This is a genomic window from Spirulina subsalsa PCC 9445 (assembly GCF_000314005.1).
In the GTDB taxonomy this organism is placed as follows: domain Bacteria; phylum Cyanobacteriota; class Cyanobacteriia; order Cyanobacteriales; family Spirulinaceae; genus Spirulina_A; species Spirulina_A subsalsa.
Window position 1 is genome coordinate 1,436,094 of record NZ_JH980292.1, and the last position, 115,343, is coordinate 1,551,436.

Sequence of the window (115,343 nt, forward strand, 5' to 3'; positions counted from 1 at the left end):
GGCAGGGGAGCAGGGGGGCAGGGGGGCAGGGGAGACGAGGAATTAAGACTTATTCCCTATCACCTATTCCCTATTCCCTATTACCCATTCCCTATTCCCTATTCCCCGTTCCCCGTTCCCTGTTCCTTATTCCCTATTCATGCTAAACGTTCCTCACTCCCTTGGTGAACGGTTTTAACCCACTTTAGGCGCTTGGGCCGAATGGACATCCGCCCTGTTGTGGCTACCATGACCACAATCCAATGACACATATAGAGGGTCCCGCGTAAACTTTGCCCCCAATACCCCAACAACTGGGCAAAGGATAAGGGAGAAGGGCGATTAATGCGAGATAACCCCACAGACATTCCTACAAAGGCAAAAGGCACCGTCAGGGCAGAGAGAGGGGCTAAAACGGAACCGTGATGGCGTAGGATCATCATCATCACATCGGGGACTAAGGCCGTGGGGAAAATGTACTGGGTCATGACAAACATGAGCAAATCGACGGTTTTCACAAAACCCATTGGTTTGCGCAGAATTAACCGCCAGTAGTCTAAATAACGTTGATAGCCCCCTTCTGCCCAACGACTGCGTTGGTGCCAGAGGGCTTGGGGGCGGGTGACTCCTTCTTCATAAACGGCAGGGAAGAGACAAAAATCAATGTCCCAGTCGTCTAAATGGAGACGAATGGTTAAATCTAAATCATCGGTGATGGTTTCCTCATTCCACCCCCCACAACTGGCTAGGGCTTTCCGACGGACAAATTGACCATTGCCCCGTAGTTCCCCGATGCCCCCAATGGCGACCCGTTGCTGTTGGAAATAACTATCGAGTGCCATTTCGGTGGTTTGGCCTTTCGTCCAGAAGTTTAGCCCTGTATTGCTGATGGCTTTGCGCACTTGTACCGCGCCCACATTTTCCGGTCGAAACATCGGCACAACACGACGCAAGATGTCTGATGTCACAACGGCATCGGCATCAAATACGCCGATAATGTCTCCTTGAGTTTGGGGTAAGACTTGATTAAGGGCTCCGGATTTGCCTCCTCCGGCATTGGGGGGACGATGGACAACCCGCAGTTGAGGATAATCTAGGGCTAAAGCGTCTAAAATTTCTGGCGTGCGATCGCTGCTGGCATCATCAATCACCCAAACCTCATACTTATCTTGGGGATAGTCCACCGCGCACAGGGTTTTTACTAAGCGCTCAATCACAGCCTCTTCATTTTTGGCGGCCACCAGTAAGGACACGGTAGGGGCAGAGGCTAATTGTCCCTCGGTGAGGGGCAGAGGATCGGCGGCAGGTTTGGCTACAATGAGGCGTAAACAATAGACGGCTAAAATCCCTGTAACACTGATGACCAGCCAAGTTCCCCAGGCGACGAGGTGCAGGGTAATCACAATCCCCCAGATCATAATCAGGGTAAAGGCTGCTTTGCGCCGACGACCTTCTAAACCGAGAAAGAAATCACTGTTAAAGTCTTCTTCATCTTCTACGGGATCAGACCATTCCGCTAATAGGGAGGTTAGGGGATCGAGTTCTAAATCAGTTTCTTCAGGTTTAGACCAAAAATTATCGGACATAGCAGGTTCTCAATGGGGGTAAGGTGCCAGAATAAGAGACGGGAGCGCGAATCGCCGAGGATAGGCAGATATCTACTGTTTGCAATTCTAACCAATACTGGTTCAATCCTCGTGGGAATTGTCAAAATCTCTGTCTTGGGGAATTGGGAACAGGGAACGGGGAATGGGGAACGGGGGGAGGGGGAGAGGCAATCTCCCAACTCCCCAAAAAACCCCAACTCCCGACTCCCGACACCCGACTCCCGACACCCGACACCCGACTCCCAACTCCCGAAAAAACCCCGACACCCGACTCCCGACACCCGATTCCCGACACCCGATTCCCGACACCCGACACCCGACTCCCAACTCCCAACTCCCGAAAAAACCCCAACTCCCGAAAAAACCCCAACTCCCGAAAAAACCCCGACTCCCGAAAAAACCCCGACTCCCGACTCCCGACTCCCGACTCCCGAAAAAACCCCGACTCCCGACTCCCCTTCCCCCTTCCCTAGACCATCCCGAAACCGATATACTTCTGGGGCAACCCTTAGTGAAATGGCGTGACGGTTTAGAATGAATGAGTGGTTAATAGCGATCGCAGCCTCAATTCTTTCCATTTTGTGGGTGGAGTTGATTCGGGACATCTATCACCTCTTGGCGCACCTTTGGCCGCCGTTGTATCGCTTGCACGTCTGGCATCATCGGGTCTTTCGTCGCGACCTAACCCCGGTGAGTGAGGAAATCTACCGTCAAGCCCACTGGTACAATGATGTCCCAGAGGCCTTAGTCATGTTGAGCTTTAGTCTTCTGCCCGGACTGTTGGCTTGGATTTGGGCTTTCCCTCATGGGGAACTGGTTTGGCTGGGAACGGTTTATACGGTAGGCTTTTTGTTAAGTGCGATCGCCCGAGGGAGTGGTTTAGCCTATGCGGACGAACTCACAGACTTAACCCATCGTCCGGGTCCCTTCGCGGAAATCCCCGCCCATTGGTTAGTCAATCGAACCTATCACTGGCGGCACCACTTCGACGACCAACAGGCCTACTATTGCGGAACTTTTACTTTTGTCGATCAAATTATGGGGACGGCATTATCACTCAAAGGCAAACGGATTGCAGTAACAGGCGCTTCCGGCACAATGGGGCGGGCGTTATTAACCCACCTCAAAGCTAAGGGAGCCAAGGTTATCGCCCTAACCTCTCGTCCCGAGGCCGTGATGTTAGACGGGGAGACTACCCCCCTGAAAACCCTCACCTGGCAAGTCGGGGAAGAATCAGCCTTAGCGGAAGAATTGGAGAAAATCGATATCCTGATCTTGAATCATGGCGTGAATGTTCATGGGGATTGTCAGGAAAATGCGATCGCCCAATCCTACGAAATTAACACCTTCTCCAGTTGGCGACTGTTAGAACTCTTCCTCAAAACCGTCCGCACCAACGACCACATCGCCACCAAAGAAGTCTGGGTCAACACCTCCGAAGCCGAAGTAAACCCCGCCTTTAGCCCCCTCTATGAACTCAGCAAGCGCACCCTGGGCGATTTAATCACCCTACGTCGTTTAGATGCCCCCTGCATCATTCGCAAAGTCATCCTCGGCCCCTTTAAAAGCAACCTCAACCCCATTGGCATCATGTCCGCCGATTGGGTCGCCCGACAAGTCATCAAACAAGCCCAACGAGACACCCGCAACATCATTGTCACCATTAACCCCATCACCTATCTCGCCTTCCCCCTGAAAGAGTTTTTCGTCTCCAGTTACTTTAAACTCTTCACCCAGCGTAGGGGGAATTCATGAAGTCCCCCTACCTCAACCCATGAATTCCCTCCACCACAACCTATTTAGGATCGCTATAGCGATACAATGAACTTGATCTAAGCAGGTGGCTACACCGTCGGTCAGAGTGCCTTTCAAAAGTCAATCCCCCAACACTCCCACCCGTTTTACTGCCCCTTGCGCCGTTTTTTTATTGACCAAACAAAAGAGTTATGACACCAGAAACCTCCAACACCCCCGACAGTTCTAAACCCTATACTCCCGACTTTCAAAACCTTGATAGTAGTTTTGAACATAACCCTGCGACCGTTCCCGAAACTCCCGTTGTGGAAATTCCTCCAGAAGATATTGAGGCATTAATGGCCTATTTAAACACCATTAAAGCCTTTACCCAATTGGCGCAAAGTTCCTTTATCTTGCCCCCCCGCGCTAAAGAAAACTTACCCAAACTAACGGAAAAACTCAACAATTTACCCGAAGAAACGCCTAAAGCTGTGGCTCGGGCGATTAACATTTGGTGTAATAGTCAAGGTTCACCAGATTTATTAACCGATTTAAACGACCGAGAAAGTAACTTATCGCGTCAGGAGTCTAGTGATTCTCCTCCCGGTGCAGAAGACTTAAAACAACAAATTGCAGAAAGTATTGCAGCGTTAAAACAAGTCTTACCTTCGGCTTAATGTCATTGACAGATTGAGTGAATGATTCACCGAAAGACGGGAACATTCAAAAACCCAGTTTCTTAAAACTTTTCTCCCATTTAAGGCGAGTTTCTAACGAGAAACTGGGTCATGCTAAACCTAGGAGGAAATAGTTAAGTTGTTGGGTTTCGCTTTCCCTGCACCCAACCTACGGATATTCTTATTCTAATTCAAGTCGTAGGGTGCGTCACAAGGAATAACTTGGGTAATAACCCAATCACTAAAGTCCTGACGCACCATCTTTCACAACAAATTAGACAACAAAAACGCCTGCTTGTGTATAGAGCAGAGCTAGGGTAAATCCAGATCAACTCTAGTGAATTCAGGAAAAAATAACATGATTGATGAACCAATTTATGCCCCCAATATTTATCTATTTGCCTTTCAAAATGCAAAATTTATCGTTTCAGATAATCGGGGGGAATTGGTTGATCCGAAGTGGATTTATAAAACCAGTGAAACCATTCTAAATCAATTCCATCTGGATATTAATGAGATTCATTTTGAATTAAAATCAGGAAATTTTCCACCAACTCGCATTCATTTATTAGATAATAATGAGCAAAAAAGCAGCTTACCGATTGATTTATCCGTTCCCCTAGAACATGAGGGACAAAACAGCTTAAAAGGGCGGATTTATCCCCTGTGGATTGAGGATAGTTACGCCCTCGGCTTAAATATTCGCTACCCCCAAGGAGAAGGGGTGGATGCTGTTGCTATTGATGACCTCAAAAACTTTAACCCCGCTAGTTGTTTTGCTCGACAAACCATTAGCAGTAACCTAGGGCAAACGGTTTTAATTACGGGTTTTTTGAACCAAGAACAACAACGGAAAAAAACCAAGGAATTAAGGAAACTTGCTGATGAGTGTTATCGAATTTTTACCGGGTTAAATCAATCGGTTAGCCCTCCCCAAGAATTACCCTTTTATAAAACAGGTAAGTTATTCGGTAGCCCCATTTTTGAGTATGGGGTTCCCTGCCATGAAGATCCCAACGGTCATATTTTAATCTGGTTTTTCTTTTCTGAGTCTACCAGCGAAAACTTTATTGACTGTTATCAGCAATTCACCGACATTTTTTGTTACCGAAACAAGGTAATTAAAGCCTATGAAAATAGTCAACTGGACTATCAACAGGGGATTCAGATCTGCAAAGATTTAGAACAAGATATTGCGGAAATTAAGAACTTTTCCAATGATGCGACCTTGAGAGAGCAGGAACTGCAAAACCTGAAGCTGAAACTGAAACATTTGCTCAAAACAGCGTTAGATTATTCTCAAATTTTGCGCAATCTCGAATATAACTACAACTCCATTAAGATTAATATGGAGAATTATCAGGAAAAACTGAGCGAGGTTGTGCAACGGTTGCAGAAATTGGGACATTGGCGGAATGCGGACTTAGTATTTTTAGAGGAGTTTTATCAACAGGATTGCCCGAAATATCAAGCCCAGATTCAGGCGAATTTGTTCTATTTGCGTCATGGATTGCAGTTGTTGGATCAGGCGATCGCAACCATTCGCGGGATTACAGAGATTGATCAGGCCGAGCGCGATCGCACCCTCCACACCCTAATCCTAGTCATTGGCGTAGGAGTTGGCACCGGGGTAATATTTGCCCAGAATTTCTCTCACCCAGAAACCCCCACAGACGACAATCCCCCAACCCCTCCAGCCCTCCAAACCTTCAGTTACAGTTTAGGAGTCGGCCTCTCATTTGCCCTGCTAACCTATCTTTGCCGGAGATTCTGGAAAAACCGATAAAAAAACCATCCCCCCGTAACCCCCCCGTCAAACCCCCCGTAAACTCCCCGTAGGTTGGGTGAAGGCAGCGCAACCCAACACCCCCCCGTGTGATCTTCATTCGTGGCTTTTCTGTAAGCTATAAGAGGAACAATTGGCTAGGTTAACCATCCATGCCCATCGACCCCGCTTTTCTCCAAATCCTGCTCATGCTGGTTATTACCATCCCCCTACTCTGTTGGTTAATCAACCAGTTACCCTCCCTGCAAGCTGTACCCGGCAAAACCCCCCTAATCATTGTCAATATTCTCGCCTTATTGCTCATCGTAGCCCAACTCCAATGGGTACCACCAGACAACCCCCAACCCCATCACCTCTACACCCAACAAGTTCTAGAATGGGCTAAATTGCCCTGCTATGTCATCTTGTTCAGCAGTCTATTGTATCTAGGGGGGATGACTTGGGGGCAACGCCAAAACGGGTTAGTGGCTACTTATTCCACCCCCGAACTTTTAGAATACAGGAAAACACTCCTCGCCATCCAACAAGAATTAATTCATTTAGTCGCCGAACCCCAACCGGAACAGGTGGGAAAACCTTCCCAATTAGCCCTATCATCCCCAGCAAAGCCTTCTTTGTCGGACAAATGGCAAAAACTGCCTAAATTAATCTTTCGGCGGGAAAACAGGGCAGAAAAAGGCAAACCGATTCGGGAGGTTTTTCAGGAGTCTCGGCAGCGATTGTTAATTTTAGGAGAACCGGGTTTTGGGAAAACAACTTTATTGCTAGATTTAGCGGGAGAATTACTGGAAGAAGCCGCACAAAATGCTGAGGCACCTTTACCCATTATTTTTGAACTTTCAGCCTGGAAAAACGATAAACAATCGATTGCCGACTGGTTAGCCACAGACCTTAAAGACCGCTACAATATCCCCTTAGATTTGACGAAAGGTTGGTTAGAGAAGGGTCATTTATTGCCCTTGTTCGATGGTTTGGATGAATTGGGTTTAGTCCGGCAACAGGCTTGTATTGAACGACTGAATGAGTTTTTGGGGTTAAATGGGGGAGTATTTCCTGTGGTCGTTTGTTATCGTTATGAGGAGTATTTAGCGGGGGATAAAATTTTTTCAGGTTTACATAGATCTGTTTCTTTACAGCCCCTCACTGATAGACAAATTGAACGTCATTTGCGCCGTTTAAACTATGATCATCTTTGGGCAGATATTCAAAGGGATAAAGAGGGATTATTGGCGTTAGCGCGGACTCCTTTATTTCTGTACTTAATTTCTCTGGCTTATCCTGAAGGAATCCCCCAAGGTAAGCCCCAGGGTGAGGATTTGGAATTCTATCAAAAGCAGGTGCGGGGGCGGTTATTTGATGCTTATATTGACCGGAAGTTAACGGACTATTGGGTGAAGAAGCAGGGGGGGAGCAAGGCGTTAAGGACGGCGGAAGTTAGTCGGGCGAGGGGCTATCTGACTTGGTTGGCACGGCAGTTAAAGGAGCGGAATCAGACGGAGTTTTTATTGGAGAAAATGCAGCCTGATTGGTTGGAAAATGGGGGAGTAAGAGTTATTTACAAGATGATTTACGGGCTGATTGGAGGGCTGATTTTCGGGCTAATTGTTGGGCTGATTTTCGGGCTGATTGGAGGGCTGATTTACGGGGTAATTTATGGGATCATTATAGGTCAAAGTAATGATATAGATCCAATTGAAATGTTTACTTATTCTTGGAATAATATAAAGGATGGGCTGATTGTTGGGCTAATTCTTGGGCTGATTGTTGGGTTGATTGTTGGGCTAATTGTTAGGCTAATTGTTGGGCTGATTGTTGGGTTGATTGTTGGGCTGATTGTTGGGCTTACAAAAGGAGATGTTAAAACAAAAATTTACCCCAATCAAGGAATTATTGAATCGGCAAAAAATACTGTTGTTATTAGCATTATGTACTATCCGCTCGGTGTATTTTTAATGTTTTTATTCCGTTACGCGACGGGTCAAGAAGCTAGCCTAAAAGCTGCTCTGTTAGAGGGAATCCCTATAGCATTGTTGTTCGCATTATTGACCACAGGTTTACCTGTTATTCAACACTATATCCTCCGTTTTCTTCTGTGGAGGAGTGGTGCAATTCCCCTCAATTATGTTGCCTTTCTCAATCGAGCTTGTGAGCAAAAAATCCTCAAGCGGGTGGGGGGACACTATCGCTTTGTTCACGACCTTTTACGGGAACATCTCGCCACCACATCCTAACCCAGAAACCGGGTTTCTTGCATTGCTCTGTTTTCCCACGACACCTGAACAGAAACCCGGTTTCTTGATTTGAGGAGGGGGGTGTTGGGTTGCGCTTTCCTATGCCTAACCTACGGGAGGGTTGACGCGGGGGGTTTCTTCATTTTACCCTCAATGGGTGACTTTTAGCCGTTGACGCAAGTCAGGAAAAGTGTAATTTTGTTATATTGAAAATGATCAAGTTTGCATTTTTAACAAGAGAAAAATGATGACCCCTAAAAACTTTGCAGAAATTTTAGAATCCGCCGAGCAGTTGTCTATTGAAGAGCAAGAAGACTTAGTTCGCATTTTACAAAGTCGTCTGCGCGATAGCCACAGAGCCGACCGCATTCGAGATGTTCAAGAAGCACAAAATGAGTTCGCAGAAGGTAAATGTCACCCCGTTACTCCTCAAGAACTGATGGAGGAAATTCTTTCATGACTTTTACTTTATTACGTTCGAGTGCTTTCATTCGGGAGGCTCGAAAAAATGTAAAAAAGTATCCCCAAGTGGCAGAGAAAATCGGAAGAACTTTAGAATTATTGTGTACAGATCCCTTTCACCCCCAATTACGAACCCAAATGAAATGCTATACAACGTTATCGTGAGAGTTAGCTAAACTTTCCGCAAAACGACAGGAACGGATTAAAGCTAGAGCGGATAAAATTTATCTTGAAGAACTGAATTTAAAGTATTTGCAAGAGGTTTTAGGATTGTCTGAAGATGACTTAGAGCAATATTTAACGGAATCGCATCCCAGAGTTTCTTGATTTTACGCTGGGGGGTGTTGGGTTGCGCTTCGCTTCACCCAACCTACGGGGGTTTGAGGTGGGGGGCATCTACTCAGAAACCGGGTTTCTTGCATTCCTCTGTTTTCCCACGACACCTGAACAGAAACCCGGTTTCTTGATTTGAGGAGGGAGGTGTTGGGTTACGCTAACGCTTCACCCAACCTACGGGGGGGTTTTACGCGGGGAGGTGTTGGGTTGCGCTTCGCTTCACCCAACCTACGGGGGTTTGAGGTGCGGGGGGCATCTACTCAGAAACCGGATTTCTACACCTCTCCGTTTTCCCTTAGCACTTATAGCAAGGCCTCAATATCTTTGGCTAAATCTTCTGGCTTGGCTGTGCTGGCATAGCGTTTAACAACTTTACCATTACGATCGACCAGAAATTTAGTGAAGTTCCACTTAATCCCCTCTGTGCCAAAAATGCCGGGTGCAGCGTTAGTCAAGTATTGATAGAGTGGATGGGCATTATTGCCATTCACGTCGATTTTCTGAAACAGTGGGAAGGAAACCCCAAAGTTGGTTTCACAGAAGGATTGAATCTGGTTTGAGTTTCCGGGTTCTTGCCCGCCAAATTGATTACAGGGAAATCCTAAAACAACTAATCCCCGGCTGGCATATTTTTCATACAAGGCTTGTAGTCCTTTGTACTGGGGGGTAAAACCGCACTGACTCGCGGTGTTGACAATCAGTAAAACTTTGTCTTTATAGGTGTTTAATGGCACTGACTCGCCTTTAATGCTTGTTGCAGAAAATTCGTAAATTGATGCAGGTGCTTGTGCTGTCATTGGGTTAACCCGTTCTTTAATGGGAAATATTATTCCGAGATTCTACTACGACCCTTTAGGAATTGACCAGTGTAGATCACGCCCTAGCGGTAGTTGCCCTCAATTAACCAGAATCTCTTGACGTGGGGGGGTGTTGGGTTGCGCTATCGCTTCGCCCAACCTACGGGGGGTTTTCGGGGGGGTGTTGGGTTGCGCTATCGCTTCACCCAACCTACGGGGTTTTCGGGGGGTGTTGGGTTGCGCTATCGCTTCACCCAACCTACGGGGGGTTTTCGGGGGGGTGTTGGGTTGCGCTATCGCTTCACCCAACCTACGGGGGTTTTCGGGGGTTTTTCGGGGGGTGGGGGATGGTTGCCGAAATTAGAGACTTTGCTTTTGTGGATTTCTTTAGAAAATTATCGGATGGAAATACATGGTGAATAAAAGACGCTGGTTGAGTGCCGGAATGATGGCGGTTATGGTTTTAATGGCGGGCTGTGGGACTCCTGAGAGTAACGCCCCTTCTGGTGAGGAACAGGAAACCCCCACAACAACGGCACCCTCTCCCTCAGAAGTGACTCAATCCCCCCCTAATACAACCCCAGCGTCGGGCGGAAGGTCTAGCGCCCCGGAGGAGGAGGTTGTCACCAGTTACCCTCAACGGGCGACTTTTACCCGTTTACAGGCGGGGGATTTAATGTGTTATACCCAAGTGATGGATCCTCAAGGTCAGGTGTTTGATTTGGGGGCGACCTTTGAATTGTGCGATCGCCAATCGGAATTACTCAACCAAACGGTACGCCTCCTCTATAGCCTAGAGAATGTCGCGGACTGTGAAAGTAACGAACCCTGCGGCAAAACTCGCCAAGAAACGTTAATTTCTGAGGTGGTGCTATTAGGAGACAGTTGGCAAGTCTGGAGTAATGGTCAGTGGACTGTCACCGTGGGACGAATGGAACTCGGAGATATTGGCAGCCAAGGCATGACCTACTATGGTTGTGATGCCCAAAACAATTGTCTCGCCCTTGAAGATGGGATGACCATTTGCCGCAATGGAATCTGTAATATGACTTGGAGTAATGGGGATTACACCTATACCCTGTCCAGTGAAATGCGGGAAGAGGGAGACGGCCCCACTCGTCTCTTGGTGTTTCAAGGGGAACGGGAACTGGTCAATGCACCGGGGATGAGAATTGTGGAAGCCAGCGACTCCTAAACCCTTGATAGTTCTAGCCTATGGCCATTAATCTCGCTCAAGAAGCGATCGCCGTCTTACTCGACCTCGCCCAACGGGGAGAAATTGACCCCTGGGATGTGCAGGTGATTGAAGTCATCGACCGTTATCTGAGTAAACTTGCCCTAACCGGAGATTTAGAACCCGGCAAAGAAACCGCCGACCTGCCCCAGTCTGGCCAGGCCTTCCTCTGGGCTTCTATGCTGGTATTGCTCAAAGCAAACACCCTAGATGAAGTCGAGGAGGAGCAGGAAGCCGAGGAAATCGGGGAATTTGACTCCGATGACCTAGCGCGCCCTGAACGGGCTTTACCGACCCGTCTAGAGCAGCATATTCGCCGCCGTCCTTCTGCCCCCCCTTTGCGGAGAAGACGAGTCACCCTACAGGAGTTAATCGAACAGATTGAGGCTATGGCCGTGGTGTTGGAGTCCAAACCCGCTAAACCGAGAGTGCGATCGCGTTCTCCCTCTCGACGAGAAGCCCTGCGCACCATTGCCGAACTCGCCCATAACGAAAACCTAACGGAAATGGCCGGCCTATTAGACCAATTTTTGAGCCAAAATTTCCAGCAAATCGCCGGAGAACAAGAGACAATCGCCCTCGACCAACTGGTGGCCTTCTGGAGCCAACAGCAAGGGCAACCCACAGCGCCTCAACCCTCCATCCATGACCGAGTAGGGGTATTTTGGGCGCTCCTCCTGCTCTCCTCACAATCCAAAGTGGAACTAGAACAGGAGGAATTTTATCAAGACCTGACCATTAAGCCCATTTCCCCCTGATAGAGGATCAGGGATTGGGATACAATCAAACAAGACAAACGCAGATTTACAGTCAAGGTTCGAGGGGAAAGTATAACGATGAAAGCCATGATTCTGGCGGCTGGGAAAGGAACAAGGGTTCGTCCAATTACCTACACCATCCCAAAACCATTGATCCCGATTTTGCAAAAACCCGTGATGGAGTTCCTCCTAGAACTCCTGCGTCAGCATGGCTTTGATCAAGTTATGGTCAATGTCAGTCACCTCGCCAATGAGATAGAAAGCTATTTTCGCGATGGTCAACGCTTTGGGGTGGAAATTGCCTATTCCTTTGAAGGGCGGATCATGGATGGTCAGCTAGTCGGGGAAGCCCTGGGCTCCGCTGGGGGCCTGAGACGGATTCAAGATTTTTCCCCTTTTTTCGATGATACCTTTATTGTTCTCTGCGGGGATGCCTTGATTGACTTGGATTTGACTGAAGCGATTCAATGGCATAAATCCAAAGGTGCGATCGCTACCATTGTCACCAAAACCGTCCCCAAAGACCAAGTATCCAGTTATGGCGTAGTTGTCACCGACGAAGAAGGCCGCATCAAAGCCTTCCAAGAAAAACCCCCCGTCGAAGAAGCCTTAAGCACCATGATCAACACCGGGATTTATATTTTTGAACCCGAAGTGATTGATTATATTCCCTCTAACCAAGTCTTTGATATTGGGGGCGATTTATTCCCCAAATTAGTCGAAAGTAACGCCCCCTTTTATGCCATTGCTCGGGAGTTTCAATGGGTTGATATTGGTAAAGTTCCCGACTATTGGCACGCCATTCGCAGCGTCTTACAAGGGGATGTCCGCAACGTAGCCATTCCGGGAAAAGAAGTTTTTCCGGGAGTTTATACCGGATTAAATGTAGTGGTGAACTGGGATAAAGTCCACGTCAAAGGCCCCGTTTATATTGGCGGCATGACCTGCATTGAAGACGGAGCAACCATTATCGGCCCCACCATGATCGGCCCGAGTTGTCATATTTGTAGTGGTGCAACAGTGGATAATAGTGTAATTTTTGAATATTCCCGTCTGGGTGCAGGCATTCGGTTAGTTGATAAGTTAGTTTTTGGTCGCTATTGTGTCGATAAAAATGGCGCAACCATTGACGTTCAAGCCGCCGCCTTAGACTGGTTAATTACCGATGCTCGACAATCTCCCCCCCATAAAGAACCGGCCGAACGGATAGCCATAGAGGAGTTATTGAGGGAGTGAACTACCCCACCCTGCCGAGGCGCGAGGATGGAGCTTCCTGATTCAATGGGAAGTGCTTTCTATACCGAAATATAGCGAGTCTTATCTTCCCTCCCCAGGCAGAAGTCCTAGTTCCTAAGACCCAAATTTTCTCTTGCAACACAGCCCTTTTTAGCTTGGTTTTCGCTTTGGGAGTTAGTGGTCAAGTCCATCCGGTCCCTGCAAGCGAGGAAGGGGAATTCCGCAACATTTTTGTTAAAGCAGGGGAGCAGGGGAGAGGGGAGCAGGGGAGAGGTTGATTATTTTTCCCGACACCCGACACCCGATTCCCGACACCCGACTAGCAGACTTTCTCACCCAGCGTTGTTGACCAGTCCAGTCAGTCAACACCCTCCCCCCTCGTTTGGGGAGAACTGCGGTTTAATGGAGAAAGGTTAATCACAAAACCTTGAGCCCAGCAGTCTGCTTTAACACCACACGGAGTTGTTTTGTTATGACACAATCCCAACGCCCCCCCGCCCCTCCCCGTCGTCCTCCTGCGGCACCGCCCCCACCGGGACGGGGTACCGCAGCGTCGGATGTCACCCAACAGATGGCTGTACCCGCCCGGGGGGGAGGTCGTCCCATTGCTCCAGCTATTGCCAAATCTGACAAACCCCAACGCACCCCCGGACATCCTTCCATGGAGGAGATTATTAACCGGGCGAACAAAGACGGGTTCTCCGATATTCACTTAGGAGTAGGGGAAGAACCGAGAGTGCGCGATCGCGGTGAGATGATGAAACTTGATTATCCCATCACCGACGAGAACACCTTCTGGAGTTGGATGCACGAAATTGTTACGGAACAGGAAATCCAACAGTTCAAAGATACTAAAGAACTAGACACCGCGAAACAATACGACTTTGCCCGAGTCAGGATTAACGTCTTTGACACCCTCACCGGGCCGGCCATCGTCATGCGGTTGATTCCCCTAAAAATCCTGACCATGGAGCAGTTACGCTTACCCCCCGTGTTTAAGGATATCTCCGACGCACACAAGGGCTTAATCCTAGTCACCGGCCCCACCGGATCCGGGAAGTCCACCACGATGGCGGCAATGGTGGACTATATCAACAAAGAACACTCCAAACATATCATCACTATTGAAGACCCCATTGAATTCATCCATAAAAGCCAAAAATCCCTAGTCAAACACCGAGAAGTCGGTACCCATACCCTCCTGTTTGATAACGCCCTTAAAGCCGCCTTACGGGAAGATCCTGACCTGATTCTAGTGGGGGAAATGCGGGATAAAGGCACGGTGAACACAGCCCTCAAAGCCGCACAAACGGGTCACTTAGTGATGGGAACCTTGCACACCAACAGTGCAGTTAAAACCATTGAGCGGATTTTGAACTTATATACAGCAGAAGAACAAAATTCCATGCGGATTGCTTTGGCTGAATCAGTTGTGGCGATTATTGCCCAAGGGTTATGTCGCACCACTGATGGCAAACGGGCAGCCTTTCATGACATTTTAATCAATACCGAAACCATGAAAGAATATATTGCTAAAGGGAATTATGAGGAAATGCACGAGTTGATGAAACAAGGGGAATTTGATGGGATGCTGACCATGAATCAAGCCCTGTATAACTTATATCAAGAGGGTCGGATTACGGAAGAAACGGCGTTAGAAAAATCTCCCACCCCCAACGAAATGGCTCAAATGCTACGCGGTCGGGTTTAACTACGGCTTGCTGAATAAGTTCAAGAATCGGGAATCGGGAGTCAGGAGAGGGGGAGCAGAGGAGCAGCAGAGAGGGGGAAAGGGAATAGGGAATAATTCTTGATTCCTCAACTCCCGACACCCGATTCCCGACACCCGGACTTATCGGAAAATTGGGTTTAAAACCCCGTCCTTCTAGGAAGGCTTTATGTTTTTCGTGTTAAGATAAGGACGAGGTGAATGGGTCGATGCCATAATCGTGTACGAGTTCAAGCTCAAAGGGAAACACAAGCAATATCAAGCCATAGACGAAGCCATTCGCACTAGCCAATTCATTTCAAATAATTGCTTGCGCCACTGGATGGATAACCAAGATATGAAGCTAGACAAGTACGCCTTAAATAAATGTTGTGCCGTATTGGCGGCTGAGTTTCCTTTTGCCAATGAACTCAACTCAATAGCTAGGCAATCGGCGGCGGAACGTTTTGGGTCGGCAATAGCTCGGTTTTACCACAACTGCAAGAACAAGATTAAAGGGAAAAAGGGGACCCTAAATTTAACAAAAATTGCCGTTCAGTTGAATATAAATCATCTGGATGGCTGTCTAACGGCGAGTCAATGAATGTAGAATCCCCACACCTTTAGGTCTGGGAGTGTCAATTTCGTGAAATGACTATGCAGAGCCATTCCTTCTCCTCCATTGACGTAACCGAGGCGATTTGTCCCCGTCCTCACGTCATTTCCCCCACGGCAACCGTCCTTGAAGCCATTGCTCTGATGAGTGGCTTATCCGCTCCAGAAGTTGCCCCACCTGACCCCCAAGACCCCCATTCAACGGACTTATCCCCCCTAGCCCCCCTTTGGAAGGGGGGGAAAGAGGGGGGGGAAGAGGGGGGGGGAATCTCTAGTTGTGTTTTGGTCGTAGTCGAAAGGGATTCCGACGAAACCCAAGGGCAACGGGTTGTAGGAATTTTGACGGAACGGGATATTGTCCGCTTGAGCGCCCAACAGCAGGATATTAGAGAACTGTCTGTGGGTGAGGCGATGACCCAACCTGTTCTGACACTCCGCCCCTCAGAACTTACGGATATTTTCAGTCTTTTACAGTTTCTGGAACAGCATCACCTGCGCCATGTCCCCATTGTCGATGAACAAGAGCGACTGATGGGGCTAATCAGCCACGAAACCTTACGAAACCTTGCCCGTCCGGTGGATTTGTTGCGCTTGCGGTCTGTGCAGGAGGTGATGACTCAGACGGTTCTGACAGCTTCGCCGGATGCTTCTCTGTTGGAGATTGCTCAGTTATTGGCCGAAAATCGGCTCTCTTCTGTCATTCTTACCCGCCCTCTGGCAGGAGGGGACTTAGGGGAGTATCCGGTGGGAATTGTGACTGAGCGAGATGTGGTGCAATTCCAAGCACTGGGGGGAAACTTTGGGGAGATTCTGGCGGAAGAGGTGATGAGTTCCCCCCTGTTTACCCTGCGCCCCGATGCCGACCTCTGGACAGCACAACAAGCGATGGAAAAACGCCGGATTCGGCGAGTGGTTGTGACAGGAGAGGGCGGAGAACTGTTGGGAATTGTCACACAAACTAGCTTGCTCCGGTCATTTAACCCCCTTGAACTGTATCGTCTCGCGGAAGTCTTAGAACAAAAAGTCGCTCGCTTAGAGGCGGAACGGGTGACTCTGCTGGAACGTCGGACTCAGGAACTTGAACAACAAGTGCAAGAACGAACCCAGACCATTGAAGCCCAGGCGGAGCGTGTCCGTCTCTTGTTGGATATCGCCACTAGCCTGCGGAATTCCCTCGATTTGGGGACGATTCTCCAGACGGCTGTGGATGAAGTGCGGCGGGTCTTGGAGTGCGATCGCGTGATGATCTACCAACTAGAGGAAGGCTTGAGGGGAGAGATTATCGCGGAATCGATGATTTCCGGTGGGCGTTCTGTGCTGCATCGGGAAGCGAATGATCCCTGTGTGACTCCAGAGTGGCTAGAATCCTATCGTCAAGGTCGGGTGCGGGTGGTGCGGGATATTTATGAGGAATCCCTGAGTCTGTGCCATCAGGAGATGTTGTTAAGCTTTGAGATTCGAGCCAAGTTGATGGTGCCGATTGTGTTGGAGGAGCATCTCTGGGGGTTAATGATTGCCAGTTACCGCGACCAGCCGCGAGACTGGCAAACTTGGGAAGTCGAACTGTTGCAAGCCCTGTCTTTACAATTGGCGATCGCACTGCAACAAGCCGGCCAACACCAACAACTCCAGAACGAAATCCGGGAACGGCAACAAGCCGAACAAGACCTAGCCGCCCTCAATGCCCAACTAGAAGCCCGGGTCGCCCAACGCACCGCCGAACTAGAAAGCCGGGAAGCCCGCTATCACGCCCTCATGGAAGGGGCCAGCGATGCTATTCTCTTGGCTACCCCCCAAGGCTACATCATTGAGGCCAACGCCGCCGCCGAGGAATTATTTGGCTACTCCCGCTCAGAATTAACCCAACTTCACTACTCCCAACTCTGTCCCCCCGAAGAGTTACAGCCCGTGACTCAGGTCTGGCAATCCTTGGTGAATCCCCAACAGCGCGTTCTCTGGGATGGATTTATCCTCCATGCCGAGGGCCATTCAATTCCCATAGCCCTTTCGGGAACCATGATTGAAGTGGGGGATAGTATCATTTTTCAAGGCATTTTCCGGGATATTAGCGCTCGTCAACAAGCCGAAGCCGCCTTAGCGAAACTCTCCCAACGGTTAAGCATTGCCCTCTCCTCGGCCGCTCTAGGCTGTTGGGAGTGGGATATTGCCCAAAATTGTCTGACTTGGGATAAGCGGATGTATGCCCTCTATGGGGTTGAATCTCGTGTTCCCCCAGATGACCCGTCCACGGTCACGGTGGCCTATGAAGTCTGGTCTAAGGGAGTCCACCCCGAAGATCGTCAACGGACGGAAACCCTGCTCCAACAAGCGCTATTAGGAGAGGCGGAATACAATACCGAATTTCGGGTAGTCCATCCCGATGGCAGCCTGCACTATATTCGGGCTTATGGGGTAGTCCTGCGGGATGCGGCCGGCCATCCCCAAAGTATGATTGGGGTGAACTTAGATGTCACGGATACCCATGAAGCTCAACGGGAGTTGCAGGCCAGTGAAACCCGTTTTCGGCAAGTGTTTGATTCTAATGTGGTGGGCATGATGTTCACTAACTTTGTTGGAGAGATTACCGAGGCCAATGATCGTTTTTTAGCCATGCTGGGCTATAGTCGGGATGACCTCCACGCCGGACGACTGAACTGGGCGGACTTGACTCCCCCAGAATATCAACAGCAGGATGTAGAAGCCATCTATCATCTGCTGACCTATAATTCCATTGACCCCTTTGAAAAGGTCTATCTCCACCGAGACGGGCATCCCGTGGCTGTGTTGCTGGGCGTGGCGATGGTTTGCCCGGCCGAGGGAACTTGTGTCTGTGTGGTGGTGGATATTAGCGATCGCAAACAGGCCGAAATTGCCCTACAAGAAAGCCAACTGCGCTTAGAACTGGCTCTAGAATCTTCCAATACTGGCCTATGGGACTGGAATATGCAAACCGGGGAGCTTTGGTTTAATAAACAGTGGAAAACCATGTTGGGGTACGGGGAAGATGAGCTTGAAAACCAGTTGAGGGAGTGGGAAAGTCGCGTTCACCCCGATGACTTACCCCAGACCTACCAAGAGGTGGAACAGCATATAAAAGGACAAACCGACGTTTATCGCAATGAACATCGTCTACGGGGTAAAGATGGCTCCTATCACTGGGTTTTAGCCCAGGGGCGTATTGTGGAACGGGATGGGGTGGGCAACCCCCTGCGCTTTATTGGCACCCATACGGATATTAGCGATCGCAAAAACAACGAACTGGAACGCCAAAAACTGCTCCAAGAACTGAGTTCCTTTAAATTTGCCCTAGATCAATCGGCTATTGTTGTCACCACAAACCTCAAGGGTCAAATTCTCTACATCAATGACCGTTTTGAGTCCATTTCCGGCTATAGCCAACCAGAAATTCTAGGCAAAACCCCTCAGATCCTCAATTCTAAATACCATCCCCCGGGATTTTTCGCCCATCTCTGGACAACCATTTTAAACGGTCAAGTCTGGCGCAACGAAATTTGTAACCGCGCCAAGAATGGCCAAATCTATTGGGTTGATGCAACCATCATCCCCTTTCTCAACCCCCAAGGCCAACCCACTCAATTTTTATCTATTCAATTTGATATTACCTCCCGTAAACAGGTAGAACTCGACCTAGCCAGTAGCAACTCTCTCCTCTCCACCATTACCCATGCTCAAGCACAATTCATCACGGCTGCCAATCGTCTGACGATTTTTGAAGGCCTGTTAGAAAGTCTCCTAGAGTTAACCCATAGTGAATATGGATTTATTGGTGAAGTCCTCTTCCAAGGGGATGGAACCGCCCACATGGAGGAAAATTTTCTCAAAATCCGTGGAGTTCCCTATTTACAAACCCATAGCATTACTAATATTGCGTGGGATGCCGCCACAGAGCAATTCTATCAAAACAATTATGAAAAAGGGATGGAATTTACCAACCTCAAAACCCTCTTTGGTGCAGTCATTTTGACCGGAAAACCCGTCATTGCTAATCAGGCCCCCACGGATCCCCGTCGAGGAGGTATCCCCAAAGGCCATCCCCCCCTAGAGGCCTTTTTAGGGATTCCCTTCTTTAAAGGCCCTGAACTTATTGGCATGGTGGGAATTGCCAATCGTCCGGGAGGCTATAACGAGGGCATCATTGCAAGACTTGGGCCATTCTTAACCACCTGTAGTAATTTGATTGAAGGCTATCGCATGGATCGCCATCGGCAAAAAGCCGAGGCCATGATTGCCCAGCAACTTCGACAGCGCACCGTTCTGGGTCAGATTGTCCAACAGATTCGTGAATCCCTCAACCTACAAGAAATTTTAGCCATTACCACCCAACGGGTGCGGGAAATTTTGCAAGGGGATCGGGTCATTGTCTTCCGTTTCTGTGACCTGGGTAGGACGTGCATTTTTGAAGAAGCTGTCGCTGAAGATTTGCCAAGTCTCAAATACATGAACTGGGAGGATGAACAATGGTCGTCAGAAATCCTCCAGTTTTATTGGCAAGGCCAGCCCCGAATTGTTCCAGATGTCATGAATGATCCTTTAACTCCTTGTCTCTTGGACTATTCTCGCCAGGGACAGATTCAATCTAAGATTGTTGCGCCCATTTTGCAGGAAATCCACAATGGAGAAAGGGGTAATGGGGAAATAGATCCTTGGACAGATCCGGAGTCCGGGAATAAACTTTGGGGCCTCTTGGTGATTCATGCCTGCCATGAAAAACGGATTTGGCAAGAGTCCGAGGCTGAACTTTTACAGCAAATTGCCAACCAACTAGCGATCGCCATCCGACAATCCCGCCTCTTTGAACAGTTACAAGAGGAACTCACCGAACGTCAACAAACCCAAATCCAACTCACCCAACGCAATGAAGAACTGATCCGCGCTACCCGACTTAAAGATGAGTTTCTGGCCAATATGAGCCACGAACTCCGCACCCCCCTGAATGCTATCTTAGGCATGACGGAAGGACTACAGGACGGTGTATTTGGCTCAGTCAACGAGGGTCAACGGAAAGCCTTAAGCACCATCGAACGCAGTGGCTCCCATTTATTGGCCTTGATTAACGATATTTTGGATCTGGCCAAGATTGAATCCGGGCAGGTAGAGTTAGAATGTGCGCCAACGGCCATCGCCTCTTTGTGTCAATCCAGTATCACCTTTGTCAAACAACAAGCCCTCAAAAAGCATCTTCACCTCTCGGTTAATTTGCCCGTAAACCTGCCCGATATTGTGCTAGATGAGCGGCGCATTCGTCAGGTGTTAATTAATCTGCTCAACAATGCCGTTAAATTTACTCCCGAAGGGGGGCGCGTGACCTTAGAGGTTACGTTACCTACCCCAGAACAAAACAGCCTCCCCCATCTCCGATTTTCCGTCATTGATACGGGCATTGGTATCACGCCAGAAAATTTAAAAAAACTGTTTCAACCTTTTATTCAAATTGACAGCGCTCTCAATCGTCAATATCAAGGGACTGGTTTAGGTTTAGCCGTCACTAAACGGATTGTTGAACTTCATGGCGGACAAGTTGGGGTCAGCAGTGAAGAGGGAAAGGGGAGTTGTTTTATGATTGATTTACCCTATCAGGCCTCGGTGGTTTTTGCCCCACAGACTAACTCTGAGTCGCATTTTGACCCCCATGATCTGGCAACCCAATCACCGGGTAAATCGTCTCCCTTACTGCTATTAGCGGAAGATAATGAAGCCAATATCAGCACCATTTCCAGCTATTTAATGGCGAAAGGCTACCGGATTGAAGTGGCAAAAAATGGTCAGGAGGCTATTCATCAGGCGGTGGCTTTATCTCCCGATTTAATTCTGATGGATGTTCAAATGCCCGGAATGGATGGACTAGAGGCGATGAAACGGATGCGGGAGATTCCTGAGTTGGCGACAACGCCCATCATTGCTTTAACGGCGTTGGCGATGGACAGTGATCGCGATCGCTGTTTACAAGCGGGGGCTGATGAATACTTGAGTAAGCCCGTCAAATTAAAACAATTAACGCTGACTATTCAAGGCCTCCTAAAGTCTTAAGTAAGCCCGTATTAGTGAACTACCCCACCCTGCCTAGGCGCGAGGATGGAGCTTCCTGATTCAATGGGAAGTGCTTTCTATACCGAAATATAGCGAGTCTTATCTTCCCTCCCCAGGCAGAAGTCCTAGTTCCTAAGACCCAAATTTTCTCTTGCAACACAGCCCTTTTTAGCTTGGTTTTCGCTTTGGGAGTTAGTGGTCAAGTCCATCCGGTCCCTGCAAGCGAGGAAGGGGAATTCCGCAACATTTTTGTTAAAATAATTAACTCTGACCATTCAAGGCATCGTAAATTCTGAACTGAGCAAAAATATCTAGGGTCTGCTGAATATCCGTCTAAGCACTGTTAAGAGGGCTTTGGGCCATTTTAAGAGCGAGAAAGTGCAAGGTTTTAGGGATAAATAATCAAAAAGGCTTGCCTTTTTCCGACTCCCCCTGTTCCCTGTTCCCCGTTCCCCGTTCCCTAGCCCCACGAGTAGAGTTATATTGCTACGCAACGCTTTGCTACGCAACGCTTCGCGAACGCGTTCGCGAAGCGTCACGAAGTGAACAGCAAGCCCTATCTAGTCTAACGACTCGCAATCAATAGTCAGGAATAAGTTATGCCGTTTTGTTTACCCACCCTAGCAGACCTGCAAACTCTTATTATCCCGTCTCCCCCCCAACTTAGCTTAGAGGATAGCCTCCAAGAGGCGATCGCCGCCATCAGTGGGGGAGATTGTGGCTGTGTCGTGATCTCCCAACCGGAGGGCTTTGGGCTGTTAAATGCCGAAGATGTGGTGAGACTCTTAGCCCAAGGACAGGACACCCGCCAGCCCCTCGCCACTTTGGACATTAGCCCCGCCCCAACCCTGAAACTATCGGACTGGCAAGATATTGACCAGATTGGTCAATATTTTCTGACTGAGGGGGTGCGCCATCTCTTGATTGTGGATGACCGGGGGAACCTAGAAGGGGTCATCAGTCAGGACAAATGGCTTTCACTGCTCACCCCCCACGGGGATATTAAAAAGAATCTCGAACCCTTCTTTACCTTAACCCTGAATCTGCTTTGCATTGCCGATGTCCAAGGGCGATTTATCCGCCTCAATCCCGCCTGGGAAACCACCTTGGGTTATCAGACCAAAGACCTGGAAGGGCAAATCCTCTTAGATTTCGTCCATCCCGAAGACCGCGCCGCCACCCTAGCCGCCATTGAGCAATTAAAGGGACAAGAAAAGGTGGAAGGTTTCCTGAATCGTTATCGCCGTGCCGATGGTGGTTATGTTTACCTAGAGTGGTACGCCCAACCCTACGGATCTTTCCTCTATGCTGTCGCTCAGGATATTACCCAGCAAAAAGAGATTGAAGAGACGTTAAAAAAACGGGAAGCCCACCTGCAAACCGCCCAACGGATTGCCCATCTCGGCAGTTGGGAGTTTGAGGTCGCCACGGGTAAAATCACTTGGTCTGATCAGGTTTTTCGACTGTTGGGGCGCGATATCGCCCTAGGGATGCCAAGTTATGAAGAAGTCCTGCAAATCTATCATCCAGAAGATCAGATTGTGCATGATCGGGTGGTGACAGAGGCGATCGCCACCGGAAAACCCTACGATTTGGAATGTCGCGTCTGCCATGAAGACGGCCCCTATACCTACATCCAAGCGCGGGGGGAACCCATTATGGATGCCAAAGGCCAGGTTACGGCTTTAGTCGGTACTATCTTAGATATTACCGATCGCAAAACCCACGAAGCCGACCTGCTGAGAGTCAGCCAACAACTGGCCGCCTCCAACCAAGAACTGGAAGCCTTTGCCTATTCCGTCTCCCACGATCTGCGCGCCCCCCTGCGAGCCATTGACGGCTTTAGTCAAGCCCTCCTAGAGGACTATGGGCAGCTATTTGACGACATCGCCCAGGACTATTTCGATCGCATCCGCTTTAACATTAGTCGGATGAGTAACCTGATCGATGATCTGCTGTCTCTGTCGCGGGTATCGCGTTCTGAACTCAAACCCCAATGGGTGAACCTCAGCGCCCTAGCAGCAAACCTGAGCCAAGATTTGCAAATTCAAGAACCCCAAAGACGAGTAGAATTTATCATTGCGCCGGATCTGAAAGTAACCGCCGATCCCACCTTGATGGCGATTGTCTTAACCAATTTACTAGAAAATGCCTGGAAATTCACCAGCCATCACCCCAGCGCCCGCATTGAATTGGGGGTTATGCCAGGAGAAACCACCCCCGTTTATTTTGTCCGCGATGATGGGGCGGGGTTTGATATGCAATACGCTAAGATGTTATTTGGAGTGTTCCAACGGCTCCACAATACCGCAGAATTCCCCGGTACAGGCATCGGTTTAGCCACAGTGCAACGGATAATCCGTCGTCATGGGGGAAAAATTTGGGCCGAGGGAGCGATCGAACAAGGGGCTACCTTTTATTTTACGATTCCCTAATCGCCACAGCTAATCCCAGCTTTCCTACCAACCCTTCTGTGATCCTGCCCATGGTTTCCCCCCGTCCCATTATTTTGGTGGAAGATAATCCCGACGATGAACGCTTGACCTTGCGATCGCTCCGTCGGAGTAAAATCACCAACCCGATTTTAATTGCGCGCAACGGCGAAGAAGCGTTAAATTTAATTTTTAGCACCTATCCCTTGCCAACGGTGGTGTTATTAGACCTAAAACTACCGAAGATAAGCGGCTTAGATGTTCTGCGTAGACTGCGAGCCGAGCCAAGGTTTAAAGCCTTACCCGTCGTGGTTTTAACCTCCTCTAGCGAAGAACCCGATATTCTCGAAAGCTACAATTTGGGAGCCAATAGTTATGTCCGAAAGCCCGTAGATTTTGAGCAATTTGCCCAAGCTGTTTCGCAATTAGGTTTGTATTGGGCCTTAATCAATGAGCCAATCCCCACAGAGGAACCGAGGGAGTAATTATGCCGGAAGCACTGCATCTGTTATTAGTGGAAGACTCCGATGATGATGCCGAGTTATTGCTGCGGGTCTTGCGACGGGATGGATTTGATCTGATGTGGGAACGGGTGCAAACCGCCCCGGCACTGAGGGAAGCCCTACCCCATCAGCCTTGGGATGTGATTGTCTCCGATTATAACCTCCCCGGTTTTGATGCCCCCACCGCCCTCGAAATCCTCAAAGAAAGCCAACAGGATATTCCCTTTTTGGTCGTGTCAGGAACCATTGGGGAAAAATTGGCCGTGGAGATGATGAAAGCCGGAGCCAGCGACTACATTATGAAGGGGAATTTAGCCCGGTTGCCGGAGACAGTGCGCAGGGAAGTGCGAGAAGCTCAAACTCGCCGTCAGCGTCGCCAAGCCGAGCAAGCCTTGCGGGAGAGTGAGCGTCGCAACCATGCCGTATTGATGGCGATTCCTGATTTAATGTTTCGGGTGGGGGCCGATGGAGTCTATCGAGGTTTTGTTACCTCCTCTCGTTGTGGAGATGTGATTCACGCCGATATTGACCCCACGGGAAAATCCATCACTGCTATGTTGCCCCCAGACTTGGCAGAACGCCATCTTTACTACATTCGCCAAGCCCTAGCAACGGGAGAATTGCAAATTTATGAGCAAACCCTCTGGGTGAATAACCGCCGTCAGGATGAAGAGGTGCGGGTGGTGAAAAGTGGGGAGGATGAGGTGTTATTCATGGTGCGGGATATTACCCAGCAGCAAGCTGCACTCCGTCAACGCCAGCAAGCAGAGGAGGAACTCCATCGCCTCAACCAAGAGTTAGAAACTAAGGTCGCCCAACGCACGGCTGAACTCCAAAAACGGGAAGCCCAATTACAAAAACTCTCGGAACGTCTCTCCCTGGCTTTAAAATCGGCATCGATGGGGTGTTGGACGTGGCAATTGCAGGACAACACGGTGATCTGGGATGAACGGATGCGAGAACTTTACGACCTCCCCCCAGATGCCGATCTCACCTATGAGCAGTGGCAGGAATATGTCCACCCGGAGGATCTGCGGCGCTTGATGGAGGATGTGACCAGGGTTCTCAACACCGGGAGGGAATACAATAGTGAATTTCGCATTTTCCTACCTGATGGCAGGATTCGCCACATTAAAACCTATGGGGTGGTGGTGCGGGATGAGGCGGGGCATCCTCTGACTATGACGGGGGTCAATGTGGATATTAGCGAACAGCACGCCGCACGGGTTCAACGGGAACGGGCGGAACAAGACCTGCGGGCATCTCAACAGTTTTTACAAACGGTTTTAGATACGGTTCCCCTCGCTGTATTTTGGAAAGATTGCGCCCTCCATTATCAGGGCTGTAATGGTCAATTTGCCACAACTTTAGGGGTTGATTCTCCTGCTGGGGTGGTGGGGAAAACGGATTTTGATCTCTACAATGAGGTGGAAGCGTTGGGGTATCGCCGCCTTGATCAGCAGGTGATTGAATCGGGATCTCCCCTGATCGGTATTGTGCAACAGGCGATTTTTCCCGATGGGGAATTACATTGGCTGGATATCAATAAGCTGCCTCTGCGGGATTTGAGGGGGAATATTATTGGGGTGGTGGGAACTTTTCAGGATATTACCGATCGCCAACAAGCAGAAAAGGCTCTCCAGGAAAGTGAGGAAAAATTCCGACAATTGGTACAGGGGATTGATGCGGTTTTTTGGATTATTGACCTCCAACACACCGGGAGAGTTTATGTTAGTCCGGTTTATAGCCGTATCTGGGGCCGCAGGTCAGATGAACTGTATATTTCGCCTAATGCTTGGGTGGAGGCGATTCACCCGGAGGATCGTGATGGTGTTGTGGCGGCGATTCCTAAACAAGTCAAAGGGGAATATGATGAGGAATACCGGATTGTGCGCCCCGATGGGGAAATTCGCTGGATTCGCGATCGCGCTTTCCCCATCCCCAACGCCCAGGGCGAGGTCTATCGAATCGCCGGGATTGCTGAAGATATCACCGATCGCAAAATAGCCCAAGCCCAACTACAAGCGACTAATGAGGAACTGATCCGCGCTACCCGTCTCAAGGATGAGTTTCTGGCTAATATGAGCCATGAACTCCGCACCCCCCTTAATGCCATTTTAGGTATGACGGAAGGGCTACAAGAGGAAATTTTCGGCCCTCTCAATGACAGACAACTGAAAGCCCTGCAAACGGTGGAACGGAGCGCTTCTCACCTGCTGGAGTTGATTAATGATATTTTGGATGTGGCAAAGATAGAATCGGGTCAGGTGGAGTTAGATTGTTCCCCGACGGCGATCGCGCCTCTGTGTCAATCCAGTATCTCCTTTATCAAACAGCAAGCCCTGAAAAAACGGATTCAACTCTCGGTTGATCTGCCCTTAAATTTGCCCGATATTGTTCTAGATGAACGGCGCATCCGTCAAGTATTAATTAATCTGTTGAATAATGCGGTGAAGTTTACCCCTGAATGGGGGCGCATCGTGCTAAAAGTCTCCACAATCCCCCCTTCTGAGTCTGGGAGGGAAACCTACTCTCTCCGATTTTCAGTGATTGATACGGGAATTGGGATTAGCCCCAAAAATCTCAAAAAGTTGTTTCAGCCCTTTATGCAAATTGACAGCGCCCTCAATCGCCAATATCAAGGAACGGGTTTAGGTTTAGCCCTCACTAAACGGATTGTTGAACTTCATGGCGGACAGGTGGGGTTAACCAGTGAAGAGGGTGTCGGGAGTTGTTTTATGATTGATTTACCCTATGAAGCGGGTCAGACGATTCCCGAACAGCCCCCTGCTAATCTGGGGGGACAAGCTAATGATCTGGAGATCAAATCACCGGGCGAATCGTCTCCTCTGCTGCTGTTAGCGGAAGATAATGAAGCCAATATCAGCACCATTTCCAGCTATTTAACGGCGAAAGGCTACCGGATTGAGTTGGCGAAAAATGGTCAGGAGGCCATTAATCAGGCGGTGGCTTTATCTCCCGATTTAATTCTGATGGATGTTCAAATGCCGGGAATGGATGGACTAGAGGCGATGAAACGGATGCGGGAGATGCCTGAGTTGGCGACAACGCCCATCATTGCTTTAACGGCGTTGGCGATGGACAGTGATCGCGATCGCTGTTTACAAGCAGGGGCTGATGAATACCTGAGTAAGCCAGTGAGATTAAAACAGTTAACCCTAACCATTCAACAGTTATTAACCCCCCCCGCTTATGGGAGGGGAATAGGGGGGGAGATAAGTATGCTCAACCAGTAATATCAAAAAATATCATGAAAACTTGTTGTAGAATAGGTATATTGAAAGAATCTTTTATCTTCTCTTTTTAATCATGGGTGCTAATTGATTGTTGACTTAAGGATTAACCTTAATTAAATACCCTGAATAGTTCAACTCATCCCAACCCCCAAAACCATGATGAACACCTCAAAAGTCTTAGTGATTGATGATGAACCGGACAACTTTGATGTCATTGAAACCTTATTAAGTAATCAAGACTATGAGTTATATTACTCAGCGAGTGGAGAGGACGCTATTTCAGTTCTTCCCATCATGCAGCCCGATTTAATTTTACTGGATGTGATGATGCCTGTTATGAATGGGATCGAGGTTTGTAAACGCATCAAAGCCATGCCAGAATGGGCAACAACACCCATCATTATGGTTACAGCGTTGTCTTCCAAGGAAAGTCTCGCCGAATGTTTGGCCGCAGGTGCAGATGACTTTATGGGCAAACCGATTAATGCCTTAGAATTACGCGCTCGTGTTCATTCAATGCTGCGCATTAAGCATCAGTATAATAAGATTGAAAAGTTATATGGTGTCCAGAACAATACTATTCATATTTTGCAGGGAACCTTAGAACAATTGCGGGGTAATCTTGCCTCTAGTCTCTCCCATGAGTTAAATACTCCTCTTAATGGCATTTTAGGCATGATCTCCTTGGTCATGGACGATCTCGAAGATATGGACACTGCCGAAATCATGGAAATGTTAGGTTTAGCCCATCAATCAGCCTGTCGCCTCGAAGGTCTAGTAAAACGCTTTTTGATTTATTTAGAGTTGGAGTTAAAAACTAGCCAAGACAAAGAGGGTTTAGGCTCTGTTCCTGAGTCAAAAAAACAGCCCTTAGACTCTAGCTTGCTATCTCTATCTTTCCTTGAACCGATTTGGAAAAAATATGCTCAACAAAGCCAACGTTATGATGATTTTGATGTCATGATAGAGCCGGGTTCAGTGGCTATTTCAGAGCGGTATTTAACCATTATTTTAAATGAGGTGATAGAGAATGCCTTAAAGTTCTCTAAACCGGGAACTAAAATCACGCTACACACAAAAATTCTGGATGACAAATTAATCCTTTCGATTCAGGATTTAGGCCGTGGCATGACTGAAGAGCAAATTAATCAAATCGGTGCTTTTATTCAGTTTGGGCGGAAGCATTATGAACAGCAGGGGATGGGCTTGGGCTTAAAGATAATACAAAAAATCACTGATTTGGTAGGAGGAAAAACAGAAATTACCAGTATTCATAATCAAGAAACAAGGGTAAATATCACCTTACCCCTCGCCCCATCTTCCGAGCCGAACTAGGATCGTGAATCATCTTATTTTTACTCCAGTTGGTGTTTTCTGGGTGACGCTAGGCTTTCCTCGTAACATTTCCTTCACCCATTGAGAAATGGATGATTGATTATTCCGGGATCATTGTAATCCAACCCGAAAATTTTTCCCTAACCCAAAATCTACCTATGTTTTCTCTTTTGATTGTTGATGACGAACCGGATAACTTTGATGTTATTGAAACCTTATTGATAGAAGAAGACTATGACTTACACTATGCCGCTAATGGCACAGAGGCTATTTCAGTCCTGCCCATCATCCAACCGGATTTAATCTTACTAGATGTGATGATGCCTGTTCTGGATGGGATCGAGGTTTGTAAACGCATTAAAGCGATGGCAGAATGGGCAAGAACTCCGATTATTATGGTCACGGCTTTATCGTCTAAAGACACTCTCGCCGAATGTTTAGCGGCTGGGGCAGATGATTTTATTGCTAAACCTGTAAGTCGGTTAGAACTAATGGCGCGGGTTCGTTCGATGTTGAGAATTCACCAACAATATCAACAGTTAACGGTGTTTAATACTCAACTGGAGGCAATGGTTGAAGAACGCACGGCTCAGTTAGAAACCCTGCTTAATGTAGATAGTTTGACCCAGTTAGGGAGTCGGGTCTATTTACTGGATACCTTAGCAGAGACTTCTCGTTCTGGGGGGAATCATGCGATCGCCTATTTAGACTGTGATCAGTTTAAGTTAGTTAACGGTGCTTTTGGCTATGGGGTAGGGAATGAATTGCTTCAGTCCATCGCTCAACGCCTGAAACAGCATCTACGCCGGGGGGATTTGCTCTGTCGGGTGGGGGAGGATGAGTTTTGCTTTTTGCTCCATCATGTCCCCAGTGCTGACGGGTTAATCCCTTGGATTGATGAGGTTATGGCGGGGTTTCTGAAACCTTTTCAGGTGGCCAACTGTGATATTTTTATGTCGGTTTGTCTGGGATTGGCGCTAGAAGATGAAGTCGGGGCGAGTGGAGAGGCACTCCTACAAGCGGCGGATATGGCAATGTATAAGGCGAAGCTGCGGGGTAAGGGGTGTTATCAAATCTTTAACTGTGCAATGAAGGCAGCCACCCTAAAACGGTTAACACTAGAAACGGATTTACAACGGGCTTTAGAAGAGCAGGAGTTTATTACTTACTATCAACCCATTATTCGGCTCACCACTCAGGAGATTGTGGGGTTTGAAGCGTTGGTGCGTTGGCGACACCCTGAACGAGGATTGGTGTCACCGGGGGAGTTTATCCCTTGTCTGGAGGAAACGGGTTTGGTGGTGCAAGTGGGTTTAGTGGTGTTAGAACAAGCTTGTCAACAACTCCAGGAGTGGCATCAACAGGGGTATGTGGGTTTGATGATGAGTGTTAATCTCTCGGTGCGTCAGTTTGGGAGTGCTACGTTGTTGGCGGATGTGGAGAAGGTTCTGGCTAAAACGGGGGTGAATCCTTGGGATCTGAAGCTGGAAATTACCGAAAGTGCTTTGATGGAGAATACCACAATGGCGATCGCGCTGACGGAGGAATTGCGATCGCGACAAATCCACATCAGCTTAGATGATTTCGGCACTGGGTACTCTTCTTTAGGCTATTTACACCGCTTCCCCATTGACACCCTCAAAATTGATCGTTCTTTTGTGAACCAAATGCAACCGGGCAACCGCAATTATCAGATGGTGCAAACTATTATTGCCTTGAGTCATCAACTGGGTTTAGCGGTGGTCGCTGAGGGCATTGAAACGCCAGAACAGTTAAAATATTTGCAAGAACTAGGCTGTGAATTTGGGCAAGGCTACCTATTTTGTAAACCGCTCCCGGCTTCAGAGATTCCCCTAGACTCAGGATTCATGATTCTGCCCTAGAAAGCCGTCGTGAACTACCCCACCCTGCCGAGGCGCGAGGATGGAGCTTCCTGATTCAATGGGAAGTGCTTTCTATACCGAAATATAGCGAGTCTTATCTTCCCTCCCCAGGCAGCAGTCCTAGTTCCTAAGACCCAAATTTTCTCTTGCAACACAGCCCTTTTTAGCTTGGTTTTCGCTTTGGGAGTTAGTGGTCAAGTCCATCCGGTCCCTGCAAGCGAGGAAGGGGAATTCCGCAACATTTTTGTTAAAACGACCGAGTTTCAGACCCAATCCCCCCAACAGCAGACTTTCTCAGCAGACCCTACAATAGGGTCTGCTGAATATTCCTCCAATCACTGTTCATAGGGCTTTCAGCCGTTTTAAGCACAGGGTTTTAGGGATAAATAACCAAAAAAGGCAAGCCTTTTTCGGATTCTGAGGGGAAAATTCGACCGTAGCGAATAGCCAAAACTCTGGCAAAAGTGCCTATTGCCTCTTGCCTCGCCCCACGAGCAGAGTTATTCAGCAAGCCCTACAATAGTTGTAGGGCTTTTCTGGCTTCACTCCTCCACTTGTATCTTTATGACTGATTCCTCTCCTGCCTTACCCTTACTCTTTAAGGGAATCGCGCTCTTTACCCCTGGGGGCGATATTATCTATGGAATTGATCCGAATAAACAAGACCGATGGCATACCCATCTTTGTACAGGGTTACAAGAAGTCTTAGGGTTATCTGAGCCGCCTCATTTTCTCATTCCCAGTTATACGGCCACTATTGACCGTTGGCGAGATCCTAAAACTCAAAACCTCCACACTGTCGCGGAATGTTATCCGCCTGTACAACGCTATAAATACTTGTTAAATGCCCTGTTCGGGACTCCTAATCTGACTTGGCAGGTGGTGCCGTGGCAAGAGGAATTTTGCGAACCTTTGATAGTGGAAAGCTATCGTTCCCGCTTTCCTGAATTATGGGACTGTCATGATTTAATTATCCCCTATCATCGTTTGCCCAATCCTTGGGAGGAGTTCCAAGCGGTGCCGAGTTTATCCTTTTTGGATTCGCCCAATACTTATGTATTAAGACTATTTGTTTCTGGCGATCGCAGCAGTACGGAAAAAACCCTCATGAACCTCCATAGACTGCTGGAAGACGGCCTAAAATTTCCCTACACCCTCAAAGTGATTGACATTTTCAAACATCCTGAACAGGCCGAAAAAGACCAAGTATCCGCTACCCCCACCCTCGTCCGAGCGTGGCCGACTCCCGTTCGCCGGATTGTGGGGGAGTTGGAGGATACTGAACGGATTTTAAAGATTATTGCAACAGTCTAAGCCCCTCCCCAACGGGCGCGATAGGGACGGATATCTAAGTGTAATAAATTGGGATACTGGGTATAAATCCCCATGCCTCCAGGCCAATTACTTAAACGGCTAGCCATTTGTCGCCCGGTTAAACCCGGCCGGAGAAAGTCCACCGCTTGGCCGGATAAATGGCGAGAATTCGGGGCGCCCCCAGCTTGACGGTTCCACGGTTCGGGACGATACCAACTGGTCACTGTCATGGGAAACCCACCTAAGCGTTGCCGTACTTCTTCTAAGCGGGAAGCGAGGGCGAGAATATTTTCTACATGGGCTTTGGATTGGGGGATGCGCTGACCATTATGCAGGGCTTCTCGCCAGAAAAAGTGACCGTTGGGCAGAATAGGTTCATTGAGGTAGAAGGTGCTGGTATAACCGGGCAGGTTAAAGGCATCATTCCGTTGAACTTGAGGTTGTTCGACGGCGGGTTCTTGTTGTAAGGGTTTGCCGTTTTCGAGAATTTCAATATGGTCTACAAAGGCGTACCAAGTGTTAAACCCATTAAAGGTGTGATCTCGTAGGGCGACTTTTACATGGTTGCCTTCTTCGTTCCAACTATGCAAGGGCAAGACTTCCCCCCGATTGATGTTGTATTTCAAGTTGGGATCGGAAATCAGGGTGCTATCAATGGGTTGTTGTTTCAGCACCGTATCTCGAATAATTTCCAAGGCTAAACGGGGGATTGGATTGCCAAGGAGTTGGGACCAGGTTTGAGGCCCCACAATCCCATCGGCCGCTAGTCCTTGACGGCGTTGGTAACTTCTGACCAGTTCAACGGTCGGTTGATCATACACGGCCGTCAGTTCCCCCCCGATGCGAAATTGAACATAGCGCACGGCAATTCCTTCCGCTTCATTGGGACGGAGGACAGGTTGGGTGAAAATTTCTTCAAGGGCGTTCCAAGTAAAAGACACAGGATCCCCGGCGGCGTTAATGCCGACAATTTCATGAAACCGTTGGGTTGCCGACCGGGTAGCGGGTCCGGTGATCCCATCTTCGACTAAACTTCTGCCGTTGCTATCCCGAATTTGGAGACGATTGAGGGCTTCTTGGAGGGCTTTGGTGCGATCGCCCGGACTGGGTTCATTGCGACTGGAATCTGGCAGTCTCCCCGCTAATCCAATGACAATGGCATTGGCCATCGCGGTGGTGTTATATCGGTTCATGTCTCGTTCTGAGTCCATGAAACAACATTCCACCAAAATAGCGGGCATATTGGTATTTCGCAACACATACAGATGAGAGCCATTTTTCACTTGGCGATTGAAAAAGCCCAAGGCGACAATACTTTCTAACACCGGTTGAGCAATGCGCCGTCCGGCATCACTGACCGCATAGATTTCGGTACCGTGGGCGCTGCCATTAAAAGCATTAAAGTGAATGGAAACGAATACATCAACTCGGTGGGTGTTGGCGGCATTCACACGCTGCCAGAGTGAATTAGTGACACTATTGGCTTGGCTGGGGGTGCAGTCAATCACTTCATGACCCAGATCTCGCAATTTCTGAATCACTTGTGTTCCGACGGCTTTGGTGAGATCATCCTCTAGACCAAAGCGGGAAGATGCCCCAACATCTGGGGGGGCATTGTGTCCCATATCAATTCCATATTTCATAACTGTTTTGTCTTTGCACTCTCATTATTTTGCCTCATCGTAATCAATTGGGAGCAGGAAAACTCTGCCTATTTCTGCTTGGGATGTGGTTTGAGGCATCAATTATCAATTTTCAAGGCTACCGTCTCGGGTGTAAAGTAATGAAATGGCAATTCACTTGCTGACCCACGAGAGAGACAAGAGAACACTATGAAAATTGGCGATCGCGTTCGTGTTAAAGAATCTGTTATTGTGTATCATCACCCCGAAAACAAAAAACAAGCCTTCGACATCAAAGGGATGGAAGGCGAACTAACAGCGATTATTACGGAGTGGGAAGGTAGACCTGTAAGTGCAAATTTTCCCTACCTAGTCCAGTTCAGCAAGAAATTCCGCGCTCACCTCAAAGAGGAAGAAGTAGAAAGCATTTAAGGGACTTATCCCCCCTAGCCCCCCTTTGGAAGGGGGGGAAATATGGGGAAAAATACGGAAGTCCCCCTTTAGAAGGGGGATTTAGGGGGATTCCACTCAACGAAGGGAAAAGCTAACCGATTCTCACTGAGTTAAGGTATCCCCTTGTGGGGGAGGCAGTTGACTAAAACTAGGGCAGGGGGATTTCTTGGGGGGCGAGTTCCCCTTGACTAGGACGCGCTAAGGTGGTGGCAACAACGGCGGTAAATCCACCAAAGAAGATAAAGCCAATTAAGGCGGCGGCTGTTGAGAGTTGCTTCAAATTGAAGGTTTTGGGGAAGGTCAGAGTGCGCACTTCTAACGGTCCGACATAACCCTCATAGAGAACTACCATTTCATTGTAGCCAAGCATTTCCATATAAATTTTCTCCTTAAAGTGTGGAAGGGGTGAAGTTAGAATTGAGCGAGAATAGCCCCTTAATTAGCCTCGTTTTTACCCGCCATCATAGCATTGGATTCAAGCTTGATTCACTTCTAAAAGACCCGGGGGGGGGTGAATTTCGACACAGCCCGCCTTGAGGTCGATCACAGGTACAATCTCCTTAACAAAGGGAATTAAAACCGTTGGCGGTTTCGACTGTTTCCGCCGTTGTTTGTTCCTTTTCGGGGGGGATAATTCTATTTCCGGAGAATTTTCGGGGGGGGGAGTTTTGAGGGTAACTTCTAGGAGATCATGTCCGGCACTAAATACGTCAGTGATTTGTCCGATGGTTTCTCCCGTTAATTGGTTAATGACTTGGAGGTTGAGTAGATCGGCGACGTGATATTCTTCTTCACCAAGGGGGGGGCGATCCTCTTGGGAGACTAATAATTTAGCCCCGCGGAGATTTTCGGCTTGGGTGCGATCGCCAATTCCGGCCAATTCAATCACATACAGATTTTTCCCCGGCAAGGCTCGTCCGGCCACTAACTCCACCATCTGCGGTGCGGAAGCGTTTGGCAATTGTAACCAGCGCAGACCGGGATTGAGAAAGCGTTCTGGGAAATCGGAACTGGGATAGACCCGCAAAGCCCCCTGAAGACCTTGGGGAGAGACAATGGTTCCCACTTCCATCAGATGTTCTGGGGCAATTTCGGGTAGAGGGGAGGTTTGAATCATAGTCTGTTTCTAAGGGAATCACCTTATACACACAAGCTTAACTTGTTACGGTTGGGTTGGCAGTTAATCACAGGTATTGTTCGTCATCGGCGGAATCTGAATCTCAACCTACCCATCCCCCCGAATTTCTCACGGGAGCAGTTGAAGAAACGCCGTAGACAGCTACAATAGCCCCTGTAGAGATTGATCCACTATGCTCAAACCCATTGCATTACTCGGCGCTGCGGGCGCGTTTTTAGGCGTTTTAAACTTTCTTAGCCCTCCCCCTCAAATTGAAGAGGTCTTAGCGTGGGAGCAAACGACTTTTTTTCAACTGCCCAGTGAACCCGATACTCAAGCGGAACAAATCGTACAACAGTATTTAAACGACTTAGCCGCTCGGGGAATTGCCGCCAATCGTCAAGGGGTTTGGCTTCAGTCAGATATGACCCGTTTGGCGGTGCGACGGGGACAAGAGGCGATGTCTGCGGCTTCTTTAACCAAAATTGCCACGACTATCGCTGCCCTTGAAACTTGGTCGCCCGACTATCGTTTTGAAACCCGTGTCTATAGTACCGGCCCGATTCGGGAAGGGGTATTACAAGGGGATCTCGTGATTGAAGGCAGTGGAGATCCGTTTTTTATTTGGGAAGAGGCGATCGCACTGGGAAACGCCCTCAATCAGCTAGGCCTTAAGCGCGTTGAGGGCAACCTGATTGTGGTGGGGAAATTTTACATGAACTATCGCACCAACCCCAACGTCACCAGCCAACTCCTCCTACAAAGTTTCAACTCCCAGCGCTGGCAAGGGGAAATTGTCAACCAATACAGCTTAATGGCCCCTGGCACCCCCCGCCCCCAGATTGACCTGCGCGGCCGCATCATCACCCAGTCACAACTCCCCAACAACTCCCCCACCCTGTTATTGCGTCATCAATCCGTCACCTTAGCGGAAATCCTCAAACAGATGAACATTTACAGCAATAACATGATGTCTGAAGCCCTGGCGGAGTCCATTGGGGGGGCAGATGAGGTGATGAGGATTGCGGCCGAAATCACACAAGTTCCCCCCTCAGAAATCCAATTGATCAACGGTTCCGGCCTCGGTGTCGCTAATCGCATTTCGCCTTATGCTTCCGTTGCCATGTTAATGGCCTTAGAACGTCAATTAGCAGATAATCCTTTAGGAGTGGGGGATTTATTCCCCGTAGAAGGCCGAGACACCGAAGGCACGATGAAAACTCGCAACTTTCCCCCCCATACCCTGATTAAAACCGGAACCCTCTCCTCCGTCAGCGCCCTAGCCGGAGTCTTACCCACACGCGATCGCGGCTTAGTGTGGTTTGCCATCATTAACGAAGGAGGAGATATCCTAGAATTAAGGAGACAACAGGATATTCTCTTACAGCGTTTATCCCAAGCGTGGGGAGTTGCCCCTCTTCCCCTGTCTGACCAAAACAAAGCCCCAGAAAAAATCGGCGATCCCAGTCGTATCCTCAGCGAATTTTGATCCTGACAACTGGACAAAAATCCGGTTTCTCAGCCGTGGATCATGTCACCAGACTGAGACGATCTTTCACTCTGGGGGTTAAAACAGTGTTAAAAATTTTAGTTTAATCTCTGCTAATCTAGAGTTATGGATAAAAGATTAGTAAAGATTGGCGAAGCAGCAAGGTTACTAGGTACGTCCCCCGATACTTTAAGAAAGTGGGAGGCGACGGGCGAACTTATGCCAGCACGAAAAACGAAGGGAGGAACTCGTTACTATGACTTAGCCGAAATTCTCAATTTAGGAAATGGAGATGCTCCAACAGTCTGTTATGCAAGAGTAAGCAGTAATGACCAAAAAGCAGACCTAGACAGACAACACTCTATGTTAGAAGCTTACTGCGCTGCCAAAGGATGGAACTCTAAGGTCATAAGAGATATGGGCAGTGGAATGAATTATCACAAGAAAGGTCTTCAAGAACTATTAGAGCTTATTTTAAAAAGACAAATGAAGCGTTTAGTTTTAACTCATAAAGACCGTCTCCTAAGATTTGGCGCAGAGTTGGTATTTAGTTTATGTGAGCTTCAAGGAATTGAGATAGTTATCATTCACAAAGGTGAGCAACCTACATTTGAGGAAGAACTAGCCCAAGATGTTTTAGAAATTATTACGGTCTTTTCAGCTAGATTATATGGGTCTAGAAGTCATAAACATAGAAAACTTATGGAAAGTTTGCAAGCAGAAGCCGATAAAGTATGTGAAAAAGCGGAGGGGTATAGAGTATGAATAAGAATCAAGCATTAACCTATTGTAAAAGCTTCCCCAAATCGAGTGAACCAACTCTTTTTAATCTAACCCAATTTGAAGTTTTTTTATTGGACTATTCTAAAATATTTCGCCAAGCTAAGATAGAGACGATTCAGACTCTACAAAGCAGTGACAACTATAATAAGAGTAACTGGAACACCTATCTGCAAAATAAATATGGCATTAATAAGCGACACGCTGCTGGGGTTATATCCAGTGCAGAAGGAGCTTTAAGTTCTGCTCTAGAATGTAGAACCTATAATATTAAGCAATTAAAAGGTAAGTTAAAAAGCGCTAAAGATTGGCTTCGCAAGGCTAAAAAGAAACTCAAAGACGCTCAGAAGTTCTATTCAAAGAAGAACTGGACTAATCGAAAAACGGGATGTAGATTTCCTCTATGTACTGATCTCAAGACCCACAGAACGAACTGGCAGAGACTTAGATTTGCTATTCACCATAAAACTAGATATATCAAACACCTTGAACTAAGAATAGAGAAGTTGCTAGCTGCCCCTATCCACGTTAAAGTTCCTCGTAATGATGTTCTAGTAGTAGGTGCAAAGTGTGAAAGTTATGGGAATCAGAATTGTCAATGGGATGGAAATAATATTAAGTTTAGAGTCCCTAAATGTCTTGAAGATAAATATGGGAAATATGTAGAGGCTTATTTAGGAGACTTTGAGAGAAATATTAATCGGCTACCTGAAGACGGTTCTAAAACTTGGCACTTTTATCGTAAAGGATTTAAGTGGGTGGCTGCCGTACAGTTTACTCCCAGAAAAGTCGAACGAGTATCTAGACATTCAGACTATGGATGTATTGGGATTGACCTTAATCCATCCAGTGTAGGTTGGTCTTATGTCGATCAAGATGGTAATCTCAAAGCTCATGGGAAGATATCTTTAGAGCAAGGTTTACCTAAAGGGAAAGCACAAGCTCAAATCGTCAAAGCTTGCTTGGAACTGGCTACACTGGCAGATTTTTATACCTGTCCTATTGTTCATGAAATACTAGACTTCCAGAATAAAAAAGCCGAGTTCAGAGAAAGAGGTAAGAAATATGCAAGAATTCTATCAGGTTGGGCTTATAGCCAATTTTTAAAACCTTAAAGGCTATCTGCTCTAACCGAGGGATTTACCTAATTGAAGTTAATCCAGCCTTTACCAGCCTAATTGGTATGGTCAAATATGCCCGTATGTATGGACTCTCAAGTGATGTTGTCGCAGCTTTAGCTATAGCTAGACGAGGTATGCGATTGAGTGAAAGATTACCCAGTACCTTTACCGCCCGTTTAGGAGTGAATCATTCTCGGCACGATTGGCACTGGTGGTCACAACTGAATAAACAAATACAGTCAAGCACTGTAATTAATCGAAGACATGATTATTATAGCGTCTCTAACTGGGATGATGTGGTTAAGCTAAAGACTTGATGTTGATGGCAATAATACTTCATCAGTTGACTGAATAGGAATACCGCAGCCTTACTAGATCATCATAGATTTTCTAGAAAATCATAAAGTTAAAAGAGCGGATAGCATAATCTAACGAGGTGTCTAATGAAAGAAGGTAGACCCATCTGGGAAAATCTTTCCGAAGCGGATCAAGCGCAACTTCAACGCTTGAAACAGGTTATCGAAAAAGCCGTTGAGGATGGCGTTGTCACCAAAGGGGAATATGAAGAAATAAAAAGAGTTTTGTGGGCAGACAACAAAGCCTCCCCCGCCGAATTAGGATTAATTAATGAACTGATTCATCAGAAAATTGCCCAAGGTGAATTAGAGTGGGGCTGGTCTTAATCCTCATCCTCTGTTCTTGGTGATGTACAGCGTGGGGTGCGTGCGGACAAAGGTCTGTCTGCCTTACCCCGTCTTCTCGGCTTTTCTGGTGTGCAGTTTGTAATCATCAATTCACTTTATATAGGGGGCTTTATATTATATGAAACTTGAAGATATTATTCACCACAATATTGTAATTAAACTCAGCACCTTACGCACTGATACCGAATTAGTAAAACAGATTCAAACCCAACTGAGTGAATTCAATTTTTATCCCGGGGGATCTTGGTTAGATGGTGCTTATGGAACAAAAACTGATGAAGCTTTAAATGATTTTTGTAAGCAATTCCCGGTCAATTATCGCACCAGTGAACAATTTGATAAGCTCTTTGCTGAAGCCCTACTAAATAGGCAATCTAAAACGATTCAGCCGCCTATTACTCCTCCCAATATTCCTCCGAAAAATTCCCAACAAATTTATCAAGATTTTCTTAAAGAATCTAGTAAAGGAAATGCAGATAAACCCGCTTTATTTTATGAAGGCATCCATCGATCTCCCTATAAAGGAGAAATTCAGAATTATCCCAGTTATTTAATGCGAAAACCTGATGGTCAGAACGTGGTTTCTGCCTCTCGGATTGATCCAACCTTTTCGCCCTATCCTTTTGTGGGACAACTGCCCAAAATTGATTCACAGGGCTTAAATTTTCTGCACTCTGATATTAAAGAAGCTTGCGCCTGCGTTGGTACTTTTAGCGAATCAGGATTTCAAGTAAAATGGTTAGGACGAAACGCACTAAATAACGATGAATTTTGGAGTGGCAGTAAAATAATTCCCCTATTATACCTTGTCAGTGAAGCCAATCGCAAATACTCCCGGGTTGATATTGATCGGTGCAACATTCGGGGCAGAGACAGCCAAGGAAACTATAAACATATTCCGTTTTTTAATCTTGCTCAAGATGTCATTAGTTATGAGCAAACTAATGCCAGTTCTAACGCATTAGGGGCAATGTTTAAGCGGTTTGCGCCACAAATCACCCTAGAAAATTGGTTAAAACGGATGACTGGGAATCAACAACTCATCTTTCGGGGACGTTATGGAGAAGCCCCTTTTATGGATTCTCCTGAGTTATATGATCGCACTAATAGTTTATTAGTCTTAAGCCCTGATTCCCACGCTCCCCAATGGGAAAGTAATACCATTTCTGCTTACGATTTAACTCGCATGATTTCGATGTTGGGCTGGCACTATTACCTCCCCCAAGCCTCTCGTTTACCGGGCGCACAATGGCATAGTTTAGAGTGTTTAGTTCGAGCTTTTGGTTATGATTCAGCCCGTTTAATGGATCGAGGGATTCAACAGCTTAACTTGCGCGATAAACTGCAATCAGTGGTGATTTTGTCTAAGTTGGGTAATGGGATTACTAGCATTCGCAATCGGGCGGAGGCCGTTTATGTTGCTTTGGTTCATTGTATTGATCACAGTCGCAGTCCTAACCGTTTAGTGACATTTAGTTTGGCGATGCGTGGAGCCATTCAATTAAGCCCAAGAAATGCCAATCAGGAGGCCATTCAATTAGATGCTAGAATGGCCACGGAAGTGACCGAAATCTTAAAACGGGCTATGGAAGGACGTTTAGGAAGTGATGAATATTCAGCAGACCCTAAATAAACTGCCCACCATCCAAACGAATTGTTGCCCCGGTGATGAAATCTTGTTGCAACAGAAAAAGTGCGCTGTCTGTCACCACTTGGGGATTCCCCGGAATTTTCACCGGGATTAAACGATGGGCAAAATCTTCCATAAACTGTTTAGCATCCGGCACATCCGGGGGTTCGAGAATTTGCCCCAACGCTAAACCATTAACCGTAATCCGAGGGGCTAACTCCAGCGCGAGAATTTCCGTCATATCCCAGAGTCCCCGCTTGGTTAAACGATAGGCAAAAGTATTCGGCCTCGGGCGGGGAATCCGCGCATCATTGATATTAATAATTTTCCCCTTGCCCTCTGGGGGGATGTGGCGGGCAAAGGCTTGACAGAGTTGGAACGGCGCTCGTAAATTAATCGCAAACAATTGATCCCATAACGTCACATCCACCTGATCAAAGCGGTCTACATCTTCGGGGAAAATCGACGCACTATTAATTAAAATATCAACCTGACCGAATACCTCCACCGCTTGAGGGATAACAGTATCCGTCGCCGTCGGATTCCCCAAATCAGCCGAGTAGGTAAACGCCCGTTTTCCCAGGGCTTCCACTTCCGCCTTAACCTCAGCTGCCGCCGCCTCAGAATTGCCATAGTGAATAAAAACATCACATCCAGCTTTCGCTAAAGCCAAAACTAAAGCGCGTCCAACTCTAACCCCCCCTCCAGTGACTAGGGCGACTTTTCCTTGTAACTCCATTCTTTCCTTCTTGTTGTTATTATTTGACACTCCCGGGCCTAAAGGCGTGGGGATTCTTGGTTCACCGAGATTACTTGCCCAGACAGAATGGCTTCTGAAAAAGTAGCGGTATTCTCTCCCCAAGTGTTTAACGGATTCCAGTATACCCACATTCAGGGGGTCATAAATCCTCTCGTTCTACCCTTTGGGATGAATTTTTGCCCCTGTGGTGACTGGCAGGCGAGAATGTTCACCTGTGCTTTAGGATCAATGGAGATGGGTTGATACTCAAACCCTTGCACTGGGACACCTAACCTATGAACAAACAAAGCTTATTAATCACCGCCACGGATACCGATGCGGGGAAAACCGTGTTAACCTCTGCGTTAGTGGCTTACTGGTATCAGTACCATAATCCAACTACCTTGGGACTGATGAAACTCATGCAGACGGGGGTAGGCGATCGCGAACTCTATCAAAAACTCTTTCAACTCCCCCCAGAAGTCACCACCCCCCTGGTCTTTGACACCCCCGTTGCGCCCCCCGTTGCCGCCTTACAAGAAGGTCGCACCATTGACTTAAGCCGCGTTTGGCAACATCTCAACCGCCTGCAACAGGAAAAAGAATTAGTGCTAATTGAAGCATTAGGAGGACTTGGCTCCCCCGTCACCGCAGAACTAACCGTAGCGGATTTAGGGGGAGAATGGCGACTCGAAGCCGTATTAGTCGTTCCCGTCAAATTAGGAGCGATTGGTCAAACCGTTGCCCATGTTGCCCTCGCCCGACAAGCAAAAATTCCCCTACGAGGTATTGTATTTAACTGTACCTCTTTAGTCTCTGATGAACAGTTAAGTCAATGGATTCCCATAGATTTAATTGAGTCATTAACCCATATTCCTGTGTTAGGCATAATCCCCTATTTATCTGACCCAAAAGACCGAAGAAAACTCGCTCAAGTTGCTTCCAATTTGGACTTAGAGCGCTTATGGGGGAGTCAAATCCTCCAGAACATTTAACAAAAATGTTGCGGAATTCCCCTTCCTCGCTTGCAGGGAGGGGATGGACTTGACCACTAACTCCCAAAGCGAAAACCAAGCTAAAAAGGGCTGTGTTGCAAGAGAAAATTTGGGTCTTAGGAACTAGGACTTCTGCCTAGGGAGGGAAGATAAGACTCGCTATATTTCGGTATAGAAAGCACTTCCCATTACGCCCTAACTTATTGAAAAAAGGCATATTTTTGTTTTTCTAGGTCTTGGGCAAGGGTGGGAATGAGCAACGTCCGATCTAAATATTTATTTCCTCGCTCACAGGAGGTTTCTGGAGAGAACAAACAGGCATGACAGGCCGCCCAGTGAATGGAGCCGTCGCCGTCTGGGTTATGGTCAGAACAGAGGGGATCTGAAGCACAGATGCGAATATATTCAAAGGCTTGGTTTAAATGATAGTTCAACCGTTGGGATTCGCCCAGGTAAACCAGTCCCCCTAGGGTCCCCTCGCTATCGGGGGCGGCTGTATAGATTAAAACCCCGGCTTGGGCATCTTTTTTTTCCGGCGTTTCGGTTGCCATTTGGGCATAAATCCGCTCCCTTAAACTCGCCGCATTGTAGCCACATTCTAGGGCAAACTGACGCATGAGCGCATGGGCAAAGGAATGTAGGAGCAGATAGCGCATAGATGGGCAGGGAATTTTATCGACTAAATCGGGGTTACGCTGATTGAGCCAATTTTTATGGGCTTGTTTGACTTTGTTGTAATGTTTGCGGATCAAGGGCTGTTGTTCCCAAGTCTGGAGGGCGGTTTCATTAAATTGAATAAAAATGCCCTCTCCTCTCACTTCCATAGCGGGAACCCATTTAGGAGGTTGCCGACTCAGACGGGCTTTGAAATCGTCGGGAACGTCCCCTGTATCACTAAAATCACCGGGGGATTGAATGCGGGTAAAACCCATTAATGCCCGGACTTCTCGCAGTTTTTGCACCAGAATCACTTTTTCGAGTTTGTCCCGGAAGTCGGGGGGGGGAGTGGTGGGGACTAGGTGCCAATCTTTGCCGATATTCACTTCCTGTTCAACGGCAATAAAGGCCTGCCATTCGGGATCTTTGAGGTTGCTGGGATCGTTTTCACTGGTATTTTGGCGAATCTTTTCGAGGGTTGCCCAAATCTCTGCGCTGGGATATTTCATCAGGCTTTGCAGTTGTCCCATGCTGAAAAGGGTCTGTAGCAGTAGCTCTAAATTATCAAGGGTTTGGGCATTTTTGAGGGCGACCCAATTTTCCCTGATTAATTCTTCTAATTTTCCGGCTGTGGTGGGGATGGAGAGGGCGGAGAGATTGAGGGAAAACCAGCTATTGGATGCTCCGAGTAATAGGGTTTTCATTTGTTGATTGCAATCATCATCAAAGGAGCGCAGATGGGGATGACGACCGCGACACTTGGGCATATTCTGCTTGCCAGGAATGCCAAAGGCCTGGGCTAGGGGGCGTTTTGCTCCGCATTCATCACAGCAAACCAGAATATCTGTCACGGAGCCGGAGACATTCGTCTCTAGGAGGCGTAAGGAGCCGTTGCAGTCACTGGTTCCGCCGTGGACAAAATAACGCCAAGGAAAATCATCGAGGTGTCCTTTTTCACAGGCGACCATAAAGCGGACAGGAATCACTTTTGGGGGATATTTTCGGCTTTTAGGACAATTGGGGTGATGGTAGTGTAATTCGGAGGAACGATTGCGGCGATTGTTGAGTTGAAAGATTTCGGAGGATACAGGGGCGAGGAGTTTACATCGGGGGCAGACCATCCAGGTGGGGAAGGGGGCCACGGGAACACCGAGGAGTGAATCATTGTTTTCCTCTGGGGGGATGGGTAGACTCAGGAGTTTTTGCACTTGTTGGCCGAGTTGTTTTTGGACGGCGAGTAAGAGGCGCTCTTCGGCAATTTCGACGGTGCCTTCCTGTCGCCATTCGTCTAGTCCCATGACTAGGGCGGCGAGATTGGGCAGGTCTGCGATCGCACCAATCCCATAACTAAACATAATTTGACTCGGGCGCAGTTCTCCAACGGGGTATTTATTCATTTTTTTTAGGGAACAGGGAACAGGGAACAGGGAACGGGGGGGGAGGGGGAGAGGGGGAGAGGGAATAGGGAATAGGGAATAGGGAACGGGGGGATTGGCATTTACTGGAAAAACGGTTCCAGTTGACGGTCTTGCTCATCGTCCGGGGGCTGACTGTTGAGAATTAAGGGAGAAGCGGGTTCTACATTGCGCAGGGAGTTTAAGCAGGCAAATTCATCATTAGGTTTTTGTCCTAGGTCATGGAGGAGGGAAATTGTTGTACCCCCCCTTTGAGAGGCTCTGTACTGGAGTTTAGACCCCGCTTCATCCGGTTTGGCGCGGTCTTTCCAAGCTTCGATTAAACCCCTCAAACGCTCTCGAATCTCTGGCTCCTTGCTGGCATCTTGGAAAATCTCGACTATTCGGTTGGCGATCGCATCTACACTGTTAGTAATCTCAAAATATTCGCTCCTTTCCTCCGTCACCTTAGCCGCCCCATCTTGGGAATTAAACTCAAACCCCGACAGACGCACCAAAGACACCAACAAGGCCGCTAGTCCCCGTTGCAAGGCTCCCGAGGAGGCCGGAGTCACCGAGAGGGGTTCGACGTGCTGATAGAACGTCCCGTGGTAATGCTCAAAGCGCTCATAATGGGATAAATCCCTTGGTCTGGCCCAGTTATAGATCGTGAGAACCAATCCCGGACTATTACGCCCCACCCGTGAGGTGGCTTGGATATACTCCGCCGTGTTTTTAGGCTGTCCACAGGCAACCATTAAGCCCAAACGTTTCACATCCACCCCCACGGAAATCATGTTAGTCGCTAGGATCACATCAAGGGGATATTTAGCCCCCTTTTTCCCCTTCGGATTCCCCTCCTTTTTCGGCAGTCGGGAATCGGGAGTCGGGGAGGTTTCGGGAGTCGGGAGTCGGGAGTCGGGAGTCGGGGAATTAAGCATGATTCCCTCTTGCTTTTTGCCTTTTGCCTCTTGCCGCTCAAACTTGCACTCCAGAGCATCCAGAATTTTGGGAATATCCGTCGAGCTTTTACGAGAGGTTAACTCTTCCACCTTGCGAATCGTGCGTTTCGCTAAACCCCGCTTATCCATCATAAAAAGACGGGTACTAATATCATCATCCACCAAGCGACGAGTTCCCCCTAACTCCCGCAGAGAATTAAAATAGCCTACCAAAGTCATCCAAGGATCTGCATCATAACCCTCCTCTAGCAGTTGTTGTCCCGCCGCCAGAGCCGCCAAATAAACCCGAATGACCGCCGCCTTCAGACGACGACCGGGGGCGCAAATGCCTAAATATAACCGTCCGGGGTGTTCGACACTCTTAGGACGTTGGCGAGAAAAGAAGTTGTCCTCAATGTCAATGGCTTGGGGCGGAAAAATGCTCACCTTGCGCAGAAACAGGTTATGAACTTGATTTTGGGCTTGGCGAATCGTGGCCGTAGAAGCGATGACTTTGGGGCGTACTTTGTGTTGATTCCCGTTCCCTGCGTCCCACGTGCAGAGTTCATCAACGGCCGTTTCATACAGACCCACGAGACTCCCCAGGGGACCACTAATCAGGTGTAATTCGTCTTGGATAATTAAATCGGGGGGACGTAGGGGCAGTTGGGCGCGGGTGTGGGCGGCGGGGAGTTTGCCTTTGGCGGGGTGGCGATCGCTATCTTCCAAGTCAGGACAACGGAAGCCATGCCGGGTACAGTATCCATTCACTTTCCCAAAGAGCATTTGGGTTTTTCCATTCCAGGGCATTTGGGCGAATTTATCCACCGTGGCAATGACGAGGGCGGGTAAACGACGGTAGATTTCCTCATCCACTACCACCACGGGTAAGCCTTCATCGGGGGCTTGACGGCGACTGAAGAGGCATTGACCGAGTGAATCCCCACAAAACACCAGAGTTCGGCCAATATCCTTTTCAAACGTCCGCACGTCAATATGTTTGCCGGAGTTAATCTCACTACCACACCAAGGGCAATTCGTCAGTTGATGGGGAGTCCCGATGTTGCCGCTATAGTTTTGACCCCGTTCCTGTTTAATCACTTCCTCGCTTTGCTTCGTCCAGTTGGGAGTGCTTTTGTTCCCCACCCACAGCCCAATCCGGAAAGGTTCAGACCCCCAAATCTCTGGATTCTCCTGGCGGATGGCTTCACAGGCACAAATGAGGGTTGTCGCCCGTTGGAATTGCTGGAGGGTCAACAGGCGCAGGGTATAGCGCATCAGTACCGCTACCCCATAATGGCCGTCATAGCCATTCACCACCCCTTGCAGTCTGCGCAGCGCCAAGGTATAGGCCGTTAATCCTAAATAGGCCTCGGTTTTGCCCCCCCCAGTGGGAAACCACAGGAGATCACAAATCCCTCCAATCCGTCGGTCGCTATGATCAAGATCCGTTAGACCGGGGAGATTGAGCAGGATAAAGGCCAGTTGGAAGGTGCGCCAACTGTGATTTTTCGGTTCGTCGAGGGCTTCGGGGGAAATCGTCTTATGGCCTTGTCGCTTCTGTTCGGCGTAGATGCCCCGAATCCGTTGGTAGGTCATGGCCTGATTCATGAATTGAAAGGCTTGCAGGGCTTGGGAATCCCTTGTGAGCAGGTCGATTCCCCCTTGAATCCGTTCTAGGGCATGGCGACATTTTTTCAGGTTGCGGCGGGCAGTATCCTGAAAAAAGTGGGGGACAGGGGGCAGATGGGGGATACTGTTAGTTTGCTCCTCTAGCCATTGTTCATAAGCCCTCGTTAGGGGGGTGAGCATTCCGGGGAGGGTTTCTGGGGGGGCGCTGGCCAGGGCTTTCATGTCCAACTCTAACCCCGCTAGGGCGGGAATCTCCCGGGCATCGGGGGGGGCGGTGCTGGGGACGAGGTAACGGGGGATGAGGCTAGTTCGGACGGAGTGGGCTTGTTGGGGGTTTTGGGGGTCTACGTCGGTGTGGATGCTGGTGTTATGACCAACGGCAAATTCAACGAGGTTACGATAGAGCAGTTGGAGAGATTCCTGTTCCGCCCGGATTGTAATATCTAGTTTGCTGTTAATGCTCAGGGGTTTACGGATAAAGATGGGGCGTTTATCCGGGTGTTGTACGATGATTTCCGGTTGGAAAATCCAGCTTTTTTCGCGGTTTTGGCGGGGTTCGGTTTGCAGGTTTTCCAGAAACACGGTGACAAGCCAATTTTCCTCATAGCGGCGATAACGCAATCTCACGACGACTTCCGGGAGGTTGGGGTCGGGACTCCATTCTAGGGGGGTTTTCCGGTCTTCTTGCAGGGGAAAGGTGCGGCGGCCCCTGTGGGGCGTTCTCTGCCAGACGGATTTAGGGTTTCCCTCTTTGGTCAGGTATTCGTTACTTTTGCCTTTGTCGTAGCTTCCCCACTGGGCGCTGATTTCGATTTCTTGACTATCTCCGGCAATACAGAAGGTCATGCCGAGGGAGGAGGGGAAAAGGCTACTATTGGGGGCGTTTTCTTCCGTGTCGCCGTCGTCGTTGGTTTTTTGTCCCGTGGCGGCTAGGGGGTCTTGTTGGGCGGGGTCTTCTTCTGTGGGGTCTTCGGCCTGGGTGTGGCGGTGTCGGGGTGCGATCGCGCCAATCAGATAGCGTTCCGTCAAACTGGTTTCGTCCACCTCCTCAAACTCCCCACCCACCGGACCGTACAGGTCTTGGTAGATCATATTGACCAGTCTTTCCCGCAGGGCAAATTGATCTGTTGGTTGGAGAAGGGGGGCCGTTTCCGGTTCTGGGTCTGGGTTTTGTTGCAGAATGACCATAATCCGGTTCACCAGTTGGGGGGAAAGGGTGTCCTCACCGAGGGCTGCCCCGTGGTCACTGAGGTTTAAGCCCCGTAAGAGTTGGGTTAATTCCCCATCGCTGACCTCTTCCACCAGACTCCAATCCAGTTGGGCGCTACCGTCCCGCAATTGGGCGTTAATCGCCTTAAGGTCGAGTTGGGCAAGGTTATGACTGGGGAGGTCGATGATTTGCATAGGAGGTTAGGGAATCGGTGTAGGGGCGCAATGCTTGCGGCCTAGGGAGTCGGAAAGAGATACCCACTCCTAGGATAATCCTAACCCAGCTTCAAGAGACATGAGGGTTAAAAAATCTTGTAGGGGCGTATTGCATACGCCCAAAGGGTTTAAGTACATCAGAAACTGGGTTTTTGCCAGAGATTCGAGACACCCACTCCTAGGTTTAAAAAATTTTGTAGGGGCGTATTGCATACGCCCAAAGGGTTTAAGTACATCAGAAACCGGGTTTTTGTCAGAGATTCGAGACACCCACTCCTAGGTTTAAAAAATTTTGTAGGGGCGTATTGCATACGCCCAGAGGGTTTAAGTACATCAGAAACCGGGTTTTTGCTAGTAACAGTAAGGTGCGTTAGGCGGCAATGAGTGCTATGAATTATGGTTAATCTCTTCCTCAGTGATGGGAGTACCATTTTCCCACAACTCATATTCACTAATATCAATATCCTCCGTCCAAATCAAGGCATATCCTCCTACTTCAATCGTAAAATTCCTGAAAAACTGAGGATTTTTGAGCAAAGAAAATAAGGGTTTCTCTAGTAGCCGAGAAATATCGTATTTTCGGACATCTTGATTAGAGAATTTGAGTAGTAATGTGTGATCATCAATGGCTTTGGCAGAAATGATATGAGGAGGTTTCATGTATTTTATGGCAATTATTTTAGGGGTGGAAGTTTAACAAACTCTTGACTATTCCAAATATTGAGCAAATCCTTCTGGTACAAAATCATCTGGGAGCTTGACTCCATTATAACAATTCGGTGACTGGCAATGGTTACTGGAGATCAGAAACCGGGTTGCCTTAATCGGTTCGTTTTCTCTCTCAACTCTAGAAAAAACCCGGTTTCAATTTTCAGGTCAGAAACCGGGTTTTTGCGCTTAGTTTACTGGAAAAACCAGACCGTGAACGCAACCCGGTTTCTTGCAGGGTTCAGTTTGATCACCATATTTTTATTTAAAAATCCCTTCATTGCTCCTTAAAGCTCTCCAAAACGTTCTAGAGCCATTTCTCGTTTAACCTCTCGAACTAATTCTAGGACTTGCTCACGGGTATAGACTCCAGCCCCCTCAAAGGACTTTTTAATATTGGGATCAATTTCTGCAAAACTGCCGCTTTTGTGTTCCTGTTTTTGAGTCCATCCCTCGGTGGGCGCTTGTTTATCGTTACTCGAAAGGTCTTCCTCTAGGGAACAACAGCCTATAAAACCGGATTCATTCAGGATTTTATCGGCTGTTTTAGAGGTTGTTTTAAGTTCGTGAATCAAGACTAAAAGGCGTTCCTGTTCCTCGGAGGAAAGGGTTTCGATTTCTTGGCGGAGTTGTTCAAGCATGGTACTTTCAAGGTCAACGGATTAAAAATTAAGTCTGAGTGGTTTGGGATAGCCTCAGAAACCGGGTTTTTGCCAGAGATTCGAGACACCCACTCCTAGGTTTAAAAAATCTTGTAGGGGCGTATTGCATACGCCCAAAGGGTTTAAGTACATCAGAAACCGGGTTTTTGCCAGAGATTCGAGACACCCACTCCTAGGTTTAAAAAATCTTGTAGGGGCGTATTGCATACGCCCAAAGGGTTTAAGTACATCAGAAACTGGGTTTTTGCGCTTAGTTTACTGGAAAAACCAGACCGTGAACGCAACCCGGTTTCTTGCAGGGTTCAGTTTAATCACCATATTTATATCTAAAAATACCTCTTTTAGGGTTGATCATTCGTTTAGTCCCAATCCTCTGCATCCAAAACATTAAACTCAGTGAGTTCTGAATCTTGGGTGAAATCTTCGACCATAGCGGTGATAAATTGTTCTAGGTATTGATGACGTTCAGTGAGAGGCATTGCTAATATTTCTTGAGGACTTTTTTCTAGTGGGGTGGATTCTGGGGGAGATTGGCGTTGTTGTTGGAGAGAATGGACGATGTTTAAAAATCCCTTCATTGCTCCTTAAAGCTCTCCAAAACGTTCTAGAGCCATTTCTTGTTTAACCTCTCGAACCAATTCTAGGACTTGCTCACGGGTTTCAATGCCAGCCTCTTTAAACGCTTGCTGCATATCTTGACGGGCTTTCTCAAACTCTAATTGCTTTTGCTGTTCTTCCTCATTTGATAAGTCTGTTTCCTGTAAAGAAATCGCCTGTTTCATAACTTGTTCTCTAATCTCTTCGTGGAGAGTTTCAGGTTTCGCTATATCGACTTTTCGACCCAGCAGATCCTCTAGTTCTTGCATGAGTTGAATCCGGTCTAGTAAACTATGACCAAGTTTAATATCCATCAAAAAATCAATGTCGCTGTCAGGGGTAACATTTCCCGTAACGAAAGAGCCAAAAACACGAACATTGCTCGCTCCATATTTTTGGGCGATCGCTAAAATTTGTGTTTTTTGCCCGGTGATATCCTTTAAGGTCATAATCAATTGATCTGGAGAATTTGGGGTGAAATGTTGATTCATAAAGTTTATATGATTTGGGTTGGTTGGTAGGGGCGTAATATTGAGCAAATCCTTCTGGTATAAAATCATCTGGGAGCTTGACTCCATTATAACAATTCGGTGACTGGCAATGGTTACTGGAGATCAGAAACCGGGTTGCCTTAATCGGTTCGTTTTCTCTCTCAACTCTGGCAAAAACCCGGTTTCAATTTCTAGGTCAGAAACCGGGTTTTTGCGCTTAGTTTACTGAAAAAACCAGACAGTGAACGCAACCCGGTTTCTTGGTGTTCATCTAGAATTTCATTGGTGGAATCGGTAATAAGTTCGTCAGCATGATTACTGAGTTTTGGGTCATCCAGAATAAACCATAGAAAGGTATGAGTATCAAGGAGCATCATTAGGGCATATACTCCTCAAAAAAATCTAGGTGATCTTTATCGTCCTGATGAATAATTAATTTCCCTTTAGCAGTCCCTTTTTTTCGGGGTGGCAATGGGGCAGCAGGTTTAGTGTGTTGGACTGTTTTCAAGGTTGGACTAGGATCTTCAAGGGAAGATGAAAGATTGGGGCTATTTTGTTTCAAGATTTCGTTATTTTTTAAAACTTGAATGAACTCAAAAAGAAGCGTTTGGGCTTCTGGGCAAAGGGTTTCGATTTCTTGGCGCAGTTGTTCAAGCATGGGACTTTTGAGGATGGACGTTCAGAGGTTAATTAAGGTCAGAAATGGGGGTTTTGTCAGAGATTTAATCCTAGCCAGAAACCGGGTTGCCTTAATCGGTTCCTTTTCTCTCTCAAGCAAAAACCCGGTTTCAATGACCAACAAGGGAAACGGATTAAAATTTAATCCCCAATTGTTGGTTATTCTGGGATGAGGATTTACCCCGTTTCTTCGCGGGAGTCTTCTTTTTCTTCCCTTTGTCGTGCAGTCCTTGGGCAACTTCGGCCGCGTAACGTTCATGATTTAATTGTAACAACCGATCTAAGATTTCCCGGCGGGCAGTTTCGCTAATGGTGAATCGTAATCCTTGTTTGGTGTCGTGGAAGTCGTGGTTTAAATCAAGGTCTGTCCAGTGATAGGCTTTGGCGACGGTTTGATCCATTTCGATGTGCAGATTCCGCAGTTTTTCAATGGCTGAATCGGTTTCTGTGGGGTCGTGGAAACGGTTATAGGTTTTCGTTAGTCCCAGTTGGGTTTCTGTCATGATCTTTTGGCGGTGTTCGTAATACCTCTCGCCGATTTCTTCTAGGTCTTTTTCTATCTCTGGGGTGAGGTCGGGAAAGGGGAAGGTTTCAAAACAATCTGTAGGGGTGTAGCGCATTCGCGTTTCAAGACTTGATCCTTGTTCTCTTGCCCAATATTCATGAAATGAATTTTGAAGTAATGAAAAATCTTTATATTGCTCAGAAGTAATACAAACCGTTGCTTCACTCATAACAATAGTATTTGGAACAAAAGACAAGGTAAGAAATTTACTAACGCGAGGAATACTTAAAACTCGGTTGAGGGGGGCGATCGCCTCATAAAGTTCTGGTCTTGATCTTTCATAAAGCCACCATTTTTCACGAGCATTTTTACTAAAAGTTTTACCTTGCCTTTCTTCTTTAACCAAACGCTCAATAATATCCAAACAATCGGGATAATCCGACGCATAGGGCGCACCTTTCGGATTTTTCGGATCATCAGTTTCTGGAGATAAAGCCCAATCAAAGAAATTAATGATCCAACGGGAGGGAGCCTGATCAGGATTAGTATTTAAATCTTGACCATTGAGATAGGGAAACAACACATCTTTATTTTTCGGGTTTTTAGTAATTAAAGCTTGGGCTTCCTCGGGTTCTAACACAAAACCCATCCCCAAAACATAAGAACCAATAAAAGATTTATTCTGATTGGCCGCTAACCTTTGGGGTGTACCCGTTGCTTGCCCCGTCTCCGTTAAATAGGGCGTAATCCCCTTAACTTCCTTACCATCCAGATAATATTTCCCTGTCCATTGCCCCTTTTTAAACCACACATAAGCCACCTCTAACGCCGCCGTTCCCGACCATGGACGACTCGGCACCGCCCGATAAATTACCCCCTGTTTAACCAGTTGATCTAACCCCACTTCTCGCGTATCCCCTTGAGCAATCGTATTTGTAGCTACCAAACCAAAACAGCCATTTTGTTTAATTAAATTCGCCACCTTCAGGAAAAAATACGCCACTAAATCCGCACTTCCCTTAACATTATTGCCGATAAACTCTTGAATAAAATCCCGATAAGATGTACCCAAAGCCCCCGTAATTTTTTGTCCCCCCATAAACGGCGGATTCCCCACCACCGCATCAAAACCCGGAGTTTCCATCTCTAAAAAAACTTCGGGAAACTCAAAAATCCAATGAAAAGGAGTTCGTTTCTGAGTCTTGTCCGATAAATCAGCATTAAGATATCTTTCCGCTTGTTTTTGTAAAGATTGAAGATTTTTCTCCCTAACAGACTCCTCCTGTATTAAAGCACTTTCTATGATTTGACCTAGTTCCACAAGTTTTAAATTTTCTGCCTTGTTAGCCTTAGCAAAAAATTCACCTAATAAACTATCAGCAATATCTTTTGTGATTTGAAGTGCAGCATCTGCCTTTTTCAACTTTTCTTCTTTTTGATGAACACATTCAGAATTTAAGCTATTGATGTTTCGCAGTTCTAAACGCTCTTGAATAGCTGTTTCCAGTAAAGGCTTACAAATGGTCGCAATCAATCTTCCTTCAAAGTCATTAATAGGATTTAAGTGAAACCGTTCAAATTGAATAGCTTGAGATAAACCTAACAACGAATCCCCACAGCGCAAGGCATGATCCAAAAACGTAAAGGGTTTATCCCTTTGCAACGTCTCCAACCATAACGACAACTTCGCCATCTCCACCGCCAACGGATTCTTATCCACCCCATAAATACACCGTTCCGCAATCAACCGCTTCGCCATCAAACGCCGTAAATCCCCCACCTCCTCCGGCAAAACCTCCATCAACGCCGGACGGGACTCCTCCCCAAAAATCGTAAAAATAACCTCCGGATTCTTCTCCTCCAACACTGCCAACGACTCCACCAACCGATCCGCCAAATAGCGACAAACCTGCACCAAAAACGCCCCAGATCCCATAGTCGGGTCACAAATCTTCAGATTCAGAATCTCCTGGGGCGAAATCAACCCCCCTCCCGACCCATACACCAACGGATCCAGCGCATACCTCACAATCTCCTGGGTTAACTGACTTGGCGTATAATGAGTTCCCGACTCCCGCCGATCCGTCCCAGCCGTCACAAACACCGACCCCACCGGAATAATCACCGGATACCCATAACTATCAAAACGCACCACATTAAAAAACCGTTTAATTCGCCCCCACAACTCCGGCGAATTGCCACAACAAGCCAAACACCGATCCTCCTCAAAGGCCGACAACTCCACAGGTTTCGCCAAAGCATTCCTCAACGCCTTCTCACTGCGTCCTGTAGCCCGTTGCAAAAACTTCACCAAATCCCCCTCAGACAGCGCTAAAAGCCGCTCCAACTCCTCTAAAGCCACCTCTGGCTCCTTATTCTTCGTCCCCCCTAACCCCAACACCGTCACCTCGGCCCGCACCGCTTGATGGTCTAATAACCCCTCATAAACATGACCAATCTGTTCCACCTCAATGGTCTTAAACGACAAACGCCGAGGTTCAACCCCACCCCCCGGCACCCGAATCCGCAGAATCTGCAACGACTCCAACAAATGCAGCACCGTCCGATTATCCACCGCAATCGGATGATCTCGCTCCCCAAACCGTCCCTCTAGAAAAGGAAACTTATCCGGGTCAAACAAATCCCCCCCATAAGCAGGCAAACGGAACAAATCATGGAAAACCCCCCCATGAACAGACCGAAACAACGCCAACAAACGGCACCAAGCATCATGACGACGTTCTAACAACTCCTCCCCATACTGATCCGCCAACTCCCGCAAAGATTCCTGTAACGTAGAGACAGCGTAATACTCCTCATAGCGACTATCTCCCAACAACAACAAACCCCGTTCCTCCGCACAGAGGAGAAACACCAAGCGCATCATGACAAAACAGGCCGCCTGATACAGTTCCTCTGTAGAGATATTTTTCAACAATTCCCCCTGAAGATCCCCATTGAGACGGTCAATGGTTTGGACGAGAATTTCCACCGCCTTCCGCACCTGTAAACCAAGCTGGTCCGTGACTTCCTGCTGTTGTCCCTTACTGCGGACAAACAACTGAGAGAGAGTATCCTCCTGGGCCACCCCAAAAAACCGTTCTACCCCCAATAAATCCCGAAACGCCCGTAGAGTAATCTTTTCCTCAATCCAAATCTCCCCATACCAAGTCACCGTCGTCACTGCTTCCCCCGGCAAAGCATGGACAAGCATCCACGCTTCCCCATTGGTGACTAATCCCAAAGGACAGCCAGAACCTTGTAATAACGTCACCATGCGCATCATAGGCGACCCTTGCCAGACCTTACCCGGACAGGAACTCTCTAACTTTTGTTGTACGCCATACAGTTGAACTAATACCTGAGCTTGCTTTTCTCCCGGTGCAATAATCGCCCAATCCGGTTTGAGAGTTTCGCGGTATTCCTTCAATTCCACTTGTAGATAGCCCGGAATGCCCTGTCCTGACCTTAAGCAATCCTCCGGGTAGTTGAGGGTATTTTCTAGCACCCATTCCACCCAAACCCGATGGATTTGTTCATCTCGGCGATTGAGTAACCATTCCTGATAGGCTTGTTTGAGGAGGGGGAAGTGTTGGGAGTCATGTTTGGCCAACCCTTGGGGGAAGACTTCCAGTAGGACTTCCATAGTGATAAACGGGCCAACGATGTCCAGTAAGGAGAGCCATTCGGTATGGTGACGGGCGATAGACATGGGTTTTCGCTTTGCTGTTGGGGGGAACTGTGAGATTAACTTCTAGATTAGCAAAAACCCGGTTTCTCGTTGGTGAGCAGCAATTTTAAGGTTCAGAATTAATGTTAAGAAACTGTTAAAAATGCCAAGAGGACTAGACAAAATGGGGCGGGTTTGGGAGAATATTTTTAGTTAAGTTTATTCATAATGGGAATAGTTGCACCCATCAATGAGCAGTACCACTCCCATTGTCTAGAATATCACCTCAAAAGTCAAAAAGCAACCCCCCCCTAAGCCCTATTTTCTAGCGCGGAGCAGTTGGGGTGTAAGACCTAATTTTCAAAAGCCAATTTTCCAGTTGGTGATTAAGCGAAATAAAATCAATCTATTAGTCTATGAACCCAGTCAGGAGGTGATTGTTCAATGGATAACTCATTAAATTATGCCGATATCATCAAAGAAACGCTTTTAACAGCTACTAGCACTCAGCCCCGACTCCAAGCGATTCGCCTTTATCCGGTATGTGATCTAGATTCTGGTCATTTTCTAGTTGTAGCGATGGGTTGATACCATTTTGTTTCATGCTCGTTTGGTGGATCAAAAAGTCCTGATTGAAGAAGATAATTTTGAGGAAGGATTAACTCATCAATTGATTGTGGCAGGAATAAACGCTGAGGATATCGTTTTTGATTCTCAAAATCTATTGAGTCTTTCTTAGTTGTTAATTTTGGGCAGAAACTGGGTTGCGTTGATTGTCGGGTTGGGAGAGTTTAGGCAATAAACCCCTACTGTGGCCAGAAACCGGGTTGCGTTTGTTGTTTCGTTTTCTCGGTAAACTTTGGCAAAAACCCGGTTTCTAATATTGGTTTCTAATGTCATGGCCTTTGATTCCCCAACCTGAGTTACACTTATTACAGTTAGTGACCCAATTTGACCATGAACCCGGAAAGACGACAGGAGATTCCAAAATTTGAGTCTGACACTCCCGAACAGTTTTCTCGTTTAGAGCAGTTGTTAGCAAAAGCTCACCCGAAGTTAGTAGGACTCGATGGGGAAGAAATGGTTCTCCCAGAGTCTATTTACCAAATCTTGCGGGAAGTGACTCCGTTATTAGCCCAAGGGAAAAGCATCTTGCTGTACCAAAACCAGCGAAATGAACAGCGTCGTCAAACCTTAATGGAACTCATCGCAACCAGTCAAGATTTAGGGTTTTATGTAATGACTGTCTATTTTGTCCAACAAGTCCTGACACGACTCAATAATTCCTGAAAAATGCCACGATAGAGAAGGTTTTCTTACCTCGCTGTTGCGTTGATTGTCGGGTTGGGAGGGTTGAGGTAATAAACCCCTACAGTGTGGCCAGAAACCGGGTTGCGTTGATTGTCTCGTTTTCTCGGTACACTAAGCGCAAAAACCCGGTTTCTAATCAGTCTTGGATAATTTTTTGAAAAAACTGCTCGAAGTAAATTCTACTTTGATGGCGAAAAATAACTATTTTTCTAGGCACATTTGCAACAGCAAAAGCAATGTCTTCAGTGTGACAAAGTGGTTGGTTTCTGTCATATCTAGGTTTGGTCTTTTTGATACGTTCACTAGGAATATTTTTAATGGCAACAAAGCAGATTCTATAATTCTCTAAAAAACCTTCTTCACTCCAGAAGACTTGACCAATTTTGCGGCAATAGCCAAATAACCCTAAAGAGCCTTTTAGTTGTTCAATAATGGATGTATTCGTATCATTTCCTAGCTTGAGTTCAAGGAAAATAGCATATTTTTCATCCCGACGTTCTACAAAAATGATATAGTCTGCCCGTTTACACTCATTTTTTGAATCGTTGAAAATTGTTTTCGGCGCTGGAAATTCATCAGACTTAAAAACAAATATATTTTCTGGGACAGATTGAAAGGAAATTGAATAGTTGATGGATTCATTCGTTTCTGTTAGGGTGATTTGTAGATTGCCATAATCACCAATCTCTGGTTTAATCCTAGCTTGATCTGTAATGAGTTCTGATAAGATCCGATAATCTGTATCCCACACTAACTTTCACCTCCCCAGATAATTGCATCTTGAATCCGATTCATGGTTTCAATGGCCGTATCAAAACTTTTAATATCAATCCCCAATTCTGGATCAATCTCCGCAGAAACTAAGGTATTACAGCTAGTTTTTGTCTTGTTGCCGTCTAATTTTATTTTGTCTATCTTGGCAACATAAGCGCGAATTCTTTCGGGGTTGAGTAATTCATCCCTTTGATACCCTTCCGCTTCCGCAATTTTCTTAATATGGCTTTTTTCAGAGTTCAGCATGATTAAGGTATTCAATTCTTTAATGATGTAATCGCTATGGGTCGTGATATAAACCTTAATACCATAGTTGACTAATTTAGCCAGTAAACGGGCGATGCGTCGTTGATTTTCAGGATGAAGATTGAGTTCTGGTTCATCAATCATTAACATATCACCTTTTTGGGCAATGTGTTTTAGATAAAAGCCAATATCGAGTAATGAACGAACTGCACTAGAGCTTCCATCCATTGTTAATCTGAGTTTGTTATTATTTTGGGGAATGAAATACAATTCACCGTTTGGGGTGACAGTGTACTGTCCGCCAATAATATCGGAAAATTCTTCCAGTAGATGGGGACTATCCTTAATAATTTGACTTTTTTTCTGGGCAATTCTTTCTATGTTTCTGGTAAAATCTACGTTTTCTTTAATGGGTAGAGCATAGTCATTATAGTTTTGTTTTAAAAGAAGTTGAATCCGATCTATTTCCCTTTCAACTTGATTAACTTCCTCAAGGAGTCGATTTCTGGCAAAGTTTAGTTCTTGGCGAAAAATAGCTGTTCCGGTTCTTTCGGCACTGGCAATAAAAGGTCGGGGTATGTACTTTTTAAACAGAATTTCTTTAAGAGAGTCACTAATAAACTTTTTAATGATGTCTCTGGGGATTTTTACGTTTTCCCGCTTGGTTAATAAGGTAATGCTGACATCGGAATTTCCCGGTTCTTTGATTACGGAGAAAAATCGGGTTGTAGATGAGCCGATTTCATTGGTTAATTCAATGTCTAAAATGTCTTGATGGCTAATATCTAGGAAAATTTGAAAGTCGGCATTTTTAAATTTATCTTCACTGGCAGCAAAGACGCTTGATAAGTTTTTTGAATAATCAAGACAGATTGTATTTAAAATGTTTTGATAATTGCCCCAAAAGTCGCTTATAATGTTTATATGGGCGATCCCTTCATTTAAAACTTGATCTATGATGGTGGAGTCTATTTCAAGATCCCTCGTTTTTTCCCAAGAATAAAGAAAGCCAAATAAGGCATAGGTGGCATAGGTTTTACCTGTATTGTTATCACCACAGATAATGGTGAGATCCCCTATTTCAAGTTCGGCTTGTTTTAGAATCCCTAATTTTTTGAGTGTAATTCTCATTGATTCCGTTCTCCTAGGGTTTCCGAATCATTCATTTTACCAAAGAAGGAGAAACCGGGTTGCGTTGATTGTCTCGTTTTCTCGGTACACTAAGCGCAAAAACCCGGTTTCTAATCTCAAGCGGCCTCTGATGCCCTAATAAGCGGCAGGGGGGATAAGGTAGGCGATCGCAAGGGGAAACAATCGAGGGGTAGGATTGGCGTAGCGATCGCGGATTAACTGGGTTTCCCGTTCAATCTCTGCGGGAATATCCGCCAAACGACGGCGCAGGGTTTCGCGGTTTTGTTCATATTGGCTCTGCTCGTCAGGGCTAAATAACTCCAATTGACGCGGCTTTGCGCCCTCCGATAACTCTTTCTCGATACTCGCCTTAAGTTGCTCCAGAATGCTCGTGATATCCTCGATTTCCTTCTGATACCGATCCTCTAACTGTTTTTGTAGGGATTGTTGGCGATCGCGCATCCTGGCCTCTAAACTGCCCTGTAACGGCTTGGCGTAACGCTCCCACAGCCCCCGCAAACTCTCGATCACCTGCTCCGGAATATCCCCCGGTTTCGCCTCCTGCCCTAACTGATTCAACTCCAGCACCCCCAAGCGTTTAAACTGCCCCCCGGAGAGTTTCCCCCCCGCCACAATCACCTCCTCATTCAAGCGCTCCTGATCCCCACCCAGAATCACCAAACGCCCATAGGCCATCACCACCGGCTCCCGACTTAGACGACTGGGGATTTGATAGGCCGTCACCCGATTAAGCCGTTTCCGTTCCCCCCGTGACCAAACCTCCGCCCGCAATAACCGTAAACACATCTGTACTAAACGATGGTTAAGATGCGCCAACACCACATCATCCTGACCTCGCGCCCGATCCGGATCAAAGGTCAAGGGGCGAATGTCCCCCGTGTGGGGATGGCGTAACCCCTCCTGACACACCGCCCAACTCCCCGTTAAAGCAGGCAAACGGAAAACATCGGGTTCATCCGTCGGGATTAAAGCGGGCTGTTTCGCCAGTCTTAACCCCACCTGTACCACCGATTGAATATTAGCCGGATCTAAGCGCAACTCCTGACGAGTTTGTTCCAGCTTGTCCTTGAGTTTGGCGATTTCCTCATTCACCTTGCGCTCAAACTTCAAAAGTCGTCGTAGGGGAGCCGCTTCAGATTCCGCTTGAGTCGTATCTAAAACCGTCCGTTGCCCTAACATCGCCTCCTCCACCTGTGCCGCAATCACCGGCCCCACCTTGCCCAAATCCTCCCGAATATTATTAATCTTCTGGGCTGCCCGCATCAGGAATTCTAGATCCCCCTCCAGTTCCCCCGGTTTCATCCCCTGGGCGACTCCCTGCTGATAGCCCTGGCCGACAAAATGATAAATTTTCACCGCGTTGGCTCGTTGCCCGTGGCGGTCAATCCGTCCATTGCGCTGTTCCATCCGGTTAGGATTCCAAGGGATCTCATAATGGATTAACCGAGAACAATAGTTTTGTAGATCCAACCCCTCAGAAGCCGCATCCGTTGCCAAGAGAATTCGCACGGGGGACACATCAGGATGAGCCTGAAACGCCGCTTTGACCTTTTCCCGCTCATCACTGGCCATTCCCCCATACAACACCATCAGGCGATTTTCCTCTCCCATGCCCCGACTGAGCAACAAATCCGCTAACCATTTTTGAGTGGCTCGATATTCGGTAAAAATAATCACTCGCTCCTGGGACCATTGCCCCCCCGGTCGGATATAGGTATCTAACCAGTGCAAAAGCTGCTCCGCTTTACTATCAAGGCTTCTAGCGGTTTTCTCGGCCCACTGCTTTAAACCATTGAGCAGTTCCCGCTCCCGAGTGGTGAGGGGACGAAAGAGAGAACTACTGGTATCTAAGGCTTCTAGGGTGGATTCTTCATAGAGATCATCATCGGCAAACTCTTCATCAATATCCTCTAATTTCCGTTGCAACAAGCCCACCGTCGGCACCATTAGGGACTTTTTCCGTCGCTGCTTAGAGAACGATTCCTCATGTTTTAATAAGGTGTTTAAAAAGGCTTGGGGACAGGAAAACAGGCGTTTTTTCAGGAGTTTTAAGACAAACTCCGTCGCCGTCTGTTCTAACTGATCCGTTGCCCCTTTGCGCCGTAACTGGGTGTATTCATTCAGTTGCCGATTGGCTTCCCGTTCCTCTTCGGTATAGGGAACTGCGATCGCCTCTAACTGACGTTCAGGAAAGCGTGGGGAGCCATCCCATTTGTTTGGTAAGTCCCGCTTCAGACGACGCACCATGATTAAATTAAGCTGTTTAGGCTCCGGGGCAATTTCCCGAGCAAACCGTTGAGAATCCAGTAACTCCAACAGGGCGGTAAAACTTTCCCGATAGCCATTATGGGGAGTCGCCGACAGGAATAATTTATGCTCACAATGGCGCACCAAAAACCGGATCACCTTTGTCCTCAAGGAATCCACCGCATAATGTCCCCCCCCCGGCGGTGCGATATTATGGGCTTCATCCACAATCAACAGATCAATCCGACGGGGAAAGATGGATTCTTCTTCTCCCGGTAAAGACTCCCGGAGTAACTGCATGGGGCGATCGCGTTTAACATAATCAATCGACGTAATCAAACGGGGATAATGACTCCAAGGATTAATATGTAATCCCCGCCGCCGTCGGAGATCCCGCATTAAATCACTATTGACAATGCGAAAATCCAAGCCAAACTTATCCCGCATTTGCTCCCGCCATTGCACCTGAAGCGCCGAGGGACAAACAATTAACATCCGGTGGGCGCGTTGCCGTAACACCAACTCCTGCGCCACTAAGCCCGCCTCAATGGTTTTTCCCAAGCCCACATCATCAGCAATTAACAAATTCACCCTCGGCATTTGCACCGCCCGCACCACAGGATCTAGTTGATAGTCTTCAATATCAATGCCACTGCGGAAAGGCGACTGAACTCCTTGGCGATCTGCTTTTGACACCGCCCCCCAGCGCACCGCATCTAAAAACGCTTCAAAACTCTGGGCATCATCCAAGGCGAAAGGATAGGGTAACTCTCGCTCCTCAAAAATCTTAGCCCCCGATTCCACCTCCCAAACCACTTGTAACTGTTCACCCGTGGCATCATCTTCAATGGAAGCCAAACTAATCAAGTGATGAGTCGGTGGGCGTTTCGATTGGACTACATTCGTCGGTAAAGTCGAAGTCTGAACAGCGTTAACGGTATAACGTTGTCCTCGGACTTCAACCAATTGACCTTGTTCGGGAAGAGGTGACATTTTTTTCAAAAACAGGGAACGGGGAGTCGGGAGTCGGGAGTCGGGAGTCGGGAGTCGGGAGTCGGGAGTCGGGAGTCGGGAATCGGGAATCGGGAGTCGGGAGTCGGGAATCGGGAGTCGGGAATCGGGAATAGGTAATAGGTAATAGGTGATAGGGAATAATTATCAATTCTCCCCTGCCCCCCTGCTCCCCTGTTCCCCTATTCATAATATAGCGTTTTAAGGGTGGCTACAGTTTCCCGGTGAGTTGTTGGGTTGCGCTTTCCCTGTGCCTAACCTAGGAATAGCTGTTGACGAGGAAACGAGGGGCAAGAAACCGGGTTGTTGAGCATCTGGGGGAAGATACAATAAACTTAGGGGTGTGCGACTGTTGGGTTGTGCGAGGCTTTACCGACCAGAAAACCGCTAACTGAGACTCACTCATAAAGGCATAACATTGTTACCATAAAAATGGTGTTTTGTAAACCATAAATTGAGATGAAATCAGTTAGCTTAGAGCAAGTCGCCTATCACCTAGGAATCACGCCCCAAGACGTTCTAAGTTGGGAGAAAAAACAACTGATTAAAAGTTACCTGAATCAACAAAACCAGCGAGTTTTTAACCTAGAAGAATTGGAAACCTTCTATCGTCGAAAAAATGGTCAAGTTCAGGACAACCGCTATAGTATTTTGCACAGTGAGGATAAAACTCATTTTAAAGCTATTGAACTGTTTGCGGGGGCGGGGGGATTGGCCTTGGGGATGGAAAATGCAGGGATTCAGCACGAATTACTCCTAGAATGCGATCGCACTTGTATTGAAACTCTCCAACAAAATCGCCCTCAGTGGCCGATTCTCGCAGCAGATATAACTCAAGTCGATTTTTCCCCTTTTCGCCATCAAATTGATCTAGTTTCTGGTGGATTTCCCTGTCAAGCATTTAGCCATGCCGGATTTCGCCGAGGTTTAGAAGACGTGCGAGGAACCTTATTTTTTGAGTTTGCCCGGTGTGTACAGGAAGTTCAACCAAAACTAGCTATTGCTGAGAATGTCAAAGGATTACTCACCCACCAGCGCGGAGAAACCCTCAAAATCATGTTAGCCGTGTTAGGGAGTTTAGGTTATCGAAGCACCTATCAAGTCATGCGCGCTCAATTTTTAGATGTTCCCCAAAAGCGAGAACGATTGTTTATTATTGCGACTCGTCAAGATTTAAACCTCCACCCCATTTTTCCCGAAGAAAAAAGTTATTCAATTTCTTTACGAGAAGCCCTCGAAAACTGTCCTGATTCCCCCGGACAGCAGTATAACGAACGAAAACGGCAGATTATGGAGCAAGTACCACCGGGAGGAAATTGGCGTGATTTGCCCCTAGACTTGCAAAAAACCTATATGAAAAACAGTTACACTCAAGGCGGGGGACGGACAGGTTTTGCCCGCAGATTGGCCTGGGATGAACCCGCTTTAACGTTAACTTGCAGCCCCTCCCAAACTCAAACCGAACGTTGTCACCCAGAAGAAACTCGACCGTTAACCGTGCGCGAATATGCCCGCATCCAGACCTTTCCCGATGCTTGGCAATTTGCGGGAACAGTTGCCCAACAGTATAGACAGATTGGCAATGCTATCCCTGTGAATCTGGGGTATTATATTGGGCGTTCTGCCATTGCCACTTTGCGCGGACATCAACCCGTCTCGGTTTCCTTGCACCAGCCCCAACAGTTAACAATTCCGGGTTTTGACCTGCTCCCGATGGGTTGATGGTTGAGGGAAAAACCGAGTTTGTGACAAGGGTTTGGGGGGGAAGGATAGGATGAACCCAGAAAGAAACCGGGTTTTTGATAGGGGTTTGAGGGAAAAAGAGGGGATGAACGCAACCCGGTTTCTCCTTTAGCTTTCTAGGAGTAAGGTAGAATAGACATAATAAAATAAAACGACAGTTCACCCCCCTATAGATATCAATTCGCGTCGCCCTTGAATAATGAAGACTTTAGAGGCAGTTCAACTCCAGTTACCCTTAAATTTAGCCGTCCATTCATCACGATTTACCTTTATTGATCTGTTTGCGGGGATTGGCGGCTTTAGAATTGCTTTAAACAACTTAGGGGGTTCTTGTTTAGCCTACTCGGAAATTGACAAAGAAGCTCTAAAAGTTTATCAAGCGAATCATCTTAGTTATTTAAATCAAGATGAAATTAGTTTAGGGGATATTACCCAAGTTGACCAGTTACCGACGGGTGTAGATATAGTGGTGGGGGGAGTCCCTTGTCAGCCTTGGTCTGTTGCGGGGAAGTTGAAGGGGTTTGATGATCCCAGGGGGAAATTGTGGTTTAATGTGATTTCTTTACTGGCAAAAAGTCAACCCAAAAGCTTTATTTTTGAAAATGTTAGAGGACTCGCCAGCCCGAAAAACCGGGAGAATCTGGAATTTTTAATCCAGCAGTTTGAGCAAATTGGCTATAGGGTATATTGGGAAGTTATCAATGCCTATGATTTTGGACTGCCTCAAAATAGAGAACGGGTGTTTATTGTGGGGATTCATCAGAGGATTAAGGGGCATGATCAATATCGGTTTCCTGCGCCGTTAAAAACCAATCCAAGGCTTTTAGATATTTTAGATCCAAAGCAATTTGATTTAGAACCTATCGAGAAAGTTAAGCTAGATCCAGATATTCTTTTTGGGGGCGTTATCCCACCCTCTCGCAATCGCTTTCAAAAAGATGATGAATTGAACGATTTTTTTGTATTTTCTGACTTACGAAATGGACACACCACGATTCATTCTTGGGACTTAATTAAAACTACGGCGCGAGAGAAAATGATCTGTTTAACGATTTTGAAGAATAGAAGGCGTAAGCAGTACGGGGAAAAAGACGGTAATCCTTTGTCTTATGATGATTTAAGTCAATTGATTTCTGGGCTTAAGGTTGAGGAGTTGGAGGCGTTAGTTGAGAAAAAGATATTAAGAAAAACGGTTGAGCCTAAGTATGAGTTTGTTAATTCTAAAAATATGTCGGGAATTAATGGGGTTTATCGTGTTTTTCTGCCTACCTCTACCACTCTGCCGACGTTAACCGCAACGGGTGCAAAGGATTTTATTGCTACTCGCTCTATTCATGGTGACAATCCAGAGGATTATAAGCGGGCGTTTTTAACACAGATTTATAGGAAAGGGAAGTATCTGCCTATTGTGGCAAAACACGCTTGTCGTTTACAAGGATTCCCGGATGATTTTAAATATCACCCGAGAGAGGAAGTTGCTAAAAAGCAGTTTGGAAATGCTGTTCCTGTGCCTGTGGTGGAGTTTGTAGCGAAGGAATTGTTAAAGGTTTTACTGATTTAATGCCAAAATTCTACTTGTCTGCTTTATCGTTCAGGCTAAAAAATCGGCGATACTTTTTAATAAATTGCTCATCTTCTCCCAACTCAATAAAAGCGGCTAGAATAATCTCCCATGTGTTAGATTGACCTGAACAAAAACCCCAAAACTCATCGCCAATCCACACATCCTGATGTTCCTCTAACGGAGAGACTTTAGACCCATTCACTGACCACCATTCTTGAGAAATATAAGGGTTATAAGGAAAGACAATCCGGGCTTGTATTTGAATGGCTGGGTTTTGGCATAATCTATAGGCATACCATTCGAGAAGTTGTTTATTAAAACGACTGCCATCTCCTCGATTAGGCTGAGGAGATTTTAAATCAAAGAGGTATTCTATGTTATTTTTTTTTTAATAAACATCTACACCATGACCAGAAGGAGGTTTTATAAAGTTTAATCTCTTGAGATCAAGAGTTTGGGCAATATCTCGTAAAATTGTAATACATTCAGGGGTGGATACCCAGTCACGAGAATTTCTGGATTTGCGTAAGCTTTCTAATTCTCCCAATTTATTCCTCATGGTAATCGGAAATGGATCGGGCATGAGTAAAGGTTCTGTAATCGTTTCAAAATCATTGGATTGCGCAAGAAATTTAGCCAATTTTTCCCAAAAACTTGTTCCCATACTGGTGACTAAGCCATTCATAACGGAATGAACTCTACGTTCATGGGGAAAGACATGATCTAAAACGTGAAATACTGGTTTATGGAGTTGGCGTTTAGCAAAATAACTCTTAATGGAATCTTGGATAAAACTAATAATTTTTAGCTTTAAAGTATCACGCATAAATAGTTATAGGGAAGGTGGGGTTGAAATACCGAATCCCGGTGAGTTGTTGGGTTGCGCTTTTCCTGTGCCTAACCTAGGAATGTGGGGGGGATTCTAGCGGAGTAGGTCTGCACCACCGGGAGGGGGAAGGGAAGGACGACGGGGAGAGGTGGGGGCCGGAAGGTCTGAGGGGGGGCTTTGGGGGCGAGGTCTTAGGGGGGGTTGGGGTTGGAGGGCTTGGGGATTGAAGACTTGTAAGAGGGCGTTAATTAAGGCCTGGCGCTCTCTGCGGTTTAATTGGTTAATGGCTGCGCGATCGCCTTCTAGAGGATTTTCCTGTAAAGTTCTATTACCGGGGTAAGTGTCCGGCACAATCCGTTCATTCACCCCTAAATAATCTGCTAAGGTTAGTTTCCAATCCAGTCGATAGCGAACTGGACGATTTTTAATCACTGTATGGTAGGAAATTAAACGGAACAGCAGGGTATTATTCGGGTCTACTTGCCCCGTTTCTAACCGCACATATTGATTCTCTCGCGGGAAGTTGGGCAGTAAGGAATAAACCTCCTGTGAGGTGACATCGGGCCGCACAAACTGCGCTTGTAGGGGGGAGGGAGAAAACCACAGGGAAGCACTCACCACTAAGGCTAGGGTGATTGTAAAGACAAGGGCAAATTGTCTGATTAATTTCTGCATTCGACCCATCAACTGGATTTCCTCCACTCACCACGACTCTACAATCTTAGTCCCCAATAATCTCCGGTTGGGTTAACTCATCGGACATTTCAATCACAGCCCGAATGACGGGTTTCATCATGGGGTCGTCCATACTCTCAAAATCTTCATAACGGCGGCGTTTTGCCCGATTGGCCACTTGTACCGTAATCCGATAACGATTGGAGGCGGCATTCATCAGTTCATCAGCACGGGTCATGATTTCGGAAGAATCAAAAGGAAGTCGCTTGGCCATAAAACATCATCCGCTTGTAAGAAAAATAGATTGAGAATTGATAATTAGGGCAATCGGGAACAGAGCTTGATTCGTTTTGGCGTTTGGCTAACTGCTGATTCCCTACTTTCTCCCTTCTACTCTACAACACTTTTCAGATCCGCAAAACGGCTCACATTGACCCGGCTGATTTGAGAGTAACCCCGTTTGAACAAACCTGTTAAAACCTGCCCGGGTCCAATTTCAATCACCTGTTCTACCCCTTCCCTGGCCATTTGTGCCATAATTTCCCGCCAACGCACAGAACCTGTCATCTGCTGCACTAGGCGGCTTTTCAGTTCTTCGCTACTGGTGCTAGGGGTTGGGTTAACATTGGATAACACCGGAACGGTTGCCTCACTGAAGGAAACCCCATCTAGGGCGGTTTGGAATTCGGCGGCGGCGCTTGCCATTAAGGGGGAGTGGAAGGCTCCAGATACATTCAACGGGAGAGCGCGCTTGGCTTTGATGTGGGTTAGCAGTTCGTCAACGGCGCTGGGGGTCCCGGAAATCACTACTTGTGCGTCGCTGTTGTCATTGGCTAACACAACATCAGAATTTTTGTCAAGTTCTTGTTGCAATTCTTCACGTTTAAAGCCAATCAGGGCGACCATTTTTCCTCCGGCTGTGGCATCCATGAGGGTGGCGCGGCGTTGGACTAATTCTAGACCTGTGGCGAAGTCAAAGACGCGGGCGGCGTAGAGGGCGACGTATTCACCTAAACTGTGTCCGGCGACCATTTGGGGGGTTTGACCTTGTTGGGTGAGGAGGTCGGCGAGGATGGATTCAATGACGTATAAACAGGGTTGAGTGTAGAGGGTTTGATTCAGTTGGGTTTCGTCTTGTTGGCAGAGGTCAAGGACAGACCAGCCTAAGATTTTTTCGGCTTTTTCAAAGTAGGATTGCGCTTGGGGCAGGTCGGCTAAGTCTTCGGCCATGCCGAGTTTTTGTGAGCCTTGTCCGGGAAAAATCCATGCGGTTTTAGTCATTTTTTGCTCAAGAATAAATGGATAAACTGTTTTGAAGCTCCCCACCCACAAGGGGATGGGGCTTTCAACGCAACATTGCTGTAAAAAAAATGGGGATTGACTCAGAAAAACTGTTAACCGGGTTGGGCTAACAGTGATTGGGTTGGGTCGTGGGGGATTTTGCCCTGCACGTCTCGCAATACAGGCGAAAAAATCCTGAGTTCATTTGGGGGCGTTAAACTAGACCCCACTCGATGATGGCCGCGCCCCAATTTAAGCCCGCCCCAAATCCGGCGATCGCAATTTTATCCCCGGCCTTCACTTTCCCCTCTCGTACCGCTTCATCCAGGGCTAAGGGAATCGAGGCGGCCGAGGTGTTGCCATACTTCGCTAGGTTGCTTAACACCTTTTCCGGGGGAAGTTTGAGTCGTTGGGCGACCGCATCCATAATGCGCTGATTGGCTTGATGGAGTAATAACCAATCTAAATCCTCCACCGTTAACTGGGCCCGGAAGAGGGACTTAGAAATCACCTCTGGCACCTTAGCCACGGCAAAACGGTAGATTTCCCGGCCATTCATCGTAATAGGTTGATACTGCCCCTGACTAATGGTGACATCAGAGGTGAGGGGATGGGCGGTTCCTTGATAGGCTAGGTTAAGGGTATGATTTAGGCTGCCATCACTACACAACTCGAATCCTAACAGGCGATCGCGCTCTTCCGTTCTTTGCAACACCACAGCGCCCGCCCCATCGCCAAATAATACACAAGTTCCCCGGTCTGACCAGTCCACCCAACGGGAGAGGACATCGGCCCCAATTAATACCGCATTGCGATAAACCCCCGTCCGCAAAAACTGGGCAACTGTCACTAAACCAAAGACAAACCCCGAACAAGCGGCTGTCAAATCAAACGCCACGGCTCGCGTTGCGCCGATTTCCCCTTGAATCTTCCCCGCCGTCCCAAATAAATCATCGGGGGTGGAGGTCGCCAAAACGATTAAATCAATATCTTGGGCAGTGAGTCCGGCCATCGTGATGGCTTGTTGGGCGGCTTGGGAGGCGATCGCACTTAAAGACCCCTCCGGCCCCACCAGACGACGCGCCCGAATCCCGGTGCGAGTCGCAATCCATTCATCAGAAGTCTCTACCACTTGACTCAACTGGTCATTATTGAGGAGGGTCGTCGGTGCTGCTGAACCGCTTCCAATAACCACAATCCCCGCCCCTGTATTACTCAAAATCTTGCGACCTCCATACAATTGCTCATTCTTTTGCGCTCTGCTCAAGCTTGCGCCTTAAAGGGTTTGCCCCGCTTTTACCCCTTTGCTATAGTAATCCCGAATCCGCTCAGAAACATCATTACTAATCGCTTCCTTCGCCAGTCGAATGGCATTAAACACCGAAGGCGCCTGAGAACTTCCATGTCCGATGATGCAAACCCCATCCACCCCAAACAACAACGCCCCGCCATATTCGGCGTGGTCAATCCGTTGTTTCAGGCGTTTTAAATTGGGTTTGAGTAACCCCATCGCCAGTTGTCCATTCAAACCTTGGGGCAGTTCTTCCCGCATGGTTTGTAACAGTACCCCCCCAATGGCTTCGGCAAACTTTAACAACACATTGCCCACAAAACCATCACAGACAATCACATCAAAACGGCCCGACAACACATCTCGACCTTCCGCATTGCCAATAAAGGGAATCGCGGGATTTTTCGTCAGGAGTTCGTAGGTTTTCAGGGCTAAATCATTGCCCTTGCAGGATTCCTCGCCGATATTCAGCAAGCCGATTTGAGGATTTTCCACCCCCATCACATACTTACTGTAAATCGTTCCCATGAGAGCAAACTGTTCGAGGTACTTCGGACGACAGTCTACATTGGCCCCCACATCCAGAATAATCACCGACTTTCCGGCCAAGAGGGTGGGGAAGACGGCACCAATCGCCGGGCGGTCAATGCCCTTAATGCGACCCAGACGCAGCAGGGCGGCCGCCATCACTGCCCCAGAATGTCCCGCAGAAATTACCGCATCGGCGCGATTCTGTTTGACTAAATCCATCGCCACATTGATCGAAGCCTTGGGTTTCCGACGGACTCCCGTTGCTTCTTCGTCCATGGCGATCGCATCCTCCGCCTCGACAATTTCGAGATTTTTGGAGTGACCATGTAGATCCAATTGCACTTGAATCTGTTCCGGGTCGCCGACTAGCAAGACCTCAACATCTAATTCTTCGGCGGCGCGCACAGCACCCGCCACGATTTCGCCGGGGGCATGATCGCCCCCCATCGCGTCTACAGCAATTCTTTCGCGTGTCGATCCCATTGATCAAAGTGATAGAAGCCTCAATGATTTTACCAGATTGGGGATTCGGGTTTAGTAATTCCCCGGTTAGGTTTTGTTTTTTGTTTGTTTTGGTAAGGGAACGGGGAGGGGGGAGGGGGGAGGGGGGAGGGGGAGTCGGGAGTCGGGAGTCGGGAGTCGGGAGTCGGGAGTCGGGAGTCGGGAGTCGGGAGTCGGGAGTCGGGAGTCGGGGAGAGAGGGAGAGAGTTTATAATGAGTACCTATTCCCTGTTCCCTTTCCCTATTCCCTATTCCCTATTCCCTGTTCCCTATTCCCTATTCCCCATCCCCCTGTTCCCCGTTCCCTGTTCCCTGTTCCCTGTTCCCTAATAAACAACAAGCTGAACAGTGCCTAATGCGTCCACCAGACGACGAACGGCGGCCACCATTGCCACAGGATCATTGAGTTGGTTAATGGCCGAACCAACCCCCACCCCAGAGGCTCCGGCGGCGATCGCCATAGGAACCGTCACATCCGATAAACCCGACGCACACAACACCGGAACCGATACCGCTTTAGAAATCGAGGCCGCCGCCGCTAAAGTGGGCGCCGCTTTTTCAATTAACCCCAAAACCCCCGGATGCCGGGGTTGACTGCTTGTGCCGCCTTCCGTTTGAATAATATCCGCCCCAGCCGCCACCAACTCCTCAGCCAGTGCCACCTGTTGATCTAACTCCAGAATGTGGGGAACGGTGACAGATAACAGAATCTGGGGCAATACAGCGCGGGTTTGTCGGGTCAGTTCCAGAACTTCGGGGGCTTCAAACCGCCGCCCTTGGGCATAAAAACTATCAAAATTACCGATTTCAATTAAATCCGCCCCCGCTTCCACGGCTTGCACAAATTTAGCGGGTTCAACGGCAGATACACAAATGGGGAGATTTGTCAACCCTTTAACCATTTTTACTAATTCTGGGTCGGCGGCGATATCAACAAAAGTCGCACCGCCGAGGGTTGCGGCTTTGACCACAGCGGCCACACGCTCCGGATCAAAATTCTGTAATCCGCTAATGACTTTCAGGGCGCGATGTTGAGCTAAAGCTTGTTGCAATTCTACAGTCATAAAGTTATACCCCTTGCTGGAGTGTCCCGTAAATTTCACATTCCCTCCACTATAATTGATTTCTCCTACTCGCCGAAATAAGGCGCAGAAATTTAAAGTTTTGGTCAATTTTGCTCAAAAACAAGGAAACCATCCGAAACATCTATGTTGCTGAGTGTAATAAAACTCAACAGCCCATAAATATTGGCCTAGACTAGATCCTATAGAGGCTTACTGTTTCTCTACTTAAAGCAATTATGTCTTTTCCTCCCTCGAATTTATCGCAGTTTCATAATGATGTCTTCCGAGACACGGAACTTGGTCAACTGTGCGGAACAAAACAACTGTTTCGCGATCGCTACCTAGTCTTAAGAATGCTGGGTCGTGGGGGTTTTGGGGTTACGTTTTTAGCCCGGGATTTACGTTTACCCGCGAAACCCTTCTGTGTGATCAAACAACTTTGTCCGCGAGTGAGTGAAGCAAAAGCCCTAGAAACGGCACGTCGGCGCTTTCAACGAGAAGCTAAAACCTTAGCCGCCCTCGGTAGTCATTCCCAGATTCCCTGTCTCTTGGATTATTTTGTCGTCGGGGAGGATTTCTATTTAGTTCAAGAGTATATCCGGGGGGCTACTTTAGCCCGTTTAGTCCGTCGGCAGGGGTGCCAGTCGGAGGTGATTGTCAAGCGGATTTTGCGGGAGACACTCCTGTTATTGGATTATGTCCATCAACAGGGGGTTATTCACCGAGACGTTAAACCGCAAAATATTATTCTGGCTCAAGATCGTCGTTTGGTGTTGATTGATTTTGGGGCGGTGAAACAAGAATTAATGCAGATTGATAATTCTTCTAAGGGGGTGACGACGCATTTTGTGGGAACAGTGGGTTTTGCACCCCCTGAACAATTTGCCCTGCGTCCGGTTTATGCTAGTGATATTTACGCTTTAGGGGTGACGTGTTTGTATTTGCTGACGGGGAAAGCGCCCTTGGATTTTAAGAGCGATCGCGCCACTGGGGAGTTAAAATGGCAAGACCGCATAGAATTAAGTCGTCCCTTTGCTCGGATTTTAGAGAAAATCCTCAAACCTTCCTTAGCCGAACGCTATCAAAGTGTGCAGGAAGTCTTACGAGATTTAGAGAGAATGTCCCCCCAAAACGACCTAAATCAGTGCATGAATGCCCAAGTCACCCCCCGCAAGACTCCACAGGATAGCCCTACCCCACCCCGTTCAGAAAAAGCCCGTCTTGCGGAAGCCATCCGCGACTGGAATAAACGCCATAATCAAGAGCGTTTAATTCATAGTTCTAATTAGGGCTTACTGAATAACTCTACTCTGGGTGGAAAACAGGGAACGGGAAGGAACAGGGGGAATCGGAAAAAGGCAAGCCTTTTTGATTCTTTATCACTAAAACCTTGCACTTTGTCGCTCCCAATCGAAAGTCCTAGTAACACTGCTTGGAGGGATATATTGCTACGCAACGCTTCGCGTTCGCGAAGCGTCACGAAGTGAACGCGAAGCGTCACGAAGTGAACAGCAGACCCTAATTAAGGCTTGTTGAATAAGTCGGGGTGTCAGGAATCGGGAATCGGGAATCGGCAAAAGGGAACAGTAATCAACCTCTCCCCTGCCCCCCTGTTCCCTACCCCCTTGGGGTCAAGATTAACCGAAACGACCACTCACATATTGCTGAGTAGCTTCTTCCTTGGGATTCTGGAAAATAATCTCGGTGCGGTCTACTTCGGCTAAATAGCCTTGACGTTTGTCATTGACGACCCGCACATTGAAGAAGGCGGTTAAATCTGCCACCCGTGAGGCTTGCTGCATATTGTGGGTGACGATGATAATGGTGTAGTTTTCTTTGAGTTGGTGGATCAGTTCTTCAATTTTGAGGGTGGAAATGGGGTCAAGGGAGGCACAGGGTTCATCCATTAGGACGACATCGGGCTGAACCGCGATCGCGCGCGCAATACAAAGCCGTTGTTGTTGTCCCCCAGAAATGGCGGTACCGTTTTGTTTCAGCTTGTCTTTCACCTCATCCCATAAGGCCGCTCGGCGTAGGGACTGCTCCACAATTTCATCCATATCCCCTTTAATTCCATTCACCCGCACCCCATAGGCGATATTGTCATAGATGGATTTGGGGAAGGGATTGGGTTTCTGGAATACCATCCCAATGTTACGACGCACCTGTACCGCGTCCACGTTGGAACCGTAGAGATCCTGACCATGATAGGTCATACGTCCTGTAGCGTGGAAACTGGGGATTAAATCGTTTAAACGGTTAAAACAGCGCAAGAGGGTACTTTTTCCACAACCAGACGGGCCAATAAAAGCGGTTACTTTGTTTTTGGGGACTTTTAAGAAAATACTTTTTAAGGCGTGGAAATCGCCATAATAGACGTTCCAATCTTCTACATCAATAACGGATGTACTGTCACTAAAGGCTTGAGGTTGATCAATCAGTTCATTGTTTACAGTCATAAAGATGTCTCCGCACTGGACAAAATAACAGTTCTCATAGTTCCGTCTAGGTCATGGCTCACCGAAGAGCGCGCTTATACCCGCTAGAAGATTGTAACAATCCATTTTTAAGAACAGGTAAAGTGATCCCAAGATTTTAAGGGGTGGCACTTTTCGCACAAGGAAATAATACTTTAAAGGTCGAACCTTGCTTTAACTGACTTTGGACTGAAATAGACCCCCCGCAGCGAATTAACAGACGTTGTACGATGGTCAAACCCAAACCCACGCCCATTTTGTGGCTGTGGAGATCGGGATTTCCGCGATAAAAACTGTCAAAAATTTTGGGTAGATGATGGGAAGCGATGCCAATTCCAGTATCTTCAAAGGCGAGTTGAATATATTCCCCTTGTAAAGAGGCTAGGACGTATACTCTACCTTGAGGGGGGGTGTATTGTAAACTATTGTTGAGTAAATGCCAGACGATGGAACGAAACCACGCTTCAGGACAGTGAATGGGGGGTAAACCCACAGGAATGGTATAACCCAGTTGAATTCCCTGTTCCATGGCCAGAGGTTGGTAGGTGCTAACAATGCCGGGGAGAATTTGCTCAATGTATAAGTGGGGGGGTGGGGTTTCTGAGGGGGGTTGATCTAATTCGAGTAGGGAACGAACCCCTTTAATGAGAGATTGTTGGCGATCGCACTCTTGCTGTAACAAAATTAAATAACGCTCTCGTTGGGAGGGTTTGAGTTGGGGAGAGTTGAGTAATCCCAGCGCTGTTTTCATCCGCGTGAGGGGGGGACTCAGTTCCCCTAACACCTGTTGCAACAGTTGAGTGACCCCGACATCTTCGCCATCTCTTGGGGGGGATTGGGGGGTGAGGGTATGGCTTAACTCAAGAGATTGTAAGGTATTCAGCCACAAAGCCGTTAACCAAGGGGAGGGGGGAGGGGGGAGGGATTCCGGCACCATTTCCACTAACAAATCTTTGGGGGTGTCGTCGGAAATTACCAGATGTTGTTGAATTTCTTGCAACATGGCGATCGCCACTTGAGGATCAAAACTACACCACCCTTGAAAATAGCTGCTTTGCGACGGTTTCGGTTGCACCACCAACACCATCACCACCACCGGAGACTGAATGACCACAAAACTATCACTCGCCCTTGTATCCCCCACCTGAAAGGGAATCATCTCCCCCCAGTCTTCCCCCATTCCCTTTTCCCAACAACAATAAACCTCTGTCGGACTCCCCACTTGTTCCTGATACTGTCGAACCCTTCCCTGCCAAGTCCTCAACTCCCCACATTTTAGCCAGATTTGGCTAGGCACAGGTGCCATCTGTAAACCCTCTAACAGTTCTGCTAACAGCAGGTCAAGGGTTTGCCGATGGAAAAGGAGGGGAGACAGAGCAGAAGTTAAATCACAAGCAGAACAGTCAAACATGGAGCGTAGCAAGGGAAGAATTGAGGGCAAAAAGACGTAAACACAACACAGAGTCTTTTCTCTAGGCTTGATTATTCGGTCACAGGATAGAACTCAAATGAATTCAATTTGCAAGTATTTTTTACATTTCTTTAAGTTAGTTCATCAATCCATATAAATCCTCATGATCCCGCGTCACCTAACGTCAAAATTGTAATGTTTTTTGATATTTTTACCCCCTAAAATTCGTTAAGCTAAAGGTGATGAGTTCTACAGGGAAACATGGCTTCATACTCCAATCAATGGTCTAAGCCCCTGAACTGGCAGCTAGTTGTCCTAGCAACTCTAGGCTTTTGGCTCAGTAGCAGTGTCGTTATTGACTTTGTAATTCTTCCTAGTTTATATGCTTCTGGCATGATGGCACAAGAGGGATTTATCGGTGCGGGTTATCTAGTCTTCGGAATTTTTAACCGACTAGAATTGCTCTGTGCTGGATTAATTACAACTTGTTTTTTAGTGTTACATTTTTATCACCATCATCTCTCAAAATTGATTGACCGAGGCTCTTTAATTCTCTCTGGGGTTTTGTTAACGATTGCTCTCATTTATACCTACATTTTGACCCCCCAAATGAGCGGTTTCGGCTTACATCTCAATCTGTTTGATTCTGGAGTTAGTTCTCTCTCGAACACCATGGTTGCGATGCAGTTTGGCTATTGGGGTTTAGAATTGGCTAAACTCGTAATTGGTGCGGTTTTAGTTCGTTGGTGTTATCGAGAAATGCGCGAATCCTTGAGTTGATGAACTATAGCCATCCTAATAGGGGAAAATTTAACCCATATCGTAGAGGGAATTCATGAATTCCCTCTACGGTTTTATGTAGGGTCTGCTAAATAAAACTAGATGCTAGACCCAACAAGGAAGCAGGGGAGAGGGGGGCAGGGGAATAGTGAATAGCTAAAACTCTTGACTATTGCCTTTTCCCGACTCCCAATTCCCTATTCCTGACTCCCGACTACCCAACTCTCGGACTTATTCAGCAAGCCCTACATAAACTATTAGGGATGACTCCCCACTTATGGTTCGCCATTTACCGATGGATGAGCCATGACCCTTAAGAATGAACACGAAGACCCGCCTTTTCCTGACTATACTCCTCTAACTCAATCTTCACAGGTTTAGCTTTCCAGATTTCCGTCACATATTCGCGAATAGTGCGATCGCTCGAAAACTTACCCATACGCGTTGAATTGAGAATAGACATCGTAGTCCAGCGTTCTTGATCCGCGTAGGCTTGACCTACCTCATGCTGACAATCCACATAGGCCTGAAAATCCGCCAGCAACATATACTGATCGTCATACAACAACGAATCAACTAACGGCTTAAACATCTCCTGATTCCCGTGGGAGAAATACCCCGAAGAAATACGATCTAACACCGCCTTCAAATCAGGATTCGTCAGGTAATAATACATGGGATTGTAAGACTTCGCCTTCATAACCGCGACCTCTTCTGCCGTCAAACCAAACAGGAAGAAATTCTCCTCCCCGGCTTCCTCGCGGATTTCAATATTCGCACCATCCAGCGTCCCAATCGTAATCGCGCCATTCATCGCAAACTTCATGTTTCCCGTCCCAGAGGCCTCTTTCCCCGCGGTGGAAATTTGTTCCGACAAATCCGCCGCCGGGTAAATTTTCTCACCCAAAGAAACATTAAAATTCGCTAAAAAGACCACCTTTAAACGACCCCGCACATCAGGATCTTTATTGACAATCTCCGCCACCGAGTTGATTAACTTAATCACCAACTTGGCCATAAAATAACCCGGTGCCGCCTTGCCACCAAAAATAAACGTGCGCGGCGTAATACTCACATTAGGATTCTTCTTAATGCGGTTATACAACGCCACAATATGCAGCACATCTAACAACTGCCGCTTGTATTCGTGCATCCGTTTCACCTGCACATCAAACATTGAATTAGGGTCAACTTCAATGTCATTATGTTTCCAAATGTAAGACGCTAAATCTTGCTTATTCGCGTACTTAATCTCCCGCCAACGACGACGGAACTCCTGATCATTTAAGTAGGCCTCCAGCTTGCGCATTTGGGAAAGATCCTTAAGCCAATCCTCCCCAATTTTTTCCGTGATCAGATTCGCCAAACGCCGATTACATAATAAAATCCAACGGCGAGGCGTAACCCCATTGGTTTTGTTAATAAACTTCTCCGGCCACAGTGCCGCAAAATGTTTTAGCGTGTCACTTTGTAACAGTTGGGTATGTAGCGCCGCCACCCCATTAATAGCATGACTGCCAATACAGGCTAAATGCGCCATCCGCACAGATTTTTCTGGGTACTCGGCAATGATGGATAAATGACCCAATAACTCAGGCTGTTTAGGGAACCAGGTTTTTATATCTTCCAAAAAGCGGAAATTGATCTCATAGATAATTTCCAAATGGCGCGGCAGTAAACTGCCGAATAAATCCACCGCCCATTTTTCTAACGCTTCCGGCAATAAAGTATGGTTGGTATAAGCAAAAGTTTTCTGGGTAATATACCAAGCTTTATCCCAGTCCATGCCATGTTCATCAATTAATAAGCGCATCAATTCCGCAATACTAACGGCTGGGTGAGTATCGTTTAATTGAACGGCAAAATGTTCATGGAAATTTTCTAAACTGGGATGAATCCGCAAATGATTGCGAATCATATCTTGCAGAGAAGCCGAAACAAAGAAATATTGCTGCTCTAAGCGTAATTGACGACCTTGGGGGGTGTTATCGTTGGGATATAAAACTTTAGAAATGGTTTCTGAGGACATTTTGCTGGCAACAGCACCGTCATAATCCCCAGCATTAAAGGCATCAAAATTAAAATCCTGTTCTTCCCCCGCTTCAGCGCGCCACAGACGCAAGGGGTTCACCGTGTTGGTATTGTAGCCCGGAACTGGGGTATCGTAGGGAATCGCCGTCACCGTGCGCTCTGCAACCCAGGTTACTCGTTTACGGCCTTTGTCATCCCGATAGGTTTCGGTGTGGCCGCCGAATTTCACTTGCACCGAGGCCTCTAAGTGGGGAATTTCCCAAGGATTGCCAAAGCGTAACCATTTATCAGGAATTTCCGCTTGCCATCCGTCGCGGATTTCTTGGTGAAAAATGCCGAATTCATAGCGGATGCCGTAGCCAATGGCCGGGACTTCTAAAGTGGCGAGGGAGTCTAAGAAACAAGCGGCCAAGCGACCTAAACCCCCATTTCCTAAACCGGGGTCATGTTCTTGTTCTAGCAGGTCGTCTAGATTCAGTCCAGCCGAGGCTACGACTTCTTGGATATCTTCATAAATCCCTAAGTTGACTAAATTATTGGCCAGGTGACGACCCATGAGGAATTCGGCGGACAGATAACACACCACTTTGACATTTTGTTCAAAGTAGGTACTCATGGTTTTAATGAAACGATGCAGCAGGCGATCGCGCACCGTATAGGCCAAGGCCATATAGTAATCGTAGGGAGTAGCCCAGGCTTGATATTTTCCTTGGAGATAGAACAAGTTATCCGCAAACGCTCGTTTGAGCGTTTCTTTACTCATACCAGTGCGGTCATCCTCAACTTTAATCTGAACCGTCTCTTGTGTGGATGTGGGTGAGATATTCGTCTGCACGGAATTTCTTCGCTCCTATCTGAATGATCTGTTGGTTGTTATTGTGTACGCAACCCGGTCACGCTTCGGCAATTTTTAACACTCTTTTCGGAGAACACCGGGAAGGGGGAGCAGGGGGGCAGGGGAGCAGGGGAGAGGGGGAGTTGATAATTATTAACTATTCCCGACTCCCGACTCCCGACTCCCGACTCCCGACTCCCGATTCCCGACTCCCGACTCCCGATTCCCCGTTCCCTTGCCATGCTAATTCAATTCCCACCAACCAAAACCGGGGCCAATCACACGCACCGTTAACCAAACGGCGACGAGCAGCCCAATGCCAATCCAAGCCCCCTTGGTGGTAATTTTCATAAATTGGTCGGCTTGGGTCTTGGTAATGGGCAGCCAAGGTAAAATAGTGTCCTCTTGCCCGTATTTATCCCCAAGGGCTTCTTTCCGACGTTTTGCTTCACCCATAGCCGTTTTCTCTTTGCGTCCAAGTACAGGGCTATCATATCATTTCCCCAAGTTCCCAAAAAATGTTTCAATTAGCTAGTATTAGGGCTTGTTCCCACGACCCGGCAATCTTTAAGGAGGATTCATCCCAATGCTGGCCAATATCCTAGCCGCAATTGTAGGACTGGGTAGTTTCATCTTCTATATGGCTGCCTTCTTTTTTCCCGAAGTCCACCGCAAAAATGATTTTATCTGGAGTGGTGTCGGGTTATTTTATGCTCTGGTGTTATGGCTTTGTGCAGGTCGTATCACTGGGGGAGTCCTACTGGGTCAGACCGCTAGCGTCGCCTTGCTAGTCTGGTTGGGTGGACAAACTTTAATCCTGCGACGACAAAAAACTCCCAGCGCTCAACAAACGGAAGTCTCCCCAGAGTTAAAGGAGAAGGTGGAAGGTTTCTCGATTCAGGGCTTGTTGAGTCCGTTAACTAATTTCTTCAAAAAATCGCCAAAAGCGGGTTCTACGGACGAGCCAGCCGCCTCTGAGACAACCGAAATGGTCGCCACCCTTGAAGATTCAGCCCCTACGACTGAAGGGGAAACAGAAACGGAAGGCAAGGCCGCCCTTGAACCCGATTCCCCAGAACCCATCAGTGAGGGTGCGGAACCTTCCCGAACTGATACTCCCACCCCAGAACCGGATAACGACGCAGAGATGGCTACAGATGCCCCAGAACCCATCAGTGAGGGTGCGGAACCTTCCCGAACTGATACTCCCGCCCCAGAACCGGATAACGACGCAGAGACGGCTACAGATGCCCCAGAACCCATCAGTGAGGGTGCCGAACCTTCCCGAACTGATACTCCCGCCCCAGAGCCAATCCTTGCCGAAATGACACTGGATGAGGAGAAACGTGGGGAAGTAGGAGAGGATGGGATTGAAACCAGTGCAGGAGAAGCAGAAGGGGAGGCCGTGGAGAACCTTCAACCAGAGGAGAAACCAACCGCCACAACGTGGGATGGGGTATTAGAAGAAACGGAAACCCCGGATTCCAGTGAACTAGAATATCAGGAGACAGATGAGGGGAAGAAAACAGGAACTCCCGATGATTTGTCTTCTTAGGGCTGGTTGAGAAAGAAAGCATATGTCCAAAGTGCAATGATGAGAACCTTGAGTAATGTCCTAATTTCCGTCTTAATCACGGCTTGGTTCGTGACTATCGCTGTGATTTCGATTCAAAATATTACCCCCGTTTCCCTAAACTTTTTAACTTTTAGTTCCGTTGAAATTCCTTTTGGGGTTTTGCTCACGTTTGGGGTGGGTGTAGGCCTACTGATTGGGGCGATGTTACCACTTGTTACTCGCCGTTAGGGATCACTGACTCACTGAATGGTTAAAATGGAAGGGAAGATGCGAATAGGAGCGATGGTCAATCGGCGATCGCTCTTTTTGTTTAGGCAATCTCCCGATTCCCGACACCTTGACTTCTAAATTTGGGTCTTAACTTGTCCAGATTGCCCATTGCCTATTCCCGATTCCCCATCAAGCGCAGCTAAGAGAACCTCCCCCCCGAAGCGGACGACATCGGTACAGGGTAGACCCGTTTCCTCCCTGATTTGTGCGATCGCCTCTTGCGCCTCCTCTGCCCCTAAATGGAACGTATTTAAAGCAATACCCCGCACCGGAGTTTCCCCAAAAGCCCCCCCCGCCCTGGCCACCGTCTCATATAAACGCACCACCTCCGGCAAAGGAGGAATAGACACATCCGGGCAACGATTGATTGTTTTTTGCCCCGCCCGATGGACTAAAATCAAGCCCGTGGGTTGACTGCCCCGAATTAACGGTAAAGTGGCCGTAGAACCGGGATGGAGTAACGACCCTTGACCCTCAATCAACAGCAAATCACAATCCGCCCCCACCTCCAACACCGCCTTTTCCACCGCACCCGCCGCAAAATCTACCCGCACCGCATCCAAGGGAACCCCCCTCCCGGCAATCATTAACCCTGCTTGTCCCGTCGCCACAAACCCCGTTTTAATGCCCTTTCTTTGGGCGGCCTTCCACAACTCCAAACTGGTGGACATCTTCCCCACCGCCATATCCGTTCCCACCGTCAGAATCCGTTGACAAGGCAGAGAACGCGCCCGCCCCCCGCCAATGCCTAACCCTTTCGGTTCTTGGCGAATGTCCCAAATCCATTGACCTTTCGCTAACCGTTGACTCGGTAACTCTTCTACCATCGTCACCATCGGGGTATGTAGACCATTCACCACCGATAACCCCGCTAAAACCCCTTGTTTAACCTCCTGCCACCAATCCTCCGGTAAAAGCCCCCCCGACGGCGCTAAACCAATCAACAACACATCCGGCTCATAGGTTAAAGCCTCCGCCACCGATGCCACAATAGGGATATCCTGTTCAATCCCCGCCACCTGCGCCAAAGATTCCCCCGCACAGTCTGCATCAATCACCGCCACCACCGGGGCGATACCGTAGCGGATAAAGGATAATCCCGTTTTCCCCGTGCCATCGTGAATCCCTTGATGAAGTAAAACGGCGACACGATGTTTTGTGGTTAACTGCATTTCAACTGTACTCCTAAACCGGGTTGAGGGGTGGGAATGAGCCGCCCTGCTTGTAAGACGGCCCCTGTAAAGGGATCATCCTGCAAGTTTAAGTGACTATCTAAGTCTAAATAATCGGCAAAGGCTCCCAACTGCGCGATCGCACTATTCGCCAAACAACTATCCGAATAACAACCATACATTACCTGTAACCCTAGCCCACGCGCCAGATGAATCATCCGCCAAGCCTCCCGTAATCCCCCCGACTTCATCAACTTAATATTAATCCCATGCACCACCCCCGCCAACCGTGCCACATCCCCACTCGTAAAGCAACTTTCATCGACAAAAATCGGCAACAGCGCCCGTTCATACAGCGCCCCATAATTCCCCTCATCCTCCACCCCTAACGGTTGTTCCAAATGACGCACCCCCAGCGCCACCAACAACGGCATCATCTCCAGCGCCTCCCCCAACGTCCAGCCTCCATTAGCATCCACCGTTAACTCCGCTTCCGGCGCTTCCTCACGCACCCCTTGCAACATCGCCCTATCCGCCTCAATCCCCTCTGGACTACCTAACTTAACCTTAATTGCCCGCGTTTCCGTCACCTCCCGCCACTGGCGCACCCGTTGCCGTGCCAGTTCAGGAGAACTAATCCCCACCGTCACCGACGTAGGCACAACGCGGCTTAAATCCGCCCCCCACATTTGCCAGAGGGGTAAATTCGCCCGTTTTCCCAGCCAATCATGACAAGCCAAGTCAATCCCCGCTTGTACCGCCGGATGGGGCTTAAACTGCCGGAAAACCCCCTCAAGGTGTTGCCATTCCCAAGGGGCAAAAGGGCTTAAATAGGGAATTAACCCCTCCACCTGTTCCGCCAATCTCTGAGCCGTAATTTTATCCCCCACCGCCACAGAAAAGGGAGTTGATTCACCCCACCCTGTAATCCCCTCCTCTTCAATTTGAATCCAGAGATTAGTATTTTCCCCTTGGGTGCCGCGACTAATCGTTAGGGGGACTTTTTTATGCACCGTGAACTGTTGAACCTGAATTTGCATAGAATTTTGAGCAGTATTCACCCCTAGAGAACAGAAAAAGACATGACCTCAATCCGCAAATGGCAAAAACTCAATTCAAAATGGATTATCCAGAATGAATGGTGTACCATTCGCCAAGATACCGTTCAGTTAAGCAGTGGCAAGATCCTTGATGATTATTTTATCAATTTGCGGCCAGATGTTGCCCTTGTGTTACCTGTCACCCCCCAGCAAGATGTGGTTTTTGTCCGCCAATATCGTCACGGCGTAGAAAAGATTTTGTTGGAATTACCCGCCGGAAAATTTGATCCCACCGAGGAGGATAGTTTAACGGCCGCACAACGGGAATTAGAAGAAGAAACGGGCTATATTTCCTCCCAGTGGTCAAAACTAACCACGGTTCATGATAGTCCAGTGCAGGACACCAACCAAGTGCATATTTTTTTAGCTGAGAATGTGGTGCTAGAAGGAACGCAACATTTAGATGAGAATGAAGAATTAGAAGTGGTTTTAATGCCTTTTCCCGAAACCTTTAAACAAATTAAATCTGGTGAAATTTGCGTTTCTGCCACAATTGTTGCTCTATTTTTAGGCTGGCCATTTTTAGAAAAATAGACATAAGACAAATGAAAATTATCCCTAATATGAAACACAAAAAAGAATGAAATCTGTAGGTTGGGTGAAGCGAAAGCGCAACCCAACAAAACAACAACCAGTTCCGTAGGTTGGGTGAAGCGAAAGCGCAACCCAACAAAACAACAACCAGTTCCGTAGGTTGGGTGAAGCGAAAGCGCAACCCAACAAAACAGCAACCAATTCCGTAGGTTGGGTGAAGCAACCGCGCAACCCAACAAAACAGCAACCAATTCCGTAGGTTGGGTGAAGCGAAAGCGCAACCCAACAAAACAGCAACCAGTTCCGTAGGTTAGGTGAAGCAACCGCGCAACCCAACAAAACAGCAACCAATTTAATTAGAGTGGTCTGCAAAAGGAAATTTTTCGGGACGGGAGTCAGAAAGAGGCAATAGGCAAAAGGCAAGAGTTTTGAGCTATTACCTATTGCCTATTACCTTGTAATGAATTTTGGCTCATTGAAGAGAGACTTTCGCCCCAAAAGACTCTAGATGTTTTTTAATGTTCATCGCATCATGGGAAGAAATAGACTCTTTCAATAAAACCGGAGGTTTTTTGACCATCAATTTAGCTTGTTTAAACCCCACCCCGGTTACATTCCAAACGACTTTAGTAATGGCCGTTTTCCGGTTGGGAGGAATAAACTCTAAAACAACATCAAAAACTTGTGCAGAGTTATTAACAGAGGGAGATGCTGTCCAGTGACTTGTTATTTCCGAATTAGACATTGTTTCAGCCATTTCCGGAGTCTCGAATTTCACTTTTAAGGGAGAAGCATCTACGCCAAAATTGTGTTCAATTTCCCGGAATAACTCAGCGGCCTCCACTAAGGTTAGGGTTTTCATCTGTTCGATGATATTCAACACTTTGGTAGACATGATTCTCACCTACCTACAATTATTGAGTTGTATTATTTAGTTGTTCTGATTCGGTTTAATGGTGCGTCTTGTGCTTTTGAGCATAAACGAGCAGACGGGTTTTTGCGCGCCAATAATACTATACTACAGGCATAATACAAGGGGGTCAAGAGGTTGATCGAAGAATCTTCCTTTAGATAGAGGGAAGAGGCGGGAGTCGGGAGTCGGTGTAGGGGCGCAATGCTTGCGCCCTAGAGAGTCGGGAGTCGGGAATTGGGAATTGGGAGTCCGGGAACTCTCCCCCCCTGTTCCCTGTTCCCTAAAATAAAAGAGTTTTACCTATTCACTACCCACTATTCCCCTGCTCCCCTGCTCCCCTGCTCCCTCTCCCCTCTCACTGATTTGGATAGTGAATGATCATAATGGATACATTTTGATCACTGCGCGCAATAGATTCTGGGATTTTTCCTAAGACAGATAAACCCGTTAAAGTAATGTCCGATGAGCCAATTAACACCAAAAGATCATCCTCGTTTACTTTCTCTAAAACAGAGGAAACAAAATTACCGCGTTTTTGTTCTAAGGCAATATCATCTAGGGTTTCTGGGATTTCCAACACATTAGGGATGCGTTGATTATTGGGGGTAATTTGCACTAACTCTAATTGCGCTTTTAATTCCGTTGCTAGAGTATTCGTAATCTGTAAGGCTTCCTCTAAATAGGGTTGAATCTTTCCTGAGTCAGGAACGGCTAAAATAACCCGTCTGGTGGTTTTTAAGGGGGACGTAAAGCGGGTTACTAATACGGGAACAGGACAGCGACGTAAGACATTATCAATCACACTACCAAAAAAATTATCACGGTAGTTAGAGTAACCTTTCCATCCACAAATGACTAGACTCGCATTATTTTCTTGGGTGGCGCGGACAATGGCTTTATCAATGGAATCATCAACTCGTCCAATGGTTTTTACAGTTGTTACGGCGGCGTGAGCGATTTGTTCGGCATTGGCTAATAGTTGCTCTTGGCGGGTTTTATCTTCTGGGGAAACGGGGCCGAGATGATCTAATAACACATGAAAGGGTAATAATGTGCCTTTACTTTGTTTGGCTAAGAGAATTCCTAATTGTAAAAGATTGTCTTCGGTGTTGGGGTTAGCAACGGGGACTAAGATCCTATATTTAATGGTTTTATTTGGGGTAAATGGGGAGGATTCTGTTGTGTTTTGACGGGATTGGCTTAGACTGGATTTAACTTGTCGTCCCCAACGATCTGTTACCCAAGGGGATAGTAAACAGGTGACTAAAATCATGGCAATGGTGCCGTTGACGGTACGTTGATCGACTAAATCAATGTTATAAGCTACGGTGATGGCGGCTAGGGTGGAGGCGGCTTGTGCGACGGATAAACCAAACATGGTGAAGCGACTGGGATTGGGATAATGGAAGATTAATCCTGTGAGCCAAGCGGGAATGAATTTGGCGACAATGGCGACGGTAATCATGACTCCGGCTACTAATAAAGATTCCCATTCTTGGATGAGAATACCGGGGTTGACTAGCATCCCAACTGAAATGAGGAAGAAGGGAACAAATAGGGTGTTGCCAATAAATTGAATGCGGTTCATGAGGGGACTCAGTTGGGGGATTAATTGAGTAATGGCAATCCCGGCTAAAAATGCACCAATAATGGGTTCAATTTCGATTAATTTGGCGACGTAGGAAACAACAAAGAGGGTGGCAACGACAAATAGAAATTCTGCGCCTTCATCATGTCCAAAACGGCGAAAAAACCAACGTCCTACACGGGGGACTCCCCAGAGGGTGGCAATGGTATAAAGGGTTAAGGCGGGGATGAGAATGAGCCAAAAGGTTAGGGTTAAATCGCCTTGATGTGCTTTGACGACAATGGCTAGGATTAAGATGGCGAGAACGTTGGTGATGAGTGTGCCTCCTAGTGTTGTGGTGACGATTGGCGATCGCATAATCCCCAATTTACTCACGACAGGCAAGGATAGGAGGGTATGAGAGGCAAAGCAGGAAGCCACTAAAATAGAGGCAAGGAAACCATACCCCAATCCCAAAAAGGCAAAAGTCCCCATCAACATCGGCACGGCAAAGGTGGCAAACCCAAATCCTAGCGCTTGATTGGCATTCTGTTTTAGGTCGTCTAAACTGGTTTCTAACCCGGCTAAAAACATCAAAAACAGCAATCCTACGGTTCCCAAAAGGATAATGGTACTGTCTCGTTGAAGTATCCCTAATCCGTTGGGTCCCACTAACACCCCCGCTAAAATCAGGCCGACAATCCCCGGCATCCGCAAGCGCTCGAACATCAGAGGAGCAACGAGCATAATGGCCATGATAATTAGGAAAATCCCCACAGGATCTGTGACTGGCCCTCCTAGGAAACCTAAGATTGCGTCGAGTCGGGGCAGAATTGGATATAATCCATAACTCATCATTCACTCCTCTGGGGATAGATACGGTTAATCGCAGTATATCTTCTCCTATCCCCTCCCCCCTGTTCCCAGATCCGGTGTTCCCTGTTCCCTAATTTTTGTAAAGATGGGAAAAAAGTCTTGACATCCGCAAAACTTCGTGTATTCTTAAGTAGAGTGTGAGGAGAAATTGAAAAAGCGCTTGAGGTCGAAACACGGACAGACTCTCAAGCGTTTTTTCTGTTTAGGGCTTGCTGAATAACACGCCTACGCTAGACCCAACAGGGGAACGGGGAAAATCATCCAGGGTGCAGGAGTTGAACCTGCCTAGGGCGAATTATGAGTTCGCTGCCTAAACCGCTCGGCCAACCCTGGTTAAGCCTTACTATTATAAGCAAAGATCCCCTCTCGTTCCAAGCTTCTCGGAAAAACCCGTCACTTGCTGGGAACTGGACTGGGAAATTTTAATCGGGAAATTTTGGCGATTCTGGGAATAACTTTTGTATAGTGATGGGTGATAATCATTAACTGGTATTTTAACAATTCTCCTATGAAAGTCAATTCGACGATTGTTCTAACCTTATTCTTGCTCCTGCTCATGGCGGGTGCTGGGGTGGCCAGTGGATTCTGGGGCTTTACACTCGGTCATAAAGCTTTAAAAGGAGTTTCTCAGCCTGATGTTAGTCCTTCTAAGAAATTAACTCAGAATACAACCCCGCCGGAAGGGGAACAAGAGTTACGAATGCTGTTGGATGAACAGGAGTTAATTAAACACGCTGAAGCCGTTATGAGTGGGAAGGTTGAACCTCAAAAACCCACTGAAACCACGACTCAATCGGCGAATGGTGATGCCTCGGTGGCTACGGAGTCCCAGACGACGACTGATACTCAGTTGATTAGTCTCTCGGATTCTTTGCCGATTCGGGATCAACAACGAGGGGTGACGATGGAAATTACCCAAGCGTCTCAAGAAGGGGATGCGTTGCTGCTGACGGTGAATCTGAAAAATGAAGGTCGCCAGATGGTTCGTTTTCTCTATAGTTTTCTAGAGGTGAAAGATGAGCAAGGGCGGGCGCTGAGTGCGATTACTGATGGTTTGCCGGGGGAATTGCCCGCTAATGGCCAAAGTTTTTCGGGGACGGTGAAAATCCCGACGGCGTTGTTGACGGATTCTAAGGAGTTGTCCTTGTTGTTGACGGATTATCCCGATCGCACGTTGGAATTGAATTTGGCAGATATTCCCATTCGCTAGGTTCTAAGGCACAATGACGGAAGAAAATAGCAAGCTTAAATGACAGATGGCAGAATGGTTGACACTCCCCGCTATCAAGGGACGGGGCTTTTATGCTCCCCTGTTACGGCGTAAGGTGGGTTTAAATGGGCGGGTCTGGGGTGTAGCGTCGGTTCTGGAGGCAAAATTTTAGCTGTGGATGTTGCTTCGCAACTGACGTTTCAGGATTTGTGGCCGCGACTGTTGTCGGTGCTGCTGCTGATTGCGATTAATGGGTTTTTTGTGACGGCGGAATTTTCGATGGTTTCCGTGCGGCGATCGCGTATTAATCAGTTGGTGGAGGCTGGGGATGTCCAAGCCCAGACGGTGCAATCCTTACAGCGCAGTATTGATCGGTTGTTATCGACGACCCAAATCGGGATTACCCTATCGAGTTTGGCGCTGGGCTGGATTGGGGAAAGTACGGTGGCCGCCTTTTTGCAGGTGGGGATGAATCGTTTTCCCTTGGCGGAAGTGCTGAAAGTCCCTTTGGTTCACTCTTTGGCGACGATGACGGCTTTTTTTGCGATCGCCTATCTTCAAATTGTCCTCGGGGAATTATGCCCCAAATCTGTCGCCCTGATTTATTCGGAGGAGTTAGCCCGTTTGTTGGGGCCTCCGAGTTTAGCGATCGCCCGTTTTTTTAACCCCTTTATCTGGATTCTCAATCAGTCCACGCGCTGTTTACTGCGCCGCGTTGGGGTTCAATACTCGGGCTATAGTGGTTATAATCGCGTGACCCCCGAAGAGTTACAACTCATCATCACCACAGAACGAGAATCTACCGGACTGGAAGCGGAAGAACGAGAACTGTTAAAAAATGTCTTTGAATTTGGGGAAGTCTTGGCTGAAGAGGTGATGGTTCCCCGCACCCGTTTGACAGCCATTCAACGGAATGCTACCTTTGGCCAGTTAATCAATGCTGTGGTGGCAACGGGACATTCTCGCTATCCTGTGACGGGGGATTCCCTTGATGATATTGTGGGGATTATTGACTTTAAAGACCTTTCTGTTCCCCTCGCTCAAGGGCGTTTAGCCCCGGAAACCCCGATTCAGCCTTGGGTGCGTCCGGCCCGTTTTATCTCGGAAGTGATGCCCCTGAGTGAACTGTTACCCCTGATGCAGCGATCGCACCTAGAAATGGTCATGGTGGTGGATGAATTTGGGGGAACCGCCGGATTAGTCACCCTTCAGGATTTAATTGCCGAGATTATTGGGGGGAAAGATGAACCCCAAGATCCCGATGACTTCACCTTTGAGATGCTCGACGATCAAACCTTCCTCGTACAAGCTCAAATGGATCTAGAAGAAGTCAACGAACTGCTGGGCTTAGAATTGCCCGTCACCGACGACTACCAAACCCTAAGCGGTTTTTTACTCTATCAACTCCAGAAAATCCCCAACCAAGGGGAAACCCTCCACTATGACAATTTAGAATTTACTGTCGTTTCTGCCCAAGGCCCCCGACTCCATCAAATCCGCATTCACCGCTACGATCCTCAACCTCATGCCCCAGAGGATCTCACCTTAGAAATGCCCCCAGAACCTGAGTCCTCAACGCCTTTGCTCGATGGTGGGGTATTAGATGCGATCGCCGATAGTCCAGATTCTCCCCTTGATGATGATCCCAACCCCTAAAATCGCCCCCATTCATCACCCCTAAGCTGTGATAAAAAACACATCAACCTCCGGCAAAACGAGACACAATAAAAAAGAGAAAAGGGTTCAGAAAAGAGTATCCTGAAAGAGTGTCTGCTTTGGGTCAAACTGTTCCCTCTATCCATACCCACTAAACCTCATTAATCTCCCCCTCGGCTGAAAATTCCCGGCCGATTTTTCTCCAGAGATCAACAGAGGTTTTTCCCTGGGGAACAATCTGCCCCGAAATCCGCTCAGTGCCATAAAATCACTAGCTTTGAGGCTCTGCTATTTCCCATTTTTCTAGGTTTAAACCCCTTGTCATCCGGAAAACAAGTGAACCCTTGGGTAGAGCAAAGAGAGAGTCGGTTATTGGCAAAAACCCCTAGCAAAAAAAGACCATGGTTGATGTAACAGGTTATACAATTAAGCAAATTATTTTTAGTAGTTGGACAACCGAATCCACGGCTACTATATCCGCTCAAACTACTCCTCAACCCCTTAGTAAAAAACCCTCATTTGACCTCCTCTCCCCCTTAAAGCAGTGGATGGACGACTTAGACGTAAAAAACGTTAAGCTCGCCCATGGAATCTGTCATTGGATTCCCGCTCAATGCCCCTTTGAACGCGATATTAAGCTCTTCGGCAAAACCTTATTCCATATTCCCCCCTTGTGCAAATTTAACCCCTTCTACGAGCAATTCGTGGGGTTACGTTTCCGCGCCCTCTGTTACTTAGCCGATGAATGCGGCGAAGATATCAGCGCCTATTGTTGAGGAGTCACCGTTGTAGATTGTCGAGTTCGCGCTGGAGTTCTTGGGGCGATCGCGGCATCCAGTCATCCCCTAGTAAACGGCGCAGCATTTCGAGGGCTTCGGCTTGAGTTTGTCCGGTGTTTTCCTCATGTCTGCGCCAGAAATTCTCCCACCAATCCGGGGGCTCCACTTTGTCCCCGTCGTACTCGGTGGGTCGTCCTCGCACCCCATCCACCACTAAACTCCCTACATAGTCCCCATCTTCATATACGCGGTCGATTTGTTCTCGAATCTCCCGTAAATCCTGTTCTACAACTACCCCGTTACTGGTGGCTTTATAAAACTGGACGGTGACGCGGATGGGGAAGTTAGGATCTCGTTCAATGGCCAGTTGATCTAGTTCCGTAAAAGGCCCCTCAACGGCACCGTGACCAATAACGGCCGCTTCTACATCAGAGCGCCGTAATTCCATGGGGGCGGCGGCCGGGGGAGCCATCATCATATCTCCGGCCTCCATTTCCAAGCGCATGGGGTATTTTTGTTTGAGGGGGACTTGAATTAACATCACCATGTTTAAGCCTTCCTCTCCTGCCGCTTCAGCACCAGGGCCGCTGCCACTGCTGCCTCCCTCGGCCTGAAAATCACTTAAACGCTGTCCGGTAAAACTAGCACGTTCCCCATTTTTATTGAAAAACAAGCGCTGTCCCCAAGTGGCCCCAGCCTCAAAAGCATCCCTTGTATTATCAATTACGGTGATACTGGTGCCTTCCCTTGTGGCCAAAATGGTCAATACGGCCGGGTCATTTCTCATGGACTGATAGTTAAATAACACCGGATTAAATTCCGCTTGTCCTCCTTGGGGAATGGGGAGGAAACAAGCTTGGGCGGAAGCTAATACATGGGTATCTCGCGGGGCTAATAGGGAGGTTTCCCGACCCGCCCAAGAGTTGGGATCATGAAGATAGTTGCGTAAGTTGCCCAATAAGTCGCGCAGGGATACCCGTTGCAGGTCTTCTCCCTTTTCATTCCCCACTAAAACAAAAAAGCGCTCTAGGGGAACGTCGGCGGAGAGATCGGTAAAGTTGGGATGGCGAATGACGGGCATTAAGTGCAGGGAATACTCATTGGTGCGGGGATTGCGCTGTTGAATCTGGATGGTCATGTCGCTAATATTCGGCCCGACGGCGGAGTTTTGGTAGCGGCCTGTATCTTCCCAGGTGATGTTAAGGATCTGTAAACCAAACTGACGGGCTAAATTTTGCGATCGCGCATCTCGCACCATTTCCACCGTCCGCTCAATCACCTGTTGATCAAAGCGATACTGTACATAACTTTGAGGGGCTACCATAGGAGAAGGATTCGTTAAACGAGGATTATTCGAGGTTTGGGCAGTTGCTGCCGTTAAACTCAAGGGCAAGCAGCAAGCCAGAGTTAAAGCTAAATAGGGGAGTTTCATTGGTCGATCCCATCACAAGATACTTTATGGTACGCCATCTTTTCGGCTTTTCAGGCTTTGTTACCGTTTTTGTAACCGACCCATACTTGTATCAAGCCTAACAGCATTTTTTTTTAGATTTATTTAATATTTTACAGTTCTCTAGAAATGCTGGCGGCTGTATGGATTATAAACAAGAATTAATTACAACCATTCATGATTTTGGCTGTGATCTAGAAGCCTTGGAACAGCGTTTAATCCAACTGAGCGAAGACTCCCCAACAGCTATTATTATCCCCGCGTTGTATCAAGAGCTTGAACGTCCCGCCCTAAAACAGATTCGGGATCATCTCACCAGTTGTTCTTTTGTGAAAACTATTGTTATCTGCCTCTATGCAGAAACCCTAGAACAATATATTAATACAGTTAAGTTTTTTGAACCCTTGCCCCAAAAGGTAAGGATTATTTGGGAGAATGGGCCTAGGGTGATGGCCGTTTTAGGGGAACTGCGCGATCGCGGCTTAGATTTAGTCGATCATTTTGGCAAGGGAATTGCCGTCTGGCTGGGCTTAGGGGTGGCTTCTCTTGAAGCAGAGGCGATCGCCCTCCATGATGCCGATATCATCACCTACAATCGCTCTTACCCCCTCAAACTCCTCTATCCCCTCTTAGAGCAAGAATTCGGCATCGCCTTCAACAAAGCCTATTATGCCCGTCTTGGCGGCAATCCGGCCACCTTTAACGGCCGCGTGGTGCGTTTGTTCGTTGCTCCCGTCCTCCGCGCCCTCAGTGACTTATTCGGAGAACGAAATTATCTACAGTACCTTCACTCCTTCCGTTACCCCCTCTCCGGGGAATTTGCCCTCACTCGTGATTTAGCCCTCACTACGCGCATTCCCGCCACTTGGGGGCTAGAAATTGGCTTATTAGCGGAAGTGTACCGCAACGTCGCCCATAAACGCATCGCTCAAATTGATCTGGGTGTATTTGACCACAAACACCAACAACTGGGCAATCATAGTCAGGAAGGCCTACAAAAAATGTGTCGGGATATCTTGCGTTCCCTCCTACGCACCTTAACGGAAACCGAACAGGTGATCATCACCTCCGATCATATCCGAGCCTTGCGCGTTAAATTCCGCCGGGAAGCCCAAGACTTCACCCGTCAATACTTTGTAGACGCTCGTTTTAATGGTTTAGCCTATGATCGTCATCAGGAGGAAGTGATTATAGAACGGTTTGAACAAGTCATTGCCCAAGCCGGAAAAGAGTACGAAAACGATCCCGCCGGGGATCAAATTCCCGACTGGACTAGGGCTTTAGCCGTTATGCCTGACCTGCGAGAGCGTCTGTTAACCTGTTGTTTAGAAGATGTGGCCGAACATACCGGACAGGTGTTAATTCATCCCCAAGTTGATCCCAATTTTAAACGTACTGCTTAAAGGCTTTAACTAAAACTAAATGGACGCAAAAATTCATGAATTCCCCCTACCACTCATCTCAGCCTGATCTCGCCAAATTTCTAAATAACGGTGAATATACTCCGTTGTAATGCCATGTAACATCAAATTCCGTGCGGCTTGAAAAGGACTATTAGGCGCTAAAGGATGGCGATTGCTAATGACATGATTCCAACTACTATCTCCGGTAATTTGGGTAAAGTATAGCCCAAAATTTTCATCAAATTGTAAGGACAAAACCGCTCGCTCAAATTCATCACTGGTTAAACAGAGGGAGTAAAAGACTTTGAATAACTCAATGGCAGATTCTAAGTCTAAAATCCGTAACCAGCGCCATTTTTTAAAGTTCATCTCTACGGACACCGGACGAATATTTTTAAAAGTAATCCCCCGTTCTTTCAGTTGAGCTTGCCAGTGGGGATTGTCCTGTTGCGCTCGATGATAGTCATAGACAAAGTTATACAAAATCAAGTCATGCTCAAGGAACACATTATGGGCAAGATCATCTACTTTTTTGGGGTATAAACTAGACCTTTCTAGGTTAGCATTCGGACCATTATCTATGAGAAAATTGACGATATTAGACCCTAAGCTAATATGACGGACGATTAAATAACAAGCTTCTGGGGAGACAAAATACTTGAGAAAAAAAGTCGCCGATTGGTGCATGAATCCATAAAAATGGAACTGAACGGGGAGCAAGCGTTTAACGGTCATAATAACCGCTAAACAGCAATTGGCTATGATTTTGATGGGAATTAGTAAATAATTGCGCGTCCAGTTTTGCAAGTCACGAATCATGTACTGTTTCGCCACTGGGTCAACGGGGATGGCTTGGTCTAAATAAAGCACCTGCCAAGTGTTAGGATTTCGGCGATTGTAAGGAAAAAAAGCGGGATCTAAAGGGGTGACAGATTCGGAGTGATTCTGGGTCATTTTAGCGCATCTCCTCCAGTTGCAATTGATATAAACGAGCCGTAACGCGGGCCGTATTGACAATTTTTTCAGCTATTTCTGCGGTTAACCAATCGGCGTTTAAAATGGCTTCTAGTTTGCCCAGATGGGATTCGTCATTTTCCCCATGATAGGCTAAAAAAGAAACCTGATCATCGGTTAAATTGAGGGTTGCTTTGATTTGTTTTGCCCACTTCCCCGCTAAACGATTGCCTAATCCTTCAATGATGAACATACTGCCTAACAAATCGAGGGGATTTTCTTGGGAGGCTTGCTGGAAAATAAAGGCAGAAAGGGCTTGAGAACCGATATTTTTAGGAGAATTGACTATTTCGGATAATTCCCCCCCGACACTCACATAATTACGCTCTAACATCTGATAGTCGCGGTGTTCGTCTTGGGCATGACCGATAAAGAGCGATCGCAACCGAAAATCTAGCATATTGGAGGCCGCCCGTGCAATCCACCTAGCCCCTTCCACCACTTGCGGCCGCAAATTGCACAAAAGCCGTTTATAATCCTCTCGGGTGAAATCCCCGCGCTCTAATTTACGAATCAAGGACACCCCATACAGTTGTTGTTCAAAGTCTAACCAAACTAAGGTTAATTGTCGCAATAAATCCGCCGCAACTGAGTTTTCTGCTGCCTCATTTTCTGGGGTTAATTTAATCTCAGGGGCATTAATAACCGTTGTTTTTTCTCCCTGCCCAATAGAATAAAGTGCATGGCGTTCAACGACGGTGAGCATCATGTAAGCGGTAGTATAGCGTCCACTTTCCGGCACAAAACAAAAGATTTTCTGTCCGGGTTGTAATTTGCCAGAGTGAAACAGTTCCTCTAACATTAAATAAATAGAAGCGCAACCTGTATTTCCCCTTGTATATAGGTTCGTAAACCATTTTTCCTCGGGAATCATACAGTTGGCTTTTTCCAGTAACTCCACAATTTTACTGCGGAAAAAATGGGAGGAGTAATGGCACAATAACCAGTCAATTTCTTCCGGTTTCACTCGACCTGCTTCAATGAGTTTTAACCACCCCGTCACCCCCAGCTTAATCACTTCATCTAAACGGCGAATGTCCTGCCTTAAATGGAATGCGCCGTCTTGAACTGCTTCGGCATAGGAGGGATAATCTAACCAGCTTTTTTGAGCGCTTTCATCGGCTGTTCCCGCATACATACACACGGGATAATGATGAGCATGGGAGACTAATTCAATCCAATCCACTCGTAAGCTGAGTTGTTCAAAAGCAGGGTTATTTTGAATCACTAATGCACCCGCTCCATCAGATAGCATCCAGCGCAAAAATTCTGTATCAAAAGGAACTTTTTGAGTTATTTTATACTGTTGATCCGCTTCAAAATGACCAGATTTAAACAAGCGAGAGGCGAATTCTGACGCGACGGCCAGGGTATTTCTTCGCTTGCCTAATTGAACTTGGGAACTGGCATAATTTAAGGCCGCCACTCCTGCACAACATACCCCTTGTAAGGAAACAGTTTCGAGGGGAGAAAATTCGGTTAATTCCCCATGCACCATGCTAGCAAAACCGGGAACTGTTAAATCCGGTAAAGTGGTGCTACAGGCTAATAAATCAATGGCATGGGGTTCCAGATTAAGGTACGATAAGGCATCGCGCACCGCCAAAGCGGCCATTTCACTATTTTGATAGCGGGTCTTTTGTTCTGAATCAATGGCATAATAGCGTTGTTGAATGCCGTTACTCTTGAGGATGCGGTGACGGACTTTTGAAGCGCGATCGCCAATTTTCCCCAGATAGCTTTCCATCTCATCATTGCCAATGGGTTCCCCCGGCAAAAATTTGCCAATACTGGTAATATATGCTGATTCCATGAGCTAGGATCGGTAAATAGTGGTGTGCGGTTAGGTCTAGTCCTGATCTGGATCATCCCTAACTCTTTTGACTGTAATCGTAAATCACAGGAATGGAGAAAGTCCTGTGCCAGTTTGTGAACTTTCACCCTCCTAGATTAGTCATCAGTTTAAAGAGGATTGCTATAGGAGTGATTATCATGAACCAAAGAGCAATAATGAAATACTCTACAGTAATGCTAGTGATGGGACTCCTATTCTCCCCCATTACTCCCACCATTGCCCAAAATTCTCCCCCTGCCATATCTCCCCCCATCCCCAGCCAAAATCCCTACCTCCTCGAATTTATTCCGGCCAGTAATGATCCTTTTTGGGATAGTTTTACTCAATCCCTGAATCAATGTAGTATTAACTCTAATTTCATCCAACGAAGAGAACGAGAAAATTTAATAAAACAAGGGATTATTACCCCAGAGACTATTTCCCAAGAAGCACTAACTACCCCAAGTTTATGGTGGACTTATGAACAGTATGGGGAGGGTAAACTACTACAAGATTGGCTGGCTTTTCCTGAACAAAAACGTCTAGACTTAGTGGTAAATCGCCAACTTTGGGCGCAAATGGACTATATGCAGCAATACCGTTTTGTTAACCGTTTTGGTGCTGTGGCTAGACAATACGGGTATGAGTTGCGTGTCTTTAATTCTGAACCCCGTTGTTTAGCCCTATATTCCTGCAATTATAGCACCCTACCTGACCCGCCCCAATGTCAGGTTAATTTACGACCCATGCAACGCAATCCTTTCATTTTTTAGCAACAGGGAACAGGGAACAGGAATTCACCCTCTCATCCTCGTTACTTGGCAGAGCCAAGTAACGCTCTCTTGGAGGCTCTGCCTCCACTCTAAGCGGCAGAGATTGCTTGTTGTTGGGCTTCAGCCCTCAATCTAGGGCGCTAAAGCGCAACTACAAACGGGGAGAGATTGCTTGTTGTTGGGCTTCAGCCCTCAATCTAGGGCGCTAAAGCGCAACTACAAACGGGGAGAGATTGCTTGTTGTTGGGCTTTAGCCCTCAAATCTAGGGCGCTAAAGCGCAACTACAAACGGTAAATATTAATAACAAAACCTAAATTTTTGTGTATTTACACGAAAAAACGTAACAAAAATGTTGCGTTATTCAAACTTTTTCTATCCCGCCATCAATCCCGACCTGAACAAAAAAGTTAAGTTATACTGGGGGAAGGAAGCTAAATAGAATCACCACTTATCTATTTTTCCTCGGTTCATCGTCAACCTAAAACCATCAACCTAAAACCGCCAACATAAAACCGTCCTTTATGCCCTAACTACCTCCCTTAAACCCACTAAAACCTATGGTTATTAGTCCCTTACAAGTCCAAACGCACAACTTCGTTAATTTAACCGAAGAACCCATTCACTTGATTAGCCAAATCCAACCCCACGGATTAGTTTTTGTGCTGGGTGAACCGGATCTCAAAATTCTGCAAGTCAGCAGTAACACCCGAGCTATTTTAGGAGTTTCACCGGATCAAGTTCTGCATAAAAATCTGGAAGATGTCCTCGATTCGGTGCAAATAGAACCCTTAAAAATAGGATTGACTGAAGATAACTTTGATTGGGTGAATCCTAGCAAAGTTTGGGCAAGGACAAAGGGCGATGAATATATGGTTTTTGATGCGGTCTTTCACCGCAATCCTGAAGGCTATTTAATCCTTGAATTAGAACCCGCTATTTCTCAGGAAAACATTCCTTTTTTGAGTTTTTATCACCTCGCCAAAACCTCCATTTATCAACTGGAGAAAACACGCACATTAGAGGAATTTTGTCAAGTCATTGTGCAGGAAGTGCGCAAAGTGACAGACTTTGACCGGGTGATGTTATACAAGTTTGAGGAGGATGGTCATGGGGTGGTGATTGCAGAGGATAAGATTCCTGAGTTAGAGCCGTATTTAGGATTACATTATCCAGAGTCGGATATTCCCAAACAGGCGCGCAAGTTATTTGCTTCTAATGTGATTCGCCAGATCCCGGATGCTTGGACGACTCCCGTCTCTTTGGTGCCGACGATTCATCCGGTAAGCGATCGCCCCATTGACCTCACCTATTCTATTTTACGCAGTCCCTCCACCTGTCACCTCGAATATTTGCACAATATGGGAGTTGGGGCATCCCTCACCATTTCCCTCATTCAAGACGGGGAACTGTGGGGCCTAATTGCCTGTCATCACCGCACCCCTAAATTTATCTCCTACGAACTGCGCAAAGCCTGCGAATTCCTCGGTCAGGTGATTTTTGCCGAAATTTCCGCCCGAGAAGAAACCGCCGACCATGATTATCACCTCAAATTAGCCTCGATTCAAACCCGTCTCATTGACCACATGGGACAAGACGACAACTTTGTGGAAGGATTAGTCAAACATCAGCCCAATTTATTAGACCTCACCAACGCTCAAGGGGCCGCTATTTGTTTAGGCGGTCAGTATATCACCCTAGGTAATGTCCCTAAAGCCGAAGACCTCAACTTTTTAGTGCAATGGTTGAGTAAAAACATGGAAGATCGGGAAATCTTCTGCACCGACTCCTTAGCGCGCTGGTATTCCGACGCAGAAACCTTTAAAGACGTAGCCAGTGGTCTGTTAGCTATTCCCATTTCCAAACAGAATTATGTGTTGTGGTTCCGTCCTGAAGTCATTCAAACCGTCAACTGGGGGGGAGATCCCGGTAAGGCCTACGAAACCACCCAAGAAGCGGATACCGTCAAACTGTCCCCCCGCAAATCCTTTGAACTGTGGAAAGAAACCGTCCGTCTGAAATCCCTGCCGTGGCAAGGGGTAGAAGTGAAGGCCGCCCTAGGACTGCGCAAGGCCATTGTGAACATTGTTCTGCGTCAGGCCGATGAGTTAGCCCAACTCGCCCAAGATTTAGAACGATCTAACGCCGAATTGCGGAAATTCGCCTATGTGGCCTCCCATGACCTACAAGAACCTTTGAACCAAGTGGCGAATTATGTCCAACTGTTAGCCTTGCGGTATAACCAGCAATTGGATGAAGATGCCCACGAATTCATTGATTTTGCCGTGGAAGGGGTGAGTTTAATGCAGACCCTGATTGATGATGTTTTGGCCTATTCCCGGGTGGATATGAAGGGCATTGAATTTGAACTCACCGAGGTTGAACTGGCTTTAAAACGGGCGCTGGGCAACCTACGGGGGCGCATTGCGGAGAATCAGGCGACTATTACCTATGATTCCTTACCCATGGTAACGGCCGATGGGACGCAATTAATGCAGTTGTTCCAGAATCTGATTGTCAACGCGATTAAATTCCGCAGCGAGGCCCCTCCGGTGATTCATATTGGGGCGCACCGACTTGAGGAAGAATGGCTGTTTTCGGTTCAGGATAATGGGATGGGTTTAGATCCCCAATTTGCTGAACGGATTTTTGTCATTTTCCAACGTCTCCATACCCGGGATGAGTACCCCGGAACAGGCATGGGACTAGCGATCTGTAAGAAAATCATCGAATGTCACCGCGGCCGGATTTGGGTAGAGTCGGAACTGGGACAGGGCGCAACATTCTATTTTACGATTCCCATAGGAGGACGTGATCGTGAGCGACGACGCAAAGAGCGCAATCTGCAAAACAATATTTTTGGTTGAGGATAATCGGGCGGATATTCGTTTAATCCAAGAAGCGTTAAAACATAGCACAGTCCCCCATGAAGTGATTACGGTGCGTAATGGGATGGACGCAATGGCTTATTTACGTCATGAGGGGGAATATATAGATTCCCCCCGACCGGATTTAATTCTCTTGGATTTGAATTTACCGCGCAAGGATGGGCGAGAAGTATTGGCGGAAATTAAGTCGGATCCTAATTTGAAACGGATTCCGGTGGTGGTGTTAACGACTTCTCATAATGAAGATGACATTGCCCAGAGTTATGAGTTGCACGTGAATTGTTATATTACCAAGTCTCGAAACCTGAACGAGTTGTTTGAAATTGTGAAGGGAATTGAGGATTTTTGGTTAAAAACTGTGACGCTACCTTCAGAAAGTTAAGCTTAAATACTCTTGACTTTGAAGCGGCTCTAGGGGTTATTTTGCGGGAACTCCTTCTAGGTTGCTTTCCCATCAACCCGGTGAATTCTCACGCTCACAATTTTACCGAGAACCCCTTAGTTGAAAAGAGTCTGGGGGGATCTCAAAATGTGGAATTATCTCAAAAAGAATCCAAGATCGGACTATTTTTCAAGTTAATTTTATAATAGGGATTGAGAACAACCTTGATCCTTGAGCAATCAATCTGGAGGTGCGGCCTGAGGTTTAGCCAACATCATTAAGGAGAAATTGCGCCCCCCGAAAACTATGCCTGCAAGTTCCCTAAATATCTTACTGATTGAGGACAACTTGGCTGAAGCCAGATTGTTACGTGAGCTTCTCAATGACTCTCACTCGGTTTCCTGCCGTCTGGTTCATGTTAAGCGACTGAAGGAGGCTTTAATTAAGCTGGGTGAGGTGGCCTTTGATGTGATTTTACTGGATTTAACGCTGCCAGATAGTCAGGGTTTGGCGGCTATGTCTCCCTTGGCGGTGTGTGCGCCTCATGTGCCGATTGTGGTGTTGACGAATACGAATGATCAAGATTTGGCGCGGGAGGCCATGCGTCGGGGGGCGCAGGATTATTTAGTGAAGCGTCAGGTGAATAATACCGAGACATTAATCCGGGCGTTAATTTATGCGGTGGAACGGAAACGGGCGCTGGAGTCTTTGCGGGAGAGTCACGAGGCACTAGAAAGCCAGATTGAGGAGAAGGTGGCGCTGTTGTTGGCGGCGCAACAACAGAATCAACTCAAGTCGGAGTTTGTGTCGATGTTGTCCCATGATTTCCGCAATCCGTTGAATACTATTTTATTGTCGGCGGGGTTGTTGCAGGATAATCAGGATCGGTTGACGGAGGATAAAAAAATCCGCTTGTTCCAACAGATTCGTCTGGCGAGTAAGAGTATGGCGCAGTTGTTGGATGAGGTGCTGTTGATTGGCAAGGCGGAGATGGAGCAGTTGCCTTGTGAGTTGTTGCCGTTGTCGTTACAGGAGTTCTGCTGGGGTTTGGTGGAGGAGTTGGAGGGGAGTGTTGGCATGAAGCGGGTGCGGTTTTCTTGGCAGGGAGAGCATCCTCAAGGCCTGTGGGATCGGCGGTTATTGCGGCATATTTTAGAGAATTTGCTCTCGAATGGGATTAAGTATTCTCCCGAAGAGGCAATGGTGGAGTTTGAGGTGCAGGTGGGGGAGGAGTCGGTTTTGTTTGAAGTGCGCGATCGCGGGATTGGTATTCCTTGGGAGGATCAGATCAAGCTATTCCAACCGTTCTATCGGGGGCGCAATGTGGGGCATATTACGGGGACGGGTTTGGGGTTGGCGATCGCCAAACATTGCGCGGAAGCCCACGGGGGGACGATTCGGGTGGAAAGTCAGGTGGGGGTAGGGACGACGTTTTGGGTGGAATTACCCCTGGTCTTGAATCACTTGCACGGTAATCCGACCGCGAGGGAGTTGCAAGGTTAGAATTTGCCCGGAACTCACGTCCTCTGGGGAACGCACCAGCGCGCCATTCTCTTGGCGGGCGAGGGCATAACCCCGTTCTAGGACGGCTTGGGGATTGAGGGCGGCAAGTTTTTCTTGGCAGAGGTGGAGACGGGTCTGGGCTTGTTGGAGGGGGCGACTGTGGGCGGGGAGTTCCATAAGTCGCTGTTTTAGGCTTTGGAGGTGTTGGCTTTCTTGTTCAAAACGGCGGACTAGGGCGCGGGTGAGGGCCTGTTGTCGTTGTTGGTGGGCTTGGTAGAGTTGGGCGATGGGAGGGATGGCAAACTCGGCGGCGGCGGTGGGGGTGTGGGCGGCGAGGTCGGCGACGAGATCGGCGAGGCATTCATCCCGTTGGTGTCCAATGCCTGTAATGACGGGGCGCTCACAGAGTGCGATCGCCCGCACCACTCGTTCATCATTAAAACAGTCCAAATCTTCCACCGCACCACCCCCCCGCGCCAGAATGATTAACTCGGCGCGATTATCCCGTTCGACTCGGGCGAGGGCTTTAGCAATGGAGGCGGGGGCGAGATCCCCTTGTACAATGGCGGGGGAGAATAACACCCTCACCCCCGGATTCCGTTGTTCTAGGGTGCGTTGAATATCCCCCCAAGCGGCGGCGGTGGGGGAGGTGACGACGGCGATTTGTTTAGGGTAGGGGGGGAGGGGGCGCTTGCGGGCAGGGTCAAAGAAGCCTTCGGCGGCTAAACGGGCTTTGAGTTGATTGGCGCGCAGGGCTTGTAATCCTTCCCCCATCGGTAGGATTTGCAGGGTTCTGAGTTGATATTCTCCCCGCTTGGTGAAGAGTTGGACGCTACCGAGGACACAGACTTGTTGGCCGACTTTGGGGATTTGGATCAGGCGATCGCGCAAACTCCCCCAAACCACGCACTTCATGGCGGCCATCCCCTCGGAATCACTCAGGGTAAAAAACAGACCACTGACATGATTATGCAGGCTGGTCACATCCCCCATGACCCAAAGTTGTTGGAGTTGGGGGTCTTCTTCGAGTAAGTCTTTTAGGTATTGAGTGAGTCCGGCAACAGAGAGGGCAGTTTCGGGCATGGGTAGGCTGTAGTTTAATAGGGAACAGGGAACGGGGAAGGGGGAACAGGGGGGAGGGGGAGCAGGGGGGCAGGGGAGCAGGGGAGCAGGGGAGAATTGATAATTAGGGTCTGCTGAATAACACGCCTATGCTAGGCTCAACAAGGGAACAGGGAACTCTTAACAGGGAACAGATCATCTAAAACTGGCACGATTGCCTATTCCCGACTCCCGACTCCCGACTCCCGACTCCCGATTCCCCAACTCTCGGACTTATTCAGCAAGCCCTAATTATTCCCTATTCCCTATTCCCTATTCCCTATCACCGACTCCCGACTCCCGACTCCCAATTCCCTTATTTATTCAGCAAGCCCTACCTAAAACGCCAAGGTTTCAATACTTTGCTCAAACACAGGCAACTGCTGAGGGAAACTGACCACACTAGACGAGAACACCACAATATAAACCCGATCTCGTCCCGGAATTAGATACAACAACTGCTGTAATTCTTGCTTTTCATTGTCTTGGGTCGTGATACTCGCTTGAGTGACAATACGACCCGATGAGATATTATTCACCCGGACAATTTCTCGTTGCAAGACCTCAAAGCGCTGACTCAACAATTCCGCCGTTGCATCCAAATAAGTTGAAATCTCTGTATTGGGGGGAATGGGAGCAGAAGTGATATTAACACTGGCTAAAGTCCCTTGAGAATCCACCTGAGAATGAAACGCCACCAGAGCAAAGGGGATGGGACTTTGGCGAATAATATTCACCCGTTGGGCGGAGTCGGGAATCACTTCCCCCAGTTGCTCTTCAATCCGTTCTAAATCCGTACTGGGATTTCCGCCATAATAACTATTCGGGAGGGCTAACGCTACCCCATTCCCCTGAATCACCTGCCACCCAGAGGGAATCGCAGACTGGGCAATCAGATTTAGGGTATTTTCCACCCTAGCATCATGGGGGGTTATCCGTTGGGCGATCGCAGGACTACCAACCCCCATCACCACACCACAACAAAGAACCGTCCCAATCGTTTGCCAAGAAAAAGTCATAAAACCTGTTCAACCATAATAACTGTACGCAACTAACCTAACACCCTGATTCCTGCCTACTTGATCGAGTGACTCATTCTCCGAATTCTAGGAGTCCGCAGGAATTGCCCCGAGTTGGAGGAATGAGGATGAAACCGTCCTATTGTATCGCACCTTTTGGAAGTCGCTCCCCTCTTAACCCACCCATTGGTGTTATTCACTACGGCTTTTCAAAAAAATTGCCGGGAACTCCCCATTCCTTTGTGGGCTACTCATATCTGTTCTGGCGCAAGTGGGAGCGAAATCACAAACTCTGTCCCAGATCCTACCTCAGAAAAAACATCAATAGTCCCTTGATGTTGTTCAATAATTTGATAACAAACCGTTAACCCTAACCCTGTCCCTTTTCCCACTGGTTTGGTGGTAAAAAAAGGATCAAATAACTTGGCTTTTACCTCAGACTTAATCCCATTGCCATTATCTTTGATCTGAACAATAATTTTAGGCTTTGAATTATTTTGTTCACCTAATGATGTTGTAATCCAGATTTTTTTAACTAAACTATTTCCTTCATTTAAAGCATCTACCGCATTACTAACAATATTCATAAAAACTTGATTAAGTTGGGCAGGATAACACAAAATATGGGGTAACTTTGCATAGTTTTTAATGATTTCAATTTTTTGATGTTGTAGTTTATTGTTTAACAACATTATCGTATTTTCTAGCCCGTCATGAATATCTACCTCTTTCATCGCCGCCTCATCTAAACGGGAGAAATTGCGCAAAGAGAGAATAATATTCTTAATGCGACTACTCCCCATTTTCATGGATTGAATAATTTGGGGCAAATCTTGTTGAATAAAATATAAGTCACTTTCTTCTAATAATTCCTCTAATTCAGAATCCACCTCAGAATACTTGTGTTGATAATAGCTAATCACATCAAATAAGCTCTGACTGTACTGTTCCAAGTGTAGTAAATTCCCGTGAATAAAATTAATGGGATTATTAATCTCATGGGCAACTCCCGCCACCATTTGCCCCAAACTAGACATTTTTTCTGACTGAATTAACTGGGCTTGGGTAGATTTCAAATTCTGGAGAGTTTTCTGTAATTCTTGAGTGCGTTCTTGAACTCGTTCCTCTAAGGTTTCTTGGGCTTCTTGCAACTGTTGCGTATAGTCCCCCATCCACTGAATTAACTGATTGAGTGCAGTCGCCAACATTTCCACCTCATCCTGACTGCGAACATTACTCCGCAGGTGAAAATTGCCCTCTTTAACCACTCGTTGGGCGAGATGAGTCACCTTTTCTACAGGTTCGGCAATAGTTCGACTGGTTCGCCAAGCCAACCAAGCGGCTAAACTGGTAAACAGGAACAGACTGGCAACAATGACACGCAAGCGCAATTGATTAGCGGCCAAAAGTTGTAAATTCGCTTCTGTGGCTTGAAGACTGGCTCTTTGAGCAATGCGCGTCAGATGTTCTGAGTGGCGTTCTAACTGGACGCGCAAATGCTTAAAATCGGCTTGGGTGACGCGGTTTAACACTAGGCGCTGGGCGGCGGGAAGCTCTTCCTCAGATAAACGAAGGGGGTCAAAATTGCCCCATAACTCCGTCATCAAATGATCATACCCCTCAATCGTGTGTTCATAGCTTTGCAAAACCCCTTGAAAACTCTGGGAGTCAACCACAATATCGGTTTCATCGCTGGTAATAAAGCCTTCTAACTCCCGAATTAGGATTTGAGATTCTTCGACATGGCTTTTAAACTGATTCACTTCATACTCAAACCAAAGAGAATCCCCTAACACCGTCATTAATTGTTGAGGATGGAGACGAACCTGAAAAACGGCACTTTCGAGTTCTTGAATTAAGATATGTTGACGATGGGCTAGGATTAAGCGTTCTTGGGCTTTTTTTTGATAGTAGTCGCCAAATACTAACCCGGCTCCAATGCCACAAACAGCAATCACAATCACCACAGCGTAGCCATAGCCAATTTTTTTGGCTATACCAAAACGGCGATTGATACTCTTAGTTTTGAGCATCCAGCGAGGAAAGCTTAGGGTAGACTTGATTCTACCGTCTGGAACATTAAAAACAGCCATGATTATAAGAACTCTCCTTGACCAATAGCTTGGTAGACTTCCCGCACCATGTTGTAATCTTCATCTTTGGCTTCGACAAACTCTGCCCCTACATACTTGTCATCGTCGGCTTCTGCTAAACTAGCGAGAAGGGAGTCTTGATGGGCGAGAATTTGCGATCGCAACTCCTGCACTTCCGCCTCAGAAAACCGACTACTCAGCATAAACAAATCATTGGGCAACAGCGCCCCCCGCACCAAAACCCGAAAGTCCTCCTCAGACCATCCCCGTTGTTGCAAATGATTTTGGTAGCGCAAAAACGTTCCCCCCCAAGCATCCACCCGTCCCTCCTTCAAGGCATCTAGTCCTTCCCCCCGCAACATTTCAATCTTGACATCGGTTTTAGGGTCTAACCCCCCATCAATCAATAATTTAGTCGGCCCCAGATGACCACTGGTAGACCCAATCGACCACATAGCGATGGTTTTATCCTTCAAGTCTTCCACCCGCTCTATTTCGCTCCCTGCCCGCACAGAGAGCAAAGAATAATAATTGGGGCGAGTCACCCCCACAAGGGGAATTGCATTCGTCCGGGCATGAATCGTCACATATTCCGACGGCCCCGCTAAGACAAAATCCACCTGGTCATTTTGTAACGCAACAGCCGCCGCCATAAAATTAGGCACGGCATACCATTCAATAGGCAGGTTAAGAATACCCGCTAAGGCCGTTCGGAACTCCCCATAATACTGTTCTAGTTCCTCCACACTGCTTAAATCCGTCACCGTGAATCGGAGTTTCTCCCGACTCCCTAAAGCATTCGACAAAGGCTGACTAGCACTACATCCCGCCAGAAAAAGCAGTGCGTAACCCAAAAAATTGCGCCGTTTCATAAGGTTTGACCTCTAACTGCAAAATCTAGCTCGCTCCCCCCAATTCGCCTCTCACTTTGCGAACCTAAACCACAACGTTTTTCAGTCTGTTTTTCCTCTGCCACGCTACAAGAACCCGCCGCGTCTCAAAGAGAAGAGATGGTTCACTATTTTAGATGTCCTGTTCCCCGACTCCCCGTTCCCTTCAACCAGAGACTCCAACTCTCTAAATGTAGCAAATATAACTAATCGGGAGATTATCTCCTTAATAAGACCGGGTTAAGACCAGCCAAATTCTAGACCCCCAAAACCTGAATTTTATATTTATTTTTGTAACGATTGCGCTCAGAAAGGGGCAATCTTAACGCAAAGTGGGGAATAAATTATCTGTTCAATAAGGAGATTCATCGAACCATGCCCTTATCCGATACACAAGTTCTGGTTGCTCTCGTGATTGCTTTGATTCCCGGAATCTTGGCCTTCCGCCTTTCCACCGAACTTTATAAGTAAAAGTCTTTTTCCCTTAGCTAAGTTGGGGTATAGCGCTGCTGTACTCCAATTTTTTTGGGTTCAATCAACCAAACGCCCGCATTCAGGCAAATCTAACACCAAATTAAATAGGTTTTGCTGAATAACTCTACTCGTGGGGTTAGGGAACGGGAAGGGGGAGAGGGGAGAAGGGGGAGAGAGAGTCGGAAAAAAGCAAGCCTTTTGGATTCTTTATCGCTAAAACCTTGCACTTTCTCGCTCTCAAAACGGCTGAAAACCTTATTAAACAGTGCTTAGAGAGATATTCAGCAGACCCTAAAAGACTTGAGGGCAAAAGCCTGAATTTCCCCTGTTCCCTGTTCCCTGTTCCCTGTGCCCCAAACCTTCCCCTACTGCACACAACTCAAGTTAAATTGGCATAAGAGAAACTATGCAAGCATTGGATTGGTGGATTATTTCAGCCTATTTAGCCTTGACCATGGGGGTGGGTTTATTCCTCTCCCGCCAAGGTTCTAAAAGTTTAGTCGATTTCTTTGTTTCCGGGCGCTCCTTGCCTTGGTGGTTAGCCGGAACCAGCATGGCGGCCACCACCTTTTCCATTGACACCCCCCTCTATGTGGCCGGAGTCGTCGCTACGCGAGGCATTGCCGGGAATTGGGAATGGTGGAGTTTTGGCATTGCCCACGTTGTCCTGATTTATATTTTCGCCCGCCTCTGGAGACGGTCAGAAATTGTCACCGATGCCCAACTTACGGAAATGCGCTATGGGGGCAAAATGGCGGCCATTTTACGGGGAACTAAGGCCTTTTTATTTGCCGTGCCGATTAACTGTATCGGTATTGGCTACGCGATGTTAGCCATGGTTAAGGTGGTGGATGCCCTAGAGTTGTGGCAAAGTTTGGGCATCACTCCGGGAGACAATCTCAAGCTGTGGAGTGTCATCGGGGTGAGTGTGTTTGTGCTTATTTACTCCGGTTTTTCTGGATTGTGGGGAGTCGTCGCTACGGACTTTTTCCAGTTTTTCCTGGCTTTGTTTGGGGCAATAATTGTCGCGGTGATTGCGGTGAATCATGTGGGGGGGATGGGGGAACTCATTCCGGCCGTGCAGCAAGCGACGGATATTGATGTTTTAGCCTTTGTTCCCTTTCATCTGAATCTAACGTGGAGTGATACGGCCGGGATTACGGCCTCGACCTTTTCGGCTTATTTATTCGTGCAGTGGTGGTCTTTTCGGCGTAGTGATGGGGGGGGTGAGTTTATCCAACGATTGGCGGCCGCCAAGGATGAAGAGGAAGCGGAAAAAGCGGCCTGGTTTTTTAACCTCCTCCATTATGTGGTGAGAACTTGGCCCTGGGTGGTGGTGGCCTTGGTGGCCGTGGTGATTTATCCCGATTTAGGCGATCGCGAACTAGGCTATCCTAGACTCATGTTAGACTTCCTCCCCGTCGGTCTACTAGGCTTAGTCGTCGCCTCCCTCATTGCCGCCTTCATGAGTACCGTCTCCACCTCCATCAACTGGGGCGCGTCCTACCTCACCAATGACCTCTATTTGCGTTTTCTACGCCCCAATGCCGACCAACAGGAGTTAGTCCTCATGGGGCGGCTTTCCTCCGTCCTAGTGACCGTATTCGGGGCAATTGCGGCCTTTTATGCTACCGATGTGGCCACCGTTTTCCGTTTAGTGATTGCCATTGGCACTGGCCCCGGTTTAGTTTTAATCTTGCGCTGGTTTTGGTGGCGGATTAATGCGGCGGCGGAATTAGCCGCCATGTTGTGCGGATTTGTTATTGGTTTAATCACCAGCACTTCCCCGGTACTGAATGAACTTATCCCAGATTTCGGCGTGCGTTTAATGGTGATTTCCGGCCTCACCGCTTTAGTCTGGATTACCGTGATGTTCCTCACCCCTCCGGAGTCCGACGCAACCCTAGACGCATTTTATCGCCAAGTCCGCCCCAGTGGGTTAGGTTGGCACAGGCAACGATTACGGACGGGGATTTTACCCGGTCAAGATTTAAGTCTGGATGCCTTGCGCGTGGTGACAGCGACGTTACTTTTGTTTGGTTCAATGTTCACCATCGGCGGCTTTTTATTATTACAACCTTTAACCGGGTGGTGTTCTCTCATTGTGGCGGTTTTGAGTGGTTTCGCACTCCGGCGCTTAAATCGTCGTCAACTCCCCGCTATTCCTCGGCCGGGATTGGAGGATGATGATAGTTTTGATTGAGAGGAAATAGGGAATCGGGAATCGGGAGTCGGGAATCGGGAGTCGGGAATAGGTAATAGGTGATAGGGAATAATTATCAATTCTCCCCTGCTCCCGTTCCCTGTTCCCTAACCCCACAAGTAGAGTTATTCAGCAAGCCCTAACTAACTTGATACTGATTCCGGCCTTGGTTTTTCGCCCTATACAGCGCTTGGTCTGCCTCTTCAATTAACAGACTCGGAGCGCCTCCCTCTGGGGGAATGAGGGCGGCAATCCCTAGACTGAGGGTGACAGCATCGCTCACGGTTGAGGCTTCGTGGGGAATGGATAGACTTTGTAGGGCTTGTTGGATTTGCTCGGTGAGGGCTATGGCGGCAGGGCTATCAAAACCGGGCAAAATGAGGGCGAATTCTTCCCCTCCGTAGCGGGCGACTAAACCTGTGGGGCGAGGGAGTTGTTGCTGTAAGACCTCGGCAATATCCACTAGGCAGCGATCGCCTAAAACATGACCATAGGTGTCATTATAAGCTTTGAACTCGTCTACATCGCAGAGAATCAGGGCAATGGGTTGTTGTGTTTGTTGCGCCTCGCTCCACTCTTGGGCTAAATAGGCATCAAAAGCCCGACGATTGGCCACTTGAGTTAAACCATCCAAGGAGGCCAAGCGATTTAACTGGGCGTTGGCTTCAGTTAAAGCTTCTTCTACCGCTTGACGGCGTTCTATTTCGCCTTGGAGTTGTGCGTTTTTCAGGGTTAATTGTTCCGTTCGCTCCTGAACTTTTTTTTCTAAGGTTTGAGCATAGTGTTCCACCTGTTCGTAGAGTTGAGCATTGGTGATGGAAATGGCGGCCTGAGTCGTCAGGAGGTCGAGGACGAGACAGCGTTCATGGGTGAAGGTTTCGGGGAGTTGACGATTTTCGAGATAAATCAGCCCTTTGAGTTGTCCTTGATAGAGAATCGCCGTGCAGAGGACGGAACAGACTTGATTTTGCTTAATATAGGGGTCTTCGGTAAAGCGTCCGTTGCGATAGGCCTGATCTAACACGATGGTTTCTTGGGTGCGTCGGACGTATTGCAGAATCGTCTGGGGTAAGGTCTGGTGAATATCCAGGGGGATGGTTTGCCGAATATTCAGTTGTTCGTCGTTGAGGTGGGCAACGGCTTCTAGGGTGATTTGCTCCCCGGAGTTGAGCATTAATACTCCGTAATTTGCCCCGGCATTTTCCATAAGAATGCGGAGGAATTTATCTAACAGATGGCTGAGAACCATTTCCGTTGAGATGGTTTGGGTGGCCGCCATCATAGTGGGGAGGTCTAACTGTTCGATGATGTTAGTGTTGCTGCTGGTGGTGATGATGCTGGTGGTTTGTTGGGGGCTAGTGACTTGGCGTTGTTGACGACGGATGGGGTCGAAGATTTGGGGATATTCGGTTTCGAGGGCGCGTACTTTGGCGATCGCACCCCAGCGAATATAGGCATAATAAGCTTCTGTGAGGTACCAACGACCAATTTTCTCCCGTCCCCAAGCAAGGTAAAACTCCCCAGCCCGTTCATAGCCTAGGGCTTCCTCTTGGACAAAGCCCGCAGCCTGGGCCTGTGCGATCGCCTGATCGTACAAATCCATTGCCTCCACACATCGCCCCTCTACTCTCGCTTTTTCGGCTTCAATCAACAAACATTTATTCTGATAATTTTCAGGAACATGATTTTGCCAACCTTGCAAGCGGTTTTGATGCTCTTGCAGCACAGCCAAATCCGCCGCGAGGGAGGGAGTTTTTTCCGCCTTCAGAGGATAGCGAGCCAACAGGGTTAAGCTGAAATAGAAGCTATATTGACTGAACACCAATAAAGCCACAATGGGCGCTCGATATTGCCAAGCGTTTTGACCTGCTTCAAAGGCCTGATCATACTGTTTAAAGGTATAGCCTAAGATTAATTGACCAAACAGCGTATAAAAAGCAGAATTGATGTTTTGGGTATCTAAAAAGAGGGGTAACATTAGCTCCGCATCGAATAATTCACCCATTAGCTCATGAAAACTATCTGCTTGGTGAAGGTTCAATGCAACTTGAGTAATAATGGTTAGATAATTCAGTTGATACTCTTGTTTATAATTCTCAATTAATTGCAGATGAAACCGTTGCCGCTTGATGACATTAATCAAAGCTTCCCCCGCAAAAAAGGGATGTTCACAAAAGAAAATAGCGGCATGACAGGCAAACTCTAAGTCACCCGTTTCTAACCCTCCTTTAATCGCCTTTTCTAAAAAAGGAATGGTGTCCCGAATAGGCATTTTCCAGCAGCCAATGGATGCGCCATAGGTTGAATAGATTTTAGCTGTAAACTCCCTAGCCTTCAACTGATCCAGTAATTCAATCGCCACCTTGCCAAAATGATAACCTCGATCAATATCATTCATCGGACCACAGAGTAACCACCCATTTAAGCCATAACTTTGTAAGGATCTTGGACAATTTCCATGTTGCCAAGAAAGAAAAATCATGGTATACACAACAGGTAAAGCAAAGCCCGTATTTAAAATAAAGGCGGCGGGCTGAATATTGCCTAAAATGTCCATTGCGGCTTGTTTGAGGCGATCATCCATTTTAGGCAAAGCTAAGACCTGATCCAGATCAAAATCGGTGGGTATTGTTTCCACTAAATCAACCCCTAATTCCTGCAAAACTCGTAAACCTAAATCAAGGGTTAACTGAAGCTCATTCTTAGCAATATGAATTTTGATTTGTAAATCATAGAGAGGAATTTTATCCAAAAGGGTTCTGGTCTGGGGTAAGGTTGACTCAATCCAAGCAAGGGCGGCTTGAAAATCCCCTTTAAAATACTGAGTTTCAATTAAATTAGTATAAATTTCTAAAGTTAATGGATATTCTTTAAGCCAACTGTCTCCCCCTAATAAATCTAAGGCAAGTTTTAGATAATTTTCACTGGCATCATAAGCCCGATTTAACTTTGCCCGTTGCCCCGCCCACAGGTTTAACTCCGCCAGTTGATTACGCTGCCCTTGGTCTGTTAATAACTCCCTGCCAATATTTAATTGATTAGTAATCGCAAAAACATTATCCTTGCGTTCCTCTGGGGGAATATTTTCTAATAATAACTGACCAATTCTTAAATGAGTTTCTTGCTTTTCGGCCTCTGGAATTAACCCATAGGCTGATTGTTGTACTCGGTCATGGAGAAACCGATAATCTACCGCCACATCCTGCAACTGTTTCGTTTCCGAGGAGTCCAACACCTCCAGAATCCGATAATTCCCCCCCATCGGCAAAATTAACCCCACCTGAAGCGCGGCCCAAAGAATCCCCGCCATTTTTACCGGAGACTCTTGGCAAATCGTCGCCAATCCCTTCAAACTGAAACGATTGCCAATACAAGCCGCTAACTTTAAGGCCTTTTGTCCCGCTTCCGGCAACTTGTGGATATTCCGCGCCATCAACTCTAAAATATTCAAATCCGTCAATCCCACGGCCTGAATTTCGGCAAGATCCCACTGCCAAACATTGCGCGCCACATCATACCGGAACAACCCCTCCCCATAGAGGGTTTTCAACAACTGAGTCAAGAAAAAAGGGTTGCCTTGGGTCTTATTGTGAACCAACTCCACCAGCGGCCGCCGTTGTTCCGGTTGAATCTCCCCAGATAGGGTATCTTCCAGTAACTCCCCCACACTGGCCACACTCAAAGCTTGCACTGTGATTTCATTGACCACTGTCCCGGCCGTTTTCAACGTCTCCACCGTCTGGGTCAAAGGATGCAGCGGCCCCACCTCATTATCCCGATAGGCCCCAATCAAGAGTAAATAATGACTGTCGGGATTCGTGATTAAAAGCTCAATCATCTCCAAGGAGGCAGAATCCACCCATTGCAAATCATCCAGGAAAATTACTAAAGGATGTTCCGGTTGACAAAATACCTCGATAAACTGACGAAATATCCGGTCAAAGCGGTTTTTTGTCTCCTGCATCCCCAAAAGCGGCACCTCTGGCTGTGGTCCAATAATCCGCTCTAGTTCGGGGATAATATCAAGAATGAGAATCCCATTTTCACCCAGCGCATCGGTTAATTTTGCCCGCCATTGCGCTAGTTGTTCGTCGGTTTCTGATAAAAGCTGACGGGTGAGGTCTTGAAAAACTTGGATGAGGGCAGAATAGGGAACAATCCGCATAAACTGGTCAAACTTCCCAGCGACAAAATACCCCCGCGCTGCCACGATGGGTTTTTGCACTTCCTGAACAATGGCCGTTTTCCCAATGCCAGAATACCCGGCCACGAGGACTAATTCACTGGGATGGGGGGGCTCCTCCCTTGGGGGAAGCGTGGCCACTCGGTCAAAAGCGGCCAAGAGTGAGGCGACCTCTTGTTCCCGACCATAGAGTTTTTGCGGAATCAAGAGTTGTGGGGTGCGATCGCGCTCCTTGAGTCGAAAATCCCCAATTTCCCCCCCAGTCAGCCATTGATGGTGACAGGCCGCCAAATCAAACCCCAATCCGGCCGCGCTTTGATAGCGGTCTTCGGCATTTTTCGCCATTAACGTCTGGACTAAGGCACAGAGGGACCGAGGCAGTGCCGGATTTAAACTCGCCAAATCCGGCGGCGTTTTAGCAATGTGACAATGAACCAACTCCATCGCGTCCCTACTGGTAAAGGGAAGACGGCCACTAAGCAGTTCATAAAATGTCACCCCAAGGGAATAAAAATCCGTGCGATAGTCTAACCAGCGATTCATCCGTCCCGTTTGTTCCGGCGACAAATAGGCTAAGGTTCCTTGTAGTACATTAGGATTAATACTGCTCATCTGTTCCTGACTCAAGGAAATAGCAATGCCAAAATCGGCCAGCTTCACCACTTGCCGTTCCCGATTGTAGAGAATATTACTGGGCTTGATATCCTTGTGAATCATCGGGACACGGTGAATCACCTCCAGCGCCTCCACCAAGGCCTGCGCAACGGGGAAAAACTCATCTAA

The 115,343-nt window shown here is 47.5% G+C and carries 90 protein-coding genes, 1 tRNA gene and 3 pseudogenes (1 of these 94 only partly in view); 49 read left to right on the plus strand and 45 right to left on the minus strand.

The genetic code is table 11. The features are described 5' to 3' along the window. Positions 1-137: 137 nt before the first annotated feature. Together SPI9445_RS0106745 and SPI9445_RS28270 are read right to left on the minus strand one after the other, a co-directional pair. The gene (locus SPI9445_RS0106745) at positions 138-1,565 is read right to left on the minus strand and encodes a glycosyltransferase family 2 protein (protein WP_017303973.1); all 1,428 of its coding nucleotides are present in this window, start codon (positions 1,563-1,565) and stop codon (positions 138-140) included. Beyond that, entirely contained in the window at positions 1,523-2,164 is a 642-nt protein-coding gene (locus SPI9445_RS28270) for a hypothetical protein (protein WP_071525262.1), read from the minus strand. Before SPI9445_RS28270 ends, SPI9445_RS0106745 begins: the two co-directional genes overlap by 43 nt. Here SPI9445_RS28270 and SPI9445_RS0106755 point away from each other — a divergent pair. From SPI9445_RS0106755 to SPI9445_RS0106775, 5 genes are all read left to right on the plus strand, one after another. Then, the gene (locus tag SPI9445_RS0106755) at positions 2,121-3,341 is read left to right on the plus strand and encodes a bifunctional sterol desaturase/short chain dehydrogenase (RefSeq protein WP_017303975.1); all 1,221 of its coding nucleotides are present in this window, start codon (positions 2,121-2,123) and stop codon (positions 3,339-3,341) included. The genes SPI9445_RS28270 and SPI9445_RS0106755 overlap by 44 nt on opposite strands. Positions 3,342-3,532: 191 nt before the next feature. After that, positions 3,533-4,000, plus strand: coding sequence for a hypothetical protein (locus SPI9445_RS0106760; protein ID WP_017303976.1), 468 nt, complete (start codon positions 3,533-3,535; stop codon positions 3,998-4,000). A gap of 358 nt (positions 4,001-4,358) precedes the next feature. Further along, positions 4,359-5,786: a hypothetical protein gene (locus SPI9445_RS0106765; protein WP_017303977.1), complete on the plus strand. Its 1,428-nt coding sequence runs from the start codon at positions 4,359-4,361 to the stop codon at positions 5,784-5,786. Positions 5,787-5,938: 152 nt separating this feature from the next. After that, on the plus strand, positions 5,939-8,017 hold the full coding sequence (locus SPI9445_RS0106770) for an NACHT domain-containing protein (protein ID WP_017303978.1): 2,079 nt from the start codon (positions 5,939-5,941) through the stop codon (positions 8,015-8,017). Between the two features lie 244 nt (positions 8,018-8,261). After that, positions 8,262-8,477, plus strand: coding sequence for a hypothetical protein (locus SPI9445_RS0106775; protein WP_017303979.1), 216 nt, complete (start codon positions 8,262-8,264; stop codon positions 8,475-8,477). Between the two features lie 640 nt (positions 8,478-9,117). On the opposite strand, the gene SPI9445_RS0106785 is transcribed toward SPI9445_RS0106775, so the two are convergent. Continuing rightward, complete coding sequence (locus SPI9445_RS0106785) at positions 9,118-9,612, minus strand: glutathione peroxidase (protein ID WP_026079589.1); 495 nt, start codon at positions 9,610-9,612, stop codon at positions 9,118-9,120. Positions 9,613-9,729: 117 nt separating this feature from the next. Between SPI9445_RS0106785 and SPI9445_RS0106790 the strand changes: the two genes are divergently transcribed. The 4 genes from SPI9445_RS0106790 (at position 9,730) to SPI9445_RS0106805 (ending at position 12,840) form a co-directional block, all read left to right on the plus strand. After that, on the plus strand, positions 9,730-10,035 hold the full coding sequence (locus SPI9445_RS0106790) for a hypothetical protein (protein WP_237747934.1): 306 nt from the start codon (positions 9,730-9,732) through the stop codon (positions 10,033-10,035). Then, positions 10,025-10,807 (plus strand): hypothetical protein, encoded by a 783-nt coding sequence (locus SPI9445_RS24625; RefSeq protein WP_164674478.1) that lies wholly within the window; start codon positions 10,025-10,027, stop codon positions 10,805-10,807. The genes SPI9445_RS0106790 and SPI9445_RS24625 overlap by 11 nt, the downstream gene beginning before the upstream one ends. Before the next feature lie 20 nt (positions 10,808-10,827). Beyond that, positions 10,828-11,604, plus strand: a complete 777-nt coding sequence (locus tag SPI9445_RS0106800; RefSeq protein ID WP_017303984.1) for a segregation/condensation protein A — start codon at positions 10,828-10,830, stop codon at positions 11,602-11,604. 78 nt (positions 11,605-11,682) lie between these two features. Next, the gene (locus SPI9445_RS0106805) at positions 11,683-12,840 is read left to right on the plus strand and encodes a nucleotidyltransferase family protein (RefSeq protein WP_017303985.1); all 1,158 of its coding nucleotides are present in this window, start codon (positions 11,683-11,685) and stop codon (positions 12,838-12,840) included. Between the two features lie 234 nt (positions 12,841-13,074). On the opposite strand, the gene SPI9445_RS31590 is transcribed toward SPI9445_RS0106805, so the two are convergent. Next, positions 13,075-13,206 (minus strand): hypothetical protein, encoded by a 132-nt coding sequence (locus tag SPI9445_RS31590; RefSeq protein ID WP_272943227.1) that lies wholly within the window; start codon positions 13,204-13,206, stop codon positions 13,075-13,077. A 106-nt stretch (positions 13,207-13,312) separates the two neighbouring features. On the opposite strand from SPI9445_RS31590, the gene SPI9445_RS0106810 reads away from it, so the two are divergent. From SPI9445_RS0106810 to SPI9445_RS0106850, 10 genes and pseudogenes are all read left to right on the plus strand, one after another. Beyond that, the gene (locus SPI9445_RS0106810) at positions 13,313-14,551 is read left to right on the plus strand and encodes a type IV pilus twitching motility protein PilT (RefSeq protein WP_017303986.1); all 1,239 of its coding nucleotides are present in this window, start codon (positions 13,313-13,315) and stop codon (positions 14,549-14,551) included. 232 nt (positions 14,552-14,783) lie between these two features. Beyond that, a pseudogene (locus SPI9445_RS26920) lies at positions 14,784-15,130 on the plus strand (hypothetical protein); the annotation flags it as partial. A 75-nt stretch (positions 15,131-15,205) separates the two neighbouring features. After that, a complete protein-coding gene (locus tag SPI9445_RS27390; protein WP_017303987.1) occupies positions 15,206-21,211 on the plus strand; it encodes a PAS domain S-box protein in 6,006 nt (2,001 codons plus the stop codon). Between the two features lie 599 nt (positions 21,212-21,810). Next, complete coding sequence (locus SPI9445_RS24645) at positions 21,811-23,646, plus strand: PAS domain-containing protein (RefSeq protein ID WP_017303988.1); 1,836 nt, start codon at positions 21,811-21,813, stop codon at positions 23,644-23,646. A gap of 50 nt (positions 23,647-23,696) precedes the next feature. Then, entirely contained in the window at positions 23,697-24,128 is a 432-nt protein-coding gene (locus tag SPI9445_RS0106830; RefSeq protein WP_017303989.1) for a response regulator, read from the plus strand. Between the two features lie 2 nt (positions 24,129-24,130). Beyond that, positions 24,131-25,774: pseudogene (locus SPI9445_RS31975) on the plus strand (PAS domain-containing protein); the annotation flags it as partial. 39 nt (positions 25,775-25,813) lie between these two features. Beyond that, a complete protein-coding gene (locus SPI9445_RS31980) occupies positions 25,814-27,403 on the plus strand; it encodes a PAS domain-containing hybrid sensor histidine kinase/response regulator (protein WP_420329818.1) in 1,590 nt (529 codons plus the stop codon). Between the two features lie 159 nt (positions 27,404-27,562). Then, positions 27,563-28,738 (plus strand): hybrid sensor histidine kinase/response regulator, encoded by a 1,176-nt coding sequence (locus tag SPI9445_RS0106840; RefSeq protein WP_017303991.1) that lies wholly within the window; start codon positions 27,563-27,565, stop codon positions 28,736-28,738. 158 nt (positions 28,739-28,896) lie between these two features. Next, entirely contained in the window at positions 28,897-30,621 is a 1,725-nt protein-coding gene (locus SPI9445_RS0106845; RefSeq protein ID WP_033374299.1) for a two-component system response regulator, read from the plus strand. A 564-nt stretch (positions 30,622-31,185) separates the two neighbouring features. Beyond that, a complete protein-coding gene (locus tag SPI9445_RS0106850) occupies positions 31,186-31,935 on the plus strand; it encodes a circadian clock KaiB family protein (protein WP_017303993.1) in 750 nt (249 codons plus the stop codon). Here SPI9445_RS0106850 and SPI9445_RS0106855 read toward each other — a convergent pair. Further along, positions 31,932-33,578 carry an N-acetylmuramoyl-L-alanine amidase gene (locus SPI9445_RS0106855; RefSeq protein ID WP_017303994.1) on the minus strand — a complete coding sequence of 549 codons (1,647 nt, stop codon included), beginning with the start codon at positions 33,576-33,578 and terminating at the stop codon, positions 31,932-31,934. The two genes, SPI9445_RS0106850 and SPI9445_RS0106855, sit on opposite strands and share 4 nt — an antisense overlap. A 189-nt stretch (positions 33,579-33,767) precedes the next feature. On the opposite strand from SPI9445_RS0106855, the gene SPI9445_RS0106860 reads away from it, so the two are divergent. After that, a complete protein-coding gene (locus SPI9445_RS0106860) occupies positions 33,768-33,989 on the plus strand; it encodes a ferredoxin-thioredoxin reductase variable chain (protein WP_017303995.1) in 222 nt (73 codons plus the stop codon). A 169-nt stretch (positions 33,990-34,158) separates the two neighbouring features. On the opposite strand, the gene SPI9445_RS0106865 is transcribed toward SPI9445_RS0106860, so the two are convergent. Both SPI9445_RS0106865 and rimM read right to left on the minus strand, forming a co-directional pair. After that, entirely contained in the window at positions 34,159-34,386 is a 228-nt protein-coding gene (locus SPI9445_RS0106865; protein ID WP_017303996.1) for a hypothetical protein, read from the minus strand. Positions 34,387-34,485: 99 nt separating this feature from the next. Then, positions 34,486-35,127, minus strand: coding sequence for a ribosome maturation factor RimM (gene rimM, locus SPI9445_RS0106870; RefSeq protein WP_017303997.1), 642 nt, complete (start codon positions 35,125-35,127; stop codon positions 34,486-34,488). 193 nt (positions 35,128-35,320) lie between these two features. On the opposite strand from rimM, the gene SPI9445_RS0106875 reads away from it, so the two are divergent. From SPI9445_RS0106875 to SPI9445_RS0106895, 5 genes are all read left to right on the plus strand, one after another. Next, positions 35,321-36,616, plus strand: coding sequence for a D-alanyl-D-alanine carboxypeptidase (locus tag SPI9445_RS0106875; protein WP_017303998.1), 1,296 nt, complete (start codon positions 35,321-35,323; stop codon positions 36,614-36,616). Positions 36,617-36,742: 126 nt separating this feature from the next. After that, the gene (locus SPI9445_RS0106880) at positions 36,743-37,381 is read left to right on the plus strand and encodes an IS607 family transposase (RefSeq protein WP_017303999.1); all 639 of its coding nucleotides are present in this window, start codon (positions 36,743-36,745) and stop codon (positions 37,379-37,381) included. Continuing rightward, a complete protein-coding gene (locus SPI9445_RS26925; RefSeq protein WP_017304000.1) occupies positions 37,378-38,511 on the plus strand; it encodes a hypothetical protein in 1,134 nt (377 codons plus the stop codon). Before SPI9445_RS0106880 ends, SPI9445_RS26925 begins: the two co-directional genes overlap by 4 nt. Before the next feature lie 449 nt (positions 38,512-38,960). Further along, a complete protein-coding gene (locus SPI9445_RS0106890) occupies positions 38,961-39,200 on the plus strand; it encodes a hypothetical protein (protein WP_017304001.1) in 240 nt (79 codons plus the stop codon). A gap of 139 nt (positions 39,201-39,339) precedes the next feature. Then, the gene (locus tag SPI9445_RS0106895; protein WP_017304002.1) at positions 39,340-40,854 is read left to right on the plus strand and encodes a peptidoglycan-binding protein; all 1,515 of its coding nucleotides are present in this window, start codon (positions 39,340-39,342) and stop codon (positions 40,852-40,854) included. Here the strand turns inward: SPI9445_RS0106895 and SPI9445_RS0106900 are convergent. Next, positions 40,847-41,590, minus strand: a complete 744-nt coding sequence (locus SPI9445_RS0106900; protein ID WP_017304003.1) for an SDR family NAD(P)-dependent oxidoreductase — start codon at positions 41,588-41,590, stop codon at positions 40,847-40,849. The genes SPI9445_RS0106895 and SPI9445_RS0106900 overlap by 8 nt on opposite strands. An 87-nt stretch (positions 41,591-41,677) precedes the next feature. Between SPI9445_RS0106900 and SPI9445_RS31340 the strand changes: the two genes are divergently transcribed. Both SPI9445_RS31340 and bioD read left to right on the plus strand, forming a co-directional pair. Continuing rightward, positions 41,678-41,854 (plus strand): hypothetical protein, encoded by a 177-nt coding sequence (locus SPI9445_RS31340; RefSeq protein WP_017304004.1) that lies wholly within the window; start codon positions 41,678-41,680, stop codon positions 41,852-41,854. Between the two features lie 32 nt (positions 41,855-41,886). Further along, positions 41,887-42,585: a dethiobiotin synthase gene (gene bioD / locus SPI9445_RS0106910; RefSeq protein WP_017304005.1), complete on the plus strand. Its 699-nt coding sequence runs from the start codon at positions 41,887-41,889 to the stop codon at positions 42,583-42,585. A gap of 200 nt (positions 42,586-42,785) precedes the next feature. Here the strand turns inward: bioD and drmB are convergent, their stop codons facing one another. From drmB to SPI9445_RS0106960, 9 genes are all read right to left on the minus strand, one after another. After that, positions 42,786-44,639 carry a DUF1998 domain-containing protein gene (gene drmB / locus SPI9445_RS0106915; protein ID WP_017304006.1) on the minus strand — a complete coding sequence of 618 codons (1,854 nt, stop codon included), beginning with the start codon at positions 44,637-44,639 and terminating at the stop codon, positions 42,786-42,788. Between the two features lie 101 nt (positions 44,640-44,740). Next, entirely contained in the window at positions 44,741-48,613 is a 3,873-nt protein-coding gene (gene drmA, locus SPI9445_RS0106925; protein ID WP_017304008.1) for a DISARM system helicase DrmA, read from the minus strand. A gap of 408 nt (positions 48,614-49,021) precedes the next feature. Continuing rightward, a complete protein-coding gene (locus SPI9445_RS0106930; protein WP_017304009.1) occupies positions 49,022-49,294 on the minus strand; it encodes a DUF2442 domain-containing protein in 273 nt (90 codons plus the stop codon). Between the two features lie 335 nt (positions 49,295-49,629). Further along, on the minus strand, positions 49,630-49,983 hold the full coding sequence (locus SPI9445_RS30875) for a hypothetical protein (protein ID WP_017304010.1): 354 nt from the start codon (positions 49,981-49,983) through the stop codon (positions 49,630-49,632). A gap of 380 nt (positions 49,984-50,363) precedes the next feature. Beyond that, positions 50,364-50,582, minus strand: coding sequence for a hypothetical protein (locus SPI9445_RS24660; protein ID WP_017304011.1), 219 nt, complete (start codon positions 50,580-50,582; stop codon positions 50,364-50,366). Positions 50,583-50,588: 6 nt separating this feature from the next. Continuing rightward, on the minus strand, positions 50,589-51,092 hold the full coding sequence (locus SPI9445_RS28280) for a nucleotidyltransferase family protein (protein WP_237747936.1): 504 nt from the start codon (positions 51,090-51,092) through the stop codon (positions 50,589-50,591). A gap of 191 nt (positions 51,093-51,283) precedes the next feature. Beyond that, a complete protein-coding gene (locus SPI9445_RS0106950; RefSeq protein ID WP_017304013.1) occupies positions 51,284-51,469 on the minus strand; it encodes a PIN domain-containing protein in 186 nt (61 codons plus the stop codon). Beyond that, entirely contained in the window at positions 51,469-51,750 is a 282-nt protein-coding gene (locus tag SPI9445_RS0106955) for a hypothetical protein (protein WP_017304014.1), read from the minus strand. The genes SPI9445_RS0106950 and SPI9445_RS0106955 overlap by 1 nt, the downstream gene beginning before the upstream one ends. 154 nt (positions 51,751-51,904) lie before the next feature. After that, positions 51,905-55,987: an Eco57I restriction-modification methylase domain-containing protein gene (locus SPI9445_RS0106960; RefSeq protein WP_033373981.1), complete on the minus strand. Its 4,083-nt coding sequence runs from the start codon at positions 55,985-55,987 to the stop codon at positions 51,905-51,907. Positions 55,988-56,389: 402 nt separating this feature from the next. Here SPI9445_RS0106960 and SPI9445_RS31985 point away from each other — a divergent pair. Both SPI9445_RS31985 and SPI9445_RS0106975 read left to right on the plus strand, forming a co-directional pair. Continuing rightward, positions 56,390-56,684 (plus strand): annotated as a pseudogene (locus tag SPI9445_RS31985) (element excision factor XisI family protein). 218 nt (positions 56,685-56,902) lie between these two features. Further along, positions 56,903-57,235: a hypothetical protein gene (locus SPI9445_RS0106975; protein WP_017304018.1), complete on the plus strand. Its 333-nt coding sequence runs from the start codon at positions 56,903-56,905 to the stop codon at positions 57,233-57,235. A 157-nt stretch (positions 57,236-57,392) separates the two neighbouring features. Here the strand turns inward: SPI9445_RS0106975 and SPI9445_RS0106980 are convergent, their stop codons facing one another. The 3 genes from SPI9445_RS0106980 to drmD all read right to left on the minus strand — a co-directional run bounded on the left by SPI9445_RS0106980 (position 57,393) and on the right by drmD (position 62,668). Further along, positions 57,393-58,007 carry a hypothetical protein gene (locus SPI9445_RS0106980; protein WP_017304019.1) on the minus strand — a complete coding sequence of 205 codons (615 nt, stop codon included), beginning with the start codon at positions 58,005-58,007 and terminating at the stop codon, positions 57,393-57,395. Further along, positions 58,007-59,407, minus strand: coding sequence for an AAA family ATPase (locus SPI9445_RS0106985; protein ID WP_017304020.1), 1,401 nt, complete (start codon positions 59,405-59,407; stop codon positions 58,007-58,009). Before SPI9445_RS0106985 ends, SPI9445_RS0106980 begins: the two co-directional genes overlap by 1 nt. Before the next feature lie 135 nt (positions 59,408-59,542). Further along, positions 59,543-62,668 (minus strand): DISARM system SNF2-like helicase DrmD, encoded by a 3,126-nt coding sequence (gene drmD, locus SPI9445_RS0106990; RefSeq protein WP_017304021.1) that lies wholly within the window; start codon positions 62,666-62,668, stop codon positions 59,543-59,545. Here drmD and SPI9445_RS30370 point away from each other — a divergent pair. The 3 genes from SPI9445_RS30370 (at position 62,662) to SPI9445_RS0107005 (ending at position 65,990) form a co-directional block, all read left to right on the plus strand. Continuing rightward, positions 62,662-62,802: a hypothetical protein gene (locus SPI9445_RS30370; RefSeq protein WP_017304022.1), complete on the plus strand. Its 141-nt coding sequence runs from the start codon at positions 62,662-62,664 to the stop codon at positions 62,800-62,802. The genes drmD and SPI9445_RS30370 overlap by 7 nt on opposite strands. A gap of 343 nt (positions 62,803-63,145) precedes the next feature. Beyond that, positions 63,146-64,408 carry a DNA cytosine methyltransferase gene (locus tag SPI9445_RS0107000; protein ID WP_017304023.1) on the plus strand — a complete coding sequence of 421 codons (1,263 nt, stop codon included), beginning with the start codon at positions 63,146-63,148 and terminating at the stop codon, positions 64,406-64,408. 220 nt (positions 64,409-64,628) lie between these two features. Next, positions 64,629-65,990 (plus strand): DNA cytosine methyltransferase, encoded by a 1,362-nt coding sequence (locus tag SPI9445_RS0107005; RefSeq protein WP_017304024.1) that lies wholly within the window; start codon positions 64,629-64,631, stop codon positions 65,988-65,990. A gap of 10 nt (positions 65,991-66,000) precedes the next feature. Here the strand turns inward: SPI9445_RS0107005 and SPI9445_RS31045 are convergent, their stop codons facing one another. From SPI9445_RS31045 to plsX, 7 genes are all read right to left on the minus strand, one after another. Continuing rightward, complete coding sequence (locus SPI9445_RS31045) at positions 66,001-66,369, minus strand: TdeIII family type II restriction endonuclease (RefSeq protein ID WP_202803785.1); 369 nt, start codon at positions 66,367-66,369, stop codon at positions 66,001-66,003. A 12-nt stretch (positions 66,370-66,381) separates the two neighbouring features. Next, complete coding sequence (locus tag SPI9445_RS31050; RefSeq protein ID WP_017304027.1) at positions 66,382-66,819, minus strand: hypothetical protein; 438 nt, start codon at positions 66,817-66,819, stop codon at positions 66,382-66,384. A gap of 96 nt (positions 66,820-66,915) precedes the next feature. Further along, a complete protein-coding gene (locus SPI9445_RS0107015) occupies positions 66,916-67,497 on the minus strand; it encodes a hypothetical protein (RefSeq protein ID WP_202803650.1) in 582 nt (193 codons plus the stop codon). 46 nt (positions 67,498-67,543) lie between these two features. Beyond that, positions 67,544-67,771 carry a DNA-directed RNA polymerase subunit omega gene (locus SPI9445_RS0107020; protein ID WP_017304029.1) on the minus strand — a complete coding sequence of 76 codons (228 nt, stop codon included), beginning with the start codon at positions 67,769-67,771 and terminating at the stop codon, positions 67,544-67,546. 116 nt (positions 67,772-67,887) lie between these two features. Next, positions 67,888-68,778 (minus strand): ACP S-malonyltransferase, encoded by an 891-nt coding sequence (fabD, locus tag SPI9445_RS0107025; protein ID WP_017304030.1) that lies wholly within the window; start codon positions 68,776-68,778, stop codon positions 67,888-67,890. A 214-nt stretch (positions 68,779-68,992) separates the two neighbouring features. Further along, a complete protein-coding gene (locus tag SPI9445_RS0107030; protein ID WP_026079593.1) occupies positions 68,993-69,997 on the minus strand; it encodes a beta-ketoacyl-ACP synthase 3 in 1,005 nt (334 codons plus the stop codon). 57 nt (positions 69,998-70,054) lie between these two features. Beyond that, positions 70,055-71,083 (minus strand): phosphate acyltransferase PlsX, encoded by a 1,029-nt coding sequence (gene plsX / locus SPI9445_RS24680; RefSeq protein ID WP_033373982.1) that lies wholly within the window; start codon positions 71,081-71,083, stop codon positions 70,055-70,057. 73 nt (positions 71,084-71,156) lie between these two features. Here plsX and SPI9445_RS30375 point away from each other — a divergent pair, with 73 nt between their 5' ends. Next, on the plus strand, positions 71,157-71,315 hold the full coding sequence (locus SPI9445_RS30375) for a hypothetical protein (protein ID WP_017304033.1): 159 nt from the start codon (positions 71,157-71,159) through the stop codon (positions 71,313-71,315). 112 nt (positions 71,316-71,427) lie between these two features. On the opposite strand, the gene SPI9445_RS0107050 is transcribed toward SPI9445_RS30375, so the two are convergent. Continuing rightward, complete coding sequence (locus SPI9445_RS0107050) at positions 71,428-72,165, minus strand: DUF561 domain-containing protein (RefSeq protein WP_026079594.1); 738 nt, start codon at positions 72,163-72,165, stop codon at positions 71,428-71,430. Positions 72,166-72,401: 236 nt separating this feature from the next. Here SPI9445_RS0107050 and SPI9445_RS0107055 point away from each other — a divergent pair, with 236 nt between their 5' ends. Further along, the gene (locus tag SPI9445_RS0107055; protein ID WP_017304036.1) at positions 72,402-73,454 is read left to right on the plus strand and encodes a serine/threonine-protein kinase; all 1,053 of its coding nucleotides are present in this window, start codon (positions 72,402-72,404) and stop codon (positions 73,452-73,454) included. Between the two features lie 348 nt (positions 73,455-73,802). Here the strand turns inward: SPI9445_RS0107055 and pstB are convergent, their stop codons facing one another. Beyond that, positions 73,803-74,624 carry a phosphate ABC transporter ATP-binding protein PstB gene (gene pstB / locus SPI9445_RS0107060; RefSeq protein ID WP_017304037.1) on the minus strand — a complete coding sequence of 274 codons (822 nt, stop codon included), beginning with the start codon at positions 74,622-74,624 and terminating at the stop codon, positions 73,803-73,805. Between the two features lie 136 nt (positions 74,625-74,760). Beyond that, positions 74,761-76,053, minus strand: coding sequence for a sensor histidine kinase (locus SPI9445_RS24690; RefSeq protein ID WP_017304038.1), 1,293 nt, complete (start codon positions 76,051-76,053; stop codon positions 74,761-74,763). A 261-nt stretch (positions 76,054-76,314) separates the two neighbouring features. Between SPI9445_RS24690 and SPI9445_RS0107070 the strand changes: the two genes are divergently transcribed. Continuing rightward, positions 76,315-76,833 carry a DUF4149 domain-containing protein gene (locus SPI9445_RS0107070; RefSeq protein ID WP_017304039.1) on the plus strand — a complete coding sequence of 173 codons (519 nt, stop codon included), beginning with the start codon at positions 76,315-76,317 and terminating at the stop codon, positions 76,831-76,833. A 313-nt stretch (positions 76,834-77,146) separates the two neighbouring features. Here SPI9445_RS0107070 and SPI9445_RS0107075 read toward each other — a convergent pair whose 3' ends face one another. Both SPI9445_RS0107075 and SPI9445_RS0107085 read right to left on the minus strand, forming a co-directional pair. After that, positions 77,147-79,699, minus strand: a complete 2,553-nt coding sequence (locus SPI9445_RS0107075; RefSeq protein WP_420329762.1) for a glycogen/starch/alpha-glucan phosphorylase — start codon at positions 79,697-79,699, stop codon at positions 77,147-77,149. A gap of 243 nt (positions 79,700-79,942) precedes the next feature. Continuing rightward, the gene (locus tag SPI9445_RS0107085) at positions 79,943-80,155 is read right to left on the minus strand and encodes a DUF2839 domain-containing protein (protein ID WP_017304042.1); all 213 of its coding nucleotides are present in this window, start codon (positions 80,153-80,155) and stop codon (positions 79,943-79,945) included. Positions 80,156-80,285: 130 nt separating this feature from the next. On the opposite strand from SPI9445_RS0107085, the gene SPI9445_RS27395 reads away from it, so the two are divergent. Continuing rightward, positions 80,286-81,254, plus strand: a complete 969-nt coding sequence (locus SPI9445_RS27395) for a Ycf66 family protein (RefSeq protein ID WP_017304043.1) — start codon at positions 80,286-80,288, stop codon at positions 81,252-81,254. A gap of 36 nt (positions 81,255-81,290) precedes the next feature. After that, positions 81,291-81,503, plus strand: a complete 213-nt coding sequence (locus SPI9445_RS0107095; protein WP_071525263.1) for a LapA family protein — start codon at positions 81,291-81,293, stop codon at positions 81,501-81,503. Positions 81,504-81,619: 116 nt separating this feature from the next. Here SPI9445_RS0107095 and SPI9445_RS0107100 read toward each other — a convergent pair whose 3' ends face one another. Together SPI9445_RS0107100 and SPI9445_RS0107105 are read right to left on the minus strand one after the other, a co-directional pair. Then, positions 81,620-82,717, minus strand: coding sequence for an N-acetyltransferase DgcN family protein (locus tag SPI9445_RS0107100; RefSeq protein WP_017304045.1), 1,098 nt, complete (start codon positions 82,715-82,717; stop codon positions 81,620-81,622). After that, the gene (locus SPI9445_RS0107105) at positions 82,708-83,757 is read right to left on the minus strand and encodes a dipeptide epimerase (RefSeq protein ID WP_017304046.1); all 1,050 of its coding nucleotides are present in this window, start codon (positions 83,755-83,757) and stop codon (positions 82,708-82,710) included. The genes SPI9445_RS0107100 and SPI9445_RS0107105 overlap by 10 nt, the downstream gene beginning before the upstream one ends. 42 nt (positions 83,758-83,799) lie before the next feature. Between SPI9445_RS0107105 and SPI9445_RS0107110 the strand changes: the two genes are divergently transcribed. After that, positions 83,800-84,351, plus strand: a complete 552-nt coding sequence (locus SPI9445_RS0107110) for an NUDIX hydrolase (RefSeq protein ID WP_017304047.1) — start codon at positions 83,800-83,802, stop codon at positions 84,349-84,351. Positions 84,352-84,823: 472 nt separating this feature from the next. Here SPI9445_RS0107110 and SPI9445_RS0107115 read toward each other — a convergent pair whose 3' ends face one another. From SPI9445_RS0107115 to SPI9445_RS0107125, 3 genes are all read right to left on the minus strand, one after another. Continuing rightward, positions 84,824-85,246, minus strand: a complete 423-nt coding sequence (locus tag SPI9445_RS0107115) for a ribosomal protein L7/L12 (protein WP_017304048.1) — start codon at positions 85,244-85,246, stop codon at positions 84,824-84,826. Positions 85,247-85,619: 373 nt separating this feature from the next. Continuing rightward, positions 85,620-87,686, minus strand: a complete 2,067-nt coding sequence (locus SPI9445_RS0107120) for a cation:proton antiporter domain-containing protein (RefSeq protein ID WP_017304049.1) — start codon at positions 87,684-87,686, stop codon at positions 85,620-85,622. A 281-nt stretch (positions 87,687-87,967) separates the two neighbouring features. After that, positions 87,968-88,040, minus strand: a tRNA-Ile gene (locus tag SPI9445_RS0107125). Positions 88,041-88,215: 175 nt separating this feature from the next. On the opposite strand from SPI9445_RS0107125, the gene SPI9445_RS0107130 reads away from it, so the two are divergent. The 4 genes from SPI9445_RS0107130 to SPI9445_RS0107145 all read left to right on the plus strand — a co-directional run bounded on the left by SPI9445_RS0107130 (position 88,216) and on the right by SPI9445_RS0107145 (position 91,349). Then, complete coding sequence (locus SPI9445_RS0107130) at positions 88,216-88,917, plus strand: hypothetical protein (RefSeq protein WP_017304050.1); 702 nt, start codon at positions 88,216-88,218, stop codon at positions 88,915-88,917. Positions 88,918-88,963: 46 nt separating this feature from the next. Then, entirely contained in the window at positions 88,964-89,089 is a 126-nt protein-coding gene (locus SPI9445_RS31595) for a hypothetical protein (protein ID WP_017304051.1), read from the plus strand. Positions 89,090-89,091: 2 nt separating this feature from the next. Beyond that, positions 89,092-90,573 carry a hemolysin family protein gene (locus SPI9445_RS24705; RefSeq protein ID WP_164674479.1) on the plus strand — a complete coding sequence of 494 codons (1,482 nt, stop codon included), beginning with the start codon at positions 89,092-89,094 and terminating at the stop codon, positions 90,571-90,573. Positions 90,574-90,974: 401 nt separating this feature from the next. After that, complete coding sequence (locus SPI9445_RS0107145) at positions 90,975-91,349, plus strand: Mo-dependent nitrogenase C-terminal domain-containing protein (protein WP_017304053.1); 375 nt, start codon at positions 90,975-90,977, stop codon at positions 91,347-91,349. A gap of 4 nt (positions 91,350-91,353) precedes the next feature. On the opposite strand, the gene SPI9445_RS0107150 is transcribed toward SPI9445_RS0107145, so the two are convergent. Continuing rightward, positions 91,354-92,784, minus strand: coding sequence for a hypothetical protein (locus tag SPI9445_RS0107150; protein WP_017304054.1), 1,431 nt, complete (start codon positions 92,782-92,784; stop codon positions 91,354-91,356). 161 nt (positions 92,785-92,945) lie between these two features. Here SPI9445_RS0107150 and SPI9445_RS0107155 point away from each other — a divergent pair, with 161 nt between their 5' ends. Further along, positions 92,946-94,205 (plus strand): glycosyltransferase family protein, encoded by a 1,260-nt coding sequence (locus SPI9445_RS0107155; protein WP_017304055.1) that lies wholly within the window; start codon positions 92,946-92,948, stop codon positions 94,203-94,205. 33 nt (positions 94,206-94,238) lie between these two features. Here SPI9445_RS0107155 and SPI9445_RS0107160 read toward each other — a convergent pair whose 3' ends face one another. Both SPI9445_RS0107160 and SPI9445_RS0107165 read right to left on the minus strand, forming a co-directional pair. Continuing rightward, positions 94,239-95,159, minus strand: coding sequence for a DUF6999 family protein (locus SPI9445_RS0107160; protein WP_017304056.1), 921 nt, complete (start codon positions 95,157-95,159; stop codon positions 94,239-94,241). 1 nt (position 95,160) lies between these two features. Then, positions 95,161-97,032, minus strand: coding sequence for a StlD/DarB family beta-ketosynthase (locus SPI9445_RS0107165; protein ID WP_017304057.1), 1,872 nt, complete (start codon positions 97,030-97,032; stop codon positions 95,161-95,163). A gap of 197 nt (positions 97,033-97,229) precedes the next feature. Here SPI9445_RS0107165 and SPI9445_RS27400 point away from each other — a divergent pair, with 197 nt between their 5' ends. The 4 genes from SPI9445_RS27400 to SPI9445_RS0107190 all read left to right on the plus strand — a co-directional run bounded on the left by SPI9445_RS27400 (position 97,230) and on the right by SPI9445_RS0107190 (position 102,597). Next, positions 97,230-97,826 (plus strand): hypothetical protein, encoded by a 597-nt coding sequence (locus SPI9445_RS27400; RefSeq protein ID WP_164674480.1) that lies wholly within the window; start codon positions 97,230-97,232, stop codon positions 97,824-97,826. Between the two features lie 558 nt (positions 97,827-98,384). Further along, on the plus strand, positions 98,385-100,691 hold the full coding sequence (locus SPI9445_RS0107175) for a sensor histidine kinase (RefSeq protein WP_017304059.1): 2,307 nt from the start codon (positions 98,385-98,387) through the stop codon (positions 100,689-100,691). Beyond that, positions 100,684-101,094, plus strand: coding sequence for a response regulator (locus tag SPI9445_RS0107180; RefSeq protein WP_017304060.1), 411 nt, complete (start codon positions 100,684-100,686; stop codon positions 101,092-101,094). The genes SPI9445_RS0107175 and SPI9445_RS0107180 overlap by 8 nt, the downstream gene beginning before the upstream one ends. A gap of 306 nt (positions 101,095-101,400) precedes the next feature. Further along, on the plus strand, positions 101,401-102,597 hold the full coding sequence (locus tag SPI9445_RS0107190; protein ID WP_017304062.1) for an ATP-binding response regulator: 1,197 nt from the start codon (positions 101,401-101,403) through the stop codon (positions 102,595-102,597). Here the strand turns inward: SPI9445_RS0107190 and xseA are convergent. The 4 genes from xseA to SPI9445_RS0107210 form a co-directional block, all read right to left on the minus strand. Next, entirely contained in the window at positions 102,538-103,680 is a 1,143-nt protein-coding gene (gene xseA / locus SPI9445_RS0107195) for an exodeoxyribonuclease VII large subunit (protein WP_017304063.1), read from the minus strand. The genes SPI9445_RS0107190 and xseA overlap by 60 nt on opposite strands. 356 nt (positions 103,681-104,036) lie before the next feature. After that, entirely contained in the window at positions 104,037-104,717 is a 681-nt protein-coding gene (locus tag SPI9445_RS0107200; protein WP_017304064.1) for a hypothetical protein, read from the minus strand. A gap of 251 nt (positions 104,718-104,968) precedes the next feature. Further along, complete coding sequence (locus SPI9445_RS0107205; protein ID WP_100227070.1) at positions 104,969-106,810, minus strand: sensor histidine kinase; 1,842 nt, start codon at positions 106,808-106,810, stop codon at positions 104,969-104,971. Positions 106,811-106,812: 2 nt separating this feature from the next. Beyond that, on the minus strand, positions 106,813-107,682 hold the full coding sequence (locus SPI9445_RS0107210) for a PhnD/SsuA/transferrin family substrate-binding protein (protein ID WP_017304066.1): 870 nt from the start codon (positions 107,680-107,682) through the stop codon (positions 106,813-106,815). Positions 107,683-108,075: 393 nt separating this feature from the next. Here SPI9445_RS0107210 and psaM point away from each other — a divergent pair, with 393 nt between their 5' ends. Next, on the plus strand, positions 108,076-108,171 hold the full coding sequence (psaM, locus tag SPI9445_RS28290; protein ID WP_071525264.1) for a photosystem I reaction center subunit XII: 96 nt from the start codon (positions 108,076-108,078) through the stop codon (positions 108,169-108,171). 409 nt (positions 108,172-108,580) lie between these two features. After that, complete coding sequence (locus SPI9445_RS0107215) at positions 108,581-110,377, plus strand: sodium:solute symporter family protein (protein WP_017304067.1); 1,797 nt, start codon at positions 108,581-108,583, stop codon at positions 110,375-110,377. Between the two features lie 139 nt (positions 110,378-110,516). Here SPI9445_RS0107215 and SPI9445_RS24715 read toward each other — a convergent pair whose 3' ends face one another. Then, positions 110,517-115,343, minus strand: the 3' portion of a protein-coding gene (locus tag SPI9445_RS24715; protein ID WP_017304068.1) for a diguanylate cyclase domain-containing protein. It continues 303 nt past the right edge of the window; only the last 4,827 of its 5,130 coding nucleotides appear in the window; the start codon falls outside the window, past its right edge; it ends in the stop codon at positions 110,517-110,519.

Excerpts from the sequence above, each read along its gene's own strand:
- SPI9445_RS0106745 (WP_017303973.1), bottom strand. The coding sequence starts at position 1,565 with ATGTCCGATAATTTTTGGTCTAAACCTGAAGAAACTGATTTAGAACTC.
- SPI9445_RS0106755 (WP_017303975.1), top strand. The coding sequence starts at position 2,121 with ATGAATGAGTGGTTAATAGCGATCGCAGCCTCAATTCTTTCCATTTTG.
- SPI9445_RS28270 (WP_071525262.1), bottom strand. The coding sequence starts at position 2,164 with ATGGAAAGAATTGAGGCTGCGATCGCTATTAACCACTCATTCATTCTA.
- SPI9445_RS0106760 (WP_017303976.1), top strand. The coding sequence starts at position 3,533 with ATGACACCAGAAACCTCCAACACCCCCGACAGTTCTAAACCCTATACT.
- SPI9445_RS0106765 (WP_017303977.1), top strand. The coding sequence starts at position 4,359 with ATGATTGATGAACCAATTTATGCCCCCAATATTTATCTATTTGCCTTT.
- SPI9445_RS0106770 (WP_017303978.1), top strand. The coding sequence starts at position 5,939 with ATGCCCATCGACCCCGCTTTTCTCCAAATCCTGCTCATGCTGGTTATT.
- SPI9445_RS0106775 (WP_017303979.1), top strand. The coding sequence starts at position 8,262 with ATGATGACCCCTAAAAACTTTGCAGAAATTTTAGAATCCGCCGAGCAG.
- SPI9445_RS0106785 (WP_026079589.1), bottom strand. The coding sequence starts at position 9,612 with ATGACAGCACAAGCACCTGCATCAATTTACGAATTTTCTGCAACAAGC.
- SPI9445_RS24625 (WP_164674478.1), top strand. The coding sequence starts at position 10,025 with ATGGTGAATAAAAGACGCTGGTTGAGTGCCGGAATGATGGCGGTTATG.
- SPI9445_RS0106800 (WP_017303984.1), top strand. The coding sequence starts at position 10,828 with ATGGCCATTAATCTCGCTCAAGAAGCGATCGCCGTCTTACTCGACCTC.
- SPI9445_RS0106805 (WP_017303985.1), top strand. The coding sequence starts at position 11,683 with ATGAAAGCCATGATTCTGGCGGCTGGGAAAGGAACAAGGGTTCGTCCA.
- SPI9445_RS0106810 (WP_017303986.1), top strand. The coding sequence starts at position 13,313 with ATGACACAATCCCAACGCCCCCCCGCCCCTCCCCGTCGTCCTCCTGCG.
- SPI9445_RS27390 (WP_017303987.1), top strand. The coding sequence starts at position 15,206 with ATGCAGAGCCATTCCTTCTCCTCCATTGACGTAACCGAGGCGATTTGT.
- SPI9445_RS24645 (WP_017303988.1), top strand. The coding sequence starts at position 21,811 with ATGCCGTTTTGTTTACCCACCCTAGCAGACCTGCAAACTCTTATTATC.
- SPI9445_RS0106830 (WP_017303989.1), top strand. The coding sequence starts at position 23,697 with ATGGTTTCCCCCCGTCCCATTATTTTGGTGGAAGATAATCCCGACGAT.
- SPI9445_RS0106840 (WP_017303991.1), top strand. The coding sequence starts at position 27,563 with ATGAACACCTCAAAAGTCTTAGTGATTGATGATGAACCGGACAACTTT.
- SPI9445_RS0106845 (WP_033374299.1), top strand. The coding sequence starts at position 28,897 with ATGTTTTCTCTTTTGATTGTTGATGACGAACCGGATAACTTTGATGTT.
- SPI9445_RS0106850 (WP_017303993.1), top strand. The coding sequence starts at position 31,186 with ATGACTGATTCCTCTCCTGCCTTACCCTTACTCTTTAAGGGAATCGCG.
- SPI9445_RS0106855 (WP_017303994.1), bottom strand. The coding sequence starts at position 33,578 with ATGAAATATGGAATTGATATGGGACACAATGCCCCCCCAGATGTTGGG.
- SPI9445_RS0106860 (WP_017303995.1), top strand. The coding sequence starts at position 33,768 with ATGAAAATTGGCGATCGCGTTCGTGTTAAAGAATCTGTTATTGTGTAT.
- SPI9445_RS0106865 (WP_017303996.1), bottom strand. The coding sequence starts at position 34,386 with ATGGAAATGCTTGGCTACAATGAAATGGTAGTTCTCTATGAGGGTTAT.
- rimM (WP_017303997.1), bottom strand. The coding sequence starts at position 35,127 with ATGATTCAAACCTCCCCTCTACCCGAAATTGCCCCAGAACATCTGATG.
- SPI9445_RS0106875 (WP_017303998.1), top strand. The coding sequence starts at position 35,321 with ATGCTCAAACCCATTGCATTACTCGGCGCTGCGGGCGCGTTTTTAGGC.
- SPI9445_RS0106880 (WP_017303999.1), top strand. The coding sequence starts at position 36,743 with ATGGATAAAAGATTAGTAAAGATTGGCGAAGCAGCAAGGTTACTAGGT.
- SPI9445_RS26925 (WP_017304000.1), top strand. The coding sequence starts at position 37,378 with ATGAATAAGAATCAAGCATTAACCTATTGTAAAAGCTTCCCCAAATCG.
- SPI9445_RS0106890 (WP_017304001.1), top strand. The coding sequence starts at position 38,961 with ATGAAAGAAGGTAGACCCATCTGGGAAAATCTTTCCGAAGCGGATCAA.
- SPI9445_RS0106895 (WP_017304002.1), top strand. The coding sequence starts at position 39,340 with ATGAAACTTGAAGATATTATTCACCACAATATTGTAATTAAACTCAGC.
- SPI9445_RS0106900 (WP_017304003.1), bottom strand. The coding sequence starts at position 41,590 with ATGGAGTTACAAGGAAAAGTCGCCCTAGTCACTGGAGGGGGGGTTAGA.
- SPI9445_RS31340 (WP_017304004.1), top strand. The coding sequence starts at position 41,678 with ATGGCTTCTGAAAAAGTAGCGGTATTCTCTCCCCAAGTGTTTAACGGA.
- bioD (WP_017304005.1), top strand. The coding sequence starts at position 41,887 with ATGAACAAACAAAGCTTATTAATCACCGCCACGGATACCGATGCGGGG.
- drmB (WP_017304006.1), bottom strand. The coding sequence starts at position 44,639 with ATGAATAAATACCCCGTTGGAGAACTGCGCCCGAGTCAAATTATGTTT.
- drmA (WP_017304008.1), bottom strand. The coding sequence starts at position 48,613 with ATGCAAATCATCGACCTCCCCAGTCATAACCTTGCCCAACTCGACCTT.
- SPI9445_RS0106930 (WP_017304009.1), bottom strand. The coding sequence starts at position 49,294 with ATGAAACCTCCTCATATCATTTCTGCCAAAGCCATTGATGATCACACA.
- SPI9445_RS30875 (WP_017304010.1), bottom strand. The coding sequence starts at position 49,983 with ATGCTTGAACAACTCCGCCAAGAAATCGAAACCCTTTCCTCCGAGGAA.
- SPI9445_RS24660 (WP_017304011.1), bottom strand. The coding sequence starts at position 50,582 with ATGAAGGGATTTTTAAACATCGTCCATTCTCTCCAACAACAACGCCAA.
- SPI9445_RS28280 (WP_237747936.1), bottom strand. The coding sequence starts at position 51,092 with ATGAATCAACATTTCACCCCAAATTCTCCAGATCAATTGATTATGACC.
- SPI9445_RS0106950 (WP_017304013.1), bottom strand. The coding sequence starts at position 51,469 with ATGATGCTCCTTGATACTCATACCTTTCTATGGTTTATTCTGGATGAC.
- SPI9445_RS0106955 (WP_017304014.1), bottom strand. The coding sequence starts at position 51,750 with ATGCTTGAACAACTGCGCCAAGAAATCGAAACCCTTTGCCCAGAAGCC.
- SPI9445_RS0106960 (WP_033373981.1), bottom strand. The coding sequence starts at position 55,987 with ATGTCTATCGCCCGTCACCATACCGAATGGCTCTCCTTACTGGACATC.
- SPI9445_RS0106975 (WP_017304018.1), top strand. The coding sequence starts at position 56,903 with ATGAACCCGGAAAGACGACAGGAGATTCCAAAATTTGAGTCTGACACT.
- SPI9445_RS0106985 (WP_017304020.1), bottom strand. The coding sequence starts at position 59,407 with ATGAGAATTACACTCAAAAAATTAGGGATTCTAAAACAAGCCGAACTT.
- drmD (WP_017304021.1), bottom strand. The coding sequence starts at position 62,668 with ATGTCACCTCTTCCCGAACAAGGTCAATTGGTTGAAGTCCGAGGACAA.
- SPI9445_RS0107000 (WP_017304023.1), top strand. The coding sequence starts at position 63,146 with ATGAAATCAGTTAGCTTAGAGCAAGTCGCCTATCACCTAGGAATCACG.
- SPI9445_RS0107005 (WP_017304024.1), top strand. The coding sequence starts at position 64,629 with ATGAAGACTTTAGAGGCAGTTCAACTCCAGTTACCCTTAAATTTAGCC.
- SPI9445_RS31050 (WP_017304027.1), bottom strand. The coding sequence starts at position 66,819 with ATGCGTGATACTTTAAAGCTAAAAATTATTAGTTTTATCCAAGATTCC.
- SPI9445_RS0107015 (WP_202803650.1), bottom strand. The coding sequence starts at position 67,497 with ATGCAGAAATTAATCAGACAATTTGCCCTTGTCTTTACAATCACCCTA.
- SPI9445_RS0107020 (WP_017304029.1), bottom strand. The coding sequence starts at position 67,771 with ATGGCCAAGCGACTTCCTTTTGATTCTTCCGAAATCATGACCCGTGCT.
- fabD (WP_017304030.1), bottom strand. The coding sequence starts at position 68,778 with ATGACTAAAACCGCATGGATTTTTCCCGGACAAGGCTCACAAAAACTC.
- plsX (WP_033373982.1), bottom strand. The coding sequence starts at position 71,083 with ATGGGATCGACACGCGAAAGAATTGCTGTAGACGCGATGGGGGGCGAT.
- SPI9445_RS0107050 (WP_026079594.1), bottom strand. The coding sequence starts at position 72,165 with ATGACTGTAGAATTGCAACAAGCTTTAGCTCAACATCGCGCCCTGAAA.
- SPI9445_RS0107055 (WP_017304036.1), top strand. The coding sequence starts at position 72,402 with ATGTCTTTTCCTCCCTCGAATTTATCGCAGTTTCATAATGATGTCTTC.
- pstB (WP_017304037.1), bottom strand. The coding sequence starts at position 74,624 with ATGACTGTAAACAATGAACTGATTGATCAACCTCAAGCCTTTAGTGAC.
- SPI9445_RS24690 (WP_017304038.1), bottom strand. The coding sequence starts at position 76,053 with ATGTTTGACTGTTCTGCTTGTGATTTAACTTCTGCTCTGTCTCCCCTC.
- SPI9445_RS0107070 (WP_017304039.1), top strand. The coding sequence starts at position 76,315 with ATGGCTTCATACTCCAATCAATGGTCTAAGCCCCTGAACTGGCAGCTA.
- SPI9445_RS0107085 (WP_017304042.1), bottom strand. The coding sequence starts at position 80,155 with ATGGGTGAAGCAAAACGTCGGAAAGAAGCCCTTGGGGATAAATACGGG.
- SPI9445_RS27395 (WP_017304043.1), top strand. The coding sequence starts at position 80,286 with ATGCTGGCCAATATCCTAGCCGCAATTGTAGGACTGGGTAGTTTCATC.
- SPI9445_RS0107095 (WP_071525263.1), top strand. The coding sequence starts at position 81,291 with ATGATGAGAACCTTGAGTAATGTCCTAATTTCCGTCTTAATCACGGCT.
- SPI9445_RS0107100 (WP_017304045.1), bottom strand. The coding sequence starts at position 82,717 with ATGCAGTTAACCACAAAACATCGTGTCGCCGTTTTACTTCATCAAGGG.
- SPI9445_RS0107105 (WP_017304046.1), bottom strand. The coding sequence starts at position 83,757 with ATGCAAATTCAGGTTCAACAGTTCACGGTGCATAAAAAAGTCCCCCTA.
- SPI9445_RS0107110 (WP_017304047.1), top strand. The coding sequence starts at position 83,800 with ATGACCTCAATCCGCAAATGGCAAAAACTCAATTCAAAATGGATTATC.
- SPI9445_RS0107115 (WP_017304048.1), bottom strand. The coding sequence starts at position 85,246 with ATGTCTACCAAAGTGTTGAATATCATCGAACAGATGAAAACCCTAACC.
- SPI9445_RS0107120 (WP_017304049.1), bottom strand. The coding sequence starts at position 87,686 with ATGAGTTATGGATTATATCCAATTCTGCCCCGACTCGACGCAATCTTA.
- SPI9445_RS0107130 (WP_017304050.1), top strand. The coding sequence starts at position 88,216 with ATGAAAGTCAATTCGACGATTGTTCTAACCTTATTCTTGCTCCTGCTC.
- SPI9445_RS31595 (WP_017304051.1), top strand. The coding sequence starts at position 88,964 with ATGGCAGAATGGTTGACACTCCCCGCTATCAAGGGACGGGGCTTTTAT.
- SPI9445_RS0107145 (WP_017304053.1), top strand. The coding sequence starts at position 90,975 with ATGGTTGATGTAACAGGTTATACAATTAAGCAAATTATTTTTAGTAGT.
- SPI9445_RS0107150 (WP_017304054.1), bottom strand. The coding sequence starts at position 92,784 with ATGAAACTCCCCTATTTAGCTTTAACTCTGGCTTGCTGCTTGCCCTTG.
- SPI9445_RS0107155 (WP_017304055.1), top strand. The coding sequence starts at position 92,946 with ATGGATTATAAACAAGAATTAATTACAACCATTCATGATTTTGGCTGT.
- SPI9445_RS0107160 (WP_017304056.1), bottom strand. The coding sequence starts at position 95,159 with ATGACCCAGAATCACTCCGAATCTGTCACCCCTTTAGATCCCGCTTTT.
- SPI9445_RS0107165 (WP_017304057.1), bottom strand. The coding sequence starts at position 97,032 with ATGGAATCAGCATATATTACCAGTATTGGCAAATTTTTGCCGGGGGAA.
- SPI9445_RS27400 (WP_164674480.1), top strand. The coding sequence starts at position 97,230 with ATGAAATACTCTACAGTAATGCTAGTGATGGGACTCCTATTCTCCCCC.
- SPI9445_RS0107175 (WP_017304059.1), top strand. The coding sequence starts at position 98,385 with ATGGTTATTAGTCCCTTACAAGTCCAAACGCACAACTTCGTTAATTTA.
- SPI9445_RS0107190 (WP_017304062.1), top strand. The coding sequence starts at position 101,401 with ATGCCTGCAAGTTCCCTAAATATCTTACTGATTGAGGACAACTTGGCT.
- xseA (WP_017304063.1), bottom strand. The coding sequence starts at position 103,680 with ATGCCCGAAACTGCCCTCTCTGTTGCCGGACTCACTCAATACCTAAAA.
- SPI9445_RS0107200 (WP_017304064.1), bottom strand. The coding sequence starts at position 104,717 with ATGACTTTTTCTTGGCAAACGATTGGGACGGTTCTTTGTTGTGGTGTG.
- SPI9445_RS0107205 (WP_100227070.1), bottom strand. The coding sequence starts at position 106,810 with ATGGCTGTTTTTAATGTTCCAGACGGTAGAATCAAGTCTACCCTAAGC.
- SPI9445_RS0107210 (WP_017304066.1), bottom strand. The coding sequence starts at position 107,682 with ATGAAACGGCGCAATTTTTTGGGTTACGCACTGCTTTTTCTGGCGGGA.
- psaM (WP_071525264.1), top strand. The coding sequence starts at position 108,076 with ATGCCCTTATCCGATACACAAGTTCTGGTTGCTCTCGTGATTGCTTTG.
- SPI9445_RS0107215 (WP_017304067.1), top strand. The coding sequence starts at position 108,581 with ATGCAAGCATTGGATTGGTGGATTATTTCAGCCTATTTAGCCTTGACC.